118 protein-coding genes and 1 pseudogene (2 of these 119 only partly in view) are annotated in these 110,366 nt (G+C 59.4%); 59 read left to right on the top strand and 60 right to left on the bottom strand.

The genetic code is table 11. The features are described from left to right. The 5 genes from DARO_RS17840 to DARO_RS17820 form a co-directional block, all read left to right on the top strand. A protein-coding gene (locus tag DARO_RS17840) for a cell division protein FtsQ/DivIB (protein ID WP_011289220.1) crosses the window boundary here: on the top strand, positions 1-600 show its 3' portion. Its footprint begins 141 nt before the window's first position; the window shows 600 of its 741 coding nt (coding positions 142-741); the start codon falls outside the window, past its left edge; the stop codon is at positions 598-600. Between the two features lie 4 nt (positions 601-604). After that, entirely contained in the window at positions 605-1,834 is a 1,230-nt protein-coding gene (gene ftsA / locus DARO_RS17835; protein ID WP_011289219.1) for a cell division protein FtsA, read from the top strand. Positions 1,835-1,869: 35 nt separating this feature from the next. Then, complete coding sequence (gene ftsZ, locus DARO_RS17830; protein ID WP_011289218.1) at positions 1,870-3,066, top strand: cell division protein FtsZ; 1,197 nt, start codon at positions 1,870-1,872, stop codon at positions 3,064-3,066. An 85-nt stretch (positions 3,067-3,151) separates the two neighbouring features. Further along, positions 3,152-4,069 (top strand): UDP-3-O-acyl-N-acetylglucosamine deacetylase, encoded by a 918-nt coding sequence (gene lpxC / locus DARO_RS17825; RefSeq protein WP_011289217.1) that lies wholly within the window; start codon positions 3,152-3,154, stop codon positions 4,067-4,069. A 6-nt stretch (positions 4,070-4,075) separates the two neighbouring features. Next, the gene (locus tag DARO_RS17820) at positions 4,076-4,264 is read left to right on the top strand and encodes a hypothetical protein (RefSeq protein WP_011289216.1); all 189 of its coding nucleotides are present in this window, start codon (positions 4,076-4,078) and stop codon (positions 4,262-4,264) included. Here DARO_RS17820 and DARO_RS17815 read toward each other — a convergent pair. Next, a complete protein-coding gene (locus DARO_RS17815; protein ID WP_011289215.1) occupies positions 4,251-4,685 on the bottom strand; it encodes a DciA family protein in 435 nt (144 codons plus the stop codon). The two genes, DARO_RS17820 and DARO_RS17815, sit on opposite strands and share 14 nt — an antisense overlap. Before the next feature lie 12 nt (positions 4,686-4,697). Here DARO_RS17815 and DARO_RS17810 point away from each other — a divergent pair, with 12 nt between their 5' ends. The 4 genes from DARO_RS17810 (at position 4,698) to ydiK (ending at position 10,846) form a co-directional block, all read left to right on the top strand. Then, a complete protein-coding gene (locus tag DARO_RS17810; RefSeq protein ID WP_041224487.1) occupies positions 4,698-5,618 on the top strand; it encodes a M23 family metallopeptidase in 921 nt (306 codons plus the stop codon). A gap of 99 nt (positions 5,619-5,717) precedes the next feature. After that, positions 5,718-8,432, top strand: a complete 2,715-nt coding sequence (secA, locus tag DARO_RS17805; RefSeq protein ID WP_011289213.1) for a preprotein translocase subunit SecA — start codon at positions 5,718-5,720, stop codon at positions 8,430-8,432. 60 nt (positions 8,433-8,492) lie between these two features. Further along, on the top strand, positions 8,493-9,719 hold the full coding sequence (gene argJ, locus DARO_RS17800; RefSeq protein ID WP_011289212.1) for a bifunctional glutamate N-acetyltransferase/amino-acid acetyltransferase ArgJ: 1,227 nt from the start codon (positions 8,493-8,495) through the stop codon (positions 9,717-9,719). Next, positions 9,719-10,846, top strand: coding sequence for an AI-2E family transporter YdiK (gene ydiK / locus DARO_RS17795; RefSeq protein ID WP_011289211.1), 1,128 nt, complete (start codon positions 9,719-9,721; stop codon positions 10,844-10,846). Before argJ ends, ydiK begins: the two co-directional genes overlap by 1 nt. Here the strand turns inward: ydiK and DARO_RS17790 are convergent. Together DARO_RS17790 and apaG are read right to left on the bottom strand one after the other, a co-directional pair. Then, positions 10,802-11,395 (bottom strand): class I SAM-dependent methyltransferase, encoded by a 594-nt coding sequence (locus DARO_RS17790; RefSeq protein ID WP_011289210.1) that lies wholly within the window; start codon positions 11,393-11,395, stop codon positions 10,802-10,804. The genes ydiK and DARO_RS17790 overlap by 45 nt on opposite strands. Before the next feature lie 7 nt (positions 11,396-11,402). Next, positions 11,403-11,786, bottom strand: a complete 384-nt coding sequence (apaG, locus tag DARO_RS17785; RefSeq protein WP_011289209.1) for a Co2+/Mg2+ efflux facilitator ApaG/CorD — start codon at positions 11,784-11,786, stop codon at positions 11,403-11,405. A gap of 36 nt (positions 11,787-11,822) precedes the next feature. Between apaG and rpe the strand changes: the two genes are divergently transcribed. The 3 genes from rpe to trpE all read left to right on the top strand — a co-directional run bounded on the left by rpe (position 11,823) and on the right by trpE (position 14,802). After that, positions 11,823-12,524 carry a ribulose-phosphate 3-epimerase gene (gene rpe / locus DARO_RS17780; RefSeq protein WP_011289208.1) on the top strand — a complete coding sequence of 234 codons (702 nt, stop codon included), beginning with the start codon at positions 11,823-11,825 and terminating at the stop codon, positions 12,522-12,524. After that, positions 12,524-13,204, top strand: a complete 681-nt coding sequence (locus tag DARO_RS17775; protein WP_011289207.1) for a phosphoglycolate phosphatase — start codon at positions 12,524-12,526, stop codon at positions 13,202-13,204. Before rpe ends, DARO_RS17775 begins: the two co-directional genes overlap by 1 nt. Before the next feature lie 122 nt (positions 13,205-13,326). Continuing rightward, positions 13,327-14,802 (top strand): anthranilate synthase component I, encoded by a 1,476-nt coding sequence (gene trpE / locus DARO_RS17770; protein WP_011289206.1) that lies wholly within the window; start codon positions 13,327-13,329, stop codon positions 14,800-14,802. Positions 14,803-14,870: 68 nt separating this feature from the next. On the opposite strand, the gene DARO_RS17765 is transcribed toward trpE, so the two are convergent. The 3 genes from DARO_RS17765 to DARO_RS21940 all read right to left on the bottom strand — a co-directional run bounded on the left by DARO_RS17765 (position 14,871) and on the right by DARO_RS21940 (position 18,178). After that, entirely contained in the window at positions 14,871-15,881 is a 1,011-nt protein-coding gene (locus DARO_RS17765) for a glycosyltransferase family 2 protein (protein WP_011289205.1), read from the bottom strand. An 88-nt stretch (positions 15,882-15,969) separates the two neighbouring features. Further along, complete coding sequence (locus tag DARO_RS17760; RefSeq protein WP_011289204.1) at positions 15,970-16,737, bottom strand: phosphatase PAP2 family protein; 768 nt, start codon at positions 16,735-16,737, stop codon at positions 15,970-15,972. After that, positions 16,718-18,178 carry a glycosyltransferase family 39 protein gene (locus DARO_RS21940; RefSeq protein WP_198134067.1) on the bottom strand — a complete coding sequence of 487 codons (1,461 nt, stop codon included), beginning with the start codon at positions 18,176-18,178 and terminating at the stop codon, positions 16,718-16,720. The genes DARO_RS17760 and DARO_RS21940 overlap by 20 nt, the downstream gene beginning before the upstream one ends. Positions 18,179-18,341: 163 nt before the next feature. On the opposite strand from DARO_RS21940, the gene DARO_RS17750 reads away from it, so the two are divergent. From DARO_RS17750 to DARO_RS17735, 4 genes are all read left to right on the top strand, one after another. Further along, positions 18,342-18,914, top strand: a complete 573-nt coding sequence (locus tag DARO_RS17750) for an aminodeoxychorismate/anthranilate synthase component II (protein WP_011289202.1) — start codon at positions 18,342-18,344, stop codon at positions 18,912-18,914. Continuing rightward, on the top strand, positions 18,911-19,933 hold the full coding sequence (gene trpD, locus DARO_RS17745) for an anthranilate phosphoribosyltransferase (RefSeq protein ID WP_011289201.1): 1,023 nt from the start codon (positions 18,911-18,913) through the stop codon (positions 19,931-19,933). Before DARO_RS17750 ends, trpD begins: the two co-directional genes overlap by 4 nt. Then, on the top strand, positions 19,930-20,718 hold the full coding sequence (gene trpC / locus DARO_RS17740; protein ID WP_011289200.1) for an indole-3-glycerol phosphate synthase TrpC: 789 nt from the start codon (positions 19,930-19,932) through the stop codon (positions 20,716-20,718). The genes trpD and trpC overlap by 4 nt, the downstream gene beginning before the upstream one ends. 173 nt (positions 20,719-20,891) lie before the next feature. Then, complete coding sequence (locus tag DARO_RS17735) at positions 20,892-22,046, top strand: porin (RefSeq protein WP_011289199.1); 1,155 nt, start codon at positions 20,892-20,894, stop codon at positions 22,044-22,046. Between the two features lie 133 nt (positions 22,047-22,179). Here DARO_RS17735 and proB read toward each other — a convergent pair whose 3' ends face one another. From proB to rplU, 4 genes are all read right to left on the bottom strand, one after another. Next, on the bottom strand, positions 22,180-23,298 hold the full coding sequence (proB, locus tag DARO_RS17730) for a glutamate 5-kinase (RefSeq protein WP_011289198.1): 1,119 nt from the start codon (positions 23,296-23,298) through the stop codon (positions 22,180-22,182). 2 nt (positions 23,299-23,300) lie between these two features. After that, positions 23,301-24,392 (bottom strand): Obg family GTPase CgtA, encoded by a 1,092-nt coding sequence (gene cgtA / locus DARO_RS17725; protein ID WP_011289197.1) that lies wholly within the window; start codon positions 24,390-24,392, stop codon positions 23,301-23,303. 102 nt (positions 24,393-24,494) lie between these two features. Then, entirely contained in the window at positions 24,495-24,758 is a 264-nt protein-coding gene (gene rpmA, locus DARO_RS17720) for a 50S ribosomal protein L27 (protein ID WP_011289196.1), read from the bottom strand. 21 nt (positions 24,759-24,779) lie between these two features. Next, the gene (gene rplU, locus DARO_RS17715) at positions 24,780-25,091 is read right to left on the bottom strand and encodes a 50S ribosomal protein L21 (protein ID WP_011289195.1); all 312 of its coding nucleotides are present in this window, start codon (positions 25,089-25,091) and stop codon (positions 24,780-24,782) included. 128 nt (positions 25,092-25,219) lie between these two features. On the opposite strand from rplU, the gene DARO_RS17710 reads away from it, so the two are divergent. Both DARO_RS17710 and DARO_RS17705 read left to right on the top strand, forming a co-directional pair. Continuing rightward, positions 25,220-25,564: an FKBP-type peptidyl-prolyl cis-trans isomerase gene (locus DARO_RS17710; protein WP_011289194.1), complete on the top strand. Its 345-nt coding sequence runs from the start codon at positions 25,220-25,222 to the stop codon at positions 25,562-25,564. Further along, entirely contained in the window at positions 25,561-26,700 is a 1,140-nt protein-coding gene (locus DARO_RS17705) for a pseudouridine synthase (protein WP_011289193.1), read from the top strand. Before DARO_RS17710 ends, DARO_RS17705 begins: the two co-directional genes overlap by 4 nt. An 80-nt stretch (positions 26,701-26,780) precedes the next feature. Here DARO_RS17705 and DARO_RS17700 read toward each other — a convergent pair whose 3' ends face one another. Both DARO_RS17700 and DARO_RS17695 read right to left on the bottom strand, forming a co-directional pair. Beyond that, positions 26,781-27,218 (bottom strand): MaoC family dehydratase, encoded by a 438-nt coding sequence (locus tag DARO_RS17700; RefSeq protein WP_011289192.1) that lies wholly within the window; start codon positions 27,216-27,218, stop codon positions 26,781-26,783. Between the two features lie 78 nt (positions 27,219-27,296). Continuing rightward, on the bottom strand, positions 27,297-28,496 hold the full coding sequence (locus tag DARO_RS17695; protein WP_011289191.1) for an ABC transporter permease: 1,200 nt from the start codon (positions 28,494-28,496) through the stop codon (positions 27,297-27,299). Positions 28,497-28,676: 180 nt separating this feature from the next. On the opposite strand from DARO_RS17695, the gene DARO_RS17690 reads away from it, so the two are divergent. Then, positions 28,677-29,564 (top strand): hypothetical protein, encoded by an 888-nt coding sequence (locus DARO_RS17690; RefSeq protein ID WP_011289190.1) that lies wholly within the window; start codon positions 28,677-28,679, stop codon positions 29,562-29,564. Positions 29,565-29,664: 100 nt separating this feature from the next. Beyond that, positions 29,665-30,006: a hypothetical protein gene (locus DARO_RS17685; RefSeq protein ID WP_041224485.1), complete on the top strand. Its 342-nt coding sequence runs from the start codon at positions 29,665-29,667 to the stop codon at positions 30,004-30,006. A gap of 90 nt (positions 30,007-30,096) precedes the next feature. Here DARO_RS17685 and DARO_RS17680 read toward each other — a convergent pair whose 3' ends face one another. The 4 genes from DARO_RS17680 to DARO_RS17665 are packed head-to-tail and all read right to left on the bottom strand — an operon-like array spanning position 30,097 to position 33,807. Then, positions 30,097-31,305 carry an ABC transporter permease gene (locus DARO_RS17680; protein WP_011289188.1) on the bottom strand — a complete coding sequence of 403 codons (1,209 nt, stop codon included), beginning with the start codon at positions 31,303-31,305 and terminating at the stop codon, positions 30,097-30,099. 60 nt (positions 31,306-31,365) lie between these two features. After that, positions 31,366-32,052: an ABC transporter ATP-binding protein gene (locus DARO_RS17675; RefSeq protein WP_011289187.1), complete on the bottom strand. Its 687-nt coding sequence runs from the start codon at positions 32,050-32,052 to the stop codon at positions 31,366-31,368. 4 nt (positions 32,053-32,056) lie between these two features. Beyond that, on the bottom strand, positions 32,057-33,211 hold the full coding sequence (locus DARO_RS17670) for an efflux RND transporter periplasmic adaptor subunit (protein WP_011289186.1): 1,155 nt from the start codon (positions 33,209-33,211) through the stop codon (positions 32,057-32,059). An 8-nt stretch (positions 33,212-33,219) separates the two neighbouring features. Beyond that, positions 33,220-33,807 (bottom strand): hypothetical protein, encoded by a 588-nt coding sequence (locus DARO_RS17665; protein WP_011289185.1) that lies wholly within the window; start codon positions 33,805-33,807, stop codon positions 33,220-33,222. A gap of 221 nt (positions 33,808-34,028) precedes the next feature. Between DARO_RS17665 and DARO_RS17660 the strand changes: the two genes are divergently transcribed. From DARO_RS17660 to DARO_RS17640, 5 genes are all read left to right on the top strand, one after another. Then, a complete protein-coding gene (locus DARO_RS17660; protein ID WP_011289184.1) occupies positions 34,029-37,196 on the top strand; it encodes a response regulator in 3,168 nt (1,055 codons plus the stop codon). Continuing rightward, positions 37,193-38,290, top strand: coding sequence for a response regulator (locus DARO_RS17655; protein ID WP_011289183.1), 1,098 nt, complete (start codon positions 37,193-37,195; stop codon positions 38,288-38,290). Before DARO_RS17660 ends, DARO_RS17655 begins: the two co-directional genes overlap by 4 nt. A 31-nt stretch (positions 38,291-38,321) precedes the next feature. Beyond that, positions 38,322-39,569, top strand: a complete 1,248-nt coding sequence (locus DARO_RS17650) for a hypothetical protein (protein ID WP_011289182.1) — start codon at positions 38,322-38,324, stop codon at positions 39,567-39,569. A gap of 11 nt (positions 39,570-39,580) precedes the next feature. Then, positions 39,581-39,991, top strand: a complete 411-nt coding sequence (locus DARO_RS17645; RefSeq protein ID WP_011289181.1) for a hypothetical protein — start codon at positions 39,581-39,583, stop codon at positions 39,989-39,991. 261 nt (positions 39,992-40,252) lie between these two features. Then, complete coding sequence (locus DARO_RS17640; RefSeq protein ID WP_011289180.1) at positions 40,253-40,606, top strand: RidA family protein; 354 nt, start codon at positions 40,253-40,255, stop codon at positions 40,604-40,606. On the opposite strand, the gene DARO_RS17635 is transcribed toward DARO_RS17640, so the two are convergent. Genes DARO_RS17635 through DARO_RS17600 form a run of 8 tightly spaced genes read right to left on the bottom strand, consistent with a single transcriptional unit; the run spans position 40,597 to position 47,167 of the window. Next, a complete protein-coding gene (locus tag DARO_RS17635) occupies positions 40,597-40,914 on the bottom strand; it encodes a hypothetical protein (protein ID WP_011289179.1) in 318 nt (105 codons plus the stop codon). The two genes, DARO_RS17640 and DARO_RS17635, sit on opposite strands and share 10 nt — an antisense overlap. A 1-nt stretch (position 40,915) precedes the next feature. Then, a complete protein-coding gene (locus DARO_RS17630) occupies positions 40,916-41,731 on the bottom strand; it encodes a peptidoglycan DD-metalloendopeptidase family protein (protein WP_011289178.1) in 816 nt (271 codons plus the stop codon). Further along, the gene (locus DARO_RS17625) at positions 41,728-42,267 is read right to left on the bottom strand and encodes a protein disulfide oxidoreductase (protein WP_041224483.1); all 540 of its coding nucleotides are present in this window, start codon (positions 42,265-42,267) and stop codon (positions 41,728-41,730) included. The genes DARO_RS17630 and DARO_RS17625 overlap by 4 nt, the downstream gene beginning before the upstream one ends. Positions 42,268-42,279: 12 nt before the next feature. Then, positions 42,280-43,140, bottom strand: a complete 861-nt coding sequence (gene ypfJ, locus DARO_RS17620) for a KPN_02809 family neutral zinc metallopeptidase (protein WP_011289176.1) — start codon at positions 43,138-43,140, stop codon at positions 42,280-42,282. A gap of 10 nt (positions 43,141-43,150) precedes the next feature. Then, entirely contained in the window at positions 43,151-43,963 is an 813-nt protein-coding gene (gene pyrF / locus DARO_RS17615) for an orotidine-5'-phosphate decarboxylase (RefSeq protein WP_011289175.1), read from the bottom strand. Further along, complete coding sequence (locus DARO_RS17610) at positions 43,960-45,129, bottom strand: class I SAM-dependent methyltransferase (protein ID WP_011289174.1); 1,170 nt, start codon at positions 45,127-45,129, stop codon at positions 43,960-43,962. The genes pyrF and DARO_RS17610 overlap by 4 nt, the downstream gene beginning before the upstream one ends. Positions 45,130-45,131: 2 nt before the next feature. Further along, positions 45,132-45,356: a hypothetical protein gene (locus DARO_RS17605; RefSeq protein ID WP_011289173.1), complete on the bottom strand. Its 225-nt coding sequence runs from the start codon at positions 45,354-45,356 to the stop codon at positions 45,132-45,134. A gap of 5 nt (positions 45,357-45,361) precedes the next feature. Further along, a complete protein-coding gene (locus DARO_RS17600; RefSeq protein WP_011289172.1) occupies positions 45,362-47,167 on the bottom strand; it encodes a glutamine--tRNA ligase/YqeY domain fusion protein in 1,806 nt (601 codons plus the stop codon). Between the two features lie 68 nt (positions 47,168-47,235). Here DARO_RS17600 and crcB point away from each other — a divergent pair, with 68 nt between their 5' ends. Together crcB and DARO_RS21935 are read left to right on the top strand one after the other, a co-directional pair. Next, a complete protein-coding gene (crcB, locus tag DARO_RS17595) occupies positions 47,236-47,643 on the top strand; it encodes a fluoride efflux transporter CrcB (RefSeq protein WP_011289171.1) in 408 nt (135 codons plus the stop codon). Positions 47,644-47,709: 66 nt separating this feature from the next. Beyond that, positions 47,710-50,994, top strand: coding sequence for an EAL domain-containing protein (locus tag DARO_RS21935; RefSeq protein ID WP_011289170.1), 3,285 nt, complete (start codon positions 47,710-47,712; stop codon positions 50,992-50,994). 99 nt (positions 50,995-51,093) lie between these two features. Here DARO_RS21935 and DARO_RS17585 read toward each other — a convergent pair whose 3' ends face one another. The 4 genes from DARO_RS17585 to DARO_RS17570 are packed head-to-tail and all read right to left on the bottom strand — an operon-like array spanning position 51,094 to position 53,728. Beyond that, on the bottom strand, positions 51,094-51,918 hold the full coding sequence (locus DARO_RS17585) for an alpha/beta hydrolase (protein ID WP_011289169.1): 825 nt from the start codon (positions 51,916-51,918) through the stop codon (positions 51,094-51,096). A 22-nt stretch (positions 51,919-51,940) separates the two neighbouring features. Next, positions 51,941-52,561 carry a DUF1294 domain-containing protein gene (locus DARO_RS17580; protein WP_011289168.1) on the bottom strand — a complete coding sequence of 207 codons (621 nt, stop codon included), beginning with the start codon at positions 52,559-52,561 and terminating at the stop codon, positions 51,941-51,943. Between the two features lie 42 nt (positions 52,562-52,603). Continuing rightward, a complete protein-coding gene (gene trhA / locus DARO_RS17575; RefSeq protein WP_011289167.1) occupies positions 52,604-53,221 on the bottom strand; it encodes a PAQR family membrane homeostasis protein TrhA in 618 nt (205 codons plus the stop codon). 60 nt (positions 53,222-53,281) lie between these two features. Then, on the bottom strand, positions 53,282-53,728 hold the full coding sequence (locus DARO_RS17570; RefSeq protein WP_011289166.1) for a hemerythrin domain-containing protein: 447 nt from the start codon (positions 53,726-53,728) through the stop codon (positions 53,282-53,284). 236 nt (positions 53,729-53,964) lie between these two features. Here DARO_RS17570 and DARO_RS17565 point away from each other — a divergent pair, with 236 nt between their 5' ends. Further along, positions 53,965-54,216, top strand: coding sequence for a hypothetical protein (locus DARO_RS17565; RefSeq protein WP_011289165.1), 252 nt, complete (start codon positions 53,965-53,967; stop codon positions 54,214-54,216). An 86-nt stretch (positions 54,217-54,302) separates the two neighbouring features. On the opposite strand, the gene arsN2 is transcribed toward DARO_RS17565, so the two are convergent. The 5 genes from arsN2 to DARO_RS17540 form a co-directional block, all read right to left on the bottom strand. Further along, on the bottom strand, positions 54,303-54,758 hold the full coding sequence (arsN2, locus tag DARO_RS17560) for an arsenic resistance N-acetyltransferase ArsN2 (protein WP_049758770.1): 456 nt from the start codon (positions 54,756-54,758) through the stop codon (positions 54,303-54,305). A 77-nt stretch (positions 54,759-54,835) separates the two neighbouring features. Next, a complete protein-coding gene (locus DARO_RS17555) occupies positions 54,836-55,231 on the bottom strand; it encodes a VOC family protein (protein WP_011289163.1) in 396 nt (131 codons plus the stop codon). 95 nt (positions 55,232-55,326) lie between these two features. Continuing rightward, positions 55,327-55,833: a GNAT family N-acetyltransferase gene (locus DARO_RS22555; RefSeq protein WP_011289162.1), complete on the bottom strand. Its 507-nt coding sequence runs from the start codon at positions 55,831-55,833 to the stop codon at positions 55,327-55,329. Between the two features lie 82 nt (positions 55,834-55,915). Then, entirely contained in the window at positions 55,916-56,500 is a 585-nt protein-coding gene (locus tag DARO_RS17545) for a TMEM175 family protein (RefSeq protein ID WP_011289161.1), read from the bottom strand. Positions 56,501-56,581: 81 nt separating this feature from the next. Further along, positions 56,582-57,244 (bottom strand): DUF3601 domain-containing protein, encoded by a 663-nt coding sequence (locus DARO_RS17540; RefSeq protein ID WP_198134066.1) that lies wholly within the window; start codon positions 57,242-57,244, stop codon positions 56,582-56,584. Between DARO_RS17540 and DARO_RS17535 the strand changes: the two genes are divergently transcribed. Beyond that, positions 57,243-58,268 (top strand): IS110 family RNA-guided transposase, encoded by a 1,026-nt coding sequence (locus DARO_RS17535; RefSeq protein WP_011289159.1) that lies wholly within the window; start codon positions 57,243-57,245, stop codon positions 58,266-58,268. The genes DARO_RS17540 and DARO_RS17535 overlap by 2 nt on opposite strands. Positions 58,269-58,696: 428 nt before the next feature. Here DARO_RS17535 and DARO_RS22935 read toward each other — a convergent pair whose 3' ends face one another. From DARO_RS22935 to DARO_RS17515, 6 genes are all read right to left on the bottom strand, one after another. Beyond that, positions 58,697-59,113 (bottom strand): hypothetical protein, encoded by a 417-nt coding sequence (locus DARO_RS22935; RefSeq protein WP_011289158.1) that lies wholly within the window; start codon positions 59,111-59,113, stop codon positions 58,697-58,699. A 62-nt stretch (positions 59,114-59,175) separates the two neighbouring features. Further along, positions 59,176-59,796 (bottom strand): tetratricopeptide repeat protein, encoded by a 621-nt coding sequence (locus DARO_RS17530; protein ID WP_011289157.1) that lies wholly within the window; start codon positions 59,794-59,796, stop codon positions 59,176-59,178. Positions 59,797-59,885: 89 nt separating this feature from the next. Further along, the gene (locus tag DARO_RS17525) at positions 59,886-60,383 is read right to left on the bottom strand and encodes a hypothetical protein (RefSeq protein ID WP_011289156.1); all 498 of its coding nucleotides are present in this window, start codon (positions 60,381-60,383) and stop codon (positions 59,886-59,888) included. A 75-nt stretch (positions 60,384-60,458) separates the two neighbouring features. Next, positions 60,459-61,277 carry an enhanced serine sensitivity protein SseB gene (locus DARO_RS21930; RefSeq protein ID WP_011289155.1) on the bottom strand — a complete coding sequence of 273 codons (819 nt, stop codon included), beginning with the start codon at positions 61,275-61,277 and terminating at the stop codon, positions 60,459-60,461. 84 nt (positions 61,278-61,361) lie between these two features. Then, positions 61,362-61,718, bottom strand: coding sequence for a carboxypeptidase-like regulatory domain-containing protein (locus DARO_RS22930; RefSeq protein ID WP_198134065.1), 357 nt, complete (start codon positions 61,716-61,718; stop codon positions 61,362-61,364). 130 nt (positions 61,719-61,848) lie between these two features. Continuing rightward, positions 61,849-62,241: an Hsp70 family protein gene (locus DARO_RS17515; protein ID WP_198134064.1), complete on the bottom strand. Its 393-nt coding sequence runs from the start codon at positions 62,239-62,241 to the stop codon at positions 61,849-61,851. A 168-nt stretch (positions 62,242-62,409) separates the two neighbouring features. On the opposite strand from DARO_RS17515, the gene DARO_RS17510 reads away from it, so the two are divergent. Genes DARO_RS17510 through DARO_RS17495 form a run of 4 tightly spaced genes read left to right on the top strand, consistent with a single transcriptional unit; the run spans position 62,410 to position 68,848 of the window. After that, entirely contained in the window at positions 62,410-63,393 is a 984-nt protein-coding gene (locus DARO_RS17510) for an integron integrase (protein ID WP_011289152.1), read from the top strand. A 10-nt stretch (positions 63,394-63,403) separates the two neighbouring features. Then, positions 63,404-67,360, top strand: a complete 3,957-nt coding sequence (hrpA, locus tag DARO_RS17505) for an ATP-dependent RNA helicase HrpA (RefSeq protein ID WP_083761550.1) — start codon at positions 63,404-63,406, stop codon at positions 67,358-67,360. Beyond that, entirely contained in the window at positions 67,353-68,087 is a 735-nt protein-coding gene (locus DARO_RS17500) for an EI24 domain-containing protein (RefSeq protein ID WP_011289150.1), read from the top strand. Before hrpA ends, DARO_RS17500 begins: the two co-directional genes overlap by 8 nt. Next, positions 68,084-68,848 (top strand): molybdopterin-binding protein, encoded by a 765-nt coding sequence (locus DARO_RS17495; protein WP_011289149.1) that lies wholly within the window; start codon positions 68,084-68,086, stop codon positions 68,846-68,848. Before DARO_RS17500 ends, DARO_RS17495 begins: the two co-directional genes overlap by 4 nt. 97 nt (positions 68,849-68,945) lie before the next feature. Here the strand turns inward: DARO_RS17495 and DARO_RS17490 are convergent, their stop codons facing one another. From DARO_RS17490 to DARO_RS17465, 6 genes are all read right to left on the bottom strand, one after another. Continuing rightward, a complete protein-coding gene (locus DARO_RS17490; RefSeq protein ID WP_011289148.1) occupies positions 68,946-69,539 on the bottom strand; it encodes a TIGR01841 family phasin in 594 nt (197 codons plus the stop codon). Positions 69,540-69,616: 77 nt separating this feature from the next. Beyond that, a complete protein-coding gene (locus DARO_RS17485) occupies positions 69,617-70,180 on the bottom strand; it encodes a phasin family protein (RefSeq protein WP_011289147.1) in 564 nt (187 codons plus the stop codon). A gap of 234 nt (positions 70,181-70,414) precedes the next feature. Beyond that, entirely contained in the window at positions 70,415-71,017 is a 603-nt protein-coding gene (lptA, locus tag DARO_RS17480) for a lipopolysaccharide transport periplasmic protein LptA (protein WP_011289146.1), read from the bottom strand. Then, on the bottom strand, positions 71,014-71,595 hold the full coding sequence (gene lptC / locus DARO_RS17475) for an LPS export ABC transporter periplasmic protein LptC (protein WP_011289145.1): 582 nt from the start codon (positions 71,593-71,595) through the stop codon (positions 71,014-71,016). The genes lptA and lptC overlap by 4 nt, the downstream gene beginning before the upstream one ends. Further along, complete coding sequence (locus DARO_RS17470; RefSeq protein ID WP_011289144.1) at positions 71,592-72,119, bottom strand: HAD-IIIA family hydrolase; 528 nt, start codon at positions 72,117-72,119, stop codon at positions 71,592-71,594. The genes lptC and DARO_RS17470 overlap by 4 nt, the downstream gene beginning before the upstream one ends. After that, complete coding sequence (locus DARO_RS17465) at positions 72,119-73,117, bottom strand: KpsF/GutQ family sugar-phosphate isomerase (RefSeq protein WP_011289143.1); 999 nt, start codon at positions 73,115-73,117, stop codon at positions 72,119-72,121. Before DARO_RS17465 ends, DARO_RS17470 begins: the two co-directional genes overlap by 1 nt. Before the next feature lie 53 nt (positions 73,118-73,170). Here DARO_RS17465 and DARO_RS17460 point away from each other — a divergent pair, with 53 nt between their 5' ends. Next, complete coding sequence (locus tag DARO_RS17460; RefSeq protein WP_011289142.1) at positions 73,171-75,129, top strand: monovalent cation:proton antiporter family protein; 1,959 nt, start codon at positions 73,171-73,173, stop codon at positions 75,127-75,129. Positions 75,130-75,171: 42 nt separating this feature from the next. Here DARO_RS17460 and DARO_RS17455 read toward each other — a convergent pair whose 3' ends face one another. After that, positions 75,172-75,834: a prepilin-type N-terminal cleavage/methylation domain-containing protein gene (locus DARO_RS17455; RefSeq protein ID WP_011289141.1), complete on the bottom strand. Its 663-nt coding sequence runs from the start codon at positions 75,832-75,834 to the stop codon at positions 75,172-75,174. 129 nt (positions 75,835-75,963) lie between these two features. On the opposite strand from DARO_RS17455, the gene DARO_RS17450 reads away from it, so the two are divergent. Then, positions 75,964-77,646 (top strand): HAMP domain-containing histidine kinase, encoded by a 1,683-nt coding sequence (locus DARO_RS17450; RefSeq protein WP_011289140.1) that lies wholly within the window; start codon positions 75,964-75,966, stop codon positions 77,644-77,646. Here the strand turns inward: DARO_RS17450 and DARO_RS17445 are convergent. From DARO_RS17445 to DARO_RS17390, 12 genes are all read right to left on the bottom strand, one after another. Beyond that, the gene (locus DARO_RS17445) at positions 77,624-78,919 is read right to left on the bottom strand and encodes an adenylate/guanylate cyclase domain-containing protein (protein ID WP_011289139.1); all 1,296 of its coding nucleotides are present in this window, start codon (positions 78,917-78,919) and stop codon (positions 77,624-77,626) included. The two genes, DARO_RS17450 and DARO_RS17445, sit on opposite strands and share 23 nt — an antisense overlap. 82 nt (positions 78,920-79,001) lie before the next feature. Beyond that, on the bottom strand, positions 79,002-79,736 hold the full coding sequence (locus DARO_RS17440) for a type II secretion system protein (RefSeq protein ID WP_011289138.1): 735 nt from the start codon (positions 79,734-79,736) through the stop codon (positions 79,002-79,004). Beyond that, positions 79,727-80,656 (bottom strand): hypothetical protein, encoded by a 930-nt coding sequence (locus tag DARO_RS23170; RefSeq protein WP_011289137.1) that lies wholly within the window; start codon positions 80,654-80,656, stop codon positions 79,727-79,729. Before DARO_RS23170 ends, DARO_RS17440 begins: the two co-directional genes overlap by 10 nt. A gap of 2 nt (positions 80,657-80,658) precedes the next feature. After that, the gene (locus tag DARO_RS17430) at positions 80,659-81,063 is read right to left on the bottom strand and encodes a hypothetical protein (RefSeq protein WP_011289136.1); all 405 of its coding nucleotides are present in this window, start codon (positions 81,061-81,063) and stop codon (positions 80,659-80,661) included. Continuing rightward, positions 81,027-81,566 (bottom strand): hypothetical protein, encoded by a 540-nt coding sequence (locus tag DARO_RS17425; RefSeq protein WP_198134063.1) that lies wholly within the window; start codon positions 81,564-81,566, stop codon positions 81,027-81,029. The genes DARO_RS17430 and DARO_RS17425 overlap by 37 nt, the downstream gene beginning before the upstream one ends. 47 nt (positions 81,567-81,613) lie before the next feature. Continuing rightward, complete coding sequence (locus tag DARO_RS17420) at positions 81,614-83,125, bottom strand: hypothetical protein (protein ID WP_011289134.1); 1,512 nt, start codon at positions 83,123-83,125, stop codon at positions 81,614-81,616. Then, complete coding sequence (locus DARO_RS17415; RefSeq protein ID WP_011289133.1) at positions 83,122-84,321, bottom strand: type II secretion system F family protein; 1,200 nt, start codon at positions 84,319-84,321, stop codon at positions 83,122-83,124. Before DARO_RS17415 ends, DARO_RS17420 begins: the two co-directional genes overlap by 4 nt. Before the next feature lie 2 nt (positions 84,322-84,323). Then, entirely contained in the window at positions 84,324-86,030 is a 1,707-nt protein-coding gene (locus DARO_RS17410) for an ATPase, T2SS/T4P/T4SS family (RefSeq protein WP_011289132.1), read from the bottom strand. A 7-nt stretch (positions 86,031-86,037) separates the two neighbouring features. After that, positions 86,038-87,291: a tetratricopeptide repeat protein gene (locus DARO_RS17405; RefSeq protein ID WP_011289131.1), complete on the bottom strand. Its 1,254-nt coding sequence runs from the start codon at positions 87,289-87,291 to the stop codon at positions 86,038-86,040. A gap of 9 nt (positions 87,292-87,300) precedes the next feature. Continuing rightward, positions 87,301-89,085, bottom strand: a complete 1,785-nt coding sequence (locus DARO_RS17400) for a pilus (MSHA type) biogenesis protein MshL (RefSeq protein WP_011289130.1) — start codon at positions 89,083-89,085, stop codon at positions 87,301-87,303. A 106-nt stretch (positions 89,086-89,191) separates the two neighbouring features. Beyond that, positions 89,192-90,571, bottom strand: a complete 1,380-nt coding sequence (locus DARO_RS17395) for an AAA family ATPase (RefSeq protein WP_011289129.1) — start codon at positions 90,569-90,571, stop codon at positions 89,192-89,194. Beyond that, positions 90,568-91,986, bottom strand: coding sequence for a sigma-54-dependent transcriptional regulator (locus DARO_RS17390; protein WP_041224474.1), 1,419 nt, complete (start codon positions 91,984-91,986; stop codon positions 90,568-90,570). The genes DARO_RS17395 and DARO_RS17390 overlap by 4 nt, the downstream gene beginning before the upstream one ends. Before the next feature lie 104 nt (positions 91,987-92,090). On the opposite strand from DARO_RS17390, the gene DARO_RS17385 reads away from it, so the two are divergent. The 18 genes and pseudogenes from DARO_RS17385 to DARO_RS17300 all read left to right on the top strand — a co-directional run bounded on the left by DARO_RS17385 (position 92,091) and on the right by DARO_RS17300 (position 105,224). Further along, a complete protein-coding gene (locus tag DARO_RS17385; protein WP_011289127.1) occupies positions 92,091-92,903 on the top strand; it encodes an ABC transporter ATP-binding protein in 813 nt (270 codons plus the stop codon). After that, complete coding sequence (gene mlaE / locus DARO_RS17380) at positions 92,896-93,687, top strand: lipid asymmetry maintenance ABC transporter permease subunit MlaE (protein WP_011289126.1); 792 nt, start codon at positions 92,896-92,898, stop codon at positions 93,685-93,687. The genes DARO_RS17385 and mlaE overlap by 8 nt, the downstream gene beginning before the upstream one ends. Continuing rightward, positions 93,687-94,157 (top strand): outer membrane lipid asymmetry maintenance protein MlaD, encoded by a 471-nt coding sequence (gene mlaD, locus DARO_RS17375; RefSeq protein WP_011289125.1) that lies wholly within the window; start codon positions 93,687-93,689, stop codon positions 94,155-94,157. The genes mlaE and mlaD overlap by 1 nt, the downstream gene beginning before the upstream one ends. Further along, complete coding sequence (locus tag DARO_RS17370) at positions 94,154-94,879, top strand: MlaA family lipoprotein (protein WP_011289124.1); 726 nt, start codon at positions 94,154-94,156, stop codon at positions 94,877-94,879. The genes mlaD and DARO_RS17370 overlap by 4 nt, the downstream gene beginning before the upstream one ends. Before the next feature lie 15 nt (positions 94,880-94,894). Further along, on the top strand, positions 94,895-95,509 hold the full coding sequence (locus DARO_RS17365; RefSeq protein ID WP_011289123.1) for an ABC transporter substrate-binding protein: 615 nt from the start codon (positions 94,895-94,897) through the stop codon (positions 95,507-95,509). Beyond that, positions 95,506-95,787 (top strand): STAS domain-containing protein, encoded by a 282-nt coding sequence (locus tag DARO_RS17360; RefSeq protein ID WP_011289122.1) that lies wholly within the window; start codon positions 95,506-95,508, stop codon positions 95,785-95,787. Before DARO_RS17365 ends, DARO_RS17360 begins: the two co-directional genes overlap by 4 nt. An 11-nt stretch (positions 95,788-95,798) precedes the next feature. After that, positions 95,799-96,461, top strand: a pseudogene (locus DARO_RS17355) (ABC transporter ATP-binding protein); the annotation flags it as partial. 53 nt (positions 96,462-96,514) lie between these two features. Beyond that, positions 96,515-97,267 carry an ABC transporter permease gene (locus DARO_RS17350; RefSeq protein ID WP_011289120.1) on the top strand — a complete coding sequence of 251 codons (753 nt, stop codon included), beginning with the start codon at positions 96,515-96,517 and terminating at the stop codon, positions 97,265-97,267. Positions 97,268-97,269: 2 nt separating this feature from the next. Then, a complete protein-coding gene (locus tag DARO_RS17345; protein WP_011289119.1) occupies positions 97,270-97,515 on the top strand; it encodes a BolA/IbaG family iron-sulfur metabolism protein in 246 nt (81 codons plus the stop codon). Further along, positions 97,508-98,761: a UDP-N-acetylglucosamine 1-carboxyvinyltransferase gene (gene murA / locus DARO_RS17340; protein ID WP_011289118.1), complete on the top strand. Its 1,254-nt coding sequence runs from the start codon at positions 97,508-97,510 to the stop codon at positions 98,759-98,761. Before DARO_RS17345 ends, murA begins: the two co-directional genes overlap by 8 nt. Before the next feature lie 216 nt (positions 98,762-98,977). Next, positions 98,978-99,184: a cold-shock protein gene (locus tag DARO_RS17335; protein WP_011289117.1), complete on the top strand. Its 207-nt coding sequence runs from the start codon at positions 98,978-98,980 to the stop codon at positions 99,182-99,184. Between the two features lie 135 nt (positions 99,185-99,319). Beyond that, the gene (locus DARO_RS17330) at positions 99,320-100,339 is read left to right on the top strand and encodes a DctP family TRAP transporter solute-binding subunit (protein ID WP_011289116.1); all 1,020 of its coding nucleotides are present in this window, start codon (positions 99,320-99,322) and stop codon (positions 100,337-100,339) included. 7 nt (positions 100,340-100,346) lie between these two features. Then, on the top strand, positions 100,347-100,832 hold the full coding sequence (locus tag DARO_RS17325; RefSeq protein WP_011289115.1) for a TRAP transporter small permease: 486 nt from the start codon (positions 100,347-100,349) through the stop codon (positions 100,830-100,832). Continuing rightward, entirely contained in the window at positions 100,832-102,112 is a 1,281-nt protein-coding gene (locus tag DARO_RS17320) for a TRAP transporter large permease (RefSeq protein WP_011289114.1), read from the top strand. The genes DARO_RS17325 and DARO_RS17320 overlap by 1 nt, the downstream gene beginning before the upstream one ends. A 46-nt stretch (positions 102,113-102,158) precedes the next feature. Continuing rightward, positions 102,159-102,803: an ATP phosphoribosyltransferase gene (hisG, locus tag DARO_RS17315; protein ID WP_011289113.1), complete on the top strand. Its 645-nt coding sequence runs from the start codon at positions 102,159-102,161 to the stop codon at positions 102,801-102,803. Beyond that, positions 102,804-104,105, top strand: a complete 1,302-nt coding sequence (gene hisD, locus DARO_RS17310) for a histidinol dehydrogenase (protein ID WP_011289112.1) — start codon at positions 102,804-102,806, stop codon at positions 104,103-104,105. A gap of 40 nt (positions 104,106-104,145) precedes the next feature. Further along, positions 104,146-104,709 carry a chromate transporter gene (locus DARO_RS17305; protein WP_011289111.1) on the top strand — a complete coding sequence of 188 codons (564 nt, stop codon included), beginning with the start codon at positions 104,146-104,148 and terminating at the stop codon, positions 104,707-104,709. Then, positions 104,706-105,224, top strand: a complete 519-nt coding sequence (locus DARO_RS17300) for a chromate transporter (RefSeq protein ID WP_011289110.1) — start codon at positions 104,706-104,708, stop codon at positions 105,222-105,224. Before DARO_RS17305 ends, DARO_RS17300 begins: the two co-directional genes overlap by 4 nt. A 401-nt stretch (positions 105,225-105,625) precedes the next feature. Here the strand turns inward: DARO_RS17300 and DARO_RS17295 are convergent, their stop codons facing one another. Next, positions 105,626-105,832: a hypothetical protein gene (locus DARO_RS17295; protein ID WP_011289109.1), complete on the bottom strand. Its 207-nt coding sequence runs from the start codon at positions 105,830-105,832 to the stop codon at positions 105,626-105,628. Between the two features lie 6 nt (positions 105,833-105,838). Continuing rightward, the gene (gene hisC, locus DARO_RS17290) at positions 105,839-106,909 is read right to left on the bottom strand and encodes a histidinol-phosphate transaminase (protein ID WP_011289108.1); all 1,071 of its coding nucleotides are present in this window, start codon (positions 106,907-106,909) and stop codon (positions 105,839-105,841) included. A 78-nt stretch (positions 106,910-106,987) separates the two neighbouring features. On the opposite strand from hisC, the gene hisB reads away from it, so the two are divergent. The 6 genes in view from hisB to DARO_RS17260 are tightly spaced (at most 34 nt apart) and all read left to right on the top strand, a layout consistent with a single transcriptional unit that may run on beyond the window. Beyond that, positions 106,988-107,575 (top strand): imidazoleglycerol-phosphate dehydratase HisB, encoded by a 588-nt coding sequence (gene hisB, locus DARO_RS17285; RefSeq protein ID WP_011289107.1) that lies wholly within the window; start codon positions 106,988-106,990, stop codon positions 107,573-107,575. Next, complete coding sequence (gene hisH / locus DARO_RS17280) at positions 107,572-108,219, top strand: imidazole glycerol phosphate synthase subunit HisH (protein ID WP_011289106.1); 648 nt, start codon at positions 107,572-107,574, stop codon at positions 108,217-108,219. The genes hisB and hisH overlap by 4 nt, the downstream gene beginning before the upstream one ends. Positions 108,220-108,253: 34 nt before the next feature. Next, the gene (hisA, locus tag DARO_RS17275) at positions 108,254-108,994 is read left to right on the top strand and encodes a 1-(5-phosphoribosyl)-5-[(5-phosphoribosylamino)methylideneamino]imidazole-4-carboxamide isomerase (RefSeq protein WP_011289105.1); all 741 of its coding nucleotides are present in this window, start codon (positions 108,254-108,256) and stop codon (positions 108,992-108,994) included. Next, positions 108,994-109,752, top strand: coding sequence for an imidazole glycerol phosphate synthase subunit HisF (gene hisF / locus DARO_RS17270; RefSeq protein ID WP_011289104.1), 759 nt, complete (start codon positions 108,994-108,996; stop codon positions 109,750-109,752). Before hisA ends, hisF begins: the two co-directional genes overlap by 1 nt. Positions 109,753-109,758: 6 nt before the next feature. Then, positions 109,759-110,157 (top strand): phosphoribosyl-AMP cyclohydrolase, encoded by a 399-nt coding sequence (gene hisI, locus DARO_RS17265; RefSeq protein WP_011289103.1) that lies wholly within the window; start codon positions 109,759-109,761, stop codon positions 110,155-110,157. After that, on the top strand, positions 110,154-110,366 hold the 5' portion of the coding sequence (locus DARO_RS17260) for a phosphoribosyl-ATP diphosphatase (protein ID WP_011289102.1). It continues 114 nt past the right edge of the window; only the first 213 of its 327 coding nucleotides appear in the window; the start codon lies at positions 110,154-110,156; the stop codon falls past the right edge of the window. The genes hisI and DARO_RS17260 overlap by 4 nt, the downstream gene beginning before the upstream one ends.

Genomic DNA, 110,366 nt, shown 5'->3' with positions numbered 1-110,366 from the left:
TTGCCGCACACCAAGCGCGGCGAGGTGGAGCAGGTGCTGCCGGCCGCGCTGAAGGGGAATTTCTTCAGTCTCAATCTGGAAGCGGTACGCGGGGCACTGGAGAAACTGCCCTGGGTGCGCAAGGTGGAAGTGCGGCGTCAGTGGCCGGATCGTCTGGAAATCAGCGTCGAGGAACACAAGCCGGTGGCGCGTTGGGGCGACGGGCGGGGCGAGCTGGTCAACAGCTACGGCGAGGTCTTCGCCGCCATGTTGCCGGCCGAGGATGGCCCCGATTTACCGTTGCTGTTCGGGCCGCAGGGCACCGCACAGGAGGTGCTCAAGCATTACGGCGAGTTTACTGGTTCGTTTCAGGCGGTCGGCGAGAAGCCGGTGCAGGTGACCCTGTCGCCGCGGCTGGCCTGGCAGCTGAAATTGCAGAACGGCATGCTGCTGGATATCGGTCGCGAACAGCCGAAATCACCGGTCGGCGTGCGTCTGCAGCGCTTTATAGAGATTTATCCGGAAACGGTCGCCAAACGGGCGGTACGGCCGGCAGTGGTGGATTTGCGGTATCCGAATGGTTTCGCCATGCGAGTCGCAGGCGAGGGGAAGGGAAAGTAAGCATATGAGCAGGGACAACAAGGATCTGGTCGTCGGTCTGGACATCGGGACGTCGAAGATCGTCGCACTGGTCGCCGAGATCAACAACGAGGGCAACCTCAACGTGATCGGCATGGGGTCGCAGGATTCGCGCGGTCTGAAGAAGGGCGTCGTGGTCAATATCGAAGACACCGTGCACACCATCAGCCGGGTCATTCAGGAAGTCGAGCTGATGGCCGACTGCAAGGTCAGCAACGTCTATACCGGGATCGCCGGCAGCCACATCAAGAGCTTCAACTCGAACGGCATGGTGGCGATCAAGGACAAGGAAGTGACGCCGAGCGACGTCGAGCGCGTGATCGAAACGGCTCGTGCCATGCCGATTCCGGCTGATCAGGAAATCCTGCACATCCTGACCCAGGAGTTCGTCATCGATGGCCAGGATGGCATCCGCGAGCCAATCGGCATGAGCGGCATGCGTCTTGAGGTGAAGACGCACATCGTGACCGGCGCCGTCTCTGCAGCGCAGAATATCGTCAAATGCGTCCGCCGCTGTGGTCTGGAAGTAAATGATCTGGTCCTGCAGCCGCTGGCCTCCAGCTATGCCGTCCTTTCCGAGGACGAAAAGGATCTTGGCGTCTGCCTGATTGATATCGGCGGCGGGACGACCGACATCGCCGTGTGGACGCAGGGTGCCATCCGCCACACCTCGGTGATCCCCATCGCTGGCGATCAGATCACCAACGACATCGCGATGGCGCTGCGGACGCCGACTCGCGAGGCCGAGGACATCAAGTGCAAGTACGGCTGCGCCCTGTCGCAACTGGCCGATGCTGCCGAAAACATGGAAGTCGCTGGCGTGGATGATCGTCCTAGCCGCAAGCTGAGCCGCCGTGCGCTGGCCGATGTCATTCAGCCGCGTGTCGAGGAGCTCTACGAACTGATCCAGAACGAATTGCGCCGTGCCGGCTTCGAGGAAGTACTGTCCTCCGGCATCGTGCTGACCGGCGGCGCCAGCGTCATGCCGGGCATGGTCGAGCTGGGCGAGGAAATCTTCCATATGCCGGTTCGCCTCGGCAACCCGAAATACACCGGCAGTCTGGCCGACGTCGTGCAAAGCCCGCGCTTCTCGACGTCTTTCGGCCTGCTGCTCGAAGCCCAGGCTCAGCGCAAGCGCGGCCAGAAGATCCAGGAGAAGCAGGGTTTCAAGGACGTCTTCGACGGCATGAAGTCCTGGTTTGCCAAGAATTTTTGATTTGTCATTGAACAGTTTTTTCAGAGGAGGTAGTCATGTTTGAGATCATCGAGAAAGACGAAGAATCCGGTACGATCATCAAGGTTTTCGGGGTCGGTGGCGCCGGTGGCAATGCCATCGAGCACATGATTCGCGAAGGCGTTAGCGGCGTTGAGTTCATCGCCGCCAATACCGATGCTCAGGCCCTCGGCCGTAATGCTGCAGCGAGCAAGCTGTCGCTCGGCAAGACCGGCCTCGGCGCAGGCGCCAAGCCGGAAGCCGGCCAGGCCGCGGCTGATGCGCACCGTGACGAAATCCGTGCGACGCTGGAAGGCGCCCACATGGCTTTCATCACCGCCGGCATGGGCGGTGGTACGGGAACCGGTGCTGCCCCGGTGGTGGCCGAAATTGCCCGTGAAATGGGCATTCTGACCGTTGGTGTGGTCACCAAGCCGTTCAGTTTTGAAGGCGGAAAGCGGATGAAGTCGGCTGAAGCCGGTATCGCCGAATTCGCCAAGCATGTCGATTCGCTGATCGTTATCCTCAATGACAAGCTGATGGAAGTCATGGGTGACGACGCCGATGTCGACGATTGTTTCAAGGCAGCTGACGACGTGCTGAAGAATGCCGTCGGCGGTATTGCCGAAATCATTACCTACCCTGGCCTGGTCAACGTCGACTTCGAAGACGTCCGCACGGTCATGGGTGAAATGGGCCGCGCCATGATGGGCTCGGCTGCTGCGGCCGGTGTCGATCGCGCGCGCATCGCCGCCGAGCAGGCCGTTGCCTCGCCGCTGCTCGAAGGCATCAACCTGTCCGGTGCCAAGGGCGTGCTGGTCAATATCACCGCCGCCAAGGGCAACCTGAAGATGAAGGAAGTCAACGAAGTGATGAACACCGTCAAGGCGTTCGCCGCCGAAGACGCACACATCATCTTCGGTGCCGTGTACGACGAACTGATGGGCGATGCCCTGCGCGTGACCGTCGTCGCCACTGGCCTTGGTCAGGCAGCGGCCGCTGTACGCAGCAAGCCGGAAGTGTTTACCCAGCCGGTGCTGGTCCAGGCCCAGGCGACCGGTACGCACGATGCCGTGGCCTTCGGTTCGGCTCCGGATTATTCGCATCTGGATGTGCCGGCTGTGCTGCGTGGTCGCGGTCAGCGTGGTGGCAGCAATGTCACCGTCGAAGCCCTGGCCAACAGCGGCGTCGATCGTTACGACATTCCGGCTTTCCTGCGCAAGCAAGCGGATTGATGTAACAAAAGCTCCATCTCTGAAAAAGGGTGGTGACGGGTTGTGTTACAATCCGTCACCTTCCCCAATCATTCAGATACTTAGCATGCTCAAGCAACGCACGTTGAAGACCGTCATCCGCGCCTCGGGCGTTGGGCTGCATGGCGGCGTCAAGGTCAATATGACCCTGCGCCCGGCTGCCCCGGATACCGGCATCGTCTTCCGTCGCGTCGATCTGCCCGAGCCGGTGGATATTCCCGCCAAGGCCTTCATGGTCGGCGATACGCGCATGTGCTCCTGTCTCGAAAAGGACGGGGTGAAGGTTGGTACCATCGAACACCTGATGTCGGCCCTCGCCGGTCTTGGCATCGACAATGTCTGGGTCGATCTGGATGCGCCCGAAGTGCCCATCCTCGACGGTTCGGCTGCGCCGTTCGTCTTCCTGATCCAGTCCGCTGGCATCGAGGAGCAGAACGCCGCCAAGAAATTCATTCGCGTCACCAAAACCATCGAAGTCAGGGATGGTGACAAGTGGGCGCGCTTCGAGCCCTACGACGGTTATCGTCTGGCTTTCTCCATCGTCTTCAATCATCCGGCCATCGACAAGTCAGCCCAAAAGGCTGAAATCGACTTCGCCGAGCAGTCCTACGTCCGTGAAGTGGCCCGTGCCCGCACCTTCGGCTTCATGCAGGAAGTCGAATACCTGCGTGAAAACGGCCTTGCCCTCGGTGGCGGTCTGGAAAACGCCATCGTGCTCGACGAGTTCCGTGTCCTCAACCAGGATGGCCTGCGTTATGGCGACGAATTCGTCAAACACAAGATTCTCGATGCGATCGGTGACCTCTATCTGCTTGGCCATCCGCTACTGGCCGCCTATTCGTCACACAAGGGTGGTCACGCGCTGAACAACCAGTTGGCCCGTGCCCTGCTCGAACAGCAGTCATCGTGGGAAATCGCCACCTTCGAGCAGGCGGAGCACGCGCCGAGCGGCGTGACTCGCTGGCTCGCCCAAGCGGCAGCCTGATACTCCATGTGGTTGCTGCGTCTGCTGGCAGCAATTCTTGTCGTGGCGATCGGCGTTGGTTTAGTGGTCTATGCGCTGAGCGGCAACCGCTATTATCTGGCGCTGAGCTGGCGCCTGTTCAAGGTCGGAATCGTCTTTGCCCTGCTTGTTTTTGCGCTGATGTTTGTCGAGCGCCTGGCGATCATTCCGCTCTAGCTGCGCGCTTCAGAAGCGTATCCAGAGCGTCCCGGAGCGGGCCTTTGGGCAGCTTGTCCACGGTCGATTGAAGCGCCCCGCAAGCCTTGTCAGAGATCGGTTTCTGAGTTGAACTCGTTGAATGGTAAGGAATTTGACGGGGTTGAACTTTTACCTCGATGCCGATACACTCCGCTCCTCCCTTAGATAACTCGTCGCTCAATCGCTGACTCATCTGGCGAATCTTGGCGGCGACCGCGCCGTTATCGGCGTGGATAATGATTCTCCCCGACTTGTAATTGGCAACGTGCGCCGCGTGGCGCAGTCCCGCAGGGGCAACCGCTTCGAAGCGACGTGTGAGCTTGAGGAGCAGACGTGCGTGGGCCATGACCCGGCCAGCGGCGGCGTCTTTGTCGAGGTAGTGCTCAGGCCCGTTGTACATAGGAGGTGTTTCGTGCAGATTATTCTGGTTTCGCGTCACCTGAAGGCAGCGCGGACAATCACCATTATGCCTCGGCATGTGGTTATTTCGCTGTTTGTCTTCTTGGCGCTGGTATTTTCGACCTCGGCGCTCTTTTCCTGGTTGTCGGTCCACTTGCGCTTGCCGCTGGTGGAAGATTTGTTGCTGTCATTGCAGTTGCAGGAGAGCAAGAAAACCAAGGATTACCTCGACAATAATTTGCAACTGATGGCGACGCGCCTCGGCGAATTGCAAGGCCGGGTGCTGCAACTGGATGCCTTGGGAGACCGGATATCCGGTCTGGCAGGCGTCAAGCGCGAATCTGCTCCGCAAGGTGCAAAGCCCGGGCAGGGCGGGCCGTACCTGCCGGCGCCGATGTCCCCCCGTGAATTACAGGCTGAAATCGACCGTTTGGCCGGAGATGTCGAGTGGCATAGCGGCGATCTGGCTTATCTGGAGTTCAAATTGCTTGAAAAGCGGGTCAAGGATCGTTTATTGCCGACCATTTTGCCGGTCAAGGATGCTGCCCTCGGGTCGGTCTTCGGTTACCGGACCGATCCAATTGCCGGCCTGCGCGCCATGCATGAGGGGCTCGATTTCTCTGCTGAAATCGGTACGCCGGTGGTTGTTGCCGCAGATGGCGTCGTCCTGTCAGCCACTTATCATCCTGAATACGGCAATTTGATCGACGTTGATCATGGCGACGGCCTTACCTCGCGCTATGCTCACTTGTCTCGTGTCGATGTCAAGGCTGGCGCCTTGGTCAAGCGCGGTGAGCGAATCGGCGCTGTCGGCACTACCGGGCGTTCGACCGGGGCGCACCTGCATTTTGAAGTCCGTATGCTGGGCGTTGCGCAGAATCCGGCGCATTTCCTCAAGCAGGGTGACGAATTTGCTCAGGTCAAGCGTCGCTAGCGCGATAACCGATGCCTTGATTTAGGTCGTCATCATCAAAGGGCGGGGCGTGCTAGAATCCGCGCTTTGCCGCCACCCGCGGAACCATACTGCATCGCGATGATATCCGGCCTACTCAAAAAGATTTTCGGCAGCCGCAATGACCGGCTGATCAAGCAATACTCCCAGAACGTCAAGCGTATCAACGCGCTGGAACCTGCCATGCAGGCCCTGAGCGATGAACAGTTGCGGGCCAAGACAGACGAGTTCCGCCAGCGTCACGCCAACGGTGAGTCGCTGGACGATCTGTTGCCGGAGGCTTTCGCGGTGGTTCGCGAAGCCGGTCAGCGGGCGCTCGGCATGCGCCACTTCGACGTCCAGATGATTGGCGGCATGGTGCTGCATGACGGCAAGATTGCCGAAATGCGGACCGGCGAGGGCAAGACGCTGGTCGGCACCTTGCCGGCCTACCTCAATGCCATTTCCGGCAAGGGCGTTCATGTCATCACGGTCAACGACTATCTGGCGACCCGCGACTCGGACTGGATGGGGCGTCTGCACCGCTTCCTCGGCCTGACCGTCGGCGTGAACCTGTCGCAGATGGACCACGAGGCCAAGCAGGCGGCCTACGCGGCTGACATCACCTACGGTACCAACAACGAATTCGGCTTCGACTACTTGCGCGACAATATGGTCTATACGGCCGGTGAGCGCGTCCAGCGTAGCCTGAATTTCGCCATCGTCGACGAAGTGGACTCGATCCTGATCGACGAGGCGCGCACCCCGCTGATTATTTCCGGCCAGGCCGAAGATCACACCGATCTCTACCTGCGGATGAAGGACGTCGTGCCCAATCTGACGCGGGCGATGGAAGAGAAAGACGAAGGCGACTACTGGGTCGACGAGAAGGGCCATCAGGTCCATCTCTCCGAAACTGGCTACGAGCACGCCGAGCAACTGCTGGCCGAGTATGGCCTGCTCAAGGAAGGCACCAGCCTTTACGACGCCGCCAACATCACGCTGATGCACCACCTGAATGCCGCCCTGCGCGGCATGACGCTGTTCCACAAGGATCAGCATTACGTCGTGCAGAACGGTGAAGTCGTCATCGTCGACGAATTCACCGGTCGTCTGATGGCCGGTCGTCGCTGGTCCGACGGCCTGCATCAGGCGGTCGAAGCCAAGGAAGGCGTGCAGATTCAGGCCGAGAACCAGACGCTGGCCTCGATCACTTTCCAGAACTACTTCCGGATGTACAACAAGCTGGCCGGCATGACCGGCACGGCCGACACTGAAGCCTACGAATTCCACCAGATCTACGGTCTGGAAACGGTCGTCATCCCGACCCATCGGCCGATGGTTCGCAAGGACATGAACGATCTGGTCTACAAGACGGCCGACGAGAAGCACGCGGCGATCATTGCCGACATCAAGGATTGCGCCAAACGCGGCCAGCCGGTGCTGGTTGGCACGACCTCGATCGAAGCTTCGGAGTTGCTTTCCGGCTTGCTCGACAAGGAAAGCCTGCCGCATCAGGTATTGAATGCCAAGCAGCATGCCCGTGAAGCAGAAATCGTCGTCCAGGCCGGTCGGCCGGGGATGGTGACCATCGCCACCAACATGGCCGGTCGCGGTACCGACATCGTGCTCGGCGGCAACATCGAAAAACAACTGGCTGCCATTCGCGATGACGAGTCGCTGCCGGTGGAGGAACGCGAGCAGAAGGCTGCGGCGATGAAGGCCGAGTGGCAGGAAGTGCACAATGCCGTGCTGGCTTCCGGCGGCCTGCACATCATCGGTTCCGAGCGTCACGAATCGCGCCGTATCGACAACCAGTTGCGTGGTCGCGCCGGTCGTCAGGGCGATGCCGGTTCCTCGCGTTTCTACCTGTCGCTCGATGATCCCTTGTTGCGCATCTTCGCCGGCGAACGTCTGCGCGCCATCATGGACAAGCTGAAAATGCCGGAAGGCGAAGCGATCGAGCATCCGCTCGTCACCCGCTCGCTGGAGTCGGCACAGCGCAAGGTCGAAGCCCGCAATTTCGATATCCGCAAGCAGCTGCTTGAATACGACGACGTCTCCAACGACCAGCGCAAGGTGATCTACCAGCAGCGTAACGAACTGCTGGAAACGGATGATATTTCCGAGACCATCACTGCCATGCGCCAGAGCGTCATCGCCGAAACCTTCCGCACTTACGTGCCGGCAGAGTCGGTCGAGGAGCAATGGGACATGGAAGGGCTAGAGCGCGCCCTGGCATCCGACCTGCAGATCATTGCACCGGTCGCCCAGTGGTTCAAGGATGAGCCGACCCTGTCTGACGAGGAAATCCTCGAGCGCATCACCAAGAATGCGGACGAAGCCTATCAGGCCAAGATCGATCTGGTTGGTGACGGTACCTTCCACCAGTTCGAGCGCAATGTGATGCTGCAAAGCCTCGATTCGCACTGGCGTGAGCATCTGGCGGCGCTGGATCACCTGCGTCAGGGTATCCACCTGCGTGGTTATGCCCAGAAAAATCCGAAGCAGGAATACAAGCGCGAAGCTTTCGAACTGTTCGAAGGCTTGCTGGATCTGGTTCGCCGCGAAGTGACCCGCGTCGTATTCACCGTGCAGATTCGTACGCCGGAAGATGTCGAGGAAACTGCACCGCACGCCGAAGTGCAGAACGTCCAGTATCAGCACGCCGGTTACGATGAGGCGCTGGGTGAGGGCGAAGGCGCCGAGGCTGCTGGCCAGCAGCCGGCGGATGCCGGGCCGAAGATCGGACGCAACGATCCCTGCCCTTGCGGATCGGGCAAAAAATACAAACACTGCCACGGAAAACTTTCCTGATTTTCGCTGATTTCCCCCAAGGCACCCGCGAGGTGCCTTGATGCTTTTGGAGCCAAGAGAATGCCTGTCAATTACGCTACCCCCGCTGCTGACCAACTGTTTCCGGTGGCGGGCGTCCGCCTCGGTGTTGCCGAAGCCGAAATTCGCAAAAAGAACCGCCGCGATCTGACTCTGGTGGCGCTCGACGCCGGTTGCACGGTGGCCGGCGTGTTTACCCAGAACCGTTTCTGCGCTGCACCGGTGCAGCTCTGTCGCAACCATCTGGCCGGCGGCCATGAAATCCGCGCACTGGTCATCAATACCGGCATCGCCAATGCCGGCACCGGCGAACCAGGCCGCCAGACGGCGCAGGCGAGTTGCGACGCGGTGGCTGAACTGCTGGGCATCAAGGCGGAGCAGGTGCTGCCGTTCTCTACGGGCGTCATTCTTGAACCCTTGCCGGTCGAGCGCCTGAAAGCCGGTCTGCCGGCTGCCAAAGCCGACCTCAAGGCGGATAACTGGCACGCCGCCGCCCATGCCATCATGACCACTGATACTGTCGCCAAGGCGGCTTCGCGTGTGGTCACGGTCAACGGCAAAAAAATCAGCATTTCCGGGGTGTCCAAAGGCGCTGGCATGATCAAGCCGAACATGGCGACCATGCTCGGTTTCCTGGCCACCGATGCCAGCATTGCCCAGGGCATGCTCGACAAGCTGGTCAAGGAAGCGGCCGATGCCTCGTTCAACTGCATCACCGTCGATGGTGACACCTCGACCAACGACTCCTTCGTAATGATTGCCAGCGGCCAGTCGGGCGCCAGCTTTGCCACGGAAACCGATGCCGGCTGGGCCGAGGTCAAGGCTGCGATCATCGCTGTCTCGGTCGAACTGGCCCAGGCCATCGTTCGTGATGGCGAAGGTGCGACCAAGTTCATCACCGTTGCCGTCGAAGGCGGCAAGGACAGCGAAGAGTGCCGCAAGGTTGGTTACGCCATCGGCCATTCTCCGCTGGTCAAGACGGCCTTCTTCGCCTCCGACCCCAACCTCGGCCGTATCCTGGCCGCCGTCGGCTATGCCGGTATCAACGACCTCGATGTCGATGGCGTCAGGGTTTGGCTCGATGAGGTGCTGGTCGCCGAAAAGGGCGGTCGTGCGGCCGCCTACAAGGAAGAGGACGGCGCCCGCGTGATGGCGCAGGCTGAAATCACTGTGCGCGTCGATCTCGGGCGCGGTGCGGCCAAAGCCAGCGTTTATACCTGCGATTTTTCCTACGACTACGTGAAGATCAACGCCGACTATCGTTCCTGATGGATATTCGCCGCGACCCGGCCAGAAATACACTGGCCATCCTCTGCATCCTCGGGCTGATCGGCCTGTCGGTCTGGGTGTTGCTGCCTTTTCTGGCGGCGACGGTGTGGGCGGTGATGATAGTCGTGGCGACCTGGCCTTTGTTCAAGTCGCTGGAGTCGCGTCTGGGTAATCGACGGGCGCCGGCGGTGGTGCTGATGTCGGTGGCCATGCTCCTGTTGCTGGTGCTGCCGCTTTGGCTGGCGGTCGATACCATCATTGAGCATTCCGGGCAGCTGGCCGCCGCCGGCAAATCGATGGCGGCCAACGGTCTGCCGCCACCACCCGCCTGGGTCAAAACGCTGCCGCTGGTCGGTGACCGCGTGGCAAGCGCTTGGGCGCAACTGGATGCGGCCGGAACGAGCGGTATTGTTACGAAAGTGACGCCTTACGCCGCCGATACGGGTAAGTGGGTGCTCGCTCAGGCCGGTAGTGTTGGTGGCATGCTGATCCAGTTCCTGCTGGTCGTGACCATTGCGGCCATCCTCTATTCCGGTGGCGAAACAGGGGCGCGCACGGCCCGTCGTTTCGGCCGTCGTCTGGCCGGCGACCGGGGCGAAAACTCGATCATTCTGGCCGGGCAGGCGATTCGTGGCGTGGCGCTGGGGGTTGGGGTGACCGCCATCGTCCAGACCGTGCTTGGCGGCGTCGGGCTGGCTGTGGCTGGCGTGCCGTTCGCCTCATTGCTATCGGCCGTCATGCTGATGCTGTGCATCGCCCAGATTGGCCCGATGCTGGTGCTGCTGCCGGCAGTGGGTTGGATGTACTGGATGGGGGATAGTGGCTGGGCGACCTTACTGCTGGTCTGGAGCCTGATCGTCGGCAGCCTCGATAACTTCCTGCGGCCGATGCTGATCAAGCGTGGTGCCGACTTGCCGCTGCTGCTGATTTTTGCCGGGGTGATCGGCGGTATGCTGAGCTTTGGCCTGATCGGCATCTTCGTCGGCCCGGTCGTGCTGGCCGTCACCTATACGCTGACCCTGGCCTGGATCGAGGATGCGCTGGGCAAGGACGAGCCTGAATCTATCCCCGAACTGCTGCCGTCAGAGCTTCCTGAGCCGGATCATCCGGAACCATCCGCCGGCTAGGGCTGGCTGGTCGTGCTCCAACGCCAAGCTCGGGGCTTCGGCGAGCAAATCCTCAAACACCACATCGAGCCGGGTCGCGATCCTGCGCACCAGCGGATTGGCCATTCGTCGCAGCAGGGCGGGCTGACCACGACGCAGGAATTTGTCGAAAACCAGCACTTGACCGCCAGGCTTGAGCACGCGGGCGATTTCGGCAAAACAGTGGGCGGGTTCCGGCACAACGGCAAGAATGAGATGCAGCACGGCGCTGTCGAATGAGGCGTCGGCCAAAGGCAGGCGCTGGGCGTCGCCCTGAACCGGGGCGAATTCGACCTCGCCAACCCGTGGCAAGGCGCGGCGCAACATGGCCTGGTTCAGGTCGAGGCCGACGTAATGGTGCTGCGGAGGCAGGTGCGGCAGGTCCAGTCCGGTGCCGACGCCGGCCAGCAGCACGCATCCTGGTTTTTTCGGCAGGGCCGCCAGGCTGCGCTGGCGCGCGGCCCGTGTCGCCCGTTCGATCGCTGCGTCGTAAAATGGGGCGATCAGCGTGTAGCTGTGCTTCAGGCTCAAAGTGGCCTCAATGCAGGGCGCGCGGACTGGCCAGAACAAACTCCGGGATTTCGGCTTCGAAGTGGGTGCCGTCCTCGGCCACCATCTGGTAAGTCCCTTTCATGGTGCCGATTGCGGTCGTCAGCGAGGAGCCACTGGTGTACTGAAAACTTTCGCCGGGCTGGAGCAGCGGCTGCTTGCCGACGACGCCAAGGCCGCGCACTTCCTGTACCTCGTTGTTGCCATCGGTGATGATCCAGTGCCGGGAAACCAGTTGGGCCGGTACTTCGCCGATATTCTTGATGGTGATGGTGTAGGCAAAGATGTAGCGGTCGTTTTCCGGGTCGGATTGCTCCGGAATGAACTGCGGCATGGGTTGCACTTCGATTCGGTACTTGTTGGTGTCGGACATGGGATAATTTCGTCTGTTATTGTTCAGGGAAGCATCATGTCAGCCAAAGATTACGTTATCGCACCGAGCATTCTTTCAGCCAATTTCGCCAAGCTGGGCGAAGAAGTGGCCAACGTCATCGCCTCGGGGGCTGACTGGATTCACTTTGACGTGATGGATAACCATTATGTTCCCAACCTGACCATCGGGCCGCTGGTTTGCGAGGCAATCCGCCCGTGCACCACGGCGCCGATCGACGTGCACCTGATGGTCAAGCCGGTCGATCGCATCATCCCCGATTTTGCCAAAGCCGGGGCGAATATCATCACTTTTCACCCGGAAGCTTCCGAACACGTTGACCGTAGCCTGTCGCTGATCCGCGATGCCGGTTGCAAAGGCGGCTTGGTCTTCAACCCGGCGACCCCGCTTGATTACATGGATTACGTCCTCGACAAGATCGACGTCATCCTGTTGATGAGCGTCAACCCCGGCTTCGGCGGCCAGAAATTCATTCCGGGCACGCTGGCCAAGGCGAAACAGGCCCGGGCCAAGCTCGATGCTTACGAGCGCGAAACCGGCCGCCGTATCCGTCTGGAAATTGATGGCGGCGTGAACACGGCCAACATTGCCGAAATCGCCCGTGCAGGCGTTGATGCCTTCGTCGCCGGTTCGGCTGTCTACGGCGCCGGCAAGGACAGCGATCCGCATCGTTACGATTCGATCATTGGCGCCCTGCGCAGCGAACTGGCCAAAGTCTGATGCACTTCGAATCCGTCACCTTCGATCTCGACGGTACGCTGCTCGATACCATTGCCGATCTGGCCGAGGCCTGTCGCCTGATGCTCGATGAAATCGGCGCCCCGCCTCGCACGCCGGCGGAAGTACACAGCTTTGTCGGCAAGGGCATGGCGGTGCTGGTTGAGCGTTGTTTGACGCACGAGCATCCGCCGAGTGCCGAACAGTTGCACTTCGCCATTGAATCCTTCAAGCGGCACTATGCGGTGGTCAACGGGAAATATACCCAGATTTATCCGGGCGTGATCGAAGGCCTGCAAGCCTGGAAAGCCAGCGGCCTCAAAATGGGGGTTGTCACCAACAAACCGGGCATGTTCACCGAAGCCTTGCTTGATCGCATGGGCATGACCGATTACTTTGACGTGATCGTTTCCGGTGATACGACACCGAACAAGAAGCCGCACCCGGAGCCCATCCTGCACGCTTGCCGCCTGTTCAATGTGCGGCCGGATCGAAACCTGCACATCGGCGATTCCGAAAACGACATTCACGCCGCCCGCGCTGCCGGTTCGCCTACCTTCTGCGTGCCCTATGGCTACAACGAAGGCAAGCCGGTGGACAGTGCCGATTGCGATGCGCTAGTATCAGACCTGCTTGCTGGCTATCAGCAGGCGCTCATTTTCAAAGACCTCATACACAAATGACGACTCAGCGACTCTGGAACGAATGGCAAGGTTGGCGCCCCTGGCGTCCATAACCCTTTTCGCTTTTGCGCCCAAGCGGCGCGCCCAGAACGCTACATCATTGTCATTTTCGAGGCTTCCCCATGACTGAAACCGAATTCAATTCGCTTGCCGCGCAAGGCTACAACCGTATTCCCGTCACGCTGGAAACGTTTGCCGATCTCGACACGCCGCTCTCCATCTACCTGAAGCTGGCCAATGCGCCCTACACCTACTTGCTCGAATCGGTGCAGGGCGGTGAGCGCTTCGGTCGCTACTCGATCATCGGTCTGGCTGCCCAGACGCGTATCGTCGTCAATGGCCACCAGGTGCTGGTGCTGACCGGCAACCGTATCGCCGAGCGTGAAAACGACACCAACCCGCTGGAATTCATCGGCAAGTTCATGCAGCGCTTCCGGGCGCCGCCGGCGAACGGCCTGCCACGCTTCTGCGGCGGCCTGGTCGGTTGCTTCGGCTACGACACCGTGCGTTACGTCGAAACCCGCCTGACCCGCACCAACAAGCCGGACGAAATCGGCACGCCGGACATCGGCCTATTGCTTTCCGAAGAAATCGCTGTCGTCGACAACCTGTCCGGCAAGCTGACGCTGATCGTCTATGCCGAGCCCGGCTTCCCCGGTGCCTATCAGAAGGCCCGCGCCCGTCTCAAGGAATTGCTGCAGAAACTGCGCACGCCGGTCTCCCTGCCCAGCGAGCAGCCGGTCCATTCGGAAGCGGCCGTTTCCGTCTTTGGCGAAGCGGCCTTCAAGCAGGCTGTGCTCAAGGCCAAGGCCTACATCACCGAAGGTGACATCATGCAGGTCGTGCTGTCGCAGCGCATGACCAAGCCCTTCCTGGCGAGCCCTCTGGCGCTCTATCGCACCCTGCGCAGCCTGAATCCGTCGCCCTACATGTTCTACTTCGACTTCGAGGATTTCCACGTGGTCGGCGCCTCGCCGGAGATTCTGGTTCGCCTCGAAGGCGAGCGCGTCACGGTTCGGCCGATTGCCGGCACCCGCAAGCGCGGTGCTTCGCCGGAAGAGGATGCAGCTCTGGCCGTCGAACTGCTGGCCGATGAAAAAGAACGGGCCGAACATACCCAGTTGCTCGACCTCGGCCGCAACGACTGCGGGCGTGTCGCGCGTGTCGGTTCGGTCAAGCTGACCGAAAACATGATCGTCGAGCGTTATTCGCACGTGATGCATATCGTTTCCAATGTCGAGGGCAAGCTGCAGCCGGGTCTGGATGCACTTGACGTGCTGCGCGCCACCTTCCCGGCCGGCACCGTCTCCGGTGCGCCCAAGGTGCGGGCGATGGAAATCATCGACGAACTGGAACCGGTCAAGCGTGGCATCTACGCCGGTTCGGTCGGCTATCTCGGTTTCAACGGCGACATGGATGTGGCCATTGCCATCCGCACGGCTGTGCTCAAGGACAAGAAGCTCTATGTGCAGGCCGGTGCCGGGATCGTCGCCGATTCCGATCCGAATTCGGAATGGACCGAAACCCTGAACAAGGCGCGTGCCGTGCTGCGTGCGGCCGAACTGGCCGAGCAGGGTCTGGATACAAGGATCGACTGATTGCATCGCGTCGCACAAACAAAAAAGCCGCTCGAAATGAGCGGCTTTTTTGTTTGGCTGAGGCTAGATTAGTTCGGCTTGTGCCAGGCTTCGTCAGCCGCTAGCGGTGTGGCTATTCGGGCGGAATAGGAGCGGACAGTGCCCGACTCGAAATAGATGCGGGCCAGCAGTTCGGATAGGACACCGGTCGTAATGAAGTGAATGCCGGCAATCAGCGTGCCGATGCCGACGATCAGCAGCGGACGGCCGCCGATGTTCTCACCGAGGCCGAACTTGACCCAGGCCAGCCAGGTCATGATCAGGCCGGACAGCGCGGTGAGTCCAAGGCCGATACCGCCGAAGAAGTGGCCGGGACGGGCGCGGAAGCGCATGAAGAAATAGACGGCAATCAGATCGAGAATGACGCGGAAGGTGCGCGAAATGCCGTACTTCGAAACACCGGCCGTCCGGGCATGGTGCGTCGTCGGTTCCTGGGCGATGCGGCGCGGTGTCGTCACCGTGGCCAGCCAGGCCGGAATGAAGCGGTGCATTTCGCCATAGAGACGCACGCTCTTGATCACGCTGCCACGGAAAGCCTTCAGGCTGCAGCCGTAGTCGCGCAGATGCACGCCAGTCATCCGGGCAATCAGGCGGTTGGCGATTTTCGACGGGATCTTGCGCAGGAACAGGCCGTCCTGGCGGTTCTGGCGCCAGCCGGCGACCAGATCGAGGTCTTCGTTGAGCAGCCGGGCGACCATGCGCGGAATGTCGATCGGATCATTCTGCAAATCGCCGTCCATGGTCACGATGACATCGCCGCGGGCGGCATCGATACCCGCCTGCATGGCCGCGGTTTGCTTGAAGTTGCGGGTCAGCTCGACGACGCGAACATGGGCGCCATATTCGCGGGAACATTGCATGGCGCGGTCGACCGTCGCATCGCTGCTGCCATCATCGACCAGCACCAGTTCCCACGGATGTTCGTAGCCCACCAGTGCTTCATGCACACGCTTGACCAGCGGCGCGATGTTGTCTTCCTCGTTGTAGAACGGAACGACGATGGAAAGGCTGTGCGGGGGAATCGAGATGGCGGCGGTCATGAGTCAATCCGGCGGGAAAGCTGGCATTTTAATCGAGAAGGAGGCCAAAGGCCGAACTTGGCTCCTTGCTTCCGTGGTGCGTGCCCGCTCAGTGGCCTGCCCATTGGGCGCCGGGGTTCCTTGTTGGAAGCGGAAGCCATGCGCCCAGCGGAGGGAAGCGTCGCCAGGATCGAATCGCTTCGCGATGCCACGAGAGCTGCAAAAAAGCCCATTCGGTCAGGCATAGGCAAAAGTAGGTGGCGAACCAGCCGAACAGGCAATCGGACAGGAAGTGCCCACCCGTCGACATGCGCACCAGCCCCATCAAGGCGGCTGCCGCAATGCTGCCGAGCAGCCAGCGACGGCGAATGGACGCGCTGCTCAGCCACCCGAACGCCATGACAAAGGCCGTTGTGGCGACGTGTCCGCTGACGAATGAGCAATTGCGCTCGCACTGATTGCTCGGGGTGAAGGCCGGCGTGAAGAGCATGCCTCCGCCGAAAGCCTCGATTTGCGCCGGGCGGGCGCGTCCGACGTGGTTTTTCAGGCCGGCATCGACGACCAGAACGGGGCCAATCAATGCGGCTGCCAGCAGGAAGCCAAAAAAGAAACGCCGCGATTTCAACATCGGGTGCCGGTAGATGAAGCTGCCCAGCCAGCACAGCAGCAAGCCGACAATCAGTGCTCGCCCCAGGTTGGGGAGTCCGTGGTACGGGATGCTGATCAATGGGCTGTTCGGAGTCAGCAGCCACTGCCAGTTGTTCTGTTGGAATAGGCGGGAGACCCATAGATCCGTTTCCGGAAAGGCAACGAACAGCACGGCCAATGCGCTGGCGATGATCACCGCCAGTCGGAATTCAATATCCCTGGAATTCATGGAGTAAATAAACCTCGATATGGCGTGAATTGATTGTGTCGAGTGGCGCTGCCAGCGAGGCCAGCTTTTCGACGTGCGTGAACCTTTCGGTGAATTCCTGGTCTGGTGCAGCCTCGGTCAGCAACAGCGCATCGCCGCCACGGTGAGCGTCGAGCTTCATCGTCAATTTGAAGTGGTCGCTGGCCACGCCTTCCGGGTTCCAGCTGGCAATGCGCGGCTGCTGGCCATGCAGTTCGTAAGCCATGTGCGCGAGCAGCGTGCGGTTGTTCGCGATCAGCACGGCATTGGGGTGGGTCTGTACGAGGGGGCGAAGCTGCTGTCCGAGCTCATCCCAGCCAGTTGCACGAATAAACGGGTTCAGTTTCGCCTGGCTGCTTACATTGGCGGCTGCCAGCAGGCCGGGGGCGTGGTAGATCACGCCGATGAGGGCGAAGTTGGTGGCGACCCCGGTCAATAGCCATTTGTGCTGGTCGCGCTGGCGTAACCAGGCGACCAGCAGGATGGCCATCGGCCCGAATGCGGGTGCCGCCCAGTTGGCGTTGGCGCTGCCTTGAAGCGCCTGCACCGAGACGACGGCCCACAGCGGCAGCGAGAACCAGAGCAGCAGGCGGGCTGGTGTGTCGCGCCAGGTCTCGCGAAAACGGAACAGGATCAGTGCGACGACACTGCCGAGTAGCGGTCCGAAGCTGATCCATTGGGCCGCCCAGAACTCCGCCAGCGATTTCAAGCCACCGCCGTTGTGGCGATTCAGCGTGATATCGGCGGTATGGCGAAGTGTTGGGAAATCGTTGGCAAGGTTCCAGAGCAGGTTGGGCGCAAGCAATGCCAGGCTCAGTCCGGCAGCCGCCCAGGGCTTGGCGCTGGTCAGGAAAGTGCGGTGAAAGCAGAGCAGGTGCAGGAAGAGCGCAGCGATGAATACTGCCATCGTGTATTTCGACAGCAATCCCAATCCGCAGGCCGCGCCAAGCATCAGCCAATCCATCCAGCGTCCATGTTCAATGGCGCGCAGATAAAACCACAGGCCGAGCAGCCAGAGTAACGTCAATGGCGCATCAGTCGAAGCGAACAGGCCAAGCCAGGAATAGATGGGCAGCGTGAGTGCGGCGATGGCAGCCCAGAAAGCAGTCGAGGCGTCGTAGAGGTGCTGGGCGATCAGCCAACAGATCAGCGCACTCAACGGATAGCACAGCATGGTCAGCGCCTTGACGCCGAGCGGGCCATCGCCAAACAGTGCCGTCGACAGATGAATCAGGGCGGCGATGCCCGGTGGCTTGGAAAAATAGCCCCACGCCAGATGTTGCGACCAGAACCAGTATTGCGCTTCGTCCACATACAAGGTCGCGTTCGATAACGAAAAGGCAATCGCCCGCCAGGCAAGGACGGCGATGAACAGGGCCAGCAGCGTGCCGATCTGGCCTGGTGGCCTGGTTGGTAAGCTCATGCCCATTTTTTTAGGAGCGAGCAAAGTGCTGGTGGCTGGGGGGCATGAAGTCTCGAACATCTGAGCTTTCGGCGAAATAACCGAAACTCTGAATGCCAAGTGTTTCGCTGCCTTTAAGGTAAAATTTCAGACCTGCAAATCACGCCATCAAGGAATCGCCAGCATGCTGCTGATGATCGATAACTACGACAGCTTTACCTATAACCTCGTCCAGTACTTCGGTGAGCTGGGGCAGGACGTCAAGGTCTTTCGCAACGACGCAATCTCGCTGTCCGAGATCGCGCAGATGAAACCCGACTATCTGGTCATTTCCCCCGGCCCTTGTGCGCCGGCCCAGGCCGGTGTTTCGCTGGCAGCGATCAAGGAGTTCGCCGGCAAGATCCCGCTACTCGGCGTCTGTCTGGGCCACCAGTCGATCGGCGAAGCCTTTGGCGGCAAGATCGTGCACGCCAAGCAGTTGATGCATGGCAAGGTATCGCCGGTTCATCACAAGGATATCGGCGTCTTCAGGGGTTTGCCCAACCCGCTGACCTGCACCCGCTACCACTCGCTGGCCATCGAACGCGCCACGTTGCCAGATTGCCTCGAAATCACCGCCTGGACCGACGATGGCGAAATTATGGGCGTCCGCCACAAGACGCTGGCTGTCGAAGGCGTGCAATTTCATCCGGAATCGATCCTGACCGAGTGCGGTCACGATCTGTTGAAGAACTTCCTCGAGGAACACAAGCAATGACCCCGCAAGCCGCACTGCAGCGTGTCATCGAACACCGCGAAATCTTCCATGACGAAATGGTCTCCCTGATGCGCCAGATCATGAGCGGCGAAGTCACGCCGGTCATGATCGCTGCCATCATCACCGGGCTGCGCGTCAAGAAGGAAACCATTGGCGAAATCGCTGCTGCCGCAAGCGTCATGCGCGAACTGGCGACGCCGGTCAAGGTGCCTTACGACAGGCATTTCGTCGACATCGTCGGTACCGGTGGTGATGCGGCGCACACCTTCAATATCTCCTCGACTGCAGCCTTCGTCGTCGCTGCCGCCGGTGGCAAGGTCGCCAAGCACGGAGGGCGCAGCGTGTCCTCCAGTTCCGGTGCAGCCGACGTGCTGGAGGCGCTGGGCGCCAATATCATGCTGTCACCCGAGCAGGTTGCCGCCTGTATCGATGAAACCGGCTTCGGCTTCATGTTCGCCCCGAATCACCACACCGCCATGAAGCACGTCGCCCCGGTGCGCCGCGAGATGGGGGTGCGCACCATCTTCAATATCCTTGGTCCGCTAACCAATCCGGCCGGCGCGCCGAATACGCTGATGGGCGTGTTCCATCCCGATCTCGTCGGCATCCTGGTGCGCGTCATGCAACGCCTCGGTGCCGAGCGCGTGCTGGTGGTGCACGGCAAGGATTGTCTGGACGAAATCTCCCTCGGCGCCGCCACGATGGTCGGCGAATTGAATAACGGTGAAATCCGCGAATATGAGATTCACCCTGAAGACTACGGTTTGCAGATGCAGTCGTTGCGCAATCTGCGCGTCGGTAGTGCCGCAGAGTCCCGGGAAATGCTGCTCGGCGTGCTCGGCAACCAGCCAGGCCCGGCACGCGAAATCGTCTGTCTCAACGCCGGTGCCGCGCTCTATGTCGCCAATGTGGCCGACAGCATTGGTGACGGCATTGTCAGGGCCCGTGAGGCCATTGCCAGCGGCGCGGCGCGGGCCAAGCTTGATCAATTCATCAATGCCACGAAGAAATTCGCATGAGCGACATCCTCAACAAGATCATCGCCACCAAGCGCGAAGAAGTTGCTGCGGCAAGGCTCGCCAAACCCTTGGCTATCGTTGAGGCCGAAGCGATAGCCCAGCCAGCGCCCAGGGATTTTGTCGGCGCCATTCGCAACAAGATCGCCAATGATCGGCCGGCCGTGATTGCTGAAATCAAGAAAGCCAGCCCATCGAAGGGCATCATCCGCCCCGATTTTCAGCCCGCGGATATCGCCCGCAGCTACGAGCAGCATGGTGCGGCCTGTCTGTCGGTGCTGACGGATCGCCAGTATTTCCAGGGTTGCCCTGAATATCTCCAGTCTGCCCGTGCCGCCTGTGCGCTGCCGGTGCTGCGCAAGGACTTCATGGTTGATGCCTATCAGGTGGCCGAAGCGCGAGCCATGGGGGCTGACGCCATCCTGTTGATCGCTGCGGCACTGACGCTGGAAGAAATGCAGGCCCTTGAAACACAGGCCAGCGCTTACGGCATGGCCGTGCTGGTCGAAGTGCACAACGGCGAAGAGCTCGATGCCGCCTTGCAACTCAAAACTCCGCTGCTCGGCATCAACAACCGTAACCTGCGCACCTTTGCCGTGACGCTTGAAACAACGCTCGGTTTGCTGTCCAGGATTCCGGCTGGCCGCATCGTGGTCACTGAAAGCGGCATCCTGAAGCCGGAAGAAGTCGCCCTGATGCGCACCAACAAGGTCAATGCCTTCCTGGTCGGCGAAGCCTTCATGCGCGTGCCCGAGCCAGGTGCCGAGTTGGCCCGATTGTTCGCCTGATGGCTGTTGCGCCGAAACAACAAAACGTCAAAGAAGCGTCGCAACAACGCAAACACAGGTTGCTAGGGCGTTTTGCTCTTTGCGACAATCGATGCAACTTCTCGATCCGAGAGGTAAAGCTTAGTCCGGCTTCACCGCTAGATTAAAAACTAACCACTAAGGAGATTTTTCAGATGCAAAAGAAGATTATCGCTTTGGCCATCGCTGGTCTGGCTTCTACCGCTGCTTTCGCTCAATCCAACGTCACCATCTACGGTGTTGCTGATGCCACCTTCGACAGCGTCAAGGCTACCAAGGGCTCTTCCGCCTCTGAGCAAGCTGCTTTCGTTACTCGTCAGCGCGTTACTGCCAACTCTTCCTACATCGGCTTCAAGGGTGTTGAAGATCTGGGCAACGGCCTGAAGGCTGTCTTCCAGTTCGAAAATGGTATTAACAACGACAACAGCAGCGCTGGTTCTTGGAACAACCGTGACTCCTACGTTGGTCTGTCTGGTGGTTTCGGTACCGTTGTTGCTGGTAACCTGACTGGCCCGACCCGTGCAGTTGGCGCCAAGTACGACGTCAATCAAGGTGCAACCGGTATCGGCGCTAACGCCGCTCTGCTCGGCAAGCTGGGTACCATCGCAGGTGATTCCGGCGCTTCCGCATTCGATCAGCGTATCTCCAACGCTGTTGCCTACGTCTCCCCGACCGTTGCTGGTTTCACGGGCGTGATCGGTTACTCCACCGGTCTGTCCAGCGCCGCTATCGCTGGTACTGCCGCTGCCGTGATTGGTACGAACCGCGAAGCTACCGGTGCAGGTGATGTTCAGTTCAACACCGCTCGCACTCTGGGTCTCGGCTACGCAAATGGCCCGATCTCGGTTGATTACGCCTACACCCGTGTTGGTCTGAAGGATGCTCAAAATGACCTCCAAGACCATCGTCTGGGCTTCCTGTTTAGCCAAGGTTGGGGTTCTGTCGGTCTGCTGGCCGAGCGTACCTCCCTCCAGGCTACCACTGGCAACCTGACCCAGAACGTGTTCTATGTTCCGGTTAAGGTTAATGTTGGCAAGGGCCGTGTCATTGGTCAATTTGGCCACGCTGGTAACGTGAAGAACACTGTTGCTTCCGAAGGTGCTAACCACTACGTTCTGGGTTACGAGCACGATCTGTCCAAGCGTACCACCCTGAAGTTGGTCTATTCCCAGATCAACAACAAGGAAGGTTCGAACTACGACTACCTGTATGGCGCTGGCAATGCTAACAGCACGGCTACCAACACCTCTGGTGTTGCTAACGATGCAAACGTCAAGGGTATTTCCCTGGGCCTGCGTCACGCTTTCTAATCTGGCTTAGCTAGATTTAGAAAAAGAAACGGGAGCTTCGGCTCCCGTTTTTCTTTGGTGCTCTTGCGATCCGCAAGCGCCAACAAAAAAGCCTCGGGGTTGCCGAGGCTTTTTTGTTGGTTTGACTTGAAGCTCAGGAGAGGATCAGGTTGTCCCGGTGGATGATTTCCGGTTCGTCCACGTAGCCCAGTGTATTCTCGATTTCCTGGGTGGTCTTGCGGGCGATCAGCCGGGCTTCGCCGCTGCCGTAGTTGCTCAGGCCGCGGGCGATTTCTCGGCCGTCGGGGCTGATGCAGGCAACGGCAGCGCCGCGTTCGAATTCTCCCTCGGCGGCGATAACGCCGATCGGGAGCAGGCTCTTGCCGGCATGTAGCGCATTCACGGCGCCGGCATCGAGGATCAGGCGGCCAGCCAGTTGCAGGTGGTCAGCAAGCCATTGCTTGCGGGCAGCCAGCGGTTGGGTTTGCGAGACGAGTAGGGTGCCGACCGGTTCGCCATTGGCCAGGCGGATGATCGGGTCGGTTTCGCGGCCGCTGGCGATGGCGGTATGGGCGCCGCTGCGTGCGGCGCGTTTGGCGGCAATGACCTTGGTGATCATGCCGCCAGTGCCGATGCGGGTGCCGGCGCCGCCGGCCATGCCTTCCAGTGTTTCGTCGCCGGCCGTGGCTTCGTTGATCAGTGTGGCGCTCGGGTCCTTGCGCGGATCGGCCGTGTACAGACCTTGCTGGTCGGTCAGGATGATCAGCGCATCGGCTTCGATCAGATTGGCGACCAGTGCGCCGAGGGTGTCGTTGTCGCCGAACTTGATCTCGTCGGTGACGACGGTGTCGTTCTCGTTGATGATGGGGACGACGCCGAGTTCGAGCAGGGTATTTAGGGTCGAGCGGGCGTTCAGGTAGCGCTTGCGATCGGCAAGGTCGTCGTGGGTCAGCAGGATCTGGGCGGTATGCAGGCCGTGCTTGGCGAAGGCGCCTTCATAGACCTGGACGAGGCCCATCTGGCCAACGGCAGCGGCCGCCTGGAGTTCGTGCACGCTCTTCGGTCGTTTGGCCCAGCCCAGGCGCTGCATGCCGCAGGCGATGGCGCCGGAGGAGACGAGTACGACTTCCTTGTCTTGCTGGCGCAGGACGGCGATCTGTCGCGCCCAGTCGTTGATGGCTGAGAGGTCAAGGCCGGTGCCGTTGTTGGTGACGAGCGCCGAGCCGACTTTGACGACCAGGCGCTTGGCGTTGGCGAGGCGGGTGGGATTCATGGTTATTCGGTGTCGCGGATGATTTCGTCGCTGTCTTCGTCGTTGTCGTCCAGGTCGCCGATTTCGGGGCGGGCCATCTGTTCGAGCGCTTCGCTGATCGCATATATCAGCGGCTTGGTGCCCTCGCCGTTGATGGCGGCAATCGGAAAGACCGGGCCGTCGTATTTGGTGGCCTTCTTGTAGGCCTTGATGAAATTCTTGACCGCCGCTTCGCGGTCCTCCTCCGGGATCAGGTCAAGTTTGTTGAGGACCAGCCAGCGAGGCTTGTTGGCCAGATCCGGGTCGTGCTTGATCAATTCGCCGACAATGGCCTTGGCGTCGCGCACCGGGTCGGAATCCGGGTCAATGGGGGCAATATCGACGAGGTGCAAAAGAATGCGTGTCCGCTGCAGGTGCTTGAGGAAGCGAATGCCGAGGCCGGCGCCATCGGCGGCACCTTCGATCAGGCCAGGGACGTCGGCCATGACGAAGCTCTTTTCGTCATCAACACGGACGACGCCCAGATTCGGGTGCAGGGTGGTGAAGGGGTAGTCGGCAACTTTGGGGCGAGCCGAAGAAATGGCGCGGATCAACGTGCTCTTGCCGGCATTGGGCAGGCCGAGTAGGCCGACGTCGGCCAGTACGCGCAGTTCGAGGCGCAGTTCGAGCTCCTCGCCTTGTTCGCCGTTGGTTTTCTGGCGCGGTGCGCGGTTCGTCGAGGATTTGAAGTGGATGTTGCCGAGGCCACCCTTGCCGCCTTTGGCGATCATGACTTTCTGGTCATGTTCGGACAGGTCGGCGATGATTTCTTCGGTATTCAGGTTGTAGATGACCGTACCGACCGGCATGCGCAGGATGATGTCGTCGCCGCCGGCGCCATACTGATCGGCGCCACCACCATTTTCGCCGCGCTTTCCGATGAATTTCCGGGTGTAGCGATAGTCGACCAGCGTGTTGATGTTGCGATCGGCCACGGCGTAGATGCTGCCGCCACGGCCGCCATCGCCGCCGTTCGGGCCGCCCATGGGAATATATTTTTCGCGGCGGAAAGTTGCGGCGCCATTGCCGCCGTCACCAGCCTTTATATAAATCTTGGCTTCATCGATGAACTTCATTTTTTCCGCCTCTATATCCTGGGATACCGCCGCCAGAAATCTGGCGGCATAAACTAAAAAGCCCCATCCAGCGGACGGGGCTTTTGCTTCCGCTTGGCCGAATTATTCGGCAGCCGGAACGATGGTCACCACGCGGCGCTTTTTCAAGCCCTTGATGGAGAACTGGATAACGCCGTCCTTCAGTGCGAACAGGGTGTGATCCTTGCCGCAGCCGACGTTGTCGCCCGGGTGGAACTCGGTGCCGCGCTGGCGAACGATGATGTTGCCAGCCAGGACGAATTGACCGCCGTAGCGCTTGACGCCCAGTCGTTGGGCTTGTGAGTCGCGGCCGTTACGTGAACTACCGCCTGCTTTCTTGTGTGCCATTTGTTAGCTCCTTGTCTGAACTTAGGCAGCGATCGTGTCGATGCGCAGTTCGGTGTAGTTCTGACGATGGCCCTGACGCTTCTGGTAATGCTTACGACGACGCATCTTGAAGATCTTGACCTTGTCGTGACGGCCGTGGGAAACCACGGTGCACTTGACGGTGGCGCCAGCAAGGAAGGGGGCGCCGATCTTTACCGACTCGCCTTCGCCTACCATGAGGATCTGGTCAAGGGTAACTTCTGCGCCAACGTCTGCCGGTATCTGTTCTACTTTAAGTTTTTGACCAGCGGAAACGCGATACTGCTTGCCGCCGGTTTTTATGACCGCATACATGAGTTGGACTCCAAAACAATACAAAAAGGTGCTACAAAGAACCGCGCATTATACGCAAAAGTTTCGCTAAGTCAAAGCCTTGTCTACGGGATGTGTTAAACTGCCCGCCTTTGAAAAAGGAGTTCTCCATGGCTGAAATCACGACTGCCTCCGGGCTGGTTTATGAAGATACCGTCGTCGGCGAAGGCGCCGAGGCCAAGGCGGGCAATTTTGTGACGGTCCATTACACCGGATGGCTGACCAACGGCAGCAAGTTTGATTCGAGCAAGGATCGTAACGATCCGTTCGAATTCCCGCTCGGCCAGCGCCATGTGATCGCCGGTTGGGATGAGGGCGTTCAGGGCATGAAGGTCGGTGGCACGCGTAAGCTGACCATCCCGGCCCAGCTGGGTTACGGTGCACGGGGTGCTGGTGGTGTCATTCCGCCGAACGCGACGCTGGTTTTCGAGGTTGATCTGCTTGGCGTGCAATGAGCGATAACGCCGGTCAAGACGATCCCTGGGCCAAATGGCGCAAGCCGGAAGTCCCCGCTGCGGTCGAGGCTGAAACCAAGCCGAAAGCCAAACCGGTTGAAGCGGTAGAGGCTGCGGCGCCGAGCGAGGCTGCAGTCAAGCCGGAAGGAACCCTGGGGGTACGGAAGTCGGCGACGGTAGCCGAGCGTCCGGGTCACCGCAAGCCGATCCGGGGTGGTGCCGTGCCGAAGCGGACGACCATGGCGGACAAGGTGGCGATCGCCGAGCGCTTGGCAGACAAGCCGGCGCGATCGGCGACTGCCAAGACGCGCGCTGATGCGCCACGTGAAAATCCGTGGAAGAAGGCCGCGCCTGTACCTCCGTCACGAACCCCCGCGGTGGCCGCGAAGCCGCCTGGGCCAAGCCCGGAAGGCGTCCGGCTTTCCAAGGTGATGTCCGAGCGCGGCATGTGTTCGCGCCGCGAGGCCGATCTGTGGATTGAGCGTGGCTGGGTGTTTGTCAATGGCGAGCAGGTCAGCGAGCTGGGTTCGCGGATCGACCCATCGGTATCCGAGATCACCGTTTCGCAGGAAGCCAAGAAGGATCAGGCCAAGGCGGTCACCATTCTGCTGCACAAGCCGGTCGGTTATGTGTCCGGACAGCCCGAGCCGGGTTGTATTCCGGCGGTGACCTTGATTACGGCGGAAACGCAGGTCGAGCAATCGGGTGGTCCGGAATTCAAGCCGTGGATGTTGCGTGGTCTGGCGCCGGCCGGTCGCTTGGACATCGATTCGACCGGCTTGCTGGTGTTGACCAGCGATGGTCGTGTCGCCAAGCGCCTGATTGGCGAGGATAGCGAGGCAGAGAAGGAATATCTGGTTCGTGTTTCCGGCGAAATGATCAAGGGTGGTCTGGACTTGCTGCGCCATGGTTTGGAACTTGATGGCAAGCCGTTGAAGCCGGCTTGGGTCAAGCAGTTGAACGAAGACCAGTTGCACATCATCCTGAAGGAAGGCAAGAAGCGCCAGATTCGCCGCATGTGCGAACTGGTTGGTTTGCAAGTGATCGGCCTGAAGCGGGTGCGCATCGGGCGGATCAGGCTGGGCGATTTGCCGATGGGGCAATGGCGCTTCCTGCGGGCTGACGAGGCGTTCTGATTCCGGCTTGTTTTTAGGATTCCCCTGGAAAGCAAAACGCCGGCATTCTTGCCGGCGTTTTTATTTGCAGCAACTCGAACTCAGGCGGTGCCGCCGACCGCCTTGGCACGAACCGGCGGCATCATGACGCATTCGCCTTCGATGACGGTCTTGCCGGCAACCGTACACACGGTGTCGAGCGTGACGCGGTTCTTTTCGACGTTGACTTCCTTGACGGTGACAGTGGCACGTACGGTATCACCCGGGCGAACCGGGGCCTTGAACTTCAGGGTCTGGGAAAGATAGATGGTACCGGCACCGGGCAGGTGGTTGGCCAGCACGGCGGAGATGAAACCGGCCGACAGCATGCCGTGGGCGATGCGGCCACCGAACATGGTGGTCTTGGCGTATTCCTCGTCGAGGTGAGCCGGATTGACGTCGGTGGAAATGCCGGCAAACAGGATGATGTCGGTTTCGGTGACAGTCTTGGCGATGCTGGCAGACATGCCGGGTTGGAGTTGGTCGATGTGATACGCCATGGCTGGACTCCTTGCGTGGTTTATTGAAATTGGAATGCGAACTCTAGCATACGTTAGCGTATGGTTGTGACAGGGGTCTTACTCGGTGCGCAAGGCCTCGACGGGATTGAGACGGGCAGCGTTGCGGGCGGGTAGCACGCCAGCGGCGAGGCCGATGGTGATGGCGATGCCTTCGGCGAGCAGGACGAAGCTGAGCGGGGTGTGGACCGGCAGCGCGGGGAGCGCAAAATGGATGAGCTGGGCCAGGCCGAAACCAAGCGCCAGACCAAAAATGCCACCAAGCGCCGACAGGGCGACGGCTTCCCCAAGGAAAAGGGCGAGGATGGTGCGTCGGGGGGCACCGAGGGCGACCAGCAGGCCGATTTCACCGGTGCGCTCGGTCACGGCGATGGTCATGATGGTGACGATGCCGACGCCGCCGACCAGTAGCGAAATACCGCCGAGCGCGCCGACGGCCATGGTCAGCACGTTGAGGATATTGGACAGGGTTTTCAGCATCTCTTCCTGCGTGACGATGGTGAAATCCTCGCGGTTGTGGCGGTCGATCAGGTGAGTCTTGACGCGGTTGGCGACGATGGCGGAGGGAATGCCCTCTTCGGCGGCAATGTTGATTTCATCGACTCCTTCGCGGTTGAACAACTCCTGGGCGCGGGCGGTGGGCACGAAAGCGGTGTCGTCGAGGTCAATGCCGAGGAACTGGCCTTTGGGGGCCAGTACGCCAATGACCCGGAAGTGCAGACCGCTGATGCGCAGGCGCTGGCCAAGCGGATTTTCGCTGCCGAACAATTCATTCTTTAGTTTGGAACCGAGGACGACGAAGGGACGGGCGCTGCCTTCATCGTCAGCGGGCAAAAACTGGCCGCTCTGCACTGTCGACCGGAAAATCAGGGGGAGTTTTGAATTGACGCCGTAGATCAGTGTGCGCCGTGTCCGGCCATTGCCTTCAACTTCGGCATTGCCGCGGACATTGGGCGTGACGGCAACGACATGGGGCAGGCGTTCGATCGATTTGGCGTCGTCCAGTGACAGCGGGCGGGCACTCGACGGCAGGCCGGAGGGGGAGCCGCCAGTCTTGGTCTTGCCCGGAGCGACGGTAATGACATTGGTCCCGAACTGGGTGAATTCGCCGAGCACGAAGCGGTGAATGCCTTCGCCGATCGAGGTGAGCAGGATCACCGCCGCAATGCCGACGGCAATGCCGAGCAGGGTAAGGAAGCTGCGCAGGCGCTGGGCGGTAATGGCGCGCAGGGCAAGCTGGAAGGCATCGGACCAGAGCATTGAGTTGTGATGTCGAGGAAAGTAGCTGGCGGGGTTGGTGTCTGTTACGTGAGACCGCGATTGAGATTCCTGGAATTGTTGAGCAATGATATATGCGGAACCTTGCATCTGAGCGAACCAATCAAGTCGATGGTGATCTAATCAACGAGTCGGTTTTTCGGTTGAAGAGGGGGATTGCTCGTGCGCCTGCCGTTTGTTGTTGCCTCCATTGCGTTGGGCATGATGGTCTCCTTGGCGGCCCGTGCTGACACCTCGCCCGCAACAAATGGAAAGCGACGGGCCGGGGTCACGATTCAGGTCGATAACCAGGGGTGGGGAGCTGTCGATACCCGTCAGGTCGAGGTGGTTCTCCATTCTGTCGCGAATCTATTGCTGGACGACCAGCCCGACAGGCTTATCAAGGTCAGGGTCAGTCATACCGAGGCCAATCCCGTGGCGCTCTATGAGCGCGGTCCGGACGGGGAGTATCTGATCAGGTTGCATGCCGACCGGACGCGCTGGCACCTCTATGTCTACGAATTCGCGCATGAGTTCTGCCATATTCTCTCCAACTACGACCGGGCGGGCGGAGAGATTTCCCGGCAGAACCAGTGGTTCGAAGAAACAATTTGCGAGACCGCTTCTCTCTACGCCCTCGGCAGTCTTGCTACCGAATGGTCGCTAGCCCCTCCTGAACCCAGTCTGGCCAGTCATGCCGACGATTTGCGGCGTTTCTTCCGTTTTCTGATCACAGAACGCCATCGCAAGTTGCCGGAGGATACCGAGTTGCGGGAATGGCTGAGGGAACATCAGGCGCAATTGTCAGCCGACCCCTATCGGCGGGATCAGAACGACCTGGTGGCCAAGACGGTGCTCCCCTTGTTCTTTGCCGATCCGCGGGGCTGGGAGGCCATCAACTACCTGAATCTTCATCCGGATGATCCCTCGGCCAGCTTGGATGAGTTCATGCGCCACTGGCATGCCAATGCACCGGAACGAGACCGCCCTTTTGTCGCCAAGCTCTCGGCGCTGCTGCTAAATGCCGATGTTATATCCGCCGCGCCGACCAAGATGGCTTCAGCACCATAACGGGCCGGACAAAATATTCAGAATTTATATGCAACCCTTGGCGCGCCTCCGAGGTCTACCTCATGCCCCAGCAATATGGGCATTCCCCAAGGAGATGATCATGAAAGAAACTACCATTTCTGCTCTTGGTCGCGGCATCGCTCTTACCGCGTTTGCAACTATCGGTATGGTTAGTATGGCCCACGCCGATTGGGCGAATCCTTATGGTGAAACAGGCATTTCCGGAAGCGGCTATTTTTCGAATTTTGGCGCTGGACAAGGTGCCACTATCGACGATAGTCAATACGACAAAATCAATCTCGGCTCGCTGAGTGCATCTCTGATGGCACCTAAGCGCGGTGCCCAAGGCCCGATGCGCGATGACGATGCGAAAAAACTGGAAATGCAAACTCGCGATATCGAAGCCCGTCTCGGCCCTGTCGGTGGACGTAACACGCCGTAGCTTGCTGATAGTCGTTCAAGCAATACCGTAGTACGTAGTACGTAGTACGCAGGCCGCCGGAAAAGGCGGCCTTTCGCATCTGGGCGCTCGTCAGCGCTTCATCAGGGCTTGCACCGGGTCGAGTTGGGCGGCACGACGGGCCGGCATGACGCCAAAGAGCAGGCCGGTGGCGAGCGCCGTGCTCAGGCCGGCGATGACGGCCCAGTCCGGCGGATAGGCCGGAAAGACCGGGAAAAACTGGCGCAGCGCGAAGGCGCCGAGCTGGCCGAGCAGGTAGCCGACAAGCGCGCCGACGGCGGAAAGCATCGCCGCTTCGGCCAGAAAGGCGAAACGGATGGTCCTGGCAGTAGCGCCAAGCGCCTTGAGCAGGCCGATTTCACCGGTGCGCTGAGTGACGGCGACGAGCATGACGTTCATGACCAGAATGCCGGCCACGGCCAGGCTGATTGCGGCGATGCCGGCAACACCGAGGGTCAGCGCACCGAGCAGCTTGTCGAAGGTGGCGAGCACGGCATCCTGCGTGATGACGGTGACGTCCTCCTCGCCGCGGTGGCGCTGCTTGAGCAGTTCCAGCACCTGTTCTTTGGTTGCCGGGATGGCGTCGCGGGTATTGGCCTCGATCATGATGCGGAACAGGGTGTTGCTGTTGAACATCGACTGGGCCAGCGACACGGGGACGATGACCAGTTCATCGGTATTCATGCCCAGCCCCTGGCCGGTCGATTTGAGCACGCCGATGATACGCAGGCGGCGGTCACCCAGGCGGATCAGCTGGCCGAGGGCTGCTTCGCTGGCGAATAGTTCGTCGCGAATCTTGGCGCCGATGATGGCGACCGATGAGCCTCGATTCCAGTCCTCTTCCGGCAGTGCCTTGCCTTGTGCCAGTTCAAAATTGCGGATGGGGATGAATTCGGCTGTTGAGCCGGCGACCATGACTTCGCGCAGCTTGCCGCCGTAGTTGATTTCCGATGTGCCGACGGCGAGCGGCGCGACTCGGCGGGCGCCGGGCAGGCGCTTCAGGCTTGCTGCATCGTCGACCGTCAGATCGCGCGGCGTCGAGGTTATGGCATTGGCTGGATTGAAACCACCGGTGCCGGAACGGCCGGGAAGGACGATGACCAGATTGGTGCCGAGCGATGAAAACTGGCCAACGACGTAGCGCCGCGCACCATCGCCCAGCGCGGTCAGGATGACGACCGCGGCAACCCCGATCGACATGGCGAGGATCGACAGCGTTGTGCGCATCGGATAACCGGTCGCGGCATCGCGGGCAAAGCGGAGGGTGTCAGCGAGGCGCATGTTCGGACCTGGCCGTTATTCCTTCTGTCAGGGGAAGGGCTGTGCCGTGGGCTGACGTGGTCACGTTGTCGTCCGCGAATCGCTTTTCAGCTGACCGTCTTCCATGACCAGTTGTCGTCGGGCACGGGCACCCATACTCTGGTCGTGGGTGACGACGATCAGGGTGACACCCCGGGCATTCAGCGCTTCGAGCAGGTTGATGACTTCTTCACCGGTGTGGCGGTCAAGGTTGCCGGTCGGTTCGTCGGCCAGGATCAGGGCCGGTTGCATGATCGTGGCGCGGGCAATGGCGACGCGCTGGCGCTGGCCGCCGGAGAGCTGATCCGGTTTGTGGTCGGCGCGGTTTTCCAGGCCGAAGTCCTTGAGCGCCTGACTGACGCGCTTGTTGCGCTCGGCGGAGGGAATGCCGGCCAGCGTCATCGGCAAGGCGATATTTTCGGCGGCACTCAGGCGCGGTACGAGGTGAAAGCTCTGGAAGACGAAACCGATGCGCGTGCTGCGCACGGTGGCTTGTTCTTCGGGCGACAGTGTCGTGACGTCGCGACCTTCCAGCTTGTAGGTGCCGGCGTTGGGCCGGTCGAGCAGGCCGAGCAGGTTGAGCAAGGTCGATTTGCCGGAGCCGGAAGGGCCCATCACGGCGACGTATTCACCGGCCGCCATCTGCAGATTCAGCCCGGCCAACGCATGGACCGTGGTGTCACCGAGCAGAAAGCTGCGTTCGATGCCGGAGAGTTCGATCAGCGCCATGCGCCTATTTCACCTTGGCTTGGGTTTTCTCGTCTGGCGTCACTACGGCACCGGCTTTGACCCCTTCCTTGTCGAGCGAGGTGACAATGCGCTCGCCGGCCTTCAGGCCGTCAAGTACCTCGGTGTGTTCCCAGTTAGCGAGGCCGGCCTTGATCTGGCGTTCTTCCAGCTTGCCGCTATCGGCATTGAAGAGCAGCACTTTGCCGCCCTCCTGGATTGCCGAAGAGGGAATGCGCAGCGCCTTGTCGTGGCCGGCGAGGATGATCTCGACGTCGGCGCTATAACCCACCAACAATTTTCCGGCATCGTCCGGTCGATCGAAATCCACCTCGATATCGACGGTGCGCGCCTGTTTTTCAACGGCAGAAACGTAGGGGGCGACACGTCGGACCTTGCCGGGGATGATTTTTCCGGGCATGGCATCGAGCGTGATGCGGACCGGTTGGCCACTCTGGATTTTCGGGGCGTCGACCTCGTCCATCGGTGCCTTGACGTAGAGGCAGGAGTCGTCAATCAAATCGATGGCGGGCGGGGTCGGTACGCCAGGGGGCGAGGGGGTGGAATATTCGCCGAGCTCGCCGACGATCTTGGCGACCGTGCCGTCGAACGGGGCGAAGAGCGCAACGCGACCCTGCTCGACACGGGTTGCCTTGAGCTTGGCTTCGGCCTGGGCAATGTCGGCCTTGGCGGTGTTGCAGGAAGCGCGACGTACCTCGGCATCGGTTCGGGCGGATTCTTCACGACTGGGCGAGACAAAGCCTCTGGCGCGCAGTTCGGATTGGCGGACCGCTTCCTTTTCGGCGTTGAGCGCAGCAATGCAGGCTTCCTCGGCGCGCTTGGCGCTCAGCGTGATCTGGGCCTGGGCCAGTGCCGTGTTGGCTTGCTGGTCATCGTTCCACAACTTGAGCAGCAACTGGCCCTTTTTGACCCTGTCGCCTTCCTTGATGCCGAGATATTCGATGCGACCGCCGATGATCGTCGACAGCTTGGTACGTTGGCAGGCTTCGACCGTGCCGGCCCGGGTGTTGGCCAGCGTCGCCTCGACCTTGCCTTCGGCGACTTCCTTGAGGACGACAGGGATCGGCTTCGGGCGGCTGAACCAGAACAGGCCAAGGCCGAGAACGGCGATGACGGCAACCAGGATGACAGTGCGACGCATGCAGATTCCTAGCGAAAACCGGGCAACCAGCCCGATTGCTCGTGGCCCCAGACCGGTTCGAGTGTACCTTGATAAAGGGCTTCGATGACCGGTGGTTCTTCCCAGGGTTCGTTCATGAAGGTCAGGCCGATTTCCTCGACCGTGCGGCCGGACCAGTAGTGTTCGGCCACTTCGTCCAGGGCTGCCAGGGACAGGCTGTGCGGCAGGCGCAGATAATCAAGCCAGCTGGCATCGTGGAAGGAGCAGAGGTAGGCGCCCTTGGTCTTTGAACAGCTCAGGTTCTTGCCAAAGACGCGTTGCGGGTGCTTGGTGCGAAAGGTCATCGCATCGGTCCGCGTGGCGAATTGCAGCAGCGCGTGCAGGCGGCTCGGGAAGTGGTTGTAGCGGCGCTGCCGAAAGTATTCCAGATGGTACTCGGCAAAATAATTCTGGACCGACAGCAACTGGTCGCCGGGGGTTGGCGCACCGCCTTCGGGCGCCGCCAGCGTGGCGCCGAACGGACTGCCTTTCAGAATGTCCCAGCCCGGCAGCTCGGCACCTGGCTCAAGCCAGCAGAAGAGCTCCAGCGTTGCGGTGTCCTTGATCAGATTGTCCATGGACCTAAGGGTGGGAGTGAATGTCGCTATTGTGACCGATTGGGCGAGTTCGGCCAATCGGCGCTTGGCGAACGGTACGCGACATGACGCAAAAATATTCAAACTCGAATATGATTGAATTTACATAATTTTCCAGACAGGAGATGCGCGCTGGGGGCTTTGCCGAGTCTTGGTCGTGAGTGGCAAGATGGCTTGGCAGAAACCCTTTGCGTGGTGGCGGAATGAACCTGCGGAAGGTCTTTCTCAGCGTTCTGCTGGCCTTGGCCGGGTGGCTGGTCTTGATCGGCGGCGTGACCGTGGGCGCCTTGTCGGCGTACAACGAGGCCTATAACGCGGCCAGGCATCGCCAGGAATCCTTGGTCCTGATGAACGGGATACGCCAGGAGGTTGACCTGTTGAGCCGCCTGGTCAGTTCTTATGTCACTACCGCCAATCCGCGTTTTCTGATTTATTACTACGATATTCTGGCTATTCGCGAAGGTAGCAAGGCGTCGCCCGATGCTGGCTCGGCGACCTATTGGGAACAGGTTATCAGCGGCCTTCGGACGTACGCTCCGTCGCCGCCCGGACCAGGGGTTGCGCTGATCGAGCGAACCAGCCGCCTGGGATTCGATGCCGAGGAGCAGACCCTTCTCCGCCGGGTGTTCCTGATTACCGAACAGATGAAGGAGGTTGAGCAGATCGCCTTTGCAGCGACACAGGGTTTGTACGACCCGGTTAAGCGCGAAGTCGTTTCCGAGGCCGAGCCGCAACGCGAGTTCGCCAATAATTTGCTGCACGAGGGGCACTACCTGAAGCTACGGGCCGAACTGGCGATGTCGGTCGAAGACTTGGCTAAACAGGTCGACCTGCGGACGATAAGGGATCTGGTTCAGGCCGGGGAGATGCTGCGGGGCTGGATTATTGCCGCACTGCTCTTGCTTGTCGGTGCTGGCGCCGTGCTGGTGATCAGTTACAACTACCTGAAGAAACACTTGCTCGCTCCGCTGACTGTCTTGCATCAGACCGCCATTGCGTTGTCCAAGAAGGCCTTTAACCAGCGAGTCGGCGATCTGCAGGGGGTGGAAGAGGTGCGGGCACTGGCCGCGACGATTGACAGCATGGCGGCGGCCATCGAGGCTGATCTTGAGCAGCGTGAGCTGGTTCAGCGCGCATTGCGGCAGGCCAGAGCCAGGGCCGAGGTGGCGGCTGAAGCAAAGTCGATATTCCTGGCCAACATGAGTCATGAGATCAGGACGCCGATGAATGCGATTCTCGGGATGGCCTATCTGGCCTTGAAGTCGAAACTGCCACCGCGGCAGCATGATTACGTCTCCAAAATTCATTCTGCCGCCCGTTCGTTGCTGGGCATCCTGAACGATATCCTTGATTTTTCGAAGATCGAGGCCGGCAAGGTGGCGCTCGAAGCGGTGCTCTTCGATATCGAGACGGTGCTCCAGAACGCCCTGTTCATGGTGCAGCAGAAGGTCGAAGGGAAGCAGATCGAGTTGATCCTGGACTTCAAACCTTCGCGCTCCATGCGTTTTCTGCTGGGGGATCCCTTGCGCCTGGGGCAGGTGCTGATCAACTTGCTGAGCAATGCGGTCAAGTTTACCGAGCGAGGGCATGTCCGGCTGGTGGTCAGCGAGGCGGCTTGTGACGGGGCGACGTCTACGATTTCCTTTCGGGTCGAGGATACCGGAATCGGCATGAGTCCTGAGCAGGTTGGGCGCCTCTTTCAGGAGTTCTCCCAGGCCGATGGATCGACCACCAGAAAATATGGCGGAACCGGATTGGGTCTGGCCATCTCGAAGCGCCTGGTTGCTGCCATGAGCGGGGAAATCGGCGTCGAGAGCACCTTGGGTAAAGGCAGCGTCTTCCATTTCAGCATCCAGTTGCCTTTTGCTTCCGAGGAAGCTGCTGAGGAATCTGCTCCGGAGGTGTTGGCTTGTCAGCGGGCGCTTGTCGTCGATGATTATCCGGAAGCACGGGACAGTATGGTCGCCATGTTGCGGTCGATGGGGTGCCAGGAGGTCGATCAGGCGGCTGATGGCGCGGGGGCCATTGCCCGACTGGCGACGGCGACAGCGAAGGGGGAGGACTACGACCTGCTTCTGCTCGACTGGCTGATGCCTGACATGAGTGGCGGAGAGGTCATCGAGGCGCTGCAGGCCAAAGGTCTCGCCTTGCCGGCGAGAACGATTGTGGTTTCGGCCGCTGATTCCGCAGTCCTGCGCCAGGAGGCAGTGCACCCTGGTGTCTCCGAAGTGATCCAGAAGCCACTGTTGCCAAGTGTGCTGCGCCGAATCTGTGCGGCCGAGCTGGCGGAGTCCGGGGGGGGCTTTTCCGAACACGGGGGAGAGAGTTCGGGAAGCCTGCAGGGATTGTCGGTATTGCTCGTTGAGGACAATGAGGTTAACCAGCAGGTCGCCGGCGAAATTCTCAGAAGTTGGGGGGCGCGCGTGGATGTTGCGGCCAATGGTCAGATTGCCCTCGATTTGCTGTATTCACATGCTGCAGACTACTACGCGGCAGTGCTGATGGATCTGGAAATGCCGGTGATGGATGGCCGGGAGGCAACGCGTCGTCTGCGTGATGACGAGCGGTTTCATGACTTGCCGGTGATCGTGATGACGGCGCATGTGGCCGGGCATGGCATGCGTGATCGTCTGGTGCCCGGGGTCAGTGGCTATATTGCCAAACCGTTCGAGCCTGAAGAGCTGCAGGCAATTCTGATGCCCTACTGGCATGGCCTTCAGTCGGCTGATCTGGCCTCTGTCGCCGCGCCAGAGGCCGATGTGGATGAAGGGTTTGTCTTGGCCCTGGAATCGCTGTTCGAGATCGACTCGGTCGTGCTGCTTCGTCGCTTTGCTGGGCGGTTGCCATTTCTTGCCAGGGCCCTCGGTCGTTTTGTCGAAGATTGCCGGAATTGGTCGGGGCGGCTGAATGAGATGTTGGCCAGGGGCGAACTTGAGTCGGCCCAGCGGCAAGTGCATACCCTTAAGGGGTTATCCGGAACGTTCGCGATGGCTCGCTTGCAGTCGGCTTTGATCGAACTCGAGCTCGCCATGAAGGCCGGTGGGGCAGAGTTTTCCGGTGAAATCGCTGAAGTCGATACCCAGTTGCAAGCACTGCTCACCAGTCTTAAGCGTTTGCCGGGATGTTGTTCCGAGCCGGTCGCCATTTCGTCGTTGGGGGCGCTTGATGCTGAACTGACGAAGTTGTGTGAGCAGTTGCGTCAGGGCGATGGTGAGGCGGAGGAGGTTTGGCGTCAGATAAAGGAAAGCATGGCCACGATTTATCCGGCGCGACAGATCGCGGCGATTGATCATGCGATCAGTCAATGGAATTTTGATGAGGCACTCAGCCTTATCGATCAAGTCAGCAAGGGTGGAGGAGGTCAATCGTGAGTGAAGCAGAGCGCGAAAAACGGGCAAACATTCTGGTAATCGATGACACTCCGGGCAACCTTAGCCTCTTGAACCAGCTCCTGCGTACGCATTATCGCGTCAAGCTTGCCAACAGTGGCGTCAAAGGCCTGGAGCTGGCGTTTGGCGCGCCGCCGGATTTGATCCTGCTTGACATCATGATGCCGGAAATGGACGGCTACGAGGTATTCCGGCGTTTGAAGGCCGAACGGGTGACGCGCGATGTCCCGGTCATTTTTTTGACGGCCAAGGCGGGGGCCGAGGATGAGGAGCATGGACTGGCCTTGGGGGCGGTCGACTTTATTCACAAGCCGATTGCGCCGTCTGTTGTTCTGGCGCGGGTGCGCACCCACCTGCAGATCCGGAATTGGCAAACCTTCCTCGAGGACAAGAGTGCATGGCTGCAGGGTGAGGTGGAGCGACGGGTCAACGAGGTATTGCGCCTTCAGGAGGCATCGATCCGGGTCATGGTTTCCCTGGCCGAATTTCGCGATGAGTGCACCGGTAACCATATTCGTCGGACTCAGGATTACGTCCGCTTGCTGGCCGAATATATCAGCCGCCAGGAGCGTGATCGCGAGCGCCTGGGGGCCGAGCAGATTGACCAGATTGCCAAGGCCGCGCCTTTGCACGACATCGGCAAAATTGCGATTCCCGATCACATTCTGCTCAAGCCGGGCAAGCATACCCCGGAAGAATTCGAGATCATGAAGACGCACAGTATCAAGGGGGAGGGGATGCTGCTGCGCACCCGGGTAGAACTTGGTGATGATAATGTCATGCTTCATTTTGCCGGGCAGATCGCCCGCAGTCACCATGAGCGTTGGGATGGCACGGGGTATCCCGATGGTCTTGCCGGCGAGTCGATCCCGCTGGCGGCCAGGCTGATGGCAGTTGCCGATGTCTATGATGCCTTACGTTCGCGGCGACCTTACAAAAAAGCGTTCAGCCACGAAGAAGCGGTTGATATCCTGCGAGAAGGGCGCGGCAAGCATTTCGATCCGCTACTGATTGATGCTTTTCTCGCTCAGGAAGGTATTTTCTCCGAAATTGCCATTAAACTTGCCGATGAATAACCTTGTCATGTCCTGATTGGGCGCCGCCAATATGCAAAAAAGACTGTTGAATACTGCGCTACTCACCTTACTGGCGGCAATGGCCATGCCGGCGCAGGCGGTCGACCTGACGTGGTCCGGCTTCGGTACATTCGGCTATGCCCGTTCTGATCAATCCTTCAATTACCAACGCTTCATCGACAATGGCGGCACCGTCAAGCGCGATACCGTCGTCGGCGCCCAAGTCGATGCGCGGTTTTCGCAAGAGTGGAGCGCGACCGTTCAGGCCAAGGCGGCGCCGTCGGATCATTCAGATTCCCAATGGCAGGCTTCCGTGGCTTGGGCCTTCCTGTCCTGGCGACCGAACGATGACTGGTTGATCCGCGCTGGCAAGATCCGCCTGCCATTGATGCTCAATACGGAAAACAGCGATGTTGGGGCGACCTATGACATGGCGCGTCTGCCGCTCGAGGTCTATTCGATTGCGCCGACCACTGATGTTGTTGGCGTCAGCATCAGCAAGACATGGCTGGGCGACTCCTTCGACTTGGTCGCCGAGGCCTATACCGGCGAGACAAGCACGTATTGGCGATATTACGGGCGTGACCGGACGATAGATAATGCCAACTCGCCGGGGAGCTGGTTTTTGCCGATCGACATGAAAAGCAGCGGTCTGGTGCTGACGGCGCGTAGCCTCGAAAACACTTTCCGCGTGGGCTATCACGAGGGGGAGGCTTCGCGGCCGGGAGAGAAGACAGGGGCCGGATTTGAATATCTCAATCCGCCAGGTCTGTACAGACTTCTCCCGGGTGGTGTCGATAAGCTCCGCGTTCCTATCATCACGCTTGGGGCTAGCGTGATGTTGCCGGCTGATTTTCGTCTGACCAGTGAATATGCCAAGGCCAAGATCGAAAGTGCCAGTCGTGGCCTGAGCCGTTGGGGGGCTTATGTCGCGCTGATGAAACGTATGGGGGCTTGGACCCCCTATGTTTACTACGCGAAAACGAAGTCGACCGATGGTGCGCTGGGTCTTTATCAACAGATCAACGCCAATGCTGGCGCCGTTCCCGCACCGCTGCGCAGCAGCCAAACACTGATGGCCGATCTGACGTCACCCTACGACCAGTCGACAGTGGCGCTAGGAACATCGTTCTGGGTGACGTCGAAAAGTGTGATCAAGGCGGAGCTATCCCAAGTCAGGACCGGGATTGCTTCCAGTTTCGTTGATGCACCTGCTGGCAGCGATAGCGGCAATCGGCACATCAATATCTTCTCACTCTCTTACAGTTTCAGCTTCTGAGAGACGCAGCGATGAAACCTTGGCTCCCTCTTCTCCTGTTGTTGCTGCTCGGGCAGGCGGGAGCAGCGGGGGATGATGTTGTCGTCATCGGAAATTCGGGGTTGCCAAAGACCGATAAGATTACGCTGCAGCGCCTATACACCGGACGAATCGTATCCATCGGCCAGCAGACGGTCATGCCGGTGAACCTGCCGGCAGGTTCACCCGTGCGCGACGATTTTCTGCAAATGGTCATGGACCAGAACGAGGAACAATACACCGGTTACTGGCTGGTTCGTCGCTATGTTGGCAAGGGCTCGCCACCGAAGGAGCTCGGTAGCATTGACGAGGTTGTGAAGCACGTGATTGCGACCCCAGGGGCTGTCGGCTACGTTCCTGTGTCAAAGGTACCGCCCGGTACCAACGTGATCTATAGGCGCTAGCCGGGAACAAAAGCCGCTGGCTTTTTTGTCTGGGAGTGGTAAGCTGAAAGCGTGTCAGGTTTGCAGCAAGCCTGATTCGAAGTGGCGGTACTCGCTGCGCTGCAGGAGACTTTATGGCAGTTGTCACAGGAAGCATTCTTGAGATTACCGTGTAGTACTCCGTAACGGCGAATAGCCGAATGCCTTGACCGAGTGTCAGGGTTGCAGTAACCGAAGCCCATGCCTGAAACGCATGGGCTTCACGTTTTTTGGGAATTGAATATGCTGATTCAACGTCACGGGACGACCCGTCGTTACTCCAATAGTGTTGCCCATAACGGTACGGTCTATCTAGTTGAAGTGCCATCCAATCTCGATGGCGACGTCACGGCTCAGACCGAAAACCTGCTGACCAGCGTCGACTGCCTGTTGGCTCAGGCTGGCAGCGACCGGACCAGGCTCCTGATGGTGACCATCTATCTCGCCGATATGGCTGATTACGATGCAATGAATATGGTCTGGGATGCCTGGGTTCCGGAAGGGCATGCACCGACGCGGGCTTGCTTGCAGGCCAGATTGGCCAATCCAGGCTATCGGATCGAAATGGTTTTGACCGCCGCAGTCAATCAGGCCTGAATCTCGGCGCTGCAGTCACAGCCCTTGCCGGCCGAAATCCAGCGGGCGAAGAGGCGACTGGCTAGTGCCGTGCTTTTCGGCGGCAGCCAGGTCAGGTAACGCCCGGGATGGACGTGCAGGCCGCACAGATAGCGCTCCTGGGCGGCGGACCATTCCAGTGCCGGGCATGGCCCTTTGATTTGCAGAAAGCGGAGCCGGGCAGCCGGGCAGGTTTCCAGCGTGCAGCAGACCCCGCAGCCGTTACAGGGCAGGCCCTCCGCTGGCTTGCTTGGCGCTGCATGGTGCAGATGGATGATCTGCCCGGACATATTATGGTTTGCTGAGGAAAAGCTCCGGATCGACCGGGGTATTGTTGAGCGTTACGGCCCAGTGCAGATGCGGGCCGGTGGCTCGTCCGGTCGAGCCGACGGCGCCGAGCGCTTCCCCTTTTTTGACCGTCTGTCCGGCGCGAACGTCGACCCGCGATAGGTGCATGTAAGCGGTAATCAGGCCCTGGCCATGGTCAATGAAGACGGTGTTGCCGTTGAAGAAATAATCGCCGGTATTTGCGATGATCCCATCGGCCGGTGCCTTGACTGGTGTGCCCGTGCCAACGGCAACATCAAGTCCTGCGTGCGGGTTGCGCGGCTGGCCGTTGAAGATTCGGCGCAGGCCGAAACGTGAAGACAGCGGCCCGCTGGCTGGCAGGGTGAAATCGGTGGCCGGTGCGGAATTGGCAAAATGTTTCTTGATCGCCTCGGTGATCTTTTGTTCGCGCTCAATGCGGGCGAGGTCTTCGGCGTTCGGTTCGACCTTGCGTTTGTCCTTGATGGTCAGGCGCTGTTCGGGGTAATTCTTGATCTGCACGGCGACCTGCCTGGTCGTTGTCGCTGCCCCACTTGAAATCCTGATTTCCAGATCGCCGGGCAGGGTGTCGAGCGGAATGCCGAGCAGGGCGAACCAGCGGCCATTGTCGCGAACGACCGCGATGGGCTGTTCTCCCCAGCGGGCGGTCGGCGTTGTCTGGCTGGCCGGGCCGAGGTCGATGACGGCAACGCCGCCGGGGACCGCCGAGTTTTTCGGCAAGGCGATGGCCATGGTGGCGTGGCTGATGAGCAAGGCCAGGGCGAAGTGAGATAGTTTCATGTGTTTGTGTGGCTGGCCCACCACAAGCGCAGGCGGAGGCCGATTTCACTGGTGTAGCCGACCGAAACCGCGCGGATGTTGCCGGCCGGGTCGAGGATGAAGAAGGCGGGAACGACACGCGACCCGTACTGTAGAAATACCTGCGCCTCGGGGTCGGCCAGCGTTGGCCAGACATATTCCCTTTGCTGCATGGTTTCGGCGACCCTGTTGGCTGGCCCGGACTGCATCGCGACGGAGATGACCGGCCAGTCTTCGCTGATATTGCTAACGGTGCCGGCCGTTGTCCTGCAAATGCCGCACCATTCCGCCCAGAAATAGATCAACCCAGCCTTGTCCGGATGTTGTTGGCGCCATGCGGTCAGGTCGAAGGGCTGGCCATCGATCAGTGTTCCTGAAAAATTCGGGGCGGGTCCGCGTGGTGCATTGCGTGTCTGCCAGGCCTGAAAGGCTGCGAACAGAATGACGAATATCAGCACCTCGAGCGCCCAACGCCGCCAGCGAGGCACTTTCTTGCTTGGGGTTGGAGATTCAGTCAAGCGGTCGCTGGCTTAGAGGCGCTCGGCCTTGAAAGTGTTGCACTGATTCATGTCGCCGCTTTCGAAGCCGCGCTTGAACCAGCGGACGCGCTGTTCGGAACTGCCGTGCGTGAAGCTTTCGGGAACGATGCGACCCTGGGCCTGCTGCTGAAGACGGTCGTCACCGATGGCCGTCGCAGCCGTCAGTGCGGCCTCGAGGTCGCCCGGTTCGAGGACGTGCTTCATGGTGTCGGTGCGCTTGCCCCAGACGCCAGCCAGACAGTCAGCCTGCAGTTCCATGCGCACGGACAAGGCATTGCCTTCGACCTTGCCGGCGCGCTGCCTGGCTTGATGAACCTTGTCGGCAATGCCGAGCAGGTTTTGCACGTGGTGGCCGACTTCGTGGGCCACCACATAGGCCTGGGCAAACTCGCCGGGTGCCTTGAAGCGGTCTTTCAGCTCACGGTAGAAGGCGAGGTCGATGTAAACCTTGTGGTCGCCCGGGCAGTAGAACGGACCCATCGCGGTCTGGCCCGTGCCGCAGGCGGTCGGCGTAGCACCTGTGAAGAGCACCAGTTTCGGTACTTCATACTGGCGGCCATTCTGGCGAAAAGTGTCGGTCCACACGTCTTCGGTCGAGGCGAGAACCTTGGAGACGAAGCGCGCCGTGTCATCGTTGGCCGGCGGCTTATGGGCGGCGGGAGCCTCCTGGCGGCCGAGTGGGGTTTGCTCGACGATGCCGAGCAGGGTCATCGGGTTGATGCCGGTGAAGTAGCTGATGACCAGCGCCAGCACGATGCCGCCAATGCCGACGCCGCCGCGGCCGATGCCTCCACCGCCGCCATCCCTGCGGTCTTCGATGTTGTCGCTTTCGCGTTGGTCGTCGAGGCGCATGGTGTTGTCCTTAGCGATAGAGATTGATGGCGTCGCGGGTTTCGAGGGCTACCTGGCGGGCGGCTGCGGCGAAGCGCTCATCCTTGCCGGCGTAGAGAATGGCACGGGATGAATTGATCATCAAGCCGGTGCCATTGGCGGTGCGGCCGGCCCGGACGGTGGCTTCGATGTCGCCGCCCTGGGCGCCGATGCCGGGGACGAGCAACGGCACGTCGCCGACTATTTCGCGAACGCGGGCGATTTCGGCCGGGAAGGTGGCGCCAACGACCAGGCTGATCTGGCCGGAGCTATTCCATTCGCCGGAAGCGAGGCGGGCAACACGTTCATAAAGCTTCTCGCCACCGACATCGAGAAATTGGAGGTCGGAGCCGCCAGGATTGGAGGTGCGGCAGAGCAGGATGACGCCCTTGTCCGGGTAGGCGAGGTAGGGATCGACCGAATCGCGGCCCATGTAGGGATTGACCGTGACCGCATCGGCCTTGAAGCGTTCGAAGGCTTCGACGGCGTATTGCTCGGCCGTCGAGCCGATGTCGCCGCGCTTGGCATCGAGAATGACCGGGATGCCCGGATGCTTTTCGTGGATGTGGGCGATCAGTGCTTCGAGCTGGTCTTCGGCGCGGCGGGCGGCGAAGTAGGCGATCTGCGGCTTGAACGAGCAGACAAGGTCGGCCGTGGCGTCAACAATGGCGGCGCAGAACTCGAAAATTTTGTCATCGCGCCCCTTCAGGTGGGCGGGAAACTTGGCGGGGTCTGGGTCGAGCCCGACGCAGAGCAGGGAATTGTTCTTCTGCCAGGCGGCATTCAGTTGGTCGATGAAGGTCATCTGGAATCCTTGGGTAGATAGCGGGAGAACTTGGCCGGCAGCAGGCAGTTCTGCAGGCTGCGCTGGGTGAAGATGAAGCGGCCGTCGCAGATGAAGCCGAGTTGTTGCCAGTCGACTTCGTTGTTCAGCATCATCGTGCATTCGATCAGGTCGCGCCGGGAGATTTTCCGGTTCTTCGGAAACAGCGCGAGGATCGAGCCATCGAAGGCGTTGCAGTCATGCAGGAAGAACGGTGCCGGTTTGCGTGTCCGGCCATTGACGTAGATGCGCGGGTGTTCATTGATCGGGAAGGCCCGGCCCCATTGCCACCAGTTGCTCTCGTCGAACTTGCGGACGCGCCGGGCGAGCAATTCGGGTTTGTGCTTGTCCAGGTGGGGATGCTTGATGCCATAGAGCATGCGCCGCGTTTCGCCGGTGTCCACCGTTTTCGAATAGACGAATTCCATGTTGCCCTTGGGGTGCGCAAAGAGTTTGTCCGCCCCGGAAACGGCACCGACCTTCACGTCGAATACATCGGCAAAATGCACGCTGTAGTCATCGCGCAGGAACATCAGCTGGCCGTCGACTTCGGTGAAGGTGCGACCATCTTCCATGCGGCGGTCCATTCTTCCCTTTTCAAAACGGAAGATGGCGCAGTTCGGTGTGTGGTCGCCAAAGACGCGCACGTCGCCGGTTTCGTAGAAATGCGTGATGCTGCCTTGCTCGTACAACCAGGCATTCAGCTTCTTGGCCGCGGTCAGCTTGATGAACTCGCGAGGCACGATGAAGACCAGTTCGCCGCCTGGCTTCAGGTGACGGATGCACTTCTCGATGAAGAACAGGAAGAGGTTGCTGCGGCCGTCGAAGAGTTCCGAATTCAGCTGTTTTCTTGTGCCAGCGGCAACATCCTGCAGGCGTACGTAAGGTGGATTGCCGACGATGGTGTCGAACTGCTCGCTCAACGGATAATCAAAAAAGTCGCGAACCTGCGACCCTTCCGGAGCGACCCGCTGGTCAATTTCAATGCCGACGCAATCGGCCCCGCGCTGGCGCAGCGTGCTGAAGAAGGCGCCGTCGCCAGCCGATGGCTCCAGTGAGCGACCTTTGTTCCTGCACAGGTCGAGCATGAAGGCCACCACATTGGGGGGCGTAAAGACCTGTCCGAGTTGGGCGACGTTGCGATTCATGCTCAATCTGCGCCGCTGTCTTGGTCGAGCCTCGAAGGCTGGGCGCCATCCGTCTTCGGCTGTTGCGCCCGTTCTTTCTTTTCCCAATAGCGGGTGTTTTTGCTCTCGTCGGCAAAGCGGAAGCGGCCATAGAGCTCACAGCCCTTCATGCCTGGATCGCATGGCAGGTTGTTGATCTTGGTGCAGTGATCATTGACCTCGTGCGGGCAGCCCCATCCGCCAGCCATGTCGCTTAGCTCGCCTTGCCCCACGAATCCTTCAAGGTGACGGCCCGATTGAAGACCGGGGCGCCAGGCTTGGAGTCAACGCGGTCGGCCACAAAGTAGCCGTGTCGTTCGAACTGGAAGCGCTCTTCCGGCTTGGCATCGCGCAGACAGGGTTCGAGCTGGGCGGTGATGGTCTTGGCGGAATCCGTATTCATGTCGTCGAGGAAATCGCGCTCCAGATCGGGCGCATCGCCTTCGCGCCGGGCGCCGGGGGCGGGCACCTTGAACAGGCGCTCGTAGAGGCGAATTTCGGCTTGATAGGATTGGGCGGCAGAGACCCAGTGCAGATTGCCCTTAACCTTGACGCTGTCGGCGCCTGGCGTGCCGGATTTGGTTTCCGGCAGGTAGTTGCAATGGACGGCGATGACCTTACCGTTTTCATCCTTGTCGCAGCCGGTGCACTCGACCACGTAGCCGTAACGGAGGCGCGCCATGTTGCCGGGGAACAGGCGGCGGAAGCCCTTGCTCGGCACTTCCATGAAGTCTTCACCTTCGATCCACAACTCACGGCTGAACGGGATGCTGCGCTGGCCAAGTTCGGGGTGCAGCGGGTGATTCGGCGCGAAGCACTCTTCGACCTGGCCATCCGGGTAATTGTCGATGATCAGCTTGACTGGATCGAGTACCGCGATACGGCGTAGATCGGACTCGTTCATCACTTCGCGCATGGCGTCTTCGAACAGCACGTAGTCGATCAGCGAGTCGTTCTTGGAAACGCCGATGCGGTCGGCAAACAGGCGGAAGCCTTCGGCCGAATAGCCGCGACGACGGGCGCCGACCAGCGTCGGCATACGCGGGTCGTCCCAGCCGGTAACGTGTTTTTCCTCAACCAGCTGAATGAGTTTCCGCTTGGAGAGCACGACGTAGGTCAGGTTGAGGCGCGAGAACTCGATCTGCTGCGGCAGCGGGCGCTGCAACAGGCCGGCTTCAGCCAGGCGCTCGAGCAGCCAGTCGTAGAACGGGCGCTGGTCTTCGAATTCCAGCGTGCAGATCGAATGGGTGATGTTCTCCAGCGCATCCTCGATCGGATGGGCGAAGGTGTACATCGGATAGACGCAGTACTTGTCGCCAGTGTTGTGGTGCGTGGCGTGGCGGATGCGGTAGATGGCCGGGTCGCGCAGGTTGATGTTCGGCGCAGCCATGTCGATCCTGGCGCGCAGGATATGGGCGCCATCAGCAAATTCGCCGGCCTGCATGCGCTTGAACAGATCCATGTTCTCGGCGACGGAACGGTCGCGGAAAGGCGAATTCTTGCCGGGCTGGGTCAGCGTGCCGCGGTTGGCGCGCATTTCTTCGGCGTTCTGGCTATCGACATAGGCGTGGCCGGCGGCGATCAGCGCCTCGGCGCATTGCAACATCCAGTCGAAGTAATTCGAGGCGTAGTAAAGGTTGGCTTCGCCGTCTTTTTCCCACGAACAGCCGAGCCATTTGACCGCATCGACGATCGAGTCGACGTACTCCTGATCTTCCTTCTCGGGGTTGGTGTCGTCAAAGCGCAGGTGGCAGCGGCCGCCGTATTGCTCGGCAAGGCCGAAATTGAGCAGAATGGACTTGGCGTGGCCGAAATGCAGGTAGCCGTTCGGCTCGGGCGGGAAGCGGGTACGCAGTTTGGCCGGATCGAGGGGGGCGGCAGCGTGGTCGGCCGCCGTACCCGGATGGCCGGCCCAGTGGCGCTGGGCGTGCTTGCCGGCGGCGAGGTCGGCTTCGACGATGTTCTTGATGAAATTGGCGGCGGGGGCCGGGGTGTTGGCGGGCTGGTTGGGGCTGCTCACGTTGAAACCTCGTTGATTAAGCGCGCTATTTTAACCGCCAGCGACAGCCAAGGCAGTAGAATTCACCCATGTCTGCCCTGCACCAACTTTCTGCGCTCAATTTTCTCGTTATTGGCCTCGGGGCCGCCTTTGGCGCCTGGACCCGCTGGTTGCTCGGTCTGAGCTTGAATCCACTGTTCGTCGCGCTGCCACTCGGGACGCTGGCCGCCAATGTGATCGGTGGTTATCTGGTCGGCGTGGCGGTTGGTATCTTCCATATCAACACGCATTTTTCGCTGGCCTGGAAGCTATTTGCGATCACCGGATTTCTGGGCGGATTGACGACCTTTTCCACCTTTTCGGCGGAAGTGGTCGAGCGTCTGCTGGCTGGCCAGCCAGCCTGGGCCATCGGCCTGGCGTCGGTGCATCTGGCCGGCTCCCTGACCGCGACTTATCTCGGTTTGCTGACCGTCGGTGCAACGCGCATCTGGGCCTGATTCAGGATGCTTCAGCTGGGCCGCAGTAAAGTTTTCATATCTGAAAAATTGTTAGGTTTTTAAGTCATGGCAATGGCGATGGATATTCTGGAGGACAAGCTGTCGCCATCGACCGTCGGCGAGACTGCCAACGATGTGCTGCGGCAGCAGGCCGTCATGCTCTACCGCAGCTTCCGGTCGGCGGCGTTCGGGACTGTCCTGGCCTCGACTTTCCTTGTCTTCGTGCTCTGGCCTCATTTCAGTCATGCCACCCTGTTGGCCTGGCTGATCGGCATGCAGGCGATTGTTGCCGGACGGGCCATCCAGGCGCACCGACTGAAGGGGTTTCTGGCATCGGCGCCCGGTCGGGAGCGTCTGCATGCCTGGATTCGGCATTTTTCCTATGGTTTGTTGCTGGCGGGCCTGCATTGGGGGGGAACCGCCTTCCTGTTCATGTCGCCCGAGAATGTCAGCGCGGCAATGTTCCTGCTTCTTGTCCTGACCGGTGTGGCGGCAAGCGCCAGCATCCTGCACACTTCGCTGCCGGCAACGGCCGTTCCGTTCATCGCGCTGGTCCTGATTCCTGTTGCCGTGCGCATGTATGCCTTCGAAAATGTCGGCAGTTACGCCAGTGTGGCGGTACTGGGCTTTCTGCTGTTGCTATGGGCGGCGGCTCGGCGTGGTCATCGCATGCTCTGGAACAGCATCGCCGTTGGCCTGGATAACGAACGCCTGCAGCATGCCATCATGGCCGACAAATTGGCGGCGGAGGGGGCGCTCCGTGCGGCGGCGCAGGAGTATCAGGAGGTCTTTGCCCACATCACCGATGGCCTGATCCTGATTGATGTTCGTGACGATGCCAGCTTCCGGGTTGCCGGTGCGAATGCGGCGATGGCGCAGATCGTCGGCGTTCCTGTCGAGAGCGCCATCGGGAAAACGTTTGGCGAACTGGTTGAGCCGGAACTCGCGAGCCAGGCCGAGGCTAATTACCGGCGCTGCGTCGACTTGGGCGACCCCATTCATTATGAATCCGAGTTCCGCCGCAGCGGCGTCGTTCGCCATTTCGACTCCATGCTGGTGCCGATGAGCGATGGTGCCGGCCGGGTTTTTCGGGTGATCGGCATCCATCGCGACATCACCGAACGCAAGCAGCTTGAGGTCGCATTGGCGGCGAGGGAACGTGAATTCCGCACGCTGGTGGAAAATTCCCCCGAGGTGATCATTCGCTACGATCGCGATCTGCGGCGGGTTTTCAGCAATCCGGCATTCGATCAACTGCTCGGAGTTTTGCCGGGTGAAACGCGAGGCAAAGAGGTGTCCTGTTGCTGGGCGCCACGCAACATCAGTGTCGATGAGTTCGAGGCGATCCTGCAGCGGGTGTTTGCTAGCTGTCGCCCGGAGGAGTGCCTTCTCGAGTTCAGGGACGAGCGCGGCAGCCTGGTCTGCCTGAACTATCGGCTGGTTCCGGAGTTCGGCCTGGATGGCCAGGTTGAGAGCGTCCTCGGATTCGGGCACAACGTCAGCGCGCTCAAGCGCCAGGAGGCGTTGGGGCGGGCCAAGGTCCATATCCTCGAACGTCTCGGGCAGGGGGCGGAATTGTCGGAGGTGCTTGAGTTGGTGACGGCGCTTCTGGAGCAGGAAAGTCCTGGCTACCTGTGCAGCATCATGCTGCTCGACGAGGCCGGTGAACGCTTGCACATTGCCGCTGCGGCGAGCTTGCCGGAAAAATACTGCCGGGCGATCGAGGGGGTCAGGATCGGCGACGGTATAGGTTCCTGTGGTACCGCCGCCTGGTCGGGCAAGGAGGTGTTTGTCGAGAACATCGCCACGCACCCCTATTGGGCGTCATATCGTGACTTGCCCCTGAAGTGCGGGCTACGGGCCTGCTGGTCCTTTCCGATTGCCGATTCTGGCGGCAAAGTGCTGGGGGTTTTCGGCATCTATCGGCGCGAGCCGGGCCTGCCTAGTGAGGCCGAGCTGGAGTCGATCCGGCAGGCGCACCACCTCGCCATGGTCGCCATCGAGCGCAATCGCATCGAGGCAAAGTTGAAATACCAGGCCAGCTTCGATGCGCTGACCGGACTGCCCAACCGCAGCCTGTTCTATATCCGCTTGCGTGACGAAATGCTCAGGGCTGCCCGAACGGGGCATGGCGGTGCTCTGCTTTTCATCGATCTGGATCGCTTCAAGGAGGTTAACGATTCGCTCGGACACGAGTCTGGCGACAGTCTTCTGGTCGAAGCGGCGGAAAGAATCCGCGCCCAGGTGCGAGCTTCCGATTTGGTGGCTCGCCTGGGGGGCGACGAATTTGTCGTGGTTTTGCCTGACGTCCGTGCCCCCGAGCATCTTGGCCTTCTGGCCCAGGCGATTGTTGATGCGCTGGTCGTCCCCTTCGTGCTGGATGGTCATCAGGCCTACGTTTCAGCCAGCGTTGGGATCGCCTGCTATCCGCAGGATGCTGAAGATGCCGATATCCTGCTCAGCTGTGCCGATAAGGCCATGTATGTGGCCAAGGAGCTGGGACGTAACGGTTTCTGCTTCTTCACCGAATCGATGCAGACATCCGCCGACTATCGCTTGAAGCTCTCCCACGATTTACGCAGTGCGCTGGCGGACGGGCAATTGTTACTCCACTATCAGCCGATCGTCGAAGTCGAAAGTGGCCGGGTCGTCAAGGCCGAGGCGCTGCTGCGCTGGCGTCATCCGCAGCGTGGCATGGTGCCGCCGGACCAGTTCATCCACCTGGCCGAGGAAACCGGCCTGATTCATGCCATCGGTGATTGGGTGTTCCAGCAGGCTGCACTGACCGCGCGCGACTGGGCGGCCCGGATGCCGGCCGGGGCGGCCGACTGCCAGATCAGCGTCAACATGTCGCCACGCCAGTTCGTCAAGGATGGCAGCGAGGCAGGATGGCTGGACTATCTGAAATCGATCGGGCTTGATCCTCGTTACATCGGGCTGGAGATCACCGAGGGCTTGCTGCTCGATGAGCGATTGCATGTCGCCGAACGCCTTGCCGCCTTCCGCGCCAGCGGCATCCAGATTTCCCTGGATGATTTCGGGACAGGGTATTCCGCCATGGCTTACCTGAAGAAGTATCCGATCGATTACCTGAAGATAGACCGCACGTTTGTCCGTGACCTAGTTTCAGATTCCGGTGATCGGGCCATCGCCCAGGCGATGATTTTCATGGCCAGCCAATTGGGCCTGAAGACCGTGGCCGAAGGGGTGGAAACGGCCGAACAACGCGATCTGCTGCAGTCATTCGGCTGCGACCTGATTCAGGGCTACTACTATGCTCGTCCGTTGCCACGCGACGAATTCATGGCCTATCTGGAACAGGCCAATGTCCTGAGCCTTCCGGTGGCTTAGCGCAGCACTCCCGGGCCCTCGGGTAGCTCGCCCACTTCAGGCGTTGAGCAAGGCCTGGCTGGCTATTCGAGAAGAATCAACTTCAGGCAATGCTCGCCATCAGCGTTCGGCAAATGCTGGCGACAGCCGCCCGAGGAAGGTGTCGACGGCCGCGGTGTAAACCGGGTCGGCACCAAGTTGCGCATTGATCTCGCCATGCGTCTTGTCCACTGGCAGGACCTCGGCATGGCTGCCGAGCCCGACCGCCTTGCCGGCGAAGGCCCGGGCTTGCGGGCAAGCATTTTCGCGACGGGTAGAGCAGACGGCGAGAATCGGCGCCGTCGCCTGCCGCAACTGGTGAAAGGGCGAGGCCGCCGCCCACTCTGCCGGGTCGCTGCCGAAGGCGCGGTCGTAAAGCCCGAAGTGGCGGGCATTCATGATCGCCGGGACATCCAGTGCCCCGCTGTCGAGCAGCACGAAGCCCCGGGGGGCCTGCGCCCCAACCTCCGCCAGCAGCTCAGGCCGGGCGGCGAGCAAGGCGATCAGGTGGGCGCCGGCTGAATGGCCCATCAGCACGATATTGTTGTGGTCGACGCCCATTCTGGCCGAATTTTTCTCGACATAGGCCAGCGCCTGGGCCACATCCCGCGCCTGCTCCTGTGGTGCTGCCTTGGGCTGCATGCGGTAGTTGATGCTCATGAAGGCAATGCCACGCGGTAGCCAGTGTTCCACCTTGTTATCGACGACCCGGCTCATCTCCTTGTCACCGCGAGTCCAGCCGCCGCCATGCACCATCAGGATCAACGGCGCAGCCTGCTTTCCTGGCGGGGCATGGAGGTCAAAACGCTGTTCGGGCTCAGGTCCGTAGGACGCATCGACCAAGGAAGGCGCGGCGTTGGCGAAGGTGGTGAAGGCCGCGAGCAGCAGGGGTGTGATCAGGCGCATGGTGGATTCTCCGCGTGAGGGCTCAGGCGGCACTGAACGCCGTCCGCAGGGCATGGCCACCGGCAGGCGTCAGCAACCACCCGAGTGCCCCGCAATTGAGCAGGACGGTGGTCCAGAAGATCATCAGGAACGAGTCCTTGGCTGTTTTGTGGCGCAGGCGATTTTGCGCCAATAGCGCTCCCGGCCAGCCGCCAACTAATGCCAGCAGGTGCAGCGTTCTTTCCTGCGTGCGCCAATTTCCGTTCCGGGCAGCGGACTTGTCCAACAGGTAGGCAATGAAGGTGCTGATACTGATGCCTGTGTAGAAGGCGAAGAGCAGCGGATGCATCTTGCCGGTGAGGGTTGAGGCGCCTAAAAAGGCGAAAAACAACCCGACCAGCGCCAGTGGCCAACGGCTTGGCCCTCGATCGGCAACGACACGCTTGCGTCCGGTGCCGCGCACGAATTCGACCGACTCCGCCCGCCAGCGTCCACGCTTGTCCTGTTGCAGTTCGTAGGTGACGATCTCTTCGCCCACCGGTCGCGGCTGGCGCCGGGTAAAGGCCTTGATGTGCAGGAAAACCGGATTGCCACCACCATTGGGGGTGATGAAACCGTAGCCTTGGTCATCCTTCCAGCTGGTGATTCTTCCCTGAAGTCGCATGCCTGTTTGTGCTCAATAAAACCCGGTGGCATTTTCCACGATTCAGACCACGTAGAACAGGATGGCGATGAAATGCATCAGGCTGCCGGCAATCACGAACAGGTGCCAGATGCCGTGCCAGTGCCGGAAACGTTCGTCAAAGGCGAAAAAGATGATGCCCACGGTGTAGAAAACACCCCCCGCCGCCAGCCACAAAAAACCGGCCAGGCCGAGGCTGGCCAGCAGGGGTTCGATCGCCACCAGCACGATCCAGCCCATCACCGCATAGATCACCAGCGACAGGATGCGAGCCTCCGAGCGCGGCTTGATTTCCTGCAACATGCCGATCGCCGCTAGCGCCCAGACGATGCCGAACAGCCACCAGCCCCACGCGCCGCGCAGGCTGATCAGGCAGAATGGCGTGTAGCTGCCGGCAATCAGCAGGTAGATCGACAGATGATCCAGCTTGCGCAAGACCCGTTTCACCCGCCCGCGCACGCTGTGATAGATCGTCGAGATGCTGTACAGCATGACCAGCGTCACGCCATAAACAGCCACGCTGACTGTTTTCAGTACATCGCCGCCGGCCGCTGCAACGACGATCAGCCAGATCGCCCCGGTCAAGGCCAGCATGGCGCCGCACAGGTGGGTCCAGGCGTTGAAGCGTTCTCCAGGGTACATAATCGGTTTCCTGCCTTGGGGCCATCTGCAGCCCGGTCATAAATGTAATTCAGGCCAGCATCAACTATTGGCTAGCGCCGGAGTCAGCAGTGTTTCAAGCTGCTGGTCATATTCGATGAAGTGGGCGAGCAAGGTTTTCTGGACACGGTCGACGCCCTCAATGGCATGGATGCCATCGCCGTCTTTGGAGAACACGACCCGAATCTCCTTCAGTTGTTGTGCGATTTCCATGTGCGCTTTGTTGTGGGCCATGCGATGTGCCGATGGCACGATTCCTTCCATGAACATCGATTCGATCAGGTTGTGTTTTAGCGTCGCTTCGACAAAGGCTCGAATCAGTTGTTCAACATTGCTATGACAAACTGACTGCTGGCTCGAGTGGCAGCCGGTGCAAACGTCGATCTTGTCGCGCTGGTCGCAAAGAGACTGAATTCGCTCAATCAACTGCAACATGTGCTCATGATCTCGCCTTATTTTATCGACGGCCTCTTTCCCAATCGGTGCCATGTCTTGATCTCCTTCAGAGAAATCACGCGGTGTTATGGTGAAGCCTGGGGTTACCCCCGGTAAAAAGCGCTGAAAATAGGCGAGCGCGTTCAGATTGAACGCCGGGCTATTGGCTTAGGTCGTCGCGTTTCAAAACAGTTCAGACCAAGCGATAGCGTGGCAGGCTGCAACGAAGCTGAAACATCCGCGTAAGAGAATTATCCCATCGTTGTCACAACTTCATTTTGGAGATTCTCATGCGTACCTTCCTCGCCACTTCCGCCATTGCTCTTGGCCTGACTGCCTGTGCCAGCCAAACGCCTGCGCCCGCCCAGCCGGTGGCCGCAGCGGCACCTGCTGCCGCTGCGCCGAAAGCTCCCCAGTGTTGGAATGGCGATGCCGGCGCCTTCATGGATGTCGGTGTGGTCGCCAAGATTTCCGGCGTCGAAGTCGTCTGCGAAAAGACCAGTGACGGCAAGAATGCCCAGTGGATGGGCAAGAAGCACTAAAACAGGCCTTGCCCAAACTCAACGCCGCCTCATCCGGGCGGCGTTTTTGTTTCACCAGGGATAAGGCTCGGTGTCATCGCGCTGCCCTAGGTGCCGAGATGCTTGGAAAGAAATGCTGAAGAGGTCGGGCAAATGCTGGAGAACTGGGTGGTTGTCTGAATGGCGGGAGGTGCGCTGCCACGGGAGGTTGCCGAGTAGCCAAGGCCAATAAAGAACCGATCAGCGGTGGTGGTCAGAAGATACAAGGTCGTCACGCCACGGGCCGCTGAAAATGATTCCGCGAATGAAACCAGTTCGCGGGCAAAACCGCGATTACGGCAGCCGGAACGAACCGCGAGGGAGCGTAGCAAGCCAACTGGCGGATAAAGCTCAAGCCCGACGACTGCTGCCAAGGCACCGCCTTCGCGGATGCCGAAGAACTGAAGCGGTTCCGGGGCTGAGAGATCAGAAACAGGCAAGGCGCATTCAGCCAGCAGCGCTGAGACTTCTTCGATGGAGGAAATCGGTTCGATGGTCATGTTGTGCAGGCCAAGGTTTGACAAGAGGTGAGCAAAATAAAGTCCGGCCCTTCGCAAAATCGGCGCCGAAATGCGCCGGGTGACCGGATGCGTGAGGCGTTTTAATTTGGGCGCGGTGAGGGCTGAAGCAGGCTGGCCCGATTGCCCTCGGTGTCCATGAAGGCCACATACGTTCCGACGCCCGGTATTTCCATGGGCTCACCAAGCACCTGGCCGCCCGCCTGCTGCAATTTTTCAATGGATGCGCCGATATCTTCCACGGCAATGACCACGGACGGGTACTGTGCCGGCCAATCGGCTTTCCTGGGGAAAAAGCCGCCATTGATTGCACCGGCCACTTTGGGGCGACCATCCTCCGTCTCTGTCGTGGTCGCCAGCACGTACTGGCCCATGTCATCGCCAAGTGCCTGGGTCTGCCAACCGAACGCCTCTTCGTAGAACGCAGACATTCGCGTCCGATCGTCATAGGGCATCTCGAAATGTACAACTGGGTTCATGATGGCCTCCGATAGGCTTGAAGGTGAAAGCGTCGATAAGTGCGATGTTTGTTTAGTCTGCAACTGAGGCACCTGAGAAGCTTGCCTCGAACGTTTCAAGCCGTGGCTTGAAACGCCTGATGGAATTGAACGGAGCCATGAGCGGAAGCCGTGCCAAGGAGCAGACAGAGGAAAAACTCTGGAGGAACCCCCTCAAGCACGAGTGCAGGATTGTTCGCAAATCCGAAACGGACGTAGAACGCCGGGTCGCCAACGAGCACGCACCCCGCAGCTCCGATCTTGCGCAGTTCGACAATTCCTCTCTCCATAAGTGCCCGGCCGATACCACGGCGCTGCAGTTCCGGTTCGACCGAAATCGGGCCCAGCCCATACCAGCCGGCACTACCGTCGCTGATGGTGACAGGAGACAGCGCAATATGCCCGACGATGCGGCCGGCCTCCTCGGCCACGAGAGAGACAGAAAGCGCATCGTCTGCACGCAGCGCACGGATGATGAACTGCTCGGTTTGATGGCTGTAAGGGTGGGAGAGAAAAGCGCGCCGAGTGACTTGCTCAATGGCGGCTTCGTCTGAAGGTTTTTCGGGGCGGATGGTTGTGGTCATGTTCAATTGGATGAAGGGCTGCTAGCGTGGAGTTGAGGGACCTCGCGCGGCATTTCGCGCGAGGTCCCTCCCCAACGAAAGATTAGGTTTCAGTGCGGTTGATGGCACGCTCGATTCTCCTGTCCGGTACCAGCCAGATAAGCGCAACCGCAACATAGATAGCTTGCGCTACCCAATGCGCCCAAAACGCAACAACCATCGCCAAGATGTACAAAAAGGGTGAGGCCTTGCCCTTCCAGTCGGTGCCGATGGCTTGCTTGAGCAGCGAACTCGGGCCGTCGGTCGCGATGACACTCTGCTGGAGCATGTAGTACGAAATTGCAGCCATGAGCAGCACGAACCCGTAGACCGCCGACGGCAACGCCTCGAAATGGTTCTCGCCCATCCAACCGGTAGCGAACGGAAACAGTGACAACCAGAACAGCAAGATTAGGTTGGCCCAAAGCACCCGCCCTGAGACGTGCTTCGCTGCATGGAGCATGTGGTGGTGGTTGTTCCAGTAAATGCCGACGTAAATGAAGCTTAGAACGTAAGAGAGAAAGCTTGGAAGCAAGGGCTTAAGTGCCTCAAGATCCGCGCCATGAGGAACCTTCAGTTCCAACACCATGATAGTGATGATAATGGCCAGAACGCCATCGCTAAATGCTTCAAGCCGACCTTTGCCCATCGCAGCCTTTCTGAAAACGTTTTAGGTAAGGGGCTGCGCTTTAGCGCAGTCCCAGCCCGAAGGGCGAACTTGACCATAGTGTTAGGCAACATGCTCATGGCTTGCCTTGGTCTTGAATGCATTAATTGCCTCCCGATACACGGTGGCAAGGTCTCCAACGACTTGCTCATACGAGCTACCTGCCCCGGAGCGGCCATCTGCACATGAAGCGTTACCTTGAGCCTCTCGAACTTGAAATATAAAGCTCTCTGCCTCAGGAGGAATTGGGACCAGCCAACTTTCGATACGAGACAAAGCGGCTCGTGCTGACTCCGAAATCACCGACAAAAGTTCGCTCGTACTAACGGTTGGTCCAGATAAATATTGTTCGAGATGCGCGATCAATTTTGGCTGGCCATTGCTTGCGTAACTCAGGCGAATTTTCTTTTCAATGGCATCAAAGATGTACAGCACGAAGCCCGCGTACATCTTAGGTCCCTCAACCCCAAGATATATCCATGTCTCCCCTAGGTCATGCTGAGCGCCCTTGTCATCAACAAAGGGTTGGATAACAGAGTAACGACATCCGGGAATCAGAACCCGTTTACCCAAAGTAAGAGTCTCAGCGAACTGCGCGTCCATTAGCTTTGCATAACGAATGAAAGGGACTTCCCCGTCCCGAACTAGCGGCGGAAGCCGCAGGCAGCGTGAGCTGCCATGATTGAGTTTCCACACTGAATCATTTGCTCGAAAGGGGAAGTCCATGAATATTGTCACTGTAGGCATCGATCTCGCCAAGAATGTATTCGCTTTGCATGGTGTTGACCAGTATGGCAAAGCCATTTTTATCAAGCCAAAAGTAGCGCGCGGCCAATTGCTGGAAATGGTCGCCCAGCTACCGCCCTGCCTGATCGGCATGGAAGCCTGCTCCGGTGCTCACCATTGGGCGAGAGAGTTCAGCCGCGTCGGCCACACCGTGAAGTTGATGGCACCCAAGTTTGTGGTGCCGTACCGGATGAGCGGCAAGCGCGGCAAGAACGACGCCGCCGATGCCGCGGCCATCTGCGAGGCCGTCACGCGGCCGAACATGCGTTTCGTCCCGGTCAAGGATGTCGATCAGCAGGCCATCCTCTGCCTGCACCGCACCCGGCAAGGTTTTGTTGAAGAACGCACCGCGCTCTACAACCGCTTGCGCGGCCTGATCAGCGAGTTCGGCATTGTGCTGCCACAGAAAGTCGAACGCCTGCGCCGGGAAATCGGTGCCCACCTCGAAGCACTGCCCGGCTGGGCCAACCGCTGTGTCGGTGATCTGCTGGCTCACGCCGACCGACTGAATGAACACATCGACGAGTACGACAAAGCCATCGCCCTGGCCGCCAAACAAGACCAGCGGAGCCGGCAGCTCATGCAACTTCCTGGCATCGGCCCGACCACCGCCAGCGCCCTGGTTGCCAGCCTGGGCGGCGGCCACGACTTCAAGAATGGTCGGCAGCTTGCCGCCTGGGTCGGGCTCGTTCCCGGCCAATACAGCAGTGGCGGCAAAGCCCGGCTGGGCAGGATCACCAAGGCCGGCGACGCCTACCTGCGCAGTCTGCTCGTCATGGGCGGCCGATCTGTTCTCGCCGGACTCGGTGACAAGCAAGACCGCTTCAGTCGTTGGGCCAGAAATCTAGTCGAGCGACGCGGGTACTGGAAAGCGGCGGTTGCCATCGCCGCCAAGAACTTGCGACTCGCCTGGGCGGTCATGCACTACGGAGAGGAATTTCGGCGTATCGAAGATCTCGCCTGAAAAGCAAAAAGCGTTTGCAAGGAAAAACCTGAAAGGAATCACCGGCCGTTCGCTGGCGGCCCAAGACCAGCGAAGCACTGCCAGCGTTGATGTGAAGCGGGTTGGACCCGCGCGGGGAGCGCCTGATTAACTCAAGGGGAGGCAAGCGACTCCCGGCTAACGATTGAGGCCCCCGCGCGCGTCTTTCATCAGGGTCCGGGCAAAAGCCCAAGATGACCGGTTGTAGTACCGCAGTCCTTCACCTTCTCGCACCGACACGACAGGGTTCGATCAACAGTCAGAAAACAGGATCAGGAATGAAACGATAAAACTTCAGAACGCTTGCAAAGAATGGGGAAGCCCTTGTAGTAGAGCTAACCGGCGCTGCGCGGCCTTATCGCGCAGCGTCCAGCGACCGAAGGGAGCGAGGTTGAGCGCCGGGTTATGCATTAAGGCCCGCAACGATCTTGGTTGAACTCCGCTTTTATGTATTTATATGTGCCGCTGGCATACAGATAAGGGTGGTCATTGTCTCTGCAATTGGCGGAATGTGTAATTCTTGCGCCAGAGTTGGTGAATAGCATCTTTAGCTTGCAGCCAGGGCTTGAATAAGTGATGCGTTTCGCATTTAGTTTTGACTGAAACCAAAGCCCATCGATGCGGGCATTCATGCATTCTTTAGAGGGACAGTAAGCTGTAGCAATCACCACATTAAGATAATTGTTTGGCAGTTGCGTAATACAGATGCGATTTGCTGCACCGCCAAAGTCAGGCTTGGCTTCAAAATACCCAACAAAATGAGGCTCAGCCAATACGGCGGATGAGTGCAATACAAAAATGAGAATAGCGAAAAAGTGTTTATGCATAACGTGCTAGCTCAGCCGACGGCAGACAGCGCAGCTGGCTGACGGTCGGCTGGAGCGGAATGTTATGCGGCATATAGCACCTTCAATTTCAAAATAATTTCGTCGTACTTGGCCGTAACAAGTCCGATGGATGGGTGGTAGCGGAAGCCAGAATGGTCGTCGCTTGCAGCACAAAGGGCGCGCTTCGCATGAGTGCTAGCGATTTCAGTCTCGCCTGAATCAGCTTTGATCAGTGCATTCGCGGCATGCCAACGGAAATGTTCAACAGGAAACACCAGGCGGGACTCATGGAGAGCGAGCAATTCCTTTGCTCGATTGTAGTACCCCCGAAGACCACAACTAGCCACAAGGAACGGAAGATCGAGATATGCCTGGGTCCGCAGATTTGGAAACACAGATTCTCTAGCTAGAGCTGCTTCATATGCAGCAATCGCATCCTCAACACGGCCAAGAACCAAGAGCGCCGTGGCTCGATCAACGTAAGCCTGCGCATGATCAAAATCGTCGTGTAGCGCGAAGTAACGATCAAGTAGCTTGAGGGCGACTTCTGGATGCGAACGCGCTAGTGCATTTCCTTGGATGCGGAGGTATTGCTCCTTCCTCCGGGCGCGACGGAGTTTCTCGTCGAAGGCTCGTTCGGTAGCCTCATCCCACGTTGTATTGCGAAACCAATCAGCGCTCATTGTTTACCGCATAACGTAGAGCTAACCGGCGCTGCGCGGTTTTATCGCGCAGCGTCCAGCGACCGAAGGGAGCGAGGTTGAGCGCCATGTTAGGGCGATTTTTCAAGGAGCACCTTGTAGTAGTCAACGACATTGTTTTCTGCGCCTTGCATGATGCGATTTAGTGCTCGCCCCCATGGCCAGAAGTTGCTCCCAGACTTGGTTTTTAGCCCAGGAAACTTTTGACCGTTGAGATTTACTATGCCCCATTCAGCACCGTGATTGCGGCGACAAACTTCGCCGATGTAGCTGCCGAAGCCTTTTGCAAATGACATTACTTGTTCCTCGGTTGGCTTCGGCGTTGTGCTTGCGTACGAAGAGTGCATAAGCGCCAACGCCTTTTCTACATTCGAAATACTTGTGTCTGTCCAATCAAGGGTGATACCAAACTGTTTCTTCGAATACTCGACTGCATCGAGTGCATAAGCCTCAGCGACCTTTTGGACGTTTGGATCAGGAACAAAGGATTGAGTCGTTTTGCCATTCGCCAAGGCAGAACCTCCGATAAGGGAAAAAACCAGAGCGAGCGATGAGAGTAGATACCGCATGCGTTAAGACCTAACGTAGAAGTAACCGGCCTGCGCGGCTTTTCGCGCAGGTCCGGTTGACTGCCGGGTTAGCGATTATTTCCACCATTTCTTAACGTAAAAAGGTTTAACGGCTTTCTTGATTTCCACTGCGGTTCCATTTTCGTCGCTGGCCATGATGTCAATGTACTCGCCTTCTCCGAGATAGCCCTTGGTAGCAATTGCCAAATCTTTGGATATTCCGCTAATAGCAGTCTTGTCTTTGGTGACCACCTCCAGAACAAGTGCAAGATGTGGTTTCTCACCATCTCGAACGTAAACAACTTGGCCAAGGTATGCTGCCTTAACCTCACGGTTTCTCGAGGACAGGTTTTTCTTAAGCGATTCAACTAGGCCGGCAGGAATCTTCGCTGGAGCCCCGATTAATACCTGAGTTCCAGCTGGAACACGCTCTTCCTTGGCTTGACCTAGATTTTGCTTTAGCCATCTGATCTCATCGGGGACAAAAGTCTTTACGTGTTCCGTTCCGACATTGAGGGCCCAGTGAAACTCGGGGGACATCATTTCAACAATTGCGTGGCCGGGAATTGCTGCAAAACCAACCTCTCTTTTCGCCCACGAGAGCAAACGCTCTTCTGAGTCAAAAAGCATTATGTATTTAGTGCCTTCAGATTCAACGATGATTGGAGAAATGGTGTCTTGTTCTCCGGCACGCTTTGTTTTCTCCTGAAGCGGAGCATTTGCTGTTGCGATAAAGATCGTCGCATTTAGGAAGGCGTTGTAAAAAACGGCCTCCTGTTTAGTTTGCATTGCTGTTACATATGCCTGATCCAGAGGGCTCATTTGTCTCTTGCTTTCTTGAGCGTAAGTGGCGAAGGAAAAAACCAGAATTGAGGCGGCGAAGTAAAAGCGCATATCGCTAACGTGGAAGCTCAGCCGACGGCAAAAAGCGCAGCTTTTTGACGGTCGGCTGGAGCGGATTGTTGGGCGGCGTTGGACTCAGTATTTGCATGGAGTGAAGGAACGGTACTCGGCTGGTGAAATGGAAACCCACTCTATTTGGCTCTTTTCTGGTGACTGAGTGGGTGCAAGTTTGGTTTGAACGTTGTAGAAGCCTGGTTTAGCTTCGATTTCGGCCGACTTGTAGCCCTGCGCAGTGACCGCGAAAGTAAAGGGTAAGGCATCAGCAACGTGCATGTTGAAGCAACCTTTCGAGTCTGTTGTGCTGGTCGTTCCATAAAGCGAGACGTTAGCGTTGGCCACAGGTAGGCCATCTGAATTCAAGACAGCACCGACAAGCGAGGTTGCGGGATGGCAAGGAACAAATGCGCAGCAGCCCGTTAGAGCGATGCACATGGCCGTCGGAAAGAAAAGTGCAAAGAGTGACCGCATTTTCTATGACGCCCAACGTTTTAGGTAAGGGGCGCTGCGCGGAGCTTTATCGCGCAGCGTCCAGCGACCGGAGGGAGCGGCCTTGACCGGAATGTTAGAACTCACGACGCTTGATCTCTAGAGGCGAGTTTGTGCCTTTGTCGATGGCACTGAGCGAAATTTGCCCATTTTCTACAGAGAGCGTGACTGCGACTTGAGGAATTCCGCGCGGTGCGGGAGGAATGCCGACAACTGCTACGGCGACCACTTTGTTTGCTTTTTTCGTTACCTCGGCGATGCCACGAAATATGAACAGTTTGATTTCTGTTTGCCTATCGTCAGCGGTAGAAAACACCTGAGTAGTGAAACAAGGTGTTTGACACCCTGTTTTGAGGAGAGGCGTGAATACCCCACCAAGCGTTTCAATGCCGATATTTTCAACGAGTGTGCCTCTCACAGAAACTGCGTGAGTAGGCTTCTCTAGAACGACAGGCTCTGCGGAAGCCATCCCACTGGCAAGAGCGAGGCATAAGCAGATTGATCGGAGCGCGGGATTTATCATGAGTTCTAACGTTCAGTAGACACCTTTGCAGGTGTCTACTTCCTGCATGGGGGGTGCATAAATATGTTTTGTGCGTGGTAACATCATGATTCTATTGGCTTGAATTTTTATGTTATGTCTGACATTGAATCTTCTGCACCGCAGTCGCCAAAATTGCTTGATCAGGTGCGTGACAAGTTGCGTCTCAAGCATTACAGCATTCGGACAGAAACACAATATGTCCAGTGGATACGCCGGTTTATCCTTTTTCATGACAAGCGCCATCCCCGTGAGATGGGGGCTGGGGAGGTCGAGGCGTTTTTGACGCATCTTGCGGTCGAGGGGCGGGTGGCCGCTTCGACGCAGAACCAGGCGCTTTCGGCGCTGCTATTCCTGTATCGCGACGTATTGGGGATTCAGTTGCCGTGGCTGGACCAGGTGGTGCGTGCCAAGCAGCCGCAGCGGCTCCCGGTGGTGTTGACGCGGCAGGAGATCGCGGCCTTGCTGGATCGCATGAGCGGCCTGCATGGGTTGATGGCGCGGCTGCTATATGGCACGGGAATGCGCTTGATGGAGTGCGTTCGCCTGCGCGTCAAGGATGTTGATTTCGAGCGGGCCGAAATTGTGGTGCGGGATGGCAAGGGGGCGAAGGACAGGGTGACGATGTTGCCGCGCACGCTGATCGAGCCTTTGCAGGATCATTTGCGCTGGCGACGAACCTGTTATGAAGATGATCTTGCCAGGGGCAAGGCGTCGGTTTACCTGCCGAATGCGCTGGATCGAAAATATCCGAATGCTGAAACGGATTGGGCGTGGCAGTATATTTTTCCTGCGGCGGGGTATTCCATCGATCCGCGCAGCGGCGTTGAGCGCCGTCATCACCTTGATGAAAAGGCCTTGCAGCGGGCAGTCAAAAAGGCACTTCAGGCGAGCGGCATCGCCAAGCTGGCGACGCCGCATACCTTCCGCCATTCGTTTGCCACCCATCTGCTGCAATCCGGCTACGATATCCGCACGGTGCAGGAGTTGCTGGGCCACGCCGATGTGACGACCACCATGATTTATACGCATGTCTTGAACAAGGGCGGGCGCGGCGTTGTTTCGCCGTTGGACGTTTGAAAAGAAACTTATGAAAAAACAGGACGCCGGACAAGGGCGCGAAACTCCCACGGCCATCGGCTTGACCAGCGACGCGCGTCGCCTGAGCAGCCTGAGGGCCGAATTACGCCGCTCGAGCGGTGAAAAACAGCAAAAACTGCAGGCCGATCTGGCGGCATTGATCGAGCGTTCGCGCGCGGCGGTGCAGGAACGGCGCGCCAAGTTGCCGAAGCCGGAATTCCAGACCGACCTGCCGGTCAATGAACGTCGGGCCGACATTGCCGAGCTGATCGCCAACAATCAGGTGGTCATCGTTTGCGGTGAAACCGGCTCGGGCAAGACGACGCAGTTGCCGAAGATTTGTCTCGATCTTGGCATCGGGGCGCGCGGCCTGATCGGTCATACCCAGCCACGACGGCTGGCGGCCCGTTCGGTGGCGACCCGGCTGGCGCAGGAGTTAAAGACGCAGGTTGGCGCCGGCGTCGGCGTCAAGATCCGCTTCCACGACAAATCGACATCTGAGAGCTGGGTCAAGCTGATGACCGACGGCATCCTGCTCGCCGAATCGCAGTCCGATCCGTACCTGAACGCCTACGAGGCGATCATCATCGACGAGGCGCACGAGCGCAGCCTGAACATCGATTTCCTGCTCGGCTACCTGAAGCAGTTGCTGCCCAAGCGTCCGGACCTGAAGCTGATCATTACCTCGGCGACCATCGATGCCGAGCGTTTCTCGCAGCATTTCAGCGCCCATGGCAAGTCGGCACCGGTGATCGAAGTATCGGGCCGGCTCTTCCCGGTCGAAGTGCGCTATCGGCCGGTCGTCGATATCGACAAGAAGGATGACGAACGCGACCTGTACGACGCCATTGTCGATGCGGCCGATGAGCTTTCCCGGCTGGGCAGTGGCGATATCCTGGTCTTCCTGCCCGGCGAGCGGGAAATTCGCGAGGCGGCCGAAGCCTTGCGCAAGCACGCGCTGGCCCGGCCGGGCCTGTCGAGTGCCCATGCGCCGGAAATCCTGCCGCTGTTCTCGCGCCTTTCGGCCGGCGATCAGGACCGCATCTTCAAGCCTTCGGGCGGCCAGCGGCGCATCGTGCTGGCCACCAACGTGGCCGAAACCTCGCTGACTGTACCGGGCATCCGCTACGTGATCGACACCGGCCTGGCGCGGGTCAAACGGTACTCCTACCGCAACAAGGTCGAGCAGTTGCAGGTCGAGCCGATCTCACAGGCCGCGGCGCGGCAGCGGGCCGGTCGTTGCGGCCGGGTGGCGGCGGGTGTTTGCGTGCGCCTCTACGACGAGGCTGACTTCAATGCCCGGGCGCCGTTCACTGATCCGGAAATCCTGCGTTCCTCGCTGGCTGGCGTGATCCTGCGCATGAAATCGCTGAAGCTGACTGATGTCGAGAGCTTCCCGTTCATCGAACCGCCGCCGGCCAAGGCGATCAGCGACGGCTACGCACTGCTCCAGGAACTCGGCGGCTTGGACGACGACAATCGTCTGACCAAAGTTGGCGACGCGCTGGCCAAGCTGCCGCTCGACCCGCGCATCGGCCGCATGCTGGTCGCGGCGCGCGACCTCGGCTGCCTGAAGGAAGTCCTGATCATTGCCGCCGGCCTGTCCACGCAGGACCCGCGCGAACGGCCGCAGGAGCGCCAGCAGGCCGCCGACGAGAAGCACAAGCAGTTTGCCGATGAGAAATCGGAATTCCTCAGCTGGGTGAAGCTGTGGGGCTGGTTCCAGAATGTCGTCGAGCACAAGAAATCGAACAAGCAGCTGATCGACAATTGCCACGCTCATTTCCTGTCCTACCTGCGTCTGCGCGAATGGCGCGAGGTCCATGGGCAACTGCATGCGATGGTCACCGAACTGGGCTGGAAGGAAAACGATCTGCCCGGTACCTTTGATGCCATCCATCAGGCGCTGCTGACCGGCCTGCTCGGCAACATCGGCTGCAAGTCGGATGAATCCGGCTACTACCTCGGGGCGCGCGGCATCCGTTACTTGATCCACCCCTCGTCGCCGCTGCAGAAGAAGGCCGGCAAGTGGATCATGGCGGCCGAGATCACCGAAACAACACGCTTGTTCGGCCGCTGCGTGGCCCGTATCGAAGCGGACTGGATCGAGAAAGTGGGCGCTCACCTTATCAAGCGCCAATACTTTGATCCGCACTGGGAAAAGAAGTCGATGCAGGTCGCCGGCTGGGAGCGGACGACGCTTTACGGCATCGTGATCAACCCCAAGCGGCGCATCCATTACGGCCCGCTGGCCCCGGCCGAAGCGCGCGAGATTTTCATCCGCCAGGGGCTGGTCGGCGAGGAAATCGACGAGTCCTTCGCCAAGTGCTGGCCTTTTTTCCAGCACAACCAGAAGCAGATTCGCGACATCGAGAAGATCGAGCACAAGCAGCGTCGGCAGGACGTGCTGGTCGACGACGAACTGATCTTCGGCTTCTACGACCACCTCATTCCCGAAGGCATCCACAACGGCGCCACCTTTGACCACTGGCGCAAGACGGCCGAGCAGGAAAACCCGAAGCTGCTGTTCCTGTCGAAAGACGACCTGATGCGCCACTCGGCGGCAGGCGTCACCACCGAAGCCTTCCCGCATCACATCAAGGTGGGCGGCGTCGAGTACGGGCTGACCTACCATTTCGAGCCAGGTTCGCCGCGCGATGGCGTGACGCTGACCCTGCCGCTGGCGCAGCTGAACCAGATTCCGGTGCTACGCATGGAATGGCTGGTGCCGGGGCTGCTGAAGGAAAAGCTGGTGCAGCTGATCAAGACGCTGCCGCAGAAGATCCGCGCCAAGCTGGTGCCGGTGCCGGAGTTCGTCGAGGAATTCATCGCGGCCACCGCCGGCAACGACAAGAAGATGAACCAGGGGCTGATCCCGCCGTTGATCGACTACATCCTCGAAGCGCGCGGCCTGAATGCCCGCGGCTGGGCGGTGACGCCGGATGCTTTCCGGCCCGATGCCCTGCCGCCGCACTTCTCGATGAACTACAAGCTGATCGACGAACACGGCCGACAGCTCGACATGAACCGCAGCCTGCTGGCTTTGCGTGGCGAGTGGGGCAAGGAGGCCAAGGAAGAGTTCGCCGATTTGCACGAAACGCCGTCCGAATACACCCAACTGACCGACTGGACCTTCGGCGAACTGCCCGAATTGATGGAGGTTCCGGTCGGCAAGCAGACGGTGATTGGCTATCCGGCGCTCTCCGACGAGGGCGAAACGGTTAGCCTGAAGGTGTTCGATTCGGCCGAAGAGGCTGCCGAGACGCATCGCAAGGGGCTGGCCCGCCTGTTCATGCTGCAGTTCAAGGAGCAGGTGAGGTACTTCGACAAGAACGTGCCTGGCCTGACCCAGATGGGCATGCAGTACATGCCGCTGGGCAGCACCGACGAACTGAAGCGCCAACTGGTCGACCTGAGTTTCGAACGCGCCTGCCTGACCGAGCCGCTGCCGACCACGCCGGAGGCGTTCAAGGCACGCTGCGCTGAAGCCAAGGCGCGGCTGGGATTGATCATGCAGGAGGTTTGCCGCATGGTTGGTACCGTGCTGACTGAATGGCAGGCGGTGACCAAGAAGCTGCCGGCTTTCAAGGCCCACGCCGCGGCGGTGGCCGACATCGAGGCGCAACTGAAGCGCCTGCTCGGCAAGAACTTCGTCGTCGATACGCCGTTCGAACGTCTGCAACATTACCCGCGTTACATGAAGGCGATCGTGGTCCGCCTCGACAAGCTGAAGGCCAACCCGGCCCGCGACGCCCAACTGATGGCCGAGTACGGGCCGCTGTGGAGCAACTACGAGCGCCGTGCCATCCAGCTGGCCAAGCTGGGTACGCTCGACCCGCAGGTCGAGCAGTTCCGCTGGCTGCTGGAGGAACTTCGTGTCGGCTTGTATGCGCAGGAACTGCGCACGCCAGTGCCGGTCTCCACCAAGCGGCTACAGAAACAATGGGAAGGGATCAAGAATGGGTGAAGTCATGCTGGCGCTGGCGAGAACCTTCGCCAACCTGAAAAGCGGCAAGGTCTGGCTCTATGTGCTGACCCCGGCCCTGTTCTCACTATTGCTCTCGATCGGCTTGGCGGTCTGGGCGTTGGGCTGGGTGGTCCAGCAGATGATGGCCTATCCGCCGATGACGCTGCTGGTTGGCTGGGGGCTGGTCTGGCTGGCGCATATCCTGGCCTACCTCGGCGGCTGGATGGCGATCTTTGCCATTGCCTACCTGACGGCCTCGCTGCTGGCGGCCATCGTGATCCTGCCGTTGATGCTCAAGCACCTGTCGGACACCGAATACCACGATGTAGCGCCGATGGGGCGGGACAGCTTTGTCGCCGCAGCGATGAACAGCGTGGTCGCCTCGGTGATCTTCGTGATCGGCTGGCTGGTAACGATCCCGTTGTGGTTGATCCCCGGCTTCTCGCTGCTCATTCCGTTGTTGCTGATGGGCTGGCTGAACCGGCGCACCTTCGCCTACGACGCGTTGTCGATGCACGCCACTGCCGGGGAGTGGCAGGAAATCCGGACGCGGCAGAAAGCGCCGCTGTTCATGCTCGGCCTGACCATGGCGCTGTTGGCCCACGTGCCGGTCATCGGCCTGCTGGTGCCAGCCCTGGCCGCGCTATCATTCGTTCATTACGGATTGGAAGCCCTGCGCCGCTCGCGCGGTGGCGCGGTCGTGACCATTGAAGGAGAGCGTGTATGAGCCGTACCTTTGGCGCCATCATCATCGGCGACGAGATTTTGTCGGGCAAGCGACAGGACAAGCATTTCGCCAAGATTGCCGAACTGCTGGGGCAGCGCGGCCTGCGTTTGAGTTGGGTCGAATATCTCGGTGATGACCGTGAGCGTCTGGCTGCCACCTTCAAACGCACGATGGCAGCCGGCGATGTGGTGTTTTCCTGTGGCGGCATCGGCAACACGCCGGATGATCATACGAGGCAGGCGGTGGCAGCAGCGCTCGGTGTCGATCTCGAACTGCACTCTGAGGGCTTCGAGGAACTGAAGGTTCGCTTCGCCGGTGAAGAAATCACCGACAAGCGCAAGCTGCTGGTCACCTTCCCGGCCGGCGTACAGATCATCCCGAATCCGTTCAACCGCATTCCCGGCTTCATGGCCAACGAGCACTACTTCGTGCCCGGCTTCCCGCAGATGGCCCACCCGATGATCGAGTGGGCGCTCGATACCTTCTACCGGGATCAGTTCAAGGCGGTCGATGGCATGGTCGAAAAAGCCTTCCTGCTGACCGGCCCAACGGCCTACGAAAGTGCATTGCTCGACCTGATGGAGCGCATCGTCGCAGATTACCCAAGCCTGCGCCTGTTTTCGCTGCCCTCCTTGGTTGGCAAGGAGCGCAAGCATCTGGAGCTCGGTGTCGAAGGCTCGCCGGAACTGGTCGACAAGGCGATGGAGGAAATTCGCAGCGAGGTGGAGAGGCGGGGCATCCATTGGGCCTGGCGCCCGTGATGCAGCCGCACTAATCGGAGTTGCAGGCGTAAAAAAACCGCGATTTTGTCGCGGTTTTTTCTGGGCCGATAGCCAGCCGAAAGACGAGGCGCCGGTATTACTTGGCGGTGCTCTTCTTGGCAGCAGCGGCGGTTGCGCTGGTCTTGGCTGGTGCCTTGGTAGCGGCAGCCTTGGTGCCAGTCGCCTTGGTGGCGGTCTGGATATTGGCTTCAGCGATCTCGGACAACTGGCGGGTCACCGAGTTGAGGCTTTCAAACGCTTGGGAAGAAGCGTTGATCACGGAATTCATGGCTGCGGCGAAAACGTCGCCGCCGATCGGGGCGGAGGCGCTGGCTTTCTGCACGGCGCTGGCTGCATTCTTGGTCAGGTTGCCGTATTGGGCTTCGATGACGGAGGTCAATTCCTTCTGCACATCGGTCGTCAGTTCGTAGACGTTACGCGAGTACTCGACCAGCTTTTCCAGGTTCGGCTGAGCCAGCTCGGCGTTGAGCTTGGCAACGGCAGCAGCATCCTTGGCGCCCAGCAGTTGCTGGGAGTTGGCGACGGAATTGTTGAAGAATTCGCGCGATGCAGCGACATTCAGTGCGGTCAGGCGCTCGACGCCGTTGAAGGCGGTGCGCAGCAGGGCCAGCATGACTTCAGCGTTGGCTTTTTGGGCTGCGGCGAGTTGTTCGATATTCGGGTTGCTCATCTTTTTCTCCTCGAGATTGGTGGGGACGGCGGATGAAACAATACCCCCGCCGAGGCGGGGGTATGGGGTATGGCTAATTACTTGCGCTTGGAAGCGGCGGTAGAAGCGCTGACAGCCTTGACGGTGGCGTTGGTGGCAGCAGCAACATTGGCTTCGGTGATTTCAGCAACTTGCTTGGCAGCCTTGTTCAGGTTGTCGAAAGCGGAGTTGGCAGCAGCGATGGCGCTCTTGACGGCAGCAACGGCAACGTCAGAACCAGCCGGGGCAGACTTGGCAGCCTTGTCCAGCAGATCAGCAACTTGCTTCTGGAAGCCGCCGAATTGGGCTTCGATGCTCTTGGACAGCTCTTCCTGAGCCTGTGCAGAGATTTCGTAGACGCTACGGGAGTAGGCAACAGCCTTCTCGACATTCGGCTGGGCCAGGGAAGCCTGGATGGAGATGGCTTCTTGAACGTCCTTGGCGCCGAGCAGGGCCTTGGTGCCGGAGACGGAGTCTTCCAGAACGGAACGGGCGGTGTTCAGGTTCAGGGCAGCGATGCGCTCGGCGGAAGCCAGGGCAGCGTTGGCAACGGACAGCAGGGAATCAACGGTTGCCTTGTTGGCAGAGGCGAATTGTTCCGGGGTGGTGAAGTTGAAAGCCATGGGATATCTCCTGAATGAATTTGTGACGAACTGGGGAAAAAACCGTTGCAGCGCGCTTTCATCAAGCAATGTTGCACCGCACCATGACCTTTATTATAGGGATGATTGTCATGTTGTCAACAATATTTTTGTGCAGTGCACAAAAAATAATTAAGCCATGAAAATCATGTGCTTGTCAGGTGCTGCGGCGCCTGATTTGCTGCGGTTTTGCAGCAGTTGGCGAGGCAAGACGCACTACTGCGGTGCGGCTTGCAAGTCCAGTCCGCCAGAGCCCTTGAGCTCCAGGCGTTCACCGCGGGCAGCCGGCCGTTGTGCCTCGCCATCCTTATTCTTCGGCTGGATCACGGCGCGAACCCGCGGCGCCGGGCCTTTCGGGTCACGGGTCTCGCCGGCGGTGACCAGGTACTTTTCGCTAACGGCGTCGTACCAGATGTAGTCGCCCCTGACCAGGTCTTCGCCGCTCTTGACCCAGGCGCGATGGAAGAGCTCGGCGATTTCGCTGTTGGTGTTGTACTCGATGCGCTCAGCTTCGCCTTCGACGTACTCCTCCTTGCCCTCCCGCTTCTGGCGGAAATAGGCGAGCCCATTCTTGCCGTTGAAGGCGGTCCCTTTCTGGAATCCGTACTGGTCTTCCGTGATGACCACCCGGTCGGCCTTCAGAATCATCGTTCCCTTGGTGATCACGACATCGCCTTCGAGAATCTGAATTTTCTTGGCGTCATCGATCGAAACACGGCTGGCTTCCAGCAACATCGGCTTGTCGCGGTCGGCCTTTTCGGCGTGGGCGGGCAGCGTGGCGAACAGGCAGAGGGTGAGCGTGGCAAGGCGAATGATCATGGCGTGGCTCTGGGTCGGATATATTGGCCTTTGACCTGCGATTGCAGAACGAAGGTGGAGTTGTTGTTGTCAATATGGGCGCCGACGCCGGTCATCCAGGACTGGCCCTGGGTGATCTCGACCGGGCTGTTGGTAAAGGCAAATCCGGCATCGGGCTGGGCGGTGAGGTCGGGCATGCGTGCCACCAGTTCAAGGCGATCCGCAGCACCAGCCCGGGTAACGCTGACATTTTCCCAGATATAGACGGTTTCGCCCTTTGAGGTGACCTTGGCGTAGTTACCCTTGACGGTAATCGAGGGGGCGTCGGGGCGGTAGCTGATCAGTATCGGCGACTTGAGTTCCGAGGAGTCGTCATCCGGGAAATGTTCGAGATAAGGGGCCGTCAGGCGATATCTGACCTCTCCGGTTGCATCGAAACGACGAACGGTGAAGTTCTCGGCAATGGCATCGGGGTCGTGGCGGAACTTGCCGTCATGTTTTTCGTTGCCGGAGTCGATCGTACTCTGCAGCCAAAAGGTCAGTCCTGCCAGCAGGGCCAGCATGATGATCGGAAAGAGTTGGCTGGGCCAGTGCTTCATTGTGGGTCGAGGTAGGGTGCGAAAGCAGCATCGAGCTTGCCCTGGGCGGCAAGGATGAATTCGACCGCTTCGCGCACGGCGCCATGGCCGCCGGCCGCCTCGGTGACGGCGTGGGCGCGTTCCTTGACGATAGCCCGGGCATTGGCCGGGGCGATGGCCAGGCCGCATTGCGCCATGGCCTTCAGGTCGATCAGGTCGTCGCCCATGAAGGCCAGTTCCGACCAGTTCAGCCCCAGTTGCTCGAGCAGCTTGCCTGCGACGGAGCGCTTGTCGCCCACACCATGGAAGACGTGCTCGATACCGAGGTCTTTGGCCCGGCAATTAACGACATTGGAGTTGCGCCCGGTGATGATCGCCACTTCGATGCCGGCCCGCTTCATCAGCACGATGCCGAGGCCATCCTGAACGTTGAAGGTTTTGAACTCGTGGCCGTCGTCGGAATAGTGCAGTCCGCCGTCGGTCATCACGCCGTCGATGTCGAAGGCGACCAGCTTGATGCGGGCGGCGCGGGCTTTGGTGTCCATCAGATAACCTTGGCAGTGAAGAGATCGTGCATGTTCAGCGCACCGATCAGGTGATTTTCAGCATCGACGACGAGCAGGGCGTTGATGCGCAGGCGCTCCATCATTTCGACGGCTTCGACGGCCAGGCGGTCGGGGCCGATGGTGCGCGGCGCGGCGTGCATGACCGAGGCAATGTCGCCCTGTTGCAGGTCGATGCGTTTTTCGAAAGCGCGACGCAGGTCACCGTCGGTAAAGATGCCGAGGACGATATTGGCCGGATCGGTGATTGCGACGAGCCCGAGGCCGCCACGCGACATGGCGATGATCGCGTCGGTGATGGGGGTGGCCGGAGTGACGGCGGGAACCTTGTCGTCGGCGCGCATGACATCGCGAACATGGGTCAGCAGGCGGCGGCCGAGCGAGCCGCCGGGGTGCGAACGGGCGAAATCTTCCGGCCCGAAGCCACGGGCATCGAGCAGGGCGACAGCCAGGGCATCACCCAGGGCGAGTGCCGCCGTGGTGCTGGCCGTGGGGGCCAGATTGTGCGGGCAGGCTTCCTGTTCGACGCCGGCGTCGAGATGAATGTCGGCTTCACGAGCCAGCGTTGAGGTCGGAACGCCGGTCATTGAGATGATCTTGGCGCCCTGGCGCTTCAGTGCGGGCAGGATGCTGAGCAGTTCGCCGGATTCGCCGGAGTTCGACAGGGCAAGCAGCACGTCATCGCGAGTGATCATGCCGAGATCGCCATGGCTGGCTTCGGCCGGATGGACGAAGTAGGCCGGGGTGCCGGTGCTGGCCATGGTCGCGGCGATCTTGCGGGCAATATGGCCGGACTTGCCCATGCCGCTGACGATCAGACGCCCGTGGCTGTTGAGTATCAGCTCGACGGCCTTGGCGAAATCGCCGTTGATTCGGCCCTGCAGGGCCTCTACGGCGGCAGCCTCGATGCTCAGGGTCTGGCGACCCAGTTCCAGAGCGCGTTCCGGCGAAAAGCGATGGGGTTTAGGGCTTGGGTTCATGGGCTGGCTGCGGTTATGATGTTCCAAGTATACCTGAATCGCGAAAACGGCCCTTGAGCGCACTTTCCCTCGTCCTTCTGCTGCTTGGCGCCTCGGTCCTGGCCGTGGTCATCTGCCGGCGCATCAACCTGCCGCCGGTGCTCGGTTACCTGTTCGTTGGCAGCGTCATCGGGCCACATGCGCTGAACCTGATGCACGACATGCACCAGGCCGAATATCTGGCCGAATTCGGCGTCGTTTTCCTGATGTTCTCGATTGGCCTCGAGTTCTCGCTGCCCAAGCTGTATGCGATGAAGCGCATCGTGTTCGGGCTTGGCCTGCTGCAGGTGGTTCTCAGTATGGCGCTGGTTGCCGGCCTAGTCATGCTGTTCGGGGTTAGTTGGCAACTGGGTATCGCGCTGGGCGGGGTGTTTGCCATGTCGTCGACGGCGGTGCTGACCAAGTTGCTGGCCGAGCGCATGCAGCTCGATTCGCCGCATGGTCGGGAAATCATGGGCGTGCTGCTGTTCCAGGATCTGGCCGTTGTGCCTTTGCTGGTGATCATTCCCTCGCTGACCGAACCGCCGGAAAAACTGGCCATGCTGCTCGGTGTGGCCTTGATCAAGGCGATTGTCGTGCTGGCGGTGATTCTCGTCTTTGGCCAGCGCCTGATGCGCAAGTGGTTCCATTTTGTCGCCCGCGCCAAGTCATCCGAAGTGTTCGTGCTCAATGTGCTGCTGATTACCCTCAGCCTCGCCACCATCACCGAACTGGCCGGGCTTTCCTTGGCGCTGGGCGCTTTCGTGGCCGGCATGCTGATCTCGGAAACCGAATACAAGTTTCAGGTGGAAGAAGACATCAAGCCCTTCCGCGATGTGCTGATGGGGCTGTTCTTCGTCACTATTGGCGTCAAGCTGGACCTGCATATCCTGCTCGGGTTGTGGTGGCAGGTGTTGCTGGCCTTGGTTGCGCTGCTGGTGATCAAGTCGCTGGTTGTCGGCGTGCTGTCGTGGCGGCTGGGCGCTTCGCCAGGAAACGCCATCCGTTCGGCCTTGTGGTTGTGCGCCGGTGGCGAATTCGGCTTTGTGCTGCTCGGCGAAATTTTGCATCTGCCCCGGGAAATCCAGCAGATCGCGTTGACTGTGCTGGTCTTGTCGATGCTGATTGCGCCTTTCATCGTTCAGTACAGCGAACGGGTCGTCATGCGTTTCGTGGCCAGCGAATGGTTGATGCGTTCGATGCAATTGACCAAGATCGCAGCCCAGTCAATGGGCTCGGAAAAGCATGCCATTCTTTGCGGTTTCGGGCGAAATGGCCAGTATCTCGCCCGTTTTCTGGCGCAGGAAGATATTAATTACGTGGCTCTCGACCAGGACCCGGATCGCGTTCGGGAGGCCGCTGCCGGTGGTGAAAATGTGGTTTACGGTGATGCCGGACGGAAAGAGGCGTTGATGGCCGCCGGGCTGATGCGGGCCAGCGTCGTTATTGTGACTGTCAGCGATACGCCCCTGTCTGAAAAGATCTTGCATCATGTTCAGGAGTTGCGTCCCGATGTGCCGGTGATCGTGCGTACTGCCGATGAACGCGATATGGAGCGCCTGACCCGGGCCGGAGCGGCCGAAGTCGTGCCGGAGGCGCTGGAGGCCAGCCTGATGCTGGCTTCCCACGCATTGGTACTGGTCGGTATCCCGATTAACCGGGTGCTCAAGCGCGTTCGCCAGACTCGCTCAAAACGTTACAGCCTGTTGCGCGGCTACTATCGAGGCATGTCGGACCGCGATCATGATGAAGAAGACGAGTATCAGCCTCGTCTCCACTCCGTGCTGCTCGTTTCCGGTTCGGCCGCAATTGGACGGACGCTGGATGCGCTGAATCTGGACGCACTGGGTTGCGAGGTCAGTGCCATTCGCCGGCGCGGCATCCGGGCGTTGGAGCCGGCTCCGGAAACCCGGCTGGAGGAAGGCGATGTCGTGGTCTTGCTCGGCCTTCCCGAAGTGGTCATGGCGGCCGAGGAAAGGCTGCTGCAGAATTGAAAAAGCCCGCCGAAGCGGGCTTTTTCAATGGTCATTTTGCCATCAGAATGTCATGCAAACGGTGTAGCCGGTAGTATCGAAATCAGCGGTCGTTGACGCGATGGCAGCTGCCGGAGCAGCAACTGTCCCACCGGTCACCAAGGCGCGCACGCGAAGCGACCCGGTCGTTGTGTTGTTGTCGTCTATGGTGGCATCAAGCTGACGCGCAAATTTTCCCAGAATGCCGCTGGAGCAAAAAACGTAGGTTCCCGTCATGCCGATAATCGGGATTTGCGAGGTGATCGCCCCGGTCAGGCCAATACGCCCGCCTTCAACATTGATCGGGTAGTACTCGGCCTGGGTCATGTCGGTCGGTCCGGCCAGAAAATTGGTCAGTCGAACGGCTCGCCAGTATTTGGCGGATTCGTCGGTAGCTGTTTGGGAATTCCATTCACCGTCGATACGGCCGTTTCCGTTTCCAGCATCCGATGGGAGGCCTCCGGGAAGATTGGTCTCGGCGCGAAGATCATCTCCCGGCACAGCACGGAAGCGATCCTGATAACCATAGATGGCCAGCGGTGCGTTCTTGAAATCATTCGCCAGATTCTTCACCTTCGCGCTGTTGATCAGCTCCTGCCCCTTCAAAACGCCACCCAGCAACAGGCCAATGATGACCAGAACGATGGCGATTTCGACCAGGGTGAAGCCTTTTTGTGTGTTTTTCATGGCATGCTCCGTTAAATGTTTCTGGGTGGCTATTCGCAAGTTCCGTGCCTATGACTTTTGGCGAGGATTTGGCAATTGTGGTAGCGGAGTAATCAACTTCTGTCGAAAAATGAACAGGGTGTCTGAAAGATGAACGCCGGGGCTTCCGGAAAATTGACAGTTCGCCTGGCCAATTGGCCGCATCTGCTACTGGCCGCCCATTTGTCGATGTTGCACGCCCTGGCTTTTGGCGGCTGGCAGATACCTGCGGTCAAATTGCTGTGGCTGGTGGCTTTGGGACTTTTCCTGATCTGGCAGCCGTTTGTTGCAGGAGAACGGCGGATCAGCCTGCGCCAGAGCATCATGCTGCTCGGGGCCGTGCTTGTCTCAACCCTGTTGCTGGGGCCTTGGCTATTGCTGATCTGGTGCGGCGCGCTGGCCGCCTCGATTGGCGGGCGGGGACTTGGTGCCGAGAACCAGCGCGAGCGGGTCGGTTATCTGCTGGCCTTCGGGTATTTGATCGGGCTGACGGTGCTGGGGGTGGTCCCGGAGCTCTCGCCGGCCGTCCTGATTGATCCTGACTTGCGCGGCTGGGTGGCTCGCCTGATGCCGGTGGCCTTGCCGCTACTGCTGCTGTTTCCGGCGCATGCTCCACAGCGCCGGTCCGGCGAGGCCTTCGATCTCTTTTACGGGATGCTGGTCTTTCTGGTGCTGGCGGTTTTCGTGCTGGGCGCGTTGGCTTACATGCTGATTGCTGGCAGCGGCTATATCGAATCACTGTTCAAAACATCCATGGCTGTCGCCGGCGCCTTGCTGCTGGTTGCCTGGGCATGGAATCCGCGAGGCGGTTTTTCCGGGGTCGGGTCGGCAATTTCGCGTTATCTGCTGTCGCTGGGCATGCCTCTGGAGCAATGGCTGGTGCAGCTTTCCGAAGAAAGCGAGAGGCACTCCGATCCGGCGCGTTTCCTCGGGGCCGTCATGTCCCGCCTGGGGGCAATGCCGTGGGTACTCGGAGCCTCCTGGGCGGCGGGTGAGATTGAGGGGCAGATGGGCGAGCAGGCGACGGATCGTCATACCTGCCAGGTCAATGATGTTGCCTTGTCGCTGCACTTTCGCCATGCGCCTTCGCCAGCCATGCGCTGGCATGTCGAGTGGCTGTTGCGCCTGGTGATCGAGTTTTATCTGGTCAAGCGGCAGAGTGAGCAGTTGCAACGCCTGGGTTATGTCCAGGCAATTCACGAAACCGGGGCGCGCGTTACCCACGACGTAAAGAATCTGCTGCAGTCCTTGCAGGCCCTTTGTTATGCGGCGACCCAACCGGGGGATCCGGCCGAAGTGGCGGGTTTGCTTGGCCGACAGTTGCCGCAAATTGCCGATCGCCTGAAGGCAACGCTCGACAAATTGCAGTCGCCACAGATGGAAACTGTCGGGAATGTGGCGGCTGATATCTGGTGGGGCAGACTGAAGGATCGCTATGCCCACGCGCCGGTCGATTGGCGCGACAGTGGTGGGGCTGACCGCAGGGTACCGCTCGGGTTGTTCGACAGCGTGGCGGAGAATTTGCTGCAGAACGCCATGGCCAAGCGCCAGCGCGAGCCTGGATTGCACATTGGCGTGGCTTTTATCGACGGTAGTTTGACCGTCAGTGATGATGGCACCGCCATTGAGCCGCTGAGAGCCAAGATCTTGCTCAATGAGCCGGTCAATTCCGAGGATGGACTCGGCATAGGGCTCTATCACGCCGCCCGTCAGGCTGAGGCAATGGGGTATCGCTTGTCTTTGACGGAAAACAGGCCGGGGCGAGTGGCGTTTACGCTGTCACCAGGCTCGTAGTCGATTTGCCATCCTGCAGGCCGATCAGGCGATAGACCACGGTGTTGCCTTTGCCCTTCAGATGCAGGGTTTGGGGTTCATCGAAGGCAAAGTGCCCGGCCAGGCGATGATAGGTGGTTGCGTCAAGCTGGATCATTCCCGGTGTGCCTTCGCTGGTGATCCGGCTGGCCAGATTGACGGTATCGCCCCAGAGGTCATAAATGAATTTCTTTTTACCGACGACGCCGGCAACGACTGGGCCGGTGCCAATGCCTATGCGCACGTCAAGGTGCATGTCGTTGACCGTGAAGTCGCGATGCAGCAGGTCGCGCATGGCGATGGCCAGTTCGGCGATGGATTGCGTGTAATTGTTCAGTTCATTATTCAGACCGCCAGCCACCATGTAGGCATCGCCGATGGTCTTGATTTTCTCCATGCCATATTGCTCGGCCAGTTCGTCGAAAGACGAAAATATCCGGTTGAGCATGGCAAAGACCTGCTGCGGTGTCATGCCCTCGGCAATTCGGGTGAAATTGACGATGTCGACAAACATCACCGTGACGTCTGCGAAACCGTCGGCAATGGCCTGGCTGTCATGCTTCAGTCGTTCGGCGATGGGGCCGGGCAGGATGTTGAGCAACAGGCGTTCTGAGCGCTCTTGTTCATCCTGTAGCAGGCGATGGGTTTCCTCAAGGCTGGCCTGTGTCTTCGCCTTTTCCTGCACGGCATAACGCAGTAGCAGGTAAACGATGCTGGAAATGGCGGCGAAATTCAGCGCGAAGAAAAAGACGCTGGTTCTGGTCGAAATCTGAGGGGCATTGCTGGCCAGGCTATCGGCCAGGACATAGTCGAAAAACCCGGAGAGTGCGGTCAGGAAAATGTAGGCGAAGAACCAGGCCAGCGACTCCCTGACGCCGAAGAAGAGCACCGCGCCAATTGGTGCGAGCAAGCCCCACAGGCTGGTGCCGCTGGCTGTGATGAAGTTGCCGATACTCCACTGCACGGCAAAGGGGGCGAAAAGGAACAAGGCCAGTTGCGTGTAGCGGAACAGGTCGAAATTGCCGCTACGGGTGTAATAAAGCAGATTGCCGACCAGCAGCAGTTGGAAAACAAACGGTGCATTGGCAGAAAACTGTGGCCCCATCTGGCCGTACAGGAAAAGCCAGAGCATGGAACCGAGACAGACAAGACCCGTGGCGAAAACCAGTAAGGATTTTTTCAGCCGAGTTTCGGCATCGTCATTCGGCTTGATGCCGGCGGTACGGAGGGACTCGAGAAAGGGCTGCTGGCTCACGATGGGACTGGGACTAGCTCATAACGAATGCATAGCCCAGTTTGGCAGTCGGGGGGGCGCAGGTCAATACGCCAGCATTGCCCTACGGCAGCCGGCCAGCGGCGATCAGGCGGTTATACAGGATGTTTGGCGAAAGCCAGATGACGAGATCGTCGAATTCGTTGGCACCGGCACTCGTTGGCGTGTGGGAGACGAAGAGTCGGTCGGTATCGCCATTGGCCTGCTCGTCTGCGCTAACCGGGGCGGCGGCACCATTTTTGCCGCGGGAATAGATGACGGCGACGGCATTGTTCGCCAATTCGCTACCGGCTGCACAGGAAGCGCTGGCGCCACTCCCGGTCATCCCGAGCGCACTGCTGCAGATTCGCAGGTCTGCAGCAAGCGCAGTTCCCGCGTTCCAGGCAGCCTTGATCTGGTTGGCGGTCGATACCTGTGATGAAACGGCTTTGGTGATGGCGTAGCGTACCGGGTTACCCCATCCATCGACGGCGTAGCCGGCTTCGTTGCTTGGGCTAAGCCCCAAGGTCACCGCAGGGAGAAAACCATCCCAATTATCGTTACAGTTCCCTCCGCCAAGGGGGGACTCGACCCCCGTTGCTCCGCCAATGGCTGGACAGGGAAGCCGCCCGTTAGCCGCCACATAGCCGAGCAAGGCATCGCGTGCATCGTTCAGGCGACGCTGGGTTTCCGAGGCTGCAATGGTGTCCATTTGTGCGCTCACCGCCATCATCAGCCCCCCCGAGAGCAGGGCTACGATGATCAGAACGATAGCCAGTTCGATAAGAGTAAAGCCGCGGTTGTGTCTGGTCAGGGACATGCGGTTGCCGTGCAAGGTGTCACATTCATGGTTTTTGTTCCAAGACTTAATCGTGACGATGTGGGGGAGAGATTGGTATAGCTTACGTTGGCAAACCAGAGATTTGGGTTGGTGGCAGGAGCAAGCCATCCCAAGGTTTGCGCATCGAACAAAAGACTACTCAAGCTTGTTCCGGTCGGGGGGAAGCTTCCGTTGTCATTGTAGTATCGCCTTAGTCCGTTTTGCAGACCGAACGCCCCGCGGATTTCAGCAAGAACCCGGAAGGTCATGGCCTGGAATATTTCCTGGGAAGTGATCGAAATGACCTGGTCGTTGAACGTGGTGTTTGGGCCTGTGCTGGTGAACGCAGTGCCACTGGCATTGTCCATATCCAGATAATTGACGCGTGAAGGCGGAGATCCTGCGCTGGGGATGGTTCGATTTTGCCCGACGAGCGGTGCGCCTGGTGCGATGATGATGGCCGCGGCGCTGTTGGTGATTCCGTCGAGTTGCAATTGTCCTGTACTGACGCCGACGCTACCGAGGGGCGGCGTTCCGCGAAAACCAGGCGAGAGGGCGTACCACAGAATTTCGCCCGAGGCATCGACCGGGCTGTCTAAGCCAAGCGTCCGCCAAGGAATTCGGCCAATCTGGAGTGTCGCATTGGAGCAGGAGATCAGCGCGCTCCCTTCGTTCGCGCCCCCTATCGCCGTAGTGTCTTCGGGGCAAGGTAGTCTTCCTGGAGTGGTGCGGTGGGTAACCGACCAGGCGATTATCGCCTCCTTGGCTTGGCGTAGAGCGACCTGGGTTTTTGCATCCTGATTCAATCGCTGCTTAGGGGCGTTGGTGGCCGACAGTAGCAGGGTGGCTCCGACCCCCAGAATCAGAAACAGGAATAACAGCAGCGCAATTCCCGATTGAGAACGCAGGGCGCTTGCCATACCTATTGCGCTCGACGAGGTGGCTTAACGATGATTTTGCCGCTGCCCAGCACGCTCTGATGCTCGCCGCTGCCCGGGAGGTAGGTATCGCCGACCGGGATGCGGGGGGCTGGGGCCGTGTTGTCCCAGTTTGCTGTGCCATTGATCCAGCGGGTGCGGCGGCCGTTGCTGCTGCGAACTTCCCCGTTGATGGTCAGGCTGGCATCACTATCTCCAGTGTCCTGAAGAAAACTGGGGTTGCGTTGGCGCTGGATGTCGAGTTTGGCGCGTTGTTGTGGGTCGAGGAACAGCCGGCCGAGCGGGGGCGTATCGGCCTGGCCGGGGAGCATGGTGAGGAAGAGTAGCAGGGCAAAGGCTTGGCGCAGCACGGTCAGTTCTTTCCGGAAGGCAGGCGAACTGTCAGCCATTGCATTTCACATTCGGCGCCAAGCAGGGCCATGGGGCCTCTCCCATCTCCTTGTTCGGGCACCGGTGAGAGTTTGCAGGAGCGGACGATGACGAGGGATTTTGCGCTTTTTTCGATGCGGCTCAGGCTGTTCAGCAGGTCTTCTTCATGCAGCAGACGAAACTGGATCTTCAGGGGGCTGCTGTACCACCCGTCATTGCCGTCAAGAGCGGTTCGGGCGCCAAATTCGTATTTCATGCCGGGAACGCGCAAATCGCGCTGGGTATCGCGCAATATTTCCATCCAGTCCAGCCGCTTTTCTTCGCCAGCGATACCTGAATTCTGCAGGCGCTGCAGAATCTGCGTGCGTTCCTTGATATCCGTTTCTTCAGTGCGGACCTGGCGCAGGCGTTGTTCGATCTGGTTTTTTGCGGCTGCTGCAGTATTCCTCTCTCTTTCGGCCTTGTGGACATCCTGCAGGGCTGCATTGCTGAGCAGGAAGGCAATGATGAGAAGTACGAGCATGGCAGCCAAAGGCAATCCGAGTTTTCGGAAATCATTGCGGGTCCAGATCATGGGGCATGGCTCCGGATGATTTCGACGGCAAACTGGCGTGGCTTGGCCTCTTCGTCGACGCCGTCGCCGCCCCTAAGCGAGGTACCGGATTCAATGTCAAAGGGCCGTTGCAGGATATCGACCGTCACGCCCGGCTCGCGGCGCAAGGCTTCTACAAACTGGTTGAAGATGGCTAGCGTTTGTCGGGTAGTGGCTCGCTCCAGTCGGATTGAGCCGCGTACCGTGGTGATTTCGCGCTTGTCGGTCTGTTTGCTTGCGTTCGGGGGGCTGGAAATGCCGTTTTTCCAGTCAATTTCCTCAAGGACGATGCTCGGCATTTGATCAAGCACCCGACTGACCATGCCATAGGCTGGGCCGGGCTGGCGTTGCTGATTGACCAGTTCGGCGTAGCGGCTGGTCAATTGGCGAAGGGTGTCATTGTCGATGCCCAGTTTCGGAAAGGTGGCCGATATGTCCTGGTAGCGGTGGTTAAGGTCCGCTTCAGTGGCGGCCAGCATGCTCACTTCCTCACGTAGCTCGTGGGCGTCGTAGGTTTGCTTGGCGGAAAAAAGCACGCTGCCCAGCAAGGCCACCAGGCCGGCGGCGACCAGGCCGTGACGGATCTGCGATAAGCGGTAATGATGGCGATGTACTTCGCCGGCAAATTGCTGTCGGGGTGGTGCGCTGGCCAGCAATTGCAGGAACAGCAGGTCGCTGCGATTGTCGCCTGGCAGGGTATGCAGCTTCAGTTTGGCGGCCGCGAGGTGGCTGTCGATAATGGTAAAGCTGAGCTGGCCCCGGTCGGGGCAGGCTTTTTCGATGGCCGGAATGCTCATCGGATGGGCGACGATAAGGACCGGCAAGTTTTCGTCGCGCCCGATCAGGCGCTGGCCGATCAGGTATTGGTGCAACTTGCCGGCTTCGGCGGAAAAGGCGCTGGCGATGCCGGCGATACTGCTGTCGGAGAGTGGCGCCATGCGTGAAAAGTGGGCATGGCCATCGACCAGATAGCTTTCGCGGATCGAGTGATCCTGGACGGTCAGCAGCAGACTGCGTGTGCCGCCAAAACCGAGTTTTTTGACAAGAAGGCCGCCGAGTTGGGCTACCGTGTAGATGCCGGCCAGCGGCGCTTCGGCGCTGCTGATACGTTGTAGCCAGGGCTCGAAATGGGCAGGGTTGGTTAGCGCGGAGAGCAGCAGTTTTTCATTCTTGCGCTGAGTCTTTTCGTAGCCGAGTGAAATGGCCGTGGCGAGTGCGGTGCCGAGAAAGTGCTGGCCAATCTTGCGGGTGATCAGGGTTTGCCGATCCTGGCCACGCAGAAAAGGAATGGTCTCGTGGATGTGGCCTTCTTCGGCGACGTTGGCGAGCAGCGAAAAATGGCTGCTGCGATGCTCGGCCAGGTATTGGGCAAATTCCCGCAGTCCATCGTCGTTGTTCTCGAAGACGCCCTCGGGCAGCAACTCGCCCCGCTGGCAGGCGAAGGCCTGCAGGCGATGGGTGTTGAGGTAGAGAAGGCGGCGGCTGATCACGTTTTGATCTTGCTGATGACGTCGTAGATGGGTCCGATGACCGACAGCATGATCCAGCCGAGCAGGGCGCCCATGAACAGGGTCAGCATCGGCTCGATCAGGGCTTGTGCCTTGCCGACCGATTCTCTGACGTCGCGGTTGTAGAAATAGCTGACGTTGAGCAGTGCCTTGTCGAGACCGCCGGTACTTTCACCGATACGCAGCATGCGGACGACAAGCGGTGGGAACAGCCCGACATCGCGGAAGGCACCGGCCACATTCTGGCCTTCGCGGATCGACTGTTCGACCCGCTCCAGCGCCCGGCGAACGACACGGTTGCCGACGACGTTCTGAGTCGAGCGGATCGATTCGAGCACAGGAATTCCGGAGGCGTAGAGCATGGCGAATGTACTGGAAAAACGGGCCAGAATAATTTTCTTCAGGATCGGACCGACCACTGGCAGGCGCAGCTTGATGCCGTCGAGACGCAGGCGGGCCAGCGGATTGCCGCGCAGGATCAGCTGGCCGGCGATGACGGCGATAATGGGTAGCAGCAGGAAAACGTACCAGTAGTCGACCAGCAGGTCGGAAATGAAGAACAGCAGTTTGGTGTGCGGCGGCAGGACGTGGCCCATGTTCTTCACGAACAGCTTGAGCTGCGGGACCATGTAGATCATCAGGAAGAAGGTGGCTGACAGCACGATGGTGGCCACGAAGGCCGGGTACATCAGCAGTTTCTTGGTCTGCGAGGCCAGTTCGTCTTCCCACTTCAGCGATTCGGTCAGGGAAGCCAGTACGTCAGGCAGTTGCCCGCTCGATTCGCCGGCCCGGATCAGGTTGCCGAAAACCTGGCTGAAGATGTCCGGGTGTTCAGCTATCGCCTGCGACAGTGTTTGCCCACCCTCGATACTTTCGATCAGCCCGGCCATCACCTCGCGAAATCGCGGGTGTTCGATCGAGTCGCGCAGGTCGGTCAGCCCTTCGAGGATCGGGACGCCCGCCCGGGTCAACTGTTCGAGATGGAAACAGAAATTGATCAGTTCCGGACGCGGCACGCTCCGGGTGCCGAAAAGGGCGCGGTGCTGGATCGGGTTGCCGGTGACCAGATCGAGACTCATGCGCTTGAGGCGCATTTCGAGGTCGACCAGATTGATCGCGTCGAGTCGCCCGTAAGTCATTCGCCCTTCCACGCTGACTGCCTTGTAGTCGAAAAGCATGCTTACATCCGGTCGGTTAGGTCGACGACACGGGCGAGTTCTTCGAGCGAGGTCGTGCCGTTGAGCACCCGCCGCATGCCATCGTCGGCCAGCGTGGTGAAACCCTGGAGCAGGGCGCGGCTACGGATTTCATGGGTGGTGGCGCGACGGGCAATCAGATCGTCAATGCCGGCGTCGATGCGCAACAGTTCCATGATCGCCAGACGGCCACGATAGCCCTGGAAATCGCACAGTTCGCAGCCGGTCGGCCGGAATAGCACGGGACGCGTTCCTTCTCCCTGTGGTCCGAGCAGGCGGATTTCGTGCGGTTCGGCGTGGTAGGGCGACTTGCAGTGCTCGCACAGGCGGCGGATCAGGCGTTGGGCCACGATGCCGATGATGTTGCCGGCCATGATGTCGGGCAGTACGCCAATGTCGAGCAGGCGCGGCACGGCGCCGATGGCCGAGTTGGTGTGCAGGGTCGTGTACACCTGATGGCCTGTCATCGCGGCGCGGAAAGCCATTTCTGCCGTTTCAGAATCGCGTACTTCACCGACCAGAATGACGTCCGGATCCTGTCGCATCATCGAGCGGATGCCGTTGGCAAAATCGAGCTTGGCAGTTTCGGAGACCGAGGTCTGGCGCACCATCGCCATCGGATACTCGACCGGGTCTTCGAGGGTCATGATGTGAATGCCCTCGGCGTTGATGTGGTTCAGCACCGAGTAAAGCGTCGTCGTCTTGCCGCTGCCGGTCGGGCCGGTGACGAGGATGATGCCTTCGGGCCGGGAAATCATCAGCTTCAACTGGTGCAGATGCTCCTCGGCCAAGCCGAGTCCCTCCAGTGGCACGATGCCCTTCTGGCGGTCGAGAATGCGCAGCACGATGTTCTCGCCGTGGATGGTCGGCTGGCTGGCGACGCGAAAATCAATCGGGCGCCCGGAAACCGTCAGGCTGATCCGGCCATCCTGCGGGGCGCGCATTTCGGCAATGTTCATGCCGGACAGCACCTTGATGCGGACCGTCATCGCCGGCCAATAGGACTTATGCAGGGCGCGGATCTGGCGCAGCATGCCGTCGATGCGGTAACGGATGCGCAGGAAGTTGGCTTCCGGCTCGAAGTGGATGTCCGAAGCCTCGCGTTTGACGGCATCGGTCAGGATCGAATCGATCAGGCGGACGACTGGCTGGCTGTATTCATTGTCGGTGGCTGAAAGACTGTGCCAGTCGATCTCGCCAGTTTCGATCTCGTGCAGGATGCCGTCGATCGACAATTCGTGACCGTAATACTGGTCGATGGCGTGGTCGATTTCCGATTCACCGGCGAGCAGCGTCTCGATTTCGGTGCCTTCCTCCAGTTGGGAGCGCACGCGGTCCAGGCCGACGATGTCGTTGATATCCGAGATGGCCAGCGCCAGTCGGCGGTTGGTCCGGTCGTAATCCAGCGGCAGAAGGTGGTGACGCTTGGCCAAGTCGCGCGGCACCAGTTTCAGCGCCTGCGGGTCGATCACGGCGTGCGACAGGTCAATGCTCTGCTTGCCGAGATTTTCCGACAGCGCCTGCCGCAAGGTGGCTTCAGTCACAAAACCCAGCGAAACCAGCAATTTGCCGATTGGCTGGTTTTGCTTCATCTGCTCCAGCAGCGCGATGCGCAGTTGATCTTCCGACAGGATACCTTCGGAGATCAGGATCTGGCCGAGGGGGCGGCGCTGGAGGGCGGTAGTGCTCATGGCTGTATCAGCGTTGAGGCTCGACTTGCAACTCGCCGAGACGCTTCTCGACCTTGTTGCGATCGAATGCAGCCGGGCGCTTGGTCGAGGCTTCGAGGGCCAGCCGGTAATGCTGGGCGGCAAGTCGGTTCTGCCGCAGGTGATCGAGGCTGACCGCCAGATTGAACAGGTAATCCGGATTGTCGCCATCGGCTGCGACGGCATTGAAATAGACCTGCTGCGCCTCCGGCCAGCGGTTCTGGCGGCTGTAAAGATTACCCAGTGCGAAATTCAGCGGAGCTGAGTCAGGCTGCGAGGAAAGCAGGGTTTTCAGGCGGCTTTCAGTGGTTTGCGGGTCGGCCTCAGCGGACGGCCCGTTCAAAGCGGCAGCCTGGGCGGCGGGGTCGCTTGGGTTGGCGACAAGAGCCCGCTGCCGGAAATTTTCTGCATCAGCCAGTCGGCCCTGGCGATGGGCGATGGCGGCCAAGGCAAGCAGGGCATCGGTATTGTTCGGATCGCGCTGTAGTGCTTGCTCGAAATCACGTCGCGCCAGTTCAGTCTCGCCGCGCTGGAGGCTGCCGTGGCCGCGCGCGAGATTGGCGTCGGGTTCTGGACGCGTTCGGATCAGGCGGATTGGCGTCCCGCTTGATGGTTCGTCATAGGCTGCCGGCATTCGGCTGGGGGGCGGGGCAGTACGGGGAGCGAAGAGCGGTGTTTCGGCAGATTGGGCAGCACGGCCTATGGCTGCTTGCTCAGAAGGGGGTAGCAGGGTGTTTGGCGCGGCAGATGGCGCCAGCGTTGGGGCAGAGTTCCCGGGTTGCGATGGGAGCGTGCGTGTGCTGCTTGCCAAAGAGCCGTGGCTCATGGTGTTTAGCTGGTACCAGACGTAGCCGCCAATGATGACCGCCGCCAGCCCCAGGGTGCCAAGCGCCAGCCAGAGTGGTAGGCGGGATTTTGGTTCGGGCGCCTGCTTGGCTGCGAAGGCGTTGCGTACGGCTTCCCGATCGCGCACTTCCGTTGCGGCAGCAGGCGCAGCTGCCTTGGCTTGAGCGGTAGATGGGCGTGCGGCGGAAAGTGGCGTGCTCGCCAGATCGGCATCTACCGCATCCAGATAGTTGGCCAGGTCAGGGAGCGGGCTGGAAGTGGCATTCGCCGGGTCTCTGGCAATGGGTTCCAGGCTGAGGCTGTCGACAGCTTCAGTCGGCGGGTTCCCGAACTGAGCCCGGGCCGCTTCCTGTTTGGTCGTTTCTGCCCGTTTCAGGGCATCCATCAACAGGCTCATGCTTGGCTCTCAGCGGCTCGGGATGATGTTGAACGGCTGGGCTTCACTGGGCTGGGCGAAGAAGCTGTCATTTGGCAGGAAACCGCGCATATTGGCGTAGTCGCCTTCCAGGCTGGCATCCTTGATCACCACGGGGCGCAGGAAAATGACCAATTCGGTTTTTTGGGCAGCGTTGTTGCGGTTGTTGACCAGTTCGCCGGCGATCGGGATTTGGCCGAGTAGCGGTACGCGCTGTGTCTGGTAGTCGATCTTGTCTTCCATCAGGCCACCCAAAATGGCGATATTGCCGCTGGCTACCCGCATGATTGATTCGATTTCGCGGGTCCGGATGACCGGGACAAGATTGCTGATGCTGTTTTTCTTAAGGTCCGGGTTGGGGTCCTGAACTTCACGAGCCACGCTGGTGATCGTTGGGCGTACGTTCAGGGTAACGGCATCTCCATCACTGATCTGCGGTGTAACGCTGACCACGAGTCCAACCGATACCGATTGCGGCGTTGTGGTGTAGGCCGTTGTCGTTCCTACGTTGGCCGTGGTGGTTGTATCGGCCTTAACGCTGAAGTAGACATAGTTTTCGACCACCTTCAACAAGGCTGTCTGGTTGTTCATTACCGAAAGCCTTGGGCTGGAGAGCACTTTTGTGGTGCCAAACGTATCGAGCATCGTTACCAGAGCATTGGGATCGCCGCCTTTGGTGTAGGTGAGATTGGTGGCGTTCTTGGTCAGAGCATCTCCGATAAAAGAGAAAGTGCCTCCCCTGGCCAGTTGTGTCCAGTTGATGCCTTGTTGGTATCCGTCTTTCAGGGTGACTTCAACGATAGTCGCCTCGATCAATACCTGGCGACGGGCTGAATTGCCCACGCGGTCGAGAAATTCCTGTATCCGTTCATGCTGTTTCTGGGTGGCACGCACTGTGATGACGCCGCTTTCGGCGTTCATGATGACCGAGGCGGCTTCCCGAAAAGTGCTGTGGCGCACGAGCGTCGTGCCGGCTGCCTGGCTGGCTGAACTGGGTGCCGGATTTGCTTGCAGTGCATTGGCGATGGATTGGGCGGCACGTCGGCCGGTTTGCGGTAGGGCGGCAGCGCCAGTCGCCGTCTGCTCGTTGTTTTGTTCGTAGGTCGTTTCGCTTGAGCCCTCTGGCAAGACCTTGTCCGTTTCGCGCAGGATGTCCTTGACGTTTTTCTCGAGGGATTCCCAGAACTGGTTCTTCGAGGAGTTTTCGATGCGCGTATTCGAGATGTTTCCGCCGCTGGCGCCGCTTGTCGGCACAGCGCTTCCGCCGCTAGGTACGCCCGTGGCGATCTGTGTGTTGGCAGACACGGTGCCCGTGACGTTACGCGCCATATTCACGTAATCGACCTTGTAGTGCTTCAGGAAGGGCGAGTCCGGCATGACGGCGAGGTTCGGCCCATCCAGTTCAAAGCGCATGTCGACCTGCTTGGATATGCGGGTCAGCAATTGTGGCAGGGTCTGGTCGATGGCGTTCAGGGTGACGTTGCCAGTAATGCCGGGATGGATGTCGACATTGACCTTGGCGTCGCGGGCCAGCGCGAACAGCAGGTCGCGGACCGGGACGTTGTTGACCACCACGCTATAGGTTTCGGCCTTGCGGGTCGCTTTGGGTTTGGGCAGTGACAGGGTCTGCTGCACCGGCGCCGGAATGCTGCCGCTGGCAACGGGGGCGGTGCTTTCTGTATTCAGGTGCCCTTTCAGTGGTTCGCGAGGCGTGGGGGCCGCACAGGCGGCCAATAAAAGGGAGGCGAACGTTGCGCTGATAAAACCGATTTTCATCGGGTTATGCCTTGTCTGAGCAGAGTGGTCACGTGTTGATTGGTTTTCACTATGATGCTAGCACGTTAATTGACAGGGCTGCATGCTTTGCCTATGGCGGGCTGGGTTAGCGCAACTTGCTGACTTGTCTGGGGAAAGGCTGAACTGCCTTGATCGATTCCGGCAGGGTTTGCATGGCCAAAATTGCTTCTTCCCGGCTCTCGAAATCGCCAAAGATGATGCCTACCCTGTCGCGACCGGAGAGGCTGGAACGATAGGCGCGAATGTGTGCGGGTTCGAGCACGTTGATTGCCCGGGCAAGAAAACCCTCGACTTCGCCCGTGTGGCTGGCATCGGTCGCCAGTAGCTGGATGAAATAGTGGTTGCGCGGGGCGTCCTTGATCCACTCTTCGTATTGGGCGAAGTGCTGGCGGGTCAGGGCGCCGAAGCGGATCTTGTCTGGTGTTGCGGTTAGGTCCTGTGCTTCACCGCGGGGCTGTATCGCTTGCAGGCGTTTTCCGCTCTGTGGTGCTTGTGGCTTTGGCGGGGCCGATGGTGCGCTCTCGTTGTCGCCTGCCGGCACTGAGTGGGGAGAGCCCACGCCAATGGTCATGGCGATGAGCAGGGCGCCAATGCCGGCGCCGGCGATTCCCCAGAGCAGCGGCTTGGGGTTGAAGGGTGCTTTCGGTTGCAATGGCGAAAAACGGGCATCCTGTTCAGCGATCCGGATTTCAGTGCTGTCTACTTTGTGGCTGCCGCTGGAGTAGGCAGCGAGTAGCGCCTTGTCGGCGAGGATGTTGATGCGCCGGGAAAGCCCCTCTGAAATCCGGGCAATCATCTGGATGGCTTCGCCCGAGAACGGGGTGGGGCCATGGTAGCCGGCTGCACGCAGGCGAAATTCAATGTAGGCGGCAACGTCGTCCTGCTTGAGGGGCGTCAGGTTGAAGTGCTGGGTGATCCGCTCGCGCAGCTGGCGCATGTCGGTGGCGGCCAGGCGTTCATCGAGTTCCGGCTGGGCGAACAGGGCAATTTGCAGCAGTTTGGTGGCCTTCGACTCGAGGTTCGACAGAAGTCGGATTTCCTCCAGTGATTCGGCAGGCATGGCATGCGCTTCGTCGATCAGCAGCACCACGCGCTTGCCTTCGGCGTAGCGCTCGATCAGTGCATCCTGCAGGGCGCGGGTCAGTGAATGCGTTGCCTTGCCATCGGTCGGTATGCCCAGTTCATCGGCGATGGCGCCAAGGATTTCCTGTCGGGAGAGCGAAGGGTTTGCCAGGTAGAGGGTTTCGACGTTCTTCGGCAGGCGTTCAAGCAGCATCCGGCAGAGCATGGTCTTGCCGCTGCCGACTTCTCCGGTCACCTTGACGATGCCTTCGTCCTGGGTGATGGCATAGATCAGGGCGTCGAGCGTTGGCCCGCGGTTGGCGCCGGTGAAGAAGAAGTCGGTGTGGGGCGTGATGCGGAAGGGGGGCTCACGCAGCCCGAAGTGTTCAAGATAAAGGCTCATCGACGGTTCCAGCCTTCCATGCGGTTATAGAGTGTGGTGCGGTTGATGCCGAGGCGACGGGCGGCTTCGCTCATGTTGCCGCCGCTGAGTTCGATGGCGGCCTCAATGTAGCCGCGCTGCCAAAGCTCCAGCGTGGCGTCGAGATTGAGGCGGGATGATTTCTCAAGGTGTTGGCGGGCCGCTTGCTTGACGTCGGCCAGATCGTTGGCGACCAGTCCGGCGACAGCCGGCTGTTCCGGACTGTCGAGATGATCGAATTCAGCCCGAAGTTGCTCGGAGCTGACGGTCTGGCCAGCGTAACGGGCGGTGAGGCGGATGATGATATTGCGCAGTTCACGCACGTTGCCTGGAAAACCATAATCAAGCCAAAGCGATTGGGCGGCTGGCGCGAGCAGGAAGGGCTCGCTGTGTGCTCCGGCGGCGCAGGTTTTCCTGAAGTGTTCGAGCAGGAGCAGGCGGTCAAGGCCGGTTTCTCGTACCGGGGGAACGGATAATGTGAAGACGGACAGGCGGTGGAAAAGATCGGCCCGGAAGCGCCCCGCCCGCATTTCCTGGCGCAGATCGCGATTGGTTGCGGCAATGATGCGAGCGGTGGATGTCCGTGTCTGTGTCTCGCCAACACGCTGATACTCGCCGTTTTCCAGGACGCGTAACAGTTTGGGCTGCAGATCCAGCGGCAGTTCGCCGATTTCGTCTAGGAACAGCGTGCCGCTGTCGGCGTCTTCGAAATAGCCGGCTTTGGCCGAAGTGGCTCCGGTGAAGGCGCCCTTGGCGTAGCCGAACAGTGTGGGCTCGAGGAGCGTGGGCGAAATGGCCGCGCAATTCAGGGCCAGGAATGGTTTATCCCGCCGTTCGGTCAGGCGGTGCAGGTAATGGCTGGCGACGATATCCTTGCCGCTGCCTGATTCGCCTTCAATCAATACCGGGTAGGCGAGATTGGCATATTGCCCAACTTGCAGGCGCAGTCGCTGCATGGGCAGGCTTTCACCAATCAGTCCCGATGCCTGCGTTGCCTGCGCTTGGTTGCCAAAACGCAAGGTCTGGCGAAACAGCTCGGCCAGACGGCCTGGGTCGCAGGGTTTAGCCACGAACTCCACGGCGCCTAGCGTTCTGGCGTGACGGGCGTTGTCTTCATCGCTCTGGCCGGAGAGAACGATGATTTTCATGTCCGGCGACAGGGCCAGCAGGTCTCCGATCAGGGCAAAGCCTTCGTCGGGGCGGTGGGGCAAGGGTGGAAGGCCAAGGTCTACCAGAGCGAGTCGGGGCGGATGACGAAGTTGTCGCAGCAGGGCCAAAGCGTGTGCCCGGGAGTGACTGGTGAGAACGTCATATTCCTGAGCGAACGCAAAATTGAGCGATTCGCTGATTAGTGAATCGTCATCAACAATCAGCAGGAGCGGCTTGGCAGCGGGCAATGGCGCAACAGTCAGTGTGAAATATTTACGATTATAGCCTTGTCGTTTCCCGGCGACGCTTGGCATTTCTGTTAAAATCGCCAGTCTTTTTCGAGGAACGTATTTTGTCGGACGACATCCTGGTCGATATCGAGAACCTCCACTTCAATTATGACGGCAGGCCTGTGCTGCAAGGAATCAACATGAAGATTCCGCGTGGCAAGGTGGTGGCTATCATGGGTGGTTCCGGTTGCGGCAAAACCACACTGTTGCGTTGCATCGGCGGCCAGTTGCGGCCGACCGGCGGTCGGGTTCGGCTGGAAAAACACCAGGTGTGCGAGATGAGCGAGGCTGAGTTGTATCGCCTGCGGCGCCGAATGGGGATGCTTTTTCAGTTCGGCGCCTTGTTTACCGACATGACCGTTTTCGACAATGTCGCTTTTCCGATGCATGAGCACACGGATATGTCGGAAGAAATGATCCGCGATCTGGTGCTGATGAAGCTCGAGGCGGTTGGGCTGCGTGGTGCGCATAAGTTAATGCCGGGTGAATTGTCTGGCGGGATGGCGCGACGGGTTGCCCTGGCGCGTGCGCTGGCGCTTGATCCGATGTTGGTCATGTACGACGAGCCGTTTACCGGTCTTGATCCGATTGCACTCGGCGTGATTGGCCAGTTGATTCGCAAATTGAACGATGCGCTGGGCGCAACGTCCATCATGGTGACCCACGATATTCACGAGTCCTTGTTGATCGTCGATTACATCTATTTCCTGAACGGCGGCCAGGTCGTCGCCGAAGGAACGCCGGACGAGATTCGTGCTTCGAAGGATCCGTTCGTGCACCAATTCGTTTATGCCGAGCCAGATGGCCCGGTGCATTTTGATTATCCCGCCCCGTCAGTACGCGACGAGTTCCTGAGCGGGGTCGGGCATGCTTGACCCGATTTCCCTGGTTCGGAGATTGGGCCATGAAACGGTCGAGCGCATCTGGCGGCTTGGCTTCGCTGCGCGCTTCTTCTGGGCCGTGCTCATGCATTCCGGCTCCTCGTTCCGCCGCTTGCCGCTGACCTTGCGTGAAATCTATTTCAGCGGCGTGCTGTCGCTGTTGATCATCATGGTTTCCGGCCTGTTCGTCGGCCTGGTGCTTGGTCTTCAGGGCTATGAAATTCTGCAGCGTTTTGGTTCAACCGAAGCGCTGGGGACGCTGGTCGCCCTGTCGCTGACCCGCGAACTGGGGCCGGTTCTGGCCGCAATCTTTTTCGCCTCACGGGCTGGGTCGTCGGTGACCGCTGAAATCGGTTTGATGAAGGCGACCGAGCAACTCAAGGCCATGGATATGATGGCGGTCAACCCGATCGCCCGTGTCGTGGCGCCGCGTTTCTGGGGTGGCGTCATTTCGATGCCGTTGCTGGCTGCAATTTTTTCCGCCATGGGAGTGCTTGGCGGATGGCTGATCGGTGTCGTGTTCATCGGTGTCGATGACGGTGCTTATTGGTCGCAGATGCAGGCAAGCGTCGATTTTCGCTACGACATCTGGAATGGTGTCGTCAAAAGTTTCGTCTTTGGTATTGCGGTTTCGCTGATCGCCGTTTTTGAAGGCTACGATTCGGTGCCGACGGCCGAGGGTGTCTCGCGCGCCATCACGCGAACCGTGGTGACTTCGGTGCTGACCGTGCTGGCGCTGGATTTTGTCTTAACCTCGTTCATGTTCCGGGGAGCTTAATGAACCGTACCGTACTCGACCTGTGGGTCGGATTTTTCGTGGCACTTGGCCTTGCTGCCTTGCTTTTTTTGTCGCTCAAAGTTGGCAACCTGTCGTCGTCTCACTTGTCTGAGACCTACGAGCTGCAAGCCAAGTTTGATAACATCGGTGGTCTGAAGGTGCGTGGCCCGGTCAAGAGTGCAGGTGTCGTGGTCGGGCGGATCATTGATATCCGATTTGATGCGGCGACCTATGAGGCAGTGGTCAGCATGACCATTGATGGGCGTTACCACTTTCCGAAGGATACGTTCGCGTCGATTAATACGGCCGGTCTGCTCGGCGAGCAGTATGTCGGACTGGATGCTGGTGGCGACGAAAAGATGTTGCAGGCGGGTGAGACGATAGCCAAGACCCAATCGGCAATCGTGCTTGAGAAATTGATCAGTCAGTTTTTATTCAGCAAGGCAGCGGACGGACAGGACAAGAAATGACGAAAAGTCTCGGCTTATCTGGAATGCGCGGTGGACGGCGGTGGGCCCTGGGGGGGCTCATTGCACTCGCTTGCGTCGGCAATCTATCGGCCGAAGAAAATCCGAACGACCCTTATGAAGGTTTCAATCGTTCGATGTTCGCCGTACACGAGGCGATCGATAAATATGCAGCCAAGCCGGTTGCCCAAGCGTATGACAATACCGTGCCGTTGCCGGTCAAAGCCAGTGTCGGCAACTTCTTCAGCAATGTCGGCGACCTGTGGATTGGTGCCAACAGTGCTTTGCAGGGAAAGTTCGCTGATGCCGGCGCGGATATTGGCCGTTTGTTGATCAATTCGACGGTCGGGATTTTCGGGCTTTTCGATGTGGCCAGCGAACTTGGCCTGGAAAAACACGAAGAGGATTTTGGCCAAACCCTGGCTGTCTGGGGGGTGGGTAGCGGTGGTTATCTGTTCTGGCCGGTAATCGGGCCGCGCAATGTGCGCGATACGGCTGGGTTTGGTGTTGATTCCTACATCGATCCGGTCTGGCGCATCCATGCGGTCCCGGTACGCAATAGCATGGTCGCCCTGCGCTTTGTCGACATCAGAGCCAGTCTGTTGCCGGCTGATAAGGTGGTTGAGGAAGCGGCGCTCGATAAATATGCGTACATTCGTGACGCCTATTTGCAGCGTCGTCGTAACCAGATTTTCGATGGCCGCCCGCCGCGGCTGGATGATTGATTTCTTAAGTAACAGATGATGAAAAAGCTATTTGCCCTGTTGTTTGCCGGTTTCGTGTCGAGCGCTGTGTTTGCCCAGGAGGCACCGGATGTCATGGTGCAGCGTGTGACCGAAGAAGTTCTGGAGATTATTCGCAAGGATAAGGACATCCAGAACGGTGATACGCATAAGGTCATTGAATTGGTCGACAAGAAAGTGTTGCCCAATTTCAACTTCACGCACATGACCGCGCTGGCGCTTGGCAAGGAGTGGCGCAAGGCTACTCCGCAGCAGCAGCAGCAATTGACGGCTGAGTTCAAGACCCTGCTGGTCCGCACCTATTCCAATGCGCTGACTGGCTACAAGAACCAGAAGGTGGTGTACAAGCCGACCAAGATGGCGCCGACTGATACCGATGTGCTGGTCCGGACCGAAGTGCACCAGCCGGGCAACAAGCCTGTACAGCTTGATTACAGTCTGGAAAAGCTGGACGCTAATTGGAAAGTTTACGATGTCGTGGTGGCCGGGATCAGTCTGGTCACCAACTATCGCGACCAATTTGGCCAGGAAGTGCGTAACGGCGGTATCGATGGCCTGATCGCCTCAATCGCCGCCAAGAACAAGTCCCTGGAAACCTCCCCCAAGAAATGATTGAACGCGAAGCCGGGCGTCTGTTGGTCAAGGCGCCATTAATTATGGCCAATGCACGCGGTCTGCTTGAAGCAGGCCGTTCTGCTTTGCTGGCCGGTGAGCAGGTCTTCGATTTTTCCGAAGTGACCGAGGCTGATTCGTCGGCCATCGCCGTCATGCTTGGTTGGCTACGCGTAGCCAGCCTGACGCAGTCGACTGTCAAGTTTGCCCATATTCCGACCGGCGTTCGTGCGCTGGCTGAGCTGTACGGCGTTACCGAACTGTTGCCCCTCGCCTAAGGGGGCATTCCATGATTCCTGCTGTTTCCATCGTCGACGTCGTCAAGCATTTCGGTTCACTACAAGCACTGGCCGGGGTGTCGCTTGATATCGAACAAGGTGAGTTTTTCGGATTGCTTGGCCAGAACGGTGCCGGCAAGACAACGCTGATTTCCTCGCTGGCCGGTTTGGTGCGACCCGATTCCGGAACGCTGAAAGTGCTTGGTCATGACGTGATCAAGGATTTTCGCGAGGCGCGCCGTTTGCTGGGCGTGGTGCCCCAGGAACTGGTTTTCGATCCGTTTTTCAATGTCCGCGAAACCCTGCGCATTCAGTCCGGCTATTTCGGTATCCGCAATAACGACGACTGGATTGATGAGATTCTTGCGAACCTTGACCTGACCAGCAAGGCGAACGTCAACATGCGCCGCCTTTCGGGTGGTATGAAACGGCGGGTGCTGGTTGCCCAGGCGCTGGTGCACAAGCCTCCAGTTATCGTCCTCGACGAGCCGACCGCCGGCGTCGACGTCGAGTTGCGGCAAGGCTTGTGGCAGTTTATTCGTCGCCTGAACGGCGAAGGACACACGATCATCCTGACCACCCATTATCTGGAAGAGGCGGAAGCTCTGTGCAACCGCATCGCGCTGATGAAGCAGGGCAAGATCGTCGCGCTGGACACGACGGCCAACCTGATGGCGGCTCATCCGGGTGGAACACTAGAGGATGTCTTTGTTCGGGCGATGAACCAATGATCGGCTTCCTGACGCTTTTCGAGAAGGAATTCCTGCGTTTCTGGAAGGTCAGCTTCCAGACCGTCGCGGCACCGGTGCTGACGGCCTTGCTCTATCTGCTGATTTTCGGTCATGTGCTCGACGAGCATGTTCTGGTCCATGGCGTGCGCTACACCAGCTTCCTGATACCCGGTCTGGTCATGATGCAGGTGCTGCAGAATGCTTTTGCCAATTCGTCATCGAGCCTGATTCAGGCCAAGATCACCGGTTCGATTGTCTTCGTGCTGCTGCCGCCGATTCCCTATAGCGCTTTCTTCGCCGCCTATGTGCTGGCAGCCATGGTCCGTGGTTTGCTGGTCGGCGTCGGCGTGTTGGTGGCAACCGTCTGGTTCGCCGAGTTGAGGGTGGTGGCGCCCCTGTGGATTCTGGTCTTTTCTGTCTTGGGCGGTGCGCTGTTCGGGGCGCTCGGCATGATCGCCGGTATCTGGTCCGAAAAGTTCGATCAGCTGGCCGCCTTCCAGAATTTTCTGATCATGCCGCTGACCATGTTGTCCGGTGTTTTCTATTCGATTTACACCTTGCCTGCATTCTGGCAGCGCGTGTCGCATTACAATCCCGTCTTTTACATGATCGATGGCTTCCGTTATGGCTTTTTTGGTGTCTCCGATGTGGCGCCTGAAATCAGTCTGGCGGTGGTCGTTACCTGCTTCGCCGCCGTGTCCGTAGTGACTTTGAACCTGCTGAAGCGGGGCTGGAAGCTGAGAGGCTGAACATGATGCATCCCGACCATATCAAGGAACTTATCCTTGCCGGCATGGCCTGTGACCTGCTTGAACTTGATGGCGATGGCCAGCATTTTCAGGCCTTGGTGGTAAGTAAGGAATTTATCGGGAAGAGTCGCGTGCAGCGTCAGCAGCGCGTGTATCAGACCCTGAAGGAAAAACTGGATACCGGGGAATTGCACGCCCTTTCCTTCAAAACCCTGACCCCGGAAGAATGGAGCGCACAGCGTGGATAAGTTGTTGATTGAAGGGGGCAAGGTCCTCTCGGGTGAAGTGGCCATGTCTGGCGCCAAGAACGCTGCGCTGCCGATTCTCTGTGCTTCGTTGCTGACCTCGGATCCGGTGCATTTCACCAATGTGCCGCACCTGAACGATATCTCGACCATGCTCCGCCTGCTCGGTGATATGGGCGTCGGTGTGACGATGGATGGCATCGACGGCATCGTACTCAACGGTGGCGGGCTGAATAATCCGGTTGCCTCGTACGAAATGGTCAAGACCATGCGCGCTTCCATTCTCGTGCTTGGTCCGCTGGTCGCTCGCTGTGGCGAGGCTCGTGTCTCGCTGCCCGGCGGTTGCGCCATTGGCGCCCGCCCGGTTGATCAGCACATCAAGGGCCTGCAGGCGATGGGCGCCGAGGTCAAGGTCGAGCAGGGCTACGTGCATGCCAAGGCAACCCGTTTGAAGGGCGCACGCATCTGTACCGACATGGTCACCGTGACCGGCACCGAGAACCTGATGATGGCTGCCTGTCTGGCCGAAGGTGAAACCGTCATTGAAAACGCCGCCCGCGAGCCGGAAGTGGTCGATCTGGCCAACTGTCTGGTCTCCATGGGCGCCCGTATTTCCGGCGCCGGTACCGACGTTATCCGTATCCAGGGCGTCGACAAGCTGCATGGTGCGACGCACGCCATCATGCCGGATCGCATCGAGACCGGTACCTATCTGTGTGCTGCCGCAGCAACCGGTGGCGATATCCGCTTGCTGAAGACTTCGGCGGCCTACCTTGATACCGTCGTGGATAAACTGATGGATGCCGGTTGCGAAATCACCGTCGAACGCGATGCGATTCGCCTTGTCGCTCCCAAACGCCTGAAGGCGGTCAGCCTGCGCACGGCACCGTATCCGGCCTTTCCGACCGACATGCAGGCCCAGTTCATGGCCATCAACTGCATTGCCGACGGTGTGGCAACGATTCGCGAAACCATCTTCGAGAACCGTTTCATGCACGTCAATGAGTTGATGCGTTTAGGCGCCAATATTCAGATCGAAGGCAATAACGCCATTGTGCGTGGTGTCGATAGGCTTGAAGGTGCTACCGTGATGGCCACCGATCTGCGTGCATCCGCCTCCTTGGTCATTGCCGGTCTGGTCGCCCAGGGCGAAACCGTGATCGACCGTATTTACCATCTGGATCGCGGTTACGAACGAATTGAGGAAAAACTGGCCAAGTTGGGTGCGGCGGTCAGGCGAGTGCACTGACCCTGTTGCGCCAGGGGAAATTTGTCTCTTTTCGGTCGTTGGCTGCAGAAAAGTGAAAAAAATGCTTGGCGTATTTGAAATGCTGCCCCATACTCCGAGATTCGGGATTTCCAGGCAGTGTTTTGTTCCTGCGCCGTACCACGGTTTGTCAGCTCCTCGGTCTTGGTTCTCGTATTTTTGTGGCGCAAGCCCGTTTATTTTTAAGGATGCTTTCAAATGGCAAATGGTACCGTTAAGTGGTTCAATGACTCCAAGGGTTTTGGTTTTATCTCCCCGTCCGAAGGTGGTGAAGACCTCTTCGCTCACTTCTCCGCAATTCAAGGCAACGGTTTCAAGACCCTGGCCGAGAACCAGAAGGTGACCTTCGACGTCGTGAATGGCCCGAAGGGCAAGCAGGCTGCTAACATCCGCCCGGCTGAATAAGTCGCGGATACGCCTGTATCGAAAAGCCCGGCTAGCCGGGCTTTTTTGCGTTTACGCCCGCTATTTCGGCGGTTGCGCCGGCCGGGGGCTACGCCCATAATCTTCGCTTTGCCCGACAAGACCAAGGAGAGAACAATGCTGCGCAGAACCTTCATCGCCGCCGCTGTGGCTACCACCCTGTTGAGTGCCAGCGCAGTTCAGGCGCAGACTTATCGAGCTGAATATCGTCTGTCGACGACGCTCGGTACGGCATTTCCCTGGGGGCAGGCCGGTGAGCGCTGGATTGAACTGGTCAAGGAAAAAACGCAAGGCCGCATCGTCATCAAGCTCTACTCGGGCAACTCGCTGGTCGGTGGTGACCAGACGCGCGAATTCACGGCGATTCGCCAGGGCGTGATCGACATGTCCATCGGTTCGACCATCAACTGGTCGCCGCAGGTCAAAGAACTGAACCTGTTTTCGCTGCCCTTCCTGATGCCGGATTACAAGGCGATTGATGCTTTGACCCAAGGCGAGGTCGGCAAGGATTTGTTTGCTGTCCTGGAGAAGCGCGAAGTCGTGCCGCTGGCCTGGGGTGAGAACGGCTTCCGCGAAATGTCCAACTCCAAGCGGCCGATCGCATCGCCGGCTGACATGAAGGGTATGAAGTTCCGTGTCGTCGGCTCCCCTCTCTACAACGAAACCTTCTCGGCACTTGGTGCGAACCCGACCCAGATGAGCTGGGCGGATGCCCAGCCGGCGCTGGCTTCCGGCGCTGTCGATGGCCAGGAAAATCCGCTGTCCGTGTTCGTGGCTGCCAAGCTGCCGACGGTTGGCCAGAAATACCTGACCTTGTGGCATTACGTGGCAGACCCGCTGATCTTCGTCGTCAACAAGCAGGTCTGGGCCAGCTGGACACTCGCCGATCGCGAGGCGGTGAAGCAGGCGGCATTGCAGGCAGGGCGTGAAAACATTGAAAAGGCGCGCAAGGGTATTGCCGGCAATGACAACACCGTCCTCAAGCAGATCGAAGCGGCCGGCGTAACTGTGACCAATCCGACTGCCGAGCAGCGTAACGCCTTCGTTCAGGCTACGCGCCCGGTTTACGACAAGTGGTCGAAGACCATTGGCGCAGATCTGGTCAAGAAGGCCGAAACCGCCATCGCCAAGCGCTGAACAGCTGATGTCCGATAACAATAATGCCGCCGCTTCAGGCGGCAAGCTGACGCTCGCCACGGTCGAACGTGTTCTGATGGCCGCGTCAATGGGGCTTCTGTGCCTGCTGACCATGGCCAACGTGCTGGTACGCTACTTCACCGATATTTCCTTTGCGTTCACCGAGGAGATTTCAGTAGCCTTGCTGGTGGTGATGACACTGATTGGCGCTTCGCATGCCTTTGCTACCAATCATCACATTGCGATTACATTTTTTGTCGATCGCTGGCCAAAGTTGCTGGGCGTTGCTCGCCGGTTTGCTGCGCTCTGCTCGTTGGTGATGTTTGGCTTGCTGGCCTGGTATGGCGTTTCGATGGCTTGGGATGACTACAATTTCGAGGTCACGTCGCCATCGCTGGGCGTGCCGCAGTGGTGGTACACCGTCTGGTTGCCAGTGCTTTCCATCGTGATTGTCATGCGCTTGCTGGCGCTGCTTTGGCGAGGGGCGAAGTGATGGATTGGCTGCTCTTCGGGATTTTTATTGCGCTGATGCTCTCCGGCGTGCCGCTTGCGGTTGCCATGGGGCTGGCTGGCATTGCGGTGGTTGCGGTCGCCGATCTTGGCATGATGTCCTTGCCGACCAACGTTTATACCGGTATTGCCAAATATCCGTTGATGGCGATTCCGGTTTTCGTGATCGCTGGTCTGATCTTCGAAAAGGCCGGTGTTGCTGCCACCATCGTGCGTTTTGCCTCGGCGCTGGTCGGGCAGCGGCGTGGCAGCTTGGCCATAGTCGCTATTCTGGTGGCGATGATCCTGGGCGGGATTTCCGGTTCCGGGCCAGCCGACTCGGCGGCCGTTGGTGCCGTGATGTTGCCGTCGATGCTGAAGGCTGGTTATCCGCGCTCTTTCACGGCTGGTGTCATTGCAGCAGCCGGTTCGACCGATATCCTGATTCCGCCGTCCATAGCCTTCGTGATCTACAGCCTGCTGGTGCCACAGGCATCCGTGCCGGCGCTGTTCGCGGCCGGCATGATTCCCGGTATTTTGTCAGGATTGACCTTGATTCTGGTTGCCTGGTGGCTGTCGGTAAAAAACAATTTCGAAGCCGAGCCGGCCGAGCCACGGCCGCCATTCTGGCAAAGCCTGAAGGCAGCTGGCTGGGGATTGCTAGCGCCGGTCATCATCCTGGGCGGCATGCGCAGCGGCTTCTTCACGCCGACTGAAGCTGCTGTGGTGGCGGTGTTCTATGGCCTGATTGTCGGCATGGTGATCTACCGGACGCTGACCTGGAAGGATGTGTACATCGTGCTGGTCGAGTCGGCCGAGATTTCCTCGGTGATCCTGACCGTCGTGGCGCTGGCCAGCGTTTTTGCTTGGGGCAGCAATACGCTTGGTACCCTCGATCACCTCGCTGCGGCCTTGCTCGGCACTGGTCTCTCGGAAATTCCGATGCTGCTCAGCATCCAGCTCTTGCTGCTGATCGCTGGCATGTTCCTCGATGCCATATCGATCTACTTCATTTTCCTGCCGCTACTGGTGCCGATTGCCATGCATTTCAACTGGGATCTGGTCTGGTTCGGCGTGATCATCACGATGAATATGGCGCTTGGCCAGTTCCATCCGCCGCTCGGCGTCAATCTGATGGTGACTTGCCGCATGGCCGGGGTCTCGATGGAATCGACCGTGCCCTGGGTATTGTGGATGGTGGCGGCGATGGCGGGGACGATGTTCCTGGTGACATTTGTGCCGGAATTGGCGCTTTGGTTGCCGCGTCACCTCGGGTATCTGTAAGGGGGTCTGCTAAAATGGCGCTTTCGCCTTTTTAGCAAGCCTGCCCGTGACGACCATCACCATCGCCCTCTCCAAGGGCCGCATTTTTGACGAAACCCTGCCGCTGCTGGCCGCGGCGGGTATCGTTCCCAAGGAAAACCCGGAAACCTCGCGCAAGTTGATCATCGAGACCAACCAGCCGAATGTGCGGGTTGTCATTGTTCGCGCCACCGATGTGCCGACCTATGTCCAGTATGGTGCTGCCGACCTCGGTGTGGCCGGCAAGGACGTGCTGATCGAGCATGGCGGCGAAGGCCTCTACGCGCCGCTCGACCTGAATATTGCCAAGTGCCGGATGATGGTCGCTGTGCCGGAGGGCTTCGATTACGAAAATGCCGTGCGCCAGGGCAATCGCCTCAAGGTCGCCAGCAAGTACACCAAGACGGCGCGGGAACATTTCGCTTCCAAGGGGGTTCATATCGATCTGATCAAGCTGTACGGTTCGATGGAACTGGCACCGCTGGCCGGCCTGGCCGATGCGATTGTCGACCTGGTGTCCACCGGCGGTACGCTGAAGGCCAACAAGCTGGTCGCCGTCGAGGACATCATGGGGATTTCCTCGCGGTTGGTGGTCAATCAGGCCTCGCTCAAGGTCAAGCGCGAAACCCTGCAACCGATTATTGACGCCTTCGCACAGGCAGTGGAGAAGTAAATGGTCGCCATTAAACGTCTTGCGACGGTCGACGCCGATTTCAAGGCGCAAATGGATGCGCTGCTCGCTTTCGAGGCAGCGCAGGATGAAGGCATCGAACGCACCGTCATCGGCATTTTGGCCGATGTGAAGGCGCGCGGTGATGCCGCAGTAGTCGAATACAGCAACAAGTTCGACCGTCTGACTGCCAGTAGCATGGCCGACCTCGAGTTGTCGAAGGCCGAAATGCAGAAGGCACTCGACGGCTTGCCCGCTGATCAGCGTCAGGCGCTGGAGGCGGCCGCTCACCGCGTTCGCGTTTATCACGAAAAGCAGCGGATGGAAGGCTGGTCCTATACTGAAGCCGACGGCACCATGCTCGGTCAGATGATCACTCCGCTCGACCGCGTCGGCCTCTATGTGCCGGGCGGCAAGGCGGCTTACCCTTCTTCCGTGCTGATGAATGCGATTCCGGCCAAGGTGGCAGGCGTCAAGGAACTGATCATGGTTGTCCCGACGCCGGGTGGTGAGCACAACCAGTTGGTGCTGGCGGCTGCTTGTCTGGCCGGCGTCGACCGTGTTTTCACCATCGGTGGGGCGCAGGCCGTTGGCGCGCTGGCCTACGGCACCGAGGCTGTGCCGCAGGTCGACAAGATTGTTGGTCCTGGCAATGCGTATGTGGCCTGTGCCAAGCGTCGGGTGTTTGGTATCGTCGGCATCGATATGATTGCCGGTCCGTCGGAGATTCTGGTTGTGGCTGATGGCAGTAGCGATCCTGACTGGGTGGCGATGGACCTCTTCTCGCAGGCCGAGCATGATGAACTGGCGCAATCGATCCTGATCTGCACTGATGCCGCCTATATCGACCGCGTGCAGGCCAGCATTGAAAAACTGCTGCCGACCATGCCGCGTCGCGAAGTGATCGAAACCTCGCTGACCAACCGCGGGGCGCTGATCCTCGTGCGTGATCTCGAAGAAGCCTGCGCCATTGCCAACCGCGTGGCACCGGAACACCTCGAGCTGTCGCTGGCCGATCCAGATCCCTGGGTTGCCAAAATTCACCACGCCGGTGCCATCTTCATCGGTCACTACACCTCCGAGTCGCTTGGCGACTACTGTGCCGGCCCGAACCACGTACTCCCGACGTCCGGCAGTGCGCGCTTCTCGTCTCCGCTGGGTGTCTATGACTTCCAGAAGCGAACCAGTCTGATCAAGGTGTCCAAGGCTGGTGCGCAGACCTTGGGCAAGATCGCCTCGACGCTGGCCCATGGCGAAGGACTGCCGGCGCACGCCAAGTCGGCAGAGTTCCGGCTCGAAAATTGAGCGAAGTTTCTCCCCCAAGGGGACTTCCTTCGGGGCGCGGATGAACGTGGAAACTCCCGAATCCCGAAATCGCCCGGACCTCCGGGCGCTTTTTTGGGGCTTCTCATCGGTCGGACTTTCCGGCTTCGGTGGCGTCCTTCCCTTCGCTCGGCGCATGCTGGTCGAAGAGCGCTGGTGGATGACGGCTGAGGAGTTCAATGCCCAACTCGGCCTTTGTCAGTTCCTGCCTGGGCCAAATGTCATCAATCTGGCCGTCGTCGTCGGCAAGCGCTACTGTGGCTTGCCGGGCGCCATCGTTGCGCCGGTCGGCCTGCTCGCCGGGCCGTTTGTTATTGTGCTTTTGTTGGCCTTGCTCTACGACCGCTATGGCAGTTTGCAGCAGGTCCAGTCCATGCTGCGGGGCATTGCCGCCGTTGGCTGTGGTCTGCTCTTCGGCATGGCTTGGCGCATGGGCGCGGCGATCAAGGACAAATCCGTGTTCCTGCCGTTTACGGTGTTAACGGTGCTCGCTATCGCAGGTCTCCGCTGGCCGATGCCCATCGTCATGGTCGGCGGGCTGCTGCTTTCTGGTGGCATGGCTTACTGGAAGCTGGGCCGTAAATGATCGTCGTTGAGCTCTTCCTTGAATTCGGCCTGCTCTCTTTCGTCGCGTTTGGCGGCGCAACGGCACTGTTGCCCGAAATGCATCGTGTCGTCGTCGAAAATCATCATTGGCTGGACGATACGACTTTCACGCACCTGTACGCGATTGCTCAGGCTGCACCCGGCCCAAACGTGCTGGTCGTCACGCTGATTGGCTGGGAGATTGGCGGCCTTCTTGGCGCCTTCGCCAGCACGCTGGCCATGTGTTTGCCAATGAGCGTACTGATTTATCTGTTGATCGATCGCTGGGAAAGCTTTTCCGGCAAGCGCTGGCAAAAGGCGGTCAGCATTGGCGTGGCCCCGCTCGCTGTAGGGCTGATTTTTTCTGGTGCCACTCTCATCGCACAAGCCGCTGCCTTTGGGTGGGCTGCCTGGCTGTTGGTCGCGGTCACCTTGGTCGCCAATTTGCGGACGAAACTGCATCCGCTGTGGTTTATCGGGGTAGGCGCGGCGCTTGGCTTGCTCGGAGTGATCTGATTTCCATTTTTTTCGTGCGTTGCCCGTAGCGATGCCGTTGGACACTCTGGTAGAGTTTCGCTCCAGTTGCTCACTCGGCGATAGTCGTCGGGCCTTTTCTTGGTACGGAAATCATGCAATCAAAAACCTTCAATCTCGACGAATTGACTCTGGAAGACATCGAGCCAAAACAGTCCGCGGAAAACAACAGTGGAAATGTCGGTCGCCAATGCCTGAAGTGTAGCCATGTTCGCCTTGCATCAGAGGGGGCGACCCCCAGCTATGAATGCCCCAAGTGCGGCGCAATTTACGATAAGGTTGAGCAGTTGCTTTCAGCGAGTGCGCGGTTGGCGCGCTAGGCCTTCCGTCCTTCAGGGGGAGGGCTGGCGGATCTGGGCAGCGAAATCCGGTTTTTTTGCCTGCTAGATATCGTTGTAGGGGTTTTTAAGTCCGCTGATGACTTCCTGGAAAACGGTACGAATCTGGTTTTCCTCGCATTCCATTAACAGCGCATCCTCGAAGGCGTCTTGCGCCATCTGGCGGAGTTCTTCGAGGTTTTCGCGCAACACCTTGATTTTCTCAGTGCAGGCGACAATGCTGCCGTCCGGGCGTTTCCAGATGGTTTGCATGGTGGTTCAGCCGGTGATCTGGCGCAGGGCGTCAGTCAGCGCCTTGCATTCGCCGTCGGTACCGACGGTAATGCGCAGGAACTGGTCGATGCGTGGCAGTTTGAAGTGGCGCACGATGATGTTGCGCTCGCGTAGCGCCTTGGCCAGCTCAGCTGCGTCGCGTTGGGGGTGACGGGTGAAGATGAAGTTGGCGGTGGAGGGCAGGACTTCGAAGCCGAGTTCAGTGAGTTCAGCGGTCAGCGTGTTGCGGGTGGCCATCACCGCATGACAGCATTGCGCAAAATAAGCCTCATCTTCCATCGCTGCGACGGCAGCGACGATGGCCAGACGATCCAGTGGGTAGGAGTTGAAGCTGTTCTTGACGCGTTCCAGTGCTTCGATCAGTGCGGCATGGCCGACGGCGAAGCCGACGCGCATGCCGGCCAGCGAGCGTGACTTTGACAGGGTGTGGACGACCAGCAAGTTATCGTAGCGGTCGACCAGTGAAATAGCCGTTTCGCCACCGAAATCGACATAGGCTTCATCGACGACGACGACGGAGTCCGGATTGGCCTTGAGCATCTGCTCAATGGCATCGAGCGGCAGCAGACGGCCGGTCGGTGCATTCGGGTTGGGGAAGATGATGCCGCCATTCGGACGGTCACAGTAGTCAGCCGGGTTGATCGAGAAATCATCAGCCAGCGGCAGCGTCTGATATTCGACGCCGTACAACCCGCAATAGACCGGGTAGAAGCTGTAGGTGATATCGGGGAAGATAATGGGCTGGTCGTGCTTGAGCAGCGCCATGAAGATATGGGCCAGCACTTCGTCCGAGCCGTTGCCGACGAAGACCTGTTGCGCCGAAACGGTGTGCCTCCTGGCTACCGCGGCCTTGAGCAAGTCGGCATTCGGGTCGGGGTAGAGACGCAGGCGCGCCGCATCGTCACCAAGTTCTGCCTGAATCGCCGCCACCACCCTGGGTGAGGGCGGGAACGGGTTCTCGTTGGTGTTGAGCTTGATCAGGTTGGCGATCTTGGGCTGCTCGCCCGGTACGTAGGGGGTGAGGTCACGGACGACCTGGCTCCAGAAGCGACTCATGGGTTTTCACGAAAGGCGTAAAAGTAGGCTGAAATGGTATCATGGCCCTCCGTTAAAAGCCTTTTGCAGCCTTAAACCATGCGGCAAGCCGAAATCACACGCAACACGCTGGAGACGCAGATCACTGTGCGCCTCAATCTCGATGGCACCGGCCAAGGCAAATATGCCACCGGCGTGCCCTTTCTCGACCACATGCTCGACCAGATCGCCCGACATGGCCTGATCGATCTCGACATTGAGGCCAAGGGCGACTTGCACATCGATGCGCACCACACTGTCGAAGATATCGGCATCACCTTCGGCCAGGCGCTGGCCAAGGCCTGGGGCGACAAGAAAGGGCTGACCCGCTACGGCCATAGCTATGTTCCGCTCGACGAAGCCCTGTCACGCGTGGTGATCGACCTTTCCGGTCGCCCGGGGCTGGAATTGCATGTCGAATTCACGCGTGCCGTGATCGGGACTTTTGATGTTGATCTGGTCGGCGAATTCTTCCACGGCCTGGTTAATCACGCCGGGATGACGCTGCACATCGACAATCTGCGCGGCAAGAATGCTCACCATCAGGCCGAGACCATCTTCAAAGCCTTTGGCCGTGCCTTGCGCATGGCAGTGACGCCCGATCCGCGCATGGCCGGCACCATGCCGTCGACGAAGGGTTCGCTGTGACGCTGGCTGGCCAAACCATTGCCGTCATCGACTATGGCATGGGCAATCTGCGCTCTGTCTCGAAGGCCCTCGAGCACGTGGCTGGCGGCAAGCAAGTTATTGTCACCGCCGATCCCGCTGTCGTCGCCGCCGCGGAACGTGTTGTTTTTCCCGGTCAGGGCGCGATGCCGGACTGCATGCGCGAGCTGGATGCGCGTGGCTTGCGCACCGCCGTGCTGGCTGCGGCCAAGGACAAGCCTTTCCTCGGTATCTGCGTCGGCGAGCAAATGCTGTTCGAGCATAGCGACGAAGGCAATGTGCCGGCACTCGGTGTCTTCGCCGGCAACGTCAAGCGCTTCCCCGATGAGAAAATGCACCTGCCCACAGGCGAGCGCTTGAAGGTGCCGCACATGGGCTGGAACGAGGTGCGCCAGAAACCACATGCGCTGTGGAGTGGCATCGCGGACGGCTCGCGCTTCTATTTCGTGCACAGCTATTTTGTCGAGCCGGCCGATCTGGCGCTGGTGACGGGCATTTGCGAATATGGCGTGCCCTTTACCTGTGCAGTGGGGCGGGATAATATCTTCGCGGTTCAATTCCATCCTGAGAAAAGCGCTCGCGACGGTTTGCAACTTCTGAAAAACTTCGTTGAGTGGCAACCCTGATTCGCTTCTGTCGAATTTAATCTCCTAGACTCCCATGCTGATTATTCCTGCGATTGATCTGAAGGACGGCCAATGCGTCCGTCTGAAGCAGGGCCTGATGGAACAGGCCACTGTTTTTTCCGATAGCCCGGCCGAACAGGCTCGCCACTGGCTGAACCAGGGGGCGCGTCGTCTGCATCTGGTCGACTTGAATGGCGCTTTTGCCGGCAAGCCGAAGAACGCTGCGGCGATCAAGGCTATCCTGGCTGAAGTCGGTGGCGAAATTCCTGTCCAGCTCGGCGGTGGCATCCGCGATCTTGACACCATCGAGGCCTGTATTGACGGAGGCTTGTCCTACGTCATCATCGGTACTGCTGCGGTCAAGAACCCCGGCTTCCTGCATGACGCCTGCGTCGCCTTCCCCGGTCACATCATCGTTGGCCTCGATGCAAAAGATGGCAAGGTGGCGACTGATGGCTGGTCCAAACTGACCGGTCATGATGTCGTCGATCTGGCGAAAAAATATGAGGACTACGGCGTCGAGTCGATCATCTACACCGACATCGGCCGTGACGGCATGCTCTCGGGTCTGAATATCGAGGCTACCGTACGTCTGGCCCAGGCGCTGACCATTCCGGTGATTGCATCCGGTGGCCTGACCGGCTTTGACGACATCCGGGCGCTGTGCGCGGTTGAAGGCGAGGGCATCGTTGGCACCATTGCCGGCCGTGCGGTTTACGATGGCTCGCTCGACTTCAAGGCCGCGCAAGACATGGCCGACGAGTTGGGCGCCTGATGCTCGCCAAGCGCATCATCCCCTGCCTTGATGTCACGGCTGGCCGAGTCGTCAAGGGCACCAATTTTGTGGGCTTGCGTGACGCCGGCGATCCAATCGAAATCGCCCGCCGCTACAATGAGCAGGGCGCCGATGAGGTAACTTTTCTCGACATCACCGCCTCCAGCGACCAGCGCGACATCATCCTGCACATCATCGAGGCCTGCGCCGAGCAGGTCTTCATTCCGCTGACGGTTGGCGGTGGCGTACGCAAGGTGGAAGATGTCCGTCGCCTGCTCAACGCCGGTGCCGACAAGGTGTCGATGAACACCGCCGCGGTCCAGAATCCGGATCTCATTTTCGATGCTTCCAGCAAGGTTGGTTCGCAGTGCATCGTCGTCGCCATTGATGCCAAGCAGGTTGCGCCCGGCCAATGGCACGTCTTTACGCACGGTGGCCGCAACGATACCGGCATGGATGCCATCGAGTGGGCAAAGAAGATTGATGCGCTGGGCGCCGGAGAAATCCTGCTGACCAGCATGGACCGTGACGGCACCAAGAACGGTTTCGATCTGGCGCTGACTCGTGCCGTGTCCGACGCCGTCAAAATTCCGGTCATCGCCTCAGGGGGCGTCGGCAATCTGCAGCATCTGGCCGATGGCGTCACCGAAGGTCGTGCCGATGCGGTGCTGGCGGCCTCCATCTTCCATTTTGGCGAATATACTGTCCGTCAGGCCAAGGAATACATGGCCTCGCGCGGCATCGAAGTTCGGCTCTAAATTTCTATGGCCGATCTCGACAATTCCCAGGACTGGCTGGAAGCGTTGAAATGGGACGCCGACGGCATGATTCCGGCGATTGCCCAGGATGAAAACGGTCGCGTCGTGATGTTCGCCTATATGAACCGCGACTCGCTTCAGGAAACGGTTCTCTGCGGCAACGCGGTATACTGGTCGCGTTCGAGAAAGCGACTTTGGCGCAAAGGTGAAGAGTCCGGTCACTTCCAGAAAGTGAATTCGATTCGTACCGATTGCGACGGCGACGTCTTGTTGCTGAGCATTGAACAAGTGGGCGGGATTGCCTGTCATACTGGCCGCGAAAGCTGTTTTTTCAATGAATTGAACGGGGATCGCTGGATTCCCGCTGATCCGGTTCTGAAAGACCCGAAGGAAATCTACAAATGAGCACCCATGACATCCTGCACCGTCTCTCCGAGACTTTGGCTTCCCGTCGCCATGCCGACCCGGAAAAGTCGTACACCGCCAAGCTGTTTTCCGAGGGGCCGGATTCAATCCTGAAGAAGATTGGTGAGGAATGTGCCGAACTGATCATGGCGGCCAAGGATGGCAAGCGTCTGAACATCGTCTGGGAATCAACTGACGTGATCTATCAC

Source organism: Dechloromonas aromatica RCB, assembly GCF_000012425.1.
The sequence above is the reverse complement of the archived record's forward strand: the minus strand, read 5'-3'. Positions and strand labels throughout refer to the sequence as shown.

What these genes read in the sequence shown, in the direction of transcription:
- DARO_RS17330 (WP_011289116.1), top strand. Translation starts at nt 99,320, where the DNA reads ATGCTGCGCAGAACCTTCATCGCCGCCGCTGTGGCTACCACCCTGTTG.
- DARO_RS17570 (WP_011289166.1), bottom strand. Translation starts at nt 53,728, where the DNA reads ATGGCACCGATTGGGAAAGAGGCCGTCGATAAAATAAGGCGAGATCAT.
- DARO_RS22935 (WP_011289158.1), bottom strand. Translation starts at nt 59,113, where the DNA reads ATGCATAAACACTTTTTCGCTATTCTCATTTTTGTATTGCACTCATCC.
- DARO_RS17410 (WP_011289132.1), bottom strand. Translation starts at nt 86,030, where the DNA reads ATGAGCACTACCGCCCTCCAGCGCCGCCCCCTCGGCCAGATCCTGATC.
- DARO_RS17695 (WP_011289191.1), bottom strand. Translation starts at nt 28,496, where the DNA reads ATGCTCTGGTCCGATGCCTTCCAGCTTGCCCTGCGCGCCATTACCGCC.
- proB (WP_011289198.1), bottom strand. Translation starts at nt 23,298, where the DNA reads ATGAATCCCACCCGCCTCGCCAACGCCAAGCGCCTGGTCGTCAAAGTC.
- DARO_RS17675 (WP_011289187.1), bottom strand. Translation starts at nt 32,052, where the DNA reads ATGGCGCTGATCGAACTCTCCGGCATCGAACGCAGCTTTCTGCTCGGT.
- DARO_RS17295 (WP_011289109.1), bottom strand. Translation starts at nt 105,832, where the DNA reads ATGCAAACCATCTGGAAACGCCCGGACGGCAGCATTGTCGCCTGCACT.
- DARO_RS17455 (WP_011289141.1), bottom strand. Translation starts at nt 75,834, where the DNA reads ATGAAAAACACACAAAAAGGCTTCACCCTGGTCGAAATCGCCATCGTT.
- DARO_RS17395 (WP_011289129.1), bottom strand. Translation starts at nt 90,571, where the DNA reads ATGAGCCTTTATCTTGAACACTTCGGGCTGCGTGAGCCCCCCTTCCGC.
- DARO_RS17760 (WP_011289204.1), bottom strand. Translation starts at nt 16,737, where the DNA reads ATGAATTCCAGGGATATTGAATTCCGACTGGCGGTGATCATCGCCAGC.
- trpD (WP_011289201.1), top strand. Translation starts at nt 18,911, where the DNA reads ATGACCCCGCAAGCCGCACTGCAGCGTGTCATCGAACACCGCGAAATC.
- DARO_RS17535 (WP_011289159.1), top strand. Translation starts at nt 57,243, where the DNA reads ATGAATATTGTCACTGTAGGCATCGATCTCGCCAAGAATGTATTCGCT.
- DARO_RS17525 (WP_011289156.1), bottom strand. Translation starts at nt 60,383, where the DNA reads ATGCGGTATCTACTCTCATCGCTCGCTCTGGTTTTTTCCCTTATCGGA.
- DARO_RS17360 (WP_011289122.1), top strand. Translation starts at nt 95,506, where the DNA reads ATGATTGAACGCGAAGCCGGGCGTCTGTTGGTCAAGGCGCCATTAATT.
- DARO_RS17705 (WP_011289193.1), top strand. Translation starts at nt 25,561, where the DNA reads ATGAGCGATAACGCCGGTCAAGACGATCCCTGGGCCAAATGGCGCAAG.
- DARO_RS17735 (WP_011289199.1), top strand. Translation starts at nt 20,892, where the DNA reads ATGCAAAAGAAGATTATCGCTTTGGCCATCGCTGGTCTGGCTTCTACC.
- hisA (WP_011289105.1), top strand. Translation starts at nt 108,254, where the DNA reads ATGCTGATTATTCCTGCGATTGATCTGAAGGACGGCCAATGCGTCCGT.
- DARO_RS17350 (WP_011289120.1), top strand. Translation starts at nt 96,515, where the DNA reads ATGATCGGCTTCCTGACGCTTTTCGAGAAGGAATTCCTGCGTTTCTGG.
- trpE (WP_011289206.1), top strand. Translation starts at nt 13,327, where the DNA reads ATGACTGAAACCGAATTCAATTCGCTTGCCGCGCAAGGCTACAACCGT.
- DARO_RS17470 (WP_011289144.1), bottom strand. Translation starts at nt 72,119, where the DNA reads ATGGACACCAAAGCCCGCGCCGCCCGCATCAAGCTGGTCGCCTTCGAC.
- DARO_RS22555 (WP_011289162.1), bottom strand. Translation starts at nt 55,833, where the DNA reads ATGACCACAACCATCCGCCCCGAAAAACCTTCAGACGAAGCCGCCATT.
- DARO_RS17610 (WP_011289174.1), bottom strand. Translation starts at nt 45,129, where the DNA reads ATGAATCGCAACGTCGCCCAACTCGGACAGGTCTTTACGCCCCCCAAT.
- DARO_RS17580 (WP_011289168.1), bottom strand. Translation starts at nt 52,561, where the DNA reads ATGCGACTTCAGGGAAGAATCACCAGCTGGAAGGATGACCAAGGCTAC.
- DARO_RS17510 (WP_011289152.1), top strand. Translation starts at nt 62,410, where the DNA reads ATGTCTGACATTGAATCTTCTGCACCGCAGTCGCCAAAATTGCTTGAT.
- argJ (WP_011289212.1), top strand. Translation starts at nt 8,493, where the DNA reads ATGCCTGTCAATTACGCTACCCCCGCTGCTGACCAACTGTTTCCGGTG.
- DARO_RS17500 (WP_011289150.1), top strand. Translation starts at nt 67,353, where the DNA reads ATGGGTGAAGTCATGCTGGCGCTGGCGAGAACCTTCGCCAACCTGAAA.
- DARO_RS17765 (WP_011289205.1), bottom strand. Translation starts at nt 15,881, where the DNA reads ATGACCGCCGCCATCTCGATTCCCCCGCACAGCCTTTCCATCGTCGTT.
- DARO_RS17515 (WP_198134064.1), bottom strand. Translation starts at nt 62,241, where the DNA reads ATGGCTTCCGCAGAGCCTGTCGTTCTAGAGAAGCCTACTCACGCAGTT.
- DARO_RS17585 (WP_011289169.1), bottom strand. Translation starts at nt 51,918, where the DNA reads ATGCGCCTGATCACACCCCTGCTGCTCGCGGCCTTCACCACCTTCGCC.
- DARO_RS17370 (WP_011289124.1), top strand. Translation starts at nt 94,154, where the DNA reads ATGACGAAAAGTCTCGGCTTATCTGGAATGCGCGGTGGACGGCGGTGG.
- secA (WP_011289213.1), top strand. Translation starts at nt 5,718, where the DNA reads ATGATATCCGGCCTACTCAAAAAGATTTTCGGCAGCCGCAATGACCGG.
- lpxC (WP_011289217.1), top strand. Translation starts at nt 3,152, where the DNA reads ATGCTCAAGCAACGCACGTTGAAGACCGTCATCCGCGCCTCGGGCGTT.
- hisD (WP_011289112.1), top strand. Translation starts at nt 102,804, where the DNA reads ATGGTCGCCATTAAACGTCTTGCGACGGTCGACGCCGATTTCAAGGCG.
- lptA (WP_011289146.1), bottom strand. Translation starts at nt 71,017, where the DNA reads ATGATCATTCGCCTTGCCACGCTCACCCTCTGCCTGTTCGCCACGCTG.
- DARO_RS17430 (WP_011289136.1), bottom strand. Translation starts at nt 81,063, where the DNA reads ATGGCTGACAGTTCGCCTGCCTTCCGGAAAGAACTGACCGTGCTGCGC.
- crcB (WP_011289171.1), top strand. Translation starts at nt 47,236, where the DNA reads ATGTCTGCCCTGCACCAACTTTCTGCGCTCAATTTTCTCGTTATTGGC.
- DARO_RS21935 (WP_011289170.1), top strand. Translation starts at nt 47,710, where the DNA reads ATGGCAATGGCGATGGATATTCTGGAGGACAAGCTGTCGCCATCGACC.
- hisB (WP_011289107.1), top strand. Translation starts at nt 106,988, where the DNA reads ATGCGGCAAGCCGAAATCACACGCAACACGCTGGAGACGCAGATCACT.
- DARO_RS17635 (WP_011289179.1), bottom strand. Translation starts at nt 40,914, where the DNA reads ATGTCCGGGCAGATCATCCATCTGCACCATGCAGCGCCAAGCAAGCCA.
- DARO_RS17440 (WP_011289138.1), bottom strand. Translation starts at nt 79,736, where the DNA reads ATGTCCCTGACCAGACACAACCGCGGCTTTACTCTTATCGAACTGGCT.
- DARO_RS22930 (WP_198134065.1), bottom strand. Translation starts at nt 61,718, where the DNA reads ATGTGCATCGCTCTAACGGGCTGCTGCGCATTTGTTCCTTGCCATCCC.
- DARO_RS17565 (WP_011289165.1), top strand. Translation starts at nt 53,965, where the DNA reads ATGCGTACCTTCCTCGCCACTTCCGCCATTGCTCTTGGCCTGACTGCC.
- DARO_RS17665 (WP_011289185.1), bottom strand. Translation starts at nt 33,807, where the DNA reads ATGGACAATCTGATCAAGGACACCGCAACGCTGGAGCTCTTCTGCTGG.
- DARO_RS21930 (WP_011289155.1), bottom strand. Translation starts at nt 61,277, where the DNA reads ATGCGCTTTTACTTCGCCGCCTCAATTCTGGTTTTTTCCTTCGCCACT.
- DARO_RS17530 (WP_011289157.1), bottom strand. Translation starts at nt 59,796, where the DNA reads ATGAGCGCTGATTGGTTTCGCAATACAACGTGGGATGAGGCTACCGAA.
- DARO_RS17680 (WP_011289188.1), bottom strand. Translation starts at nt 31,305, where the DNA reads ATGCGCCTCGCTGACACCCTCCGCTTTGCCCGCGATGCCGCGACCGGT.
- DARO_RS17630 (WP_011289178.1), bottom strand. Translation starts at nt 41,731, where the DNA reads ATGAAACTATCTCACTTCGCCCTGGCCTTGCTCATCAGCCACGCCACC.
- DARO_RS17450 (WP_011289140.1), top strand. Translation starts at nt 75,964, where the DNA reads ATGAACGCCGGGGCTTCCGGAAAATTGACAGTTCGCCTGGCCAATTGG.
- apaG (WP_011289209.1), bottom strand. Translation starts at nt 11,786, where the DNA reads ATGTCCGACACCAACAAGTACCGAATCGAAGTGCAACCCATGCCGCAG.
- DARO_RS17545 (WP_011289161.1), bottom strand. Translation starts at nt 56,500, where the DNA reads ATGGGCAAAGGTCGGCTTGAAGCATTTAGCGATGGCGTTCTGGCCATT.
- DARO_RS17815 (WP_011289215.1), bottom strand. Translation starts at nt 4,685, where the DNA reads ATGTACAACGGGCCTGAGCACTACCTCGACAAAGACGCCGCCGCTGGC.
- DARO_RS17400 (WP_011289130.1), bottom strand. Translation starts at nt 89,085, where the DNA reads ATGAAAATCGGTTTTATCAGCGCAACGTTCGCCTCCCTTTTATTGGCC.
- hisI (WP_011289103.1), top strand. Translation starts at nt 109,759, where the DNA reads ATGGCCGATCTCGACAATTCCCAGGACTGGCTGGAAGCGTTGAAATGG.
- DARO_RS17775 (WP_011289207.1), top strand. Translation starts at nt 12,524, where the DNA reads ATGCACTTCGAATCCGTCACCTTCGATCTCGACGGTACGCTGCTCGAT.
- mlaE (WP_011289126.1), top strand. Translation starts at nt 92,896, where the DNA reads ATGCTTGACCCGATTTCCCTGGTTCGGAGATTGGGCCATGAAACGGTC.
- DARO_RS17660 (WP_011289184.1), top strand. Translation starts at nt 34,029, where the DNA reads ATGAACCTGCGGAAGGTCTTTCTCAGCGTTCTGCTGGCCTTGGCCGGG.
- DARO_RS17415 (WP_011289133.1), bottom strand. Translation starts at nt 84,321, where the DNA reads ATGCTTTTCGACTACAAGGCAGTCAGCGTGGAAGGGCGAATGACTTAC.
- ftsA (WP_011289219.1), top strand. Translation starts at nt 605, where the DNA reads ATGAGCAGGGACAACAAGGATCTGGTCGTCGGTCTGGACATCGGGACG.
- pyrF (WP_011289175.1), bottom strand. Translation starts at nt 43,963, where the DNA reads ATGACCTTCATCGACCAACTGAATGCCGCCTGGCAGAAGAACAATTCC.
- DARO_RS17645 (WP_011289181.1), top strand. Translation starts at nt 39,581, where the DNA reads ATGAAACCTTGGCTCCCTCTTCTCCTGTTGTTGCTGCTCGGGCAGGCG.
- DARO_RS23170 (WP_011289137.1), bottom strand. Translation starts at nt 80,656, where the DNA reads ATGGCAAGCGCCCTGCGTTCTCAATCGGGAATTGCGCTGCTGTTATTC.
- hrpA (WP_083761550.1), top strand. Translation starts at nt 63,404, where the DNA reads ATGAAAAAACAGGACGCCGGACAAGGGCGCGAAACTCCCACGGCCATC.
- DARO_RS17540 (WP_198134066.1), bottom strand. Translation starts at nt 57,244, where the DNA reads ATGGACTTCCCCTTTCGAGCAAATGATTCAGTGTGGAAACTCAATCAT.
- DARO_RS17465 (WP_011289143.1), bottom strand. Translation starts at nt 73,117, where the DNA reads ATGAACCCAAGCCCTAAACCCCATCGCTTTTCGCCGGAACGCGCTCTG.
- DARO_RS17335 (WP_011289117.1), top strand. Translation starts at nt 98,978, where the DNA reads ATGGCAAATGGTACCGTTAAGTGGTTCAATGACTCCAAGGGTTTTGGT.
- DARO_RS17485 (WP_011289147.1), bottom strand. Translation starts at nt 70,180, where the DNA reads ATGGCTTTCAACTTCACCACCCCGGAACAATTCGCCTCTGCCAACAAG.
- DARO_RS17345 (WP_011289119.1), top strand. Translation starts at nt 97,270, where the DNA reads ATGATGCATCCCGACCATATCAAGGAACTTATCCTTGCCGGCATGGCC.
- trpC (WP_011289200.1), top strand. Translation starts at nt 19,930, where the DNA reads ATGAGCGACATCCTCAACAAGATCATCGCCACCAAGCGCGAAGAAGTT.
- hisF (WP_011289104.1), top strand. Translation starts at nt 108,994, where the DNA reads ATGCTCGCCAAGCGCATCATCCCCTGCCTTGATGTCACGGCTGGCCGA.
- DARO_RS17555 (WP_011289163.1), bottom strand. Translation starts at nt 55,231, where the DNA reads ATGAACCCAGTTGTACATTTCGAGATGCCCTATGACGATCGGACGCGA.
- lptC (WP_011289145.1), bottom strand. Translation starts at nt 71,595, where the DNA reads ATGAAGCACTGGCCCAGCCAACTCTTTCCGATCATCATGCTGGCCCTG.
- DARO_RS17670 (WP_011289186.1), bottom strand. Translation starts at nt 33,211, where the DNA reads ATGCGTCGCACTGTCATCCTGGTTGCCGTCATCGCCGTTCTCGGCCTT.
- DARO_RS17700 (WP_011289192.1), bottom strand. Translation starts at nt 27,218, where the DNA reads ATGGCGTATCACATCGACCAACTCCAACCCGGCATGTCTGCCAGCATC.
- hisC (WP_011289108.1), bottom strand. Translation starts at nt 106,909, where the DNA reads ATGAGTCGCTTCTGGAGCCAGGTCGTCCGTGACCTCACCCCCTACGTA.
- DARO_RS17365 (WP_011289123.1), top strand. Translation starts at nt 94,895, where the DNA reads ATGATGAAAAAGCTATTTGCCCTGTTGTTTGCCGGTTTCGTGTCGAGC.
- rplU (WP_011289195.1), bottom strand. Translation starts at nt 25,091, where the DNA reads ATGTATGCGGTCATAAAAACCGGCGGCAAGCAGTATCGCGTTTCCGCT.
- ypfJ (WP_011289176.1), bottom strand. Translation starts at nt 43,140, where the DNA reads ATGCGCCTCGACGACCAACGCGAAAGCGACAACATCGAAGACCGCAGG.
- DARO_RS17490 (WP_011289148.1), bottom strand. Translation starts at nt 69,539, where the DNA reads ATGAGCAACCCGAATATCGAACAACTCGCCGCAGCCCAAAAAGCCAAC.
- DARO_RS17640 (WP_011289180.1), top strand. Translation starts at nt 40,253, where the DNA reads ATGCTGATTCAACGTCACGGGACGACCCGTCGTTACTCCAATAGTGTT.
- DARO_RS17495 (WP_011289149.1), top strand. Translation starts at nt 68,084, where the DNA reads ATGAGCCGTACCTTTGGCGCCATCATCATCGGCGACGAGATTTTGTCG.
- ydiK (WP_011289211.1), top strand. Translation starts at nt 9,719, where the DNA reads ATGGATATTCGCCGCGACCCGGCCAGAAATACACTGGCCATCCTCTGC.
- DARO_RS17325 (WP_011289115.1), top strand. Translation starts at nt 100,347, where the DNA reads ATGTCCGATAACAATAATGCCGCCGCTTCAGGCGGCAAGCTGACGCTC.
- DARO_RS17305 (WP_011289111.1), top strand. Translation starts at nt 104,146, where the DNA reads ATGAACGTGGAAACTCCCGAATCCCGAAATCGCCCGGACCTCCGGGCG.
- DARO_RS17650 (WP_011289182.1), top strand. Translation starts at nt 38,322, where the DNA reads ATGCAAAAAAGACTGTTGAATACTGCGCTACTCACCTTACTGGCGGCA.
- rpe (WP_011289208.1), top strand. Translation starts at nt 11,823, where the DNA reads ATGTCAGCCAAAGATTACGTTATCGCACCGAGCATTCTTTCAGCCAAT.
- rpmA (WP_011289196.1), bottom strand. Translation starts at nt 24,758, where the DNA reads ATGGCACACAAGAAAGCAGGCGGTAGTTCACGTAACGGCCGCGACTCA.
- cgtA (WP_011289197.1), bottom strand. Translation starts at nt 24,392, where the DNA reads ATGAAGTTCATCGATGAAGCCAAGATTTATATAAAGGCTGGTGACGGC.
- DARO_RS17425 (WP_198134063.1), bottom strand. Translation starts at nt 81,566, where the DNA reads ATGCTCGTACTTCTCATCATTGCCTTCCTGCTCAGCAATGCAGCCCTG.
- DARO_RS17320 (WP_011289114.1), top strand. Translation starts at nt 100,832, where the DNA reads ATGGATTGGCTGCTCTTCGGGATTTTTATTGCGCTGATGCTCTCCGGC.
- DARO_RS17685 (WP_041224485.1), top strand. Translation starts at nt 29,665, where the DNA reads ATGAAAGAAACTACCATTTCTGCTCTTGGTCGCGGCATCGCTCTTACC.
- trhA (WP_011289167.1), bottom strand. Translation starts at nt 53,221, where the DNA reads ATGTACCCTGGAGAACGCTTCAACGCCTGGACCCACCTGTGCGGCGCC.
- mlaD (WP_011289125.1), top strand. Translation starts at nt 93,687, where the DNA reads ATGAACCGTACCGTACTCGACCTGTGGGTCGGATTTTTCGTGGCACTT.
- DARO_RS17820 (WP_011289216.1), top strand. Translation starts at nt 4,076, where the DNA reads ATGTGGTTGCTGCGTCTGCTGGCAGCAATTCTTGTCGTGGCGATCGGC.
- DARO_RS17605 (WP_011289173.1), bottom strand. Translation starts at nt 45,356, where the DNA reads ATGGCTGGCGGATGGGGCTGCCCGCACGAGGTCAATGATCACTGCACC.
- DARO_RS21940 (WP_198134067.1), bottom strand. Translation starts at nt 18,178, where the DNA reads ATGAGCTTACCAACCAGGCCACCAGGCCAGATCGGCACGCTGCTGGCC.
- DARO_RS17405 (WP_011289131.1), bottom strand. Translation starts at nt 87,291, where the DNA reads ATGAGCCTGTTGATGGATGCCCTGAAACGGGCAGAAACGACCAAACAG.
- ftsZ (WP_011289218.1), top strand. Translation starts at nt 1,870, where the DNA reads ATGTTTGAGATCATCGAGAAAGACGAAGAATCCGGTACGATCATCAAG.
- DARO_RS17710 (WP_011289194.1), top strand. Translation starts at nt 25,220, where the DNA reads ATGGCTGAAATCACGACTGCCTCCGGGCTGGTTTATGAAGATACCGTC.
- DARO_RS17750 (WP_011289202.1), top strand. Translation starts at nt 18,342, where the DNA reads ATGCTGCTGATGATCGATAACTACGACAGCTTTACCTATAACCTCGTC.
- DARO_RS17300 (WP_011289110.1), top strand. Translation starts at nt 104,706, where the DNA reads ATGATCGTCGTTGAGCTCTTCCTTGAATTCGGCCTGCTCTCTTTCGTC.